Here is a 115343-nt window from a genome sequence, read left to right as displayed (position 1 = left end):
CGCTACAAGGAATCACAATGAAGGACTTTACATATGCCCATCCACTTATTTTGATTGATATCATTTAACATTTAGATGATGTTATTTAATGATGTATTAACTTTTCGCCATTAGTAACCAGTACAAATGCTCAATTATCAGATCAAATGTTCAACCAATAAAAAGCAAAAAAATACATTTCTTTTATAGCAAAAGACTAAATAGATTTTGAAACCGCTTTTATTGCGATCTGAATATGATTTATTCCCATTTTGAATTGACAAAAAAACCAAAAAAGACAATTATCAATCCATCAAATGCTCTAGTGCATTCCATATGCTCACGCAGTGAGTTAATGGTTATCATTAATGTGCTTAGAGTAAGTATTAATTCTTTTGAACATGGTGCCATTTAAGGCTATAACTAATGCCATCATGACATAAGCCCTATACATAAGGTCGATAGATATGAGCACAAAATTAGAACAACTACGCGCACTAACTACTGTTGTTGCTGACACTGGTGATATCAAAGATATCAGCAAATACCAGCCTGAAGATGCGACAACAAATCCATCATTGATCTTAAAAGCGGCACAAATTGCTGAGTACGCTCCTTTAATTGACCAATCTATTGCTTATGCAAAAGCACAAAGCAATGATAAAGCACAGCAAATCCAAGATACTTGCGACATGCTTGCAGTAAACATTGGTAAAGAAATCCTAAACGTTGTTCCAGGTCGTATCTCAACTGAAGTTGACGCACGTCTTTCTTTCGATACTGAAGGCAGCGTAATTAAAGCACGTCACCTAATCAAACTTTACAACGATGCTGGCATCAGCAACGATCGTATTTTGATTAAACTAGCGTCTACTTGGGAAGGTATTCGTGCGGCTGAGATTCTTGAAAAAGAAGGCATCAACTGTAACCTAACACTACTATTCTCTTTCGCTCAAGCACGTGCATGTGCTGAAGCTGGCGTATTCCTAATTTCACCATTCGTTGGTCGTATTATGGATTGGTACAAAGCGAAAGAAGGTCGTAGCTTTGAAGCACAAGAAGATCCAGGTGTTATCTCTGTAACTAAGATCTACAACTACTACAAAGAACACGGTTATAATACTGTTGTTATGGGCGCAAGCTTCCGTAACATCGAAGAAATTCTTGAACTAGCAGGTTGTGACCGTCTAACTATCAGCCCACAATTACTTCAAGAGCTTGAAGATGCAACTGGTGTTGTAGAGCCTAAGCTTGTTGCTGCAACTGAACTAAAAGATCGTCCAGTAGCAATGACTCACGCTGAATTCCTATGGGATCACAACCAAGAAGCAATGGCTGTTGAGAAACTAGCTGAAGGTATTCGTAACTTCGCAGTAGACCAAGGCAAACTAGAGACAATGATCGCAGATCGTCTTTAATCGTTAAGCACTATTTCAAAAAGCGGCTCCTAGAGCCGCTTTCTTAATTTAAATTTACTTAATATTTTGGTGGAAACACTATGGAACATAAAATGTTAGCTAACGCTATTCGTGCCCTAAGCATGGACGGTGTACAACAAGCAAATTCAGGTCACCCAGGCGCACCTATGGGTATGGCTGATATCGCAGAAGTTCTTTGGCGTGGTCATATGGACCATAACCCACAAGACCCTAAATGGGCTGATCGCGACCGTTTTGTATTATCAAACGGCCACGGCTCTATGCTTATTTACTCTCTACTTCACCTAACAGGTTATGACCTATCAATTGACGATCTTAAAAACTTCCGTCAACTGCATTCAAAAACACCGGGTCACCCAGAATACGGTTACGCACCAGGTGTTGAAACAACCACAGGTCCTCTAGGCCAAGGTATTACTAACGCTGTTGGTATGGCGCTTGCTGAAAAAGCAATGGCTGCACAATTCAACCGTGAAGGTCATGATATCGTAAACCACAACACTTACGCTTTCATGGGCGACGGTTGTATGATGGAAGGTATCTCTCACGAAGCATGTTCTCTAGCGGGTACGCTAGGTCTTGGTAAGCTAGTTGCTTTCTGGGATGACAACGGTATTTCTATCGATGGCGAAGTAGAAGGTTGGTTCGCAGACGATACAGCTATGCGTTTTGAAGCTTACGGCTGGCACGTAATTCGTAGCGTTGATGGCCACGATGCTGCAGCAATCAATGCCGCTATTGAAGAAGCGAAAGCTGAAACGACTAAGCCTACGTTGATCTGTTGTAAAACAATCATCGGTTTTGGTTCACCAAACAAGGCAGGTTCTCACGACTGTCACGGTGCTCCACTAGGCGCTGAAGAAATCAAAGCAGCACGTGAATTCCTTGGCTGGAACCACGGTCCATTTGAAATCCCAGCAGACATCTATGCTGAGTGGGATGCAAAAGAAGCAGGTAAAGCGAAGCAAGCATCTTGGAACGAGAAGTTTGCAGCATACACAGCAGCATTCCCTGAACTAGCGTCTGAGTTTACTCGTCGCATGAACGGTGGTCTACCGGCTAACTGGGAAGCTGAAACAAGCAAAGTTATTGCTGATCTACAAGCAAACCCAGCTGATATTGCATCACGTAAAGCCTCTCAAAACGCACTTGAAGCATTTGGTAAACTATTACCAGAATTCATGGGCGGTTCTGCTGACCTAGCGCCTTCAAACCTAACTATGTGGTCTGGTTCTAAGTCAATCACACCAACAGATGCTTCAGGTAACTACATTCACTACGGTGTTCGTGAATTTGGTATGACTGCAATCATCAACGGTATGGCACTACACGGTGGTTTCGTTCCTTACGGCGCAACATTCCTAATGTTCATGGAATACGCACGTAACGCACTACGCATGGCTGCTCTGATGAAAGTTCAGAACATTCAAGTGTACACACACGATTCAATCGGCCTAGGCGAAGATGGTCCAACTCACCAACCTGTTGAGCAAGTATCATCACTACGTCTAACACCAAACATGAGCACATGGCGTCCATGTGACCAAGTTGAATCTGCTGTTTCTTGGAAATACGCGATTGAGCGTAAAGATGGCCCAACATCTTTAATCTTCTCTCGTCAAAACCTAACTCAACAAGATCGTACTGCAGAGCAAGTTGCTAACATCGTTAAGGGTGGCTACATCCTTAAAGATTGTGCTGGTAAGCCAGAGCTAATCTTGATCGCGACAGGTTCTGAAGTAGGTATCGCAGCAGAAGCATACGCAGAGCTAACAGCTGCTGGTCGTCAAGTACGTCTAGTTTCTATGCCTGCTACTGATTTGTTTGATAAGCAAGACGCCACTTACCGTGAAAGCGTTCTACCATCAGATGTTACAGCACGTATCGCTATCGAAGCAGGTATTGCTGATTACTGGTACAAGTATGTAGGCCTTAACGGTCGCATCATCGGTATGACAACATTTGGCGAATCAGCACCTGCTGAAGAGCTATTCAAAATGTTCGGCTTTACTGTTGAAAACATCGTTAACAATGCTAAAGAGCTACTAGCATAAGTTAATCGTTAAAAAGAACCGTATTTGTTGTTCTTAAATAACGAATCTAAAAATGGTCTAACGAAGGTTAGGCCATTTTTTATGGTTTATACCTACAACTATATACTGAATGAGTGTTGTTTCATTAAAATGACACCACAATACTCTTTAATAATGCACTATTTTCTCGTCATTGAGCGAGTGTTAGCCCTTACAAAATACGTTACAACTATTTTTTAGCGTTTATTTCACTTCACTAGAAGAAAAATACTGCTTAATACACAATAAAAAACGCTATAAATCAGCTTAGATCTACTTTGAACACATAATTTATATGAATATTGTTACTTTATTACTATATTTTCATGCTATTGGTCATGATAATTACGATTACTTTTAGCGCTCATTTTAATGGTTATTATTTAACATTTAGTTCACTGTATTCATGGTATAGATATATTATTCAATACTCGAATCTATTAACCATAATAAATAACTATTAATTAATACTTATTCTGTCAAAAAAACAAATAACCGCTTTATTCCTCTTTAAATACATTGTTATTATTAATAGCTATGTTTCCATTTTTACAGACTAATATAAAGGTTAATAATTATCTTTAATTAATTTTCCGCATGATGTTTTTTGATTCTTTATACCTATTTTTATTATTCATCAATTATCAAAAATAGAATATTTGATTAGAAAAAAGTATATTGTCCAAATTTAAAATAAGCGTAAATTAAATCCCATAGACAGACACAAACTTATTATTAACGCTGTTTATTGAAGGATTAAGAATATGAGTCATCATAATAGTCAAGAACATCAAGGTTCTCAAAAAGGTCATCAACATACTGCTGAAGCTGAACATGTGAAGATGGAACGTCGTTACGGTGAAGAAGTAGAACACAAACATGACCGTGACCACCATGAAGTACGTGACCATGAAAAAAGTCATCCACATACTCAACATGGTGGCGATCCTAAAGGCCATAAACACCCAGAACAAACTCATGGCGACCGTCATGAACATGATGAACATCGTCATCACAAAACCAAAGAGCATGATCATAAAGAATCATCTCGTGAGCATCACAAAACTTCAACTAAATAATTAATTATTTAAAATTAAGTTTTATTAGTGATACTGTAAAAGCCGATTTAATAGTGGTAATAATTATATTATCCATTTAAATCGGCTTTTGTTTGTTTTTGTAAAAATATAATTTTATATTTTACTTATTCAATAAATACGGCGATATAAAGTCAAAAACCTCTTGTTCACATAAACCAACACTTACGTCAATTCCTGCCTGTTTTAACACATCAATACCTTTACCACTATTTCGTGGATCAGGATCAAGGGTAGCAACTACCACTCGCTTTATCCCTTTATCAACCAAAGTATGTGCACAAGATGGTGTACGACCAACAAACGAGCAAGGCTCCAAAGTAACATAAGCGGTAACATCATTAAGTGGCAATGCATAATTTGCTAATGCCATCGCTTCAGCATGATGACATCCTGGAGCTTGCGTAAAACCTTCACTCACAATTTTCCCATCTCGCACTAACACACACCCAACAGGTGGATTGGGACGACAAGCGGGTAATGCTTGATGTGATAATGCTAATGCTCGCTGCATAAAGCTGATTTCTTGCGCTAATTCTGTCATAACAACTTCACTTTAAAAAATCACAGAACGCTCATTCTATACTGAAATCACGCTAACCGTTATGTTGAAGCCATGAATAACAAATGAATCAGTAACTCACCCTCAATTCAGGAGCGATAGGTTTAAATATCTTCTCTGAATAACATGAGGTTTTTCATGAAACGATTAATAATAACACTAGCATTATCGCTAGCACTGCATTCATTTTCAGCATTAGCATCGATACCAACGACCGCCACACAGCCTCCGTTAACGACTCAACATATGATTGAGTATATCGATCATACTCACCAATTAACGGCTGTAGAAAAAATTCAAACTGATGTAGTCAGTTCAATTAATATCAATAACTATTTACAGATCAACTCTCATAAAGATCCGCATTTAGAGCAACGAGAAGTCGTACTTCGTCCTAAGAAAAAATACACCAGTAGTTATCAGAGCCACAGCTAGGCCAAATAACGACTAAGATGATCAAATATCGTCTTTTTCTCTAAATACTCTATTCGCCCAGCTTAATATTGCATCAATCAACTGGGCGAAATTGCCTTTTCTGCATCTTTGAAAGGCAAAATACCTTATACTCATCATTTATATGCTTTCTAACTGTAATTATTGAAAATTTAAGTAAAAAAAATAGCGCCTACAGCATTAATTCATTTAAGGTTCAGAATAGCTATGTTTTGATACCTATTCGCCAAATAAGCCAAGTGCCAGCGCACCCATTAAGAATAAAGAACTGACGAGTATTATGTTTACGTTAAAAACGACAGTACTAACTAATTTTGTAAACTATCGCCTTATTAGCCTGGTTGGGCTTTCAATCATCACTACTGCTGCCGTATTATCAATTAACACCACATCATCAACGCGCCATAACGAAATACAACTGCCTTTAATTACTTCCCCTCAAGTTGTATTAAATACTCTAAAACCAGCTGCAGTAATCAAAAATATTATATTGCCACCAACTTATGAATATGAAGTTAAGCAAGGCGATACACTGAGTGAAATTTTTTCTCGTTTGAATTTACCGCAATCAGATGTCAAAGATATCATGGCGGCAGATTTAAATAGCTTACAGATTGATAACTTACGCCCCAATGACATTTTACGATTTTGGGTAACAGACACGAATCATCGCTTAAACAAAGTTCAACTACAATTTAATGTCGCGCATATGATTGACTATACGCGAGATAAAAATAACGACTTTGATGTTAAGGAAGTTACCATACCAGGTGTATGGCGAGAAAAAGTCATTAACGGTGATATTCACGGAAGTTTTAGTCTATCTGCAAAAAAAGCAGGTCTAAGCCACAATGAGATCAATGAAATTATTGCTATCTTTAAAGACAAGCTTAATTTCACTCATGACGTAAAAGCAGGTGATCGCTTTGAAGTTGTGAGTAAGGCGAAATATGTTAATGACAAGGCCAGTGGTGATACTGAACTACAGGCTATTCGTATTTACACCAAAAAACACCAGTACTCGGCTTATTTAAGCAGTGATGGTAATTTCTATGATCAAAATGGTGAAAGCTTACAGCGCGCATTTTTACGTTATCCAACAGCAAAACATTACCGTATTAGTTCACAATTCAACCCTTATCGTCGCCACCCAGTAACGGGACGTATTCAGCCACATAATGGCGTTGATTTTGCCGCACCAGCAGGAACACCTGTATTAGCAACCAGTGATGGTATTGTAACTCGTGTCACAAACCACCCATACGCTGGCCGTTATGTTGTGATTAAACATAGTGCGAATTATAGTACCCGTTATCTACATAATAGCCGCATCCTAGTAAAAGTTGGCCAGCGAGTGAAACGAGGCCAAGAAATTGCATTATCAGGCAGTACTGGACGTGTTACTGGACCACATATTCATTATGAATTGTTGGTTCGAGGAAAACCAGTTAATCCATTAACAGCGAAAATTCCACTAGCTGCTTCGGTTTCACATCAACAAAAGAAAGCTTTTGAACTTGATGTAGTGCAATACAATCGCCTAATGCAACAACCATTACCATCCAAAGAAAGTGAGATTCAAGTCGCTAGCAACGAACCAAAAGATTCATAATAATCCCCATAAAGGCATTGCTAACTAACGGCAATGCCTTTATTAAACACTGCAACAACAGAACACTCTCATCTTAAATACACTCTGATACATTTATGTTACTTAAAATTCAATTAAACGTGATATTGTTCCTGTTTTAAAATGGATTTAATGATTATTCTCAAACTGTTATAACGCAGTTCCAATGCGAAAATATTAATTAATCGTTATCTCTCAATAGCCCATATACAGGACGTATCTATGGCCACAAAAAATACCCCGTTTGAATTTGCAGATCTAATGGTCGAACCGAGAAGCCATGCTAATTGCGAACTTGAAATTGCTCGCCTATATACTCACTCCCCATTATCCGTCTCTGTTGATATTCTGCATGGAAAACATCCAGGCCCAGTATTACTGATCAATGCAGCTATTCATGGTGATGAGCTCAACGGTATTGAAGTTGTACGTCAAGTTATTGAAAAAATAGATTTATCAAAACTACACGGCACTATTATTGCAGTGCCTGTCGTGAACGTGTTTGGCTTTATTCATAAATCACGTTATCTTCCAGATCGCCGAGATTTAAACCGTTGTTTTCCAGGCGCAGAACGCGGTTCCATCGCAGGCCGTATGGCGTATCAATACTTTAATCAAGTTGTACGCCGAGCTACTCATGTGGTTGATTTGCACACTGCTGCAATCTACCGCACTAACTTACCGCAAATTCGTGCCAACCTTGATAACCCACAGGCTCAAGCAATGGCAATGGCATTTGGCTCTCCGGTAGTGGTTGACGCCAGCCTTCGTGAAGGCTCATTACGTGCCGCAGCCGAAGAATTTAATATTCCCGTGATCACCTTTGAAGCAGGTGAAGCACTTCGCCTTGATGCCCATGCCGTTGGTTCAGGTGTACAAGGTGTATTAAAAGTAATGCAGCACTTAGAAATGTTACGTACGAGTCGCAGTAAAAAAATAGTAGAGCCAATGGTGCCAAAGGCGACACGTTGGGTACGTGCTGATTCTGATGGCTTACTACGCTCACACGTTGCATTAGGTGAAAAGGTAGATAAAAACCAAGTTATTGCGACGATCAGCGATCCTGCTGGTAGTAATCAAATAACAGTGATTGCACCACAAGGTGGCATTGTCATTGGTCAGCAAACACTACCACTCGTGAACGAAGGTGATGCTATTTTCCACATTGCGTTTTTTGAAGAACCTGATGGCTTAGTAGAAGAGCAAGTTGAGTCTTATCTTTACGATGCGATTGAAGAACTTGATGATGATTTAAAATGGGGCATGACCAGTTAATTCAGCTTTATCATTAAAAGAAGCCTCTAAATAAAGTACAAACAAAAAGAGAAGCATCATTGGCTTCTCTTTTTTATGGTATTTATTTTGTAACTTACTGTTTATTTGCATGTCTGAAGTAATTGCTGATATTTTTCAGGTGTATCAATATCATGATAAATACCACTTGATGCATCTAACTGTAAATATTGCTCTTCACCTGTTTGCAATACTTGCTTCATTTTCGCCGTGGCAGGTAAGGCTAAAATACGTGGAATTAATGTGGCATCAATAAATACAGGATGCCCTGTTTGGTCTTGGTTACCAGGAAAAATAACGCCAGTGTGACTTGCTTTTAATAACTGCGTAAATACATGCGGATCGATACAAGGCATATCTGCATGAGTAATAAAAAAGCGTGAGCTGGTTACGGCTTTAATGCCCGTTTGAATTGAACTTAACATCCCTTGCTGATAATCAGGATTTACCACCACGAGAATTTGTGGATGATGTTGATAACGCCGCATCAGCTCATCAGATCGATAACCCGCAACTACAATCACTTTTGAGCAACACACTAAGGCATGTTCAATCGAAATATCAAGTAAGGTACGACCACAATATGGCAACATGGGTTTCCACGCCCCCATCCGTGATGACAACCCCGCAGCAGGTATCACACAATCAACCATGGCGATAATCCCATGAATCACATTCAATGCCATTTTTAACTGCGATCACTTCAGCGATCACTGCAATCGCAATTTCAAACGGGGTTTTACTACCAATAGCCAATCCAATGGGGGCATGCAGACGAGCTAATTGTGACGGGTTATATTCACCAATTCGCATTAATCGTTCACGACGACGAGCACTGTTCGCATGTGAACCTAATGCACCAATATAAAACGCATTGGACTCTAATGCCCCCATCAATCCCATGTCATCAACACGAGGATCATGGGCAAGTGCTAACACGGCGGTATAAGCATTGGTATAACGCTCAACAAAAGCATCCGCAGAGCACCATTCAACATCAATGCCCCCTTCTGCCGCTGTCCAACGCCAACTTTGACTGTAATTTTCACGAATATCGCACAATCTTACAGTAAATCCAGCTCTCACAGCTAATCGTGCAACCTCTTCACTGACTTGGCTTATACCCAATAATAATAACTGCCAATGTTGCTGGTAATGCACGGTTAACCACGGTGAAGGATATGTCGTAATATCAGCCCCACTGATAATACGGCGTTGCTCAGTTTCAATATTAATAGCACGAATAAAGGCAGGCGTTTGCTCCGCAGCGACTAACCAATCATCAACAAAATGACAATCATTAGGATATAAATGTTCAATCAATAAAGAGATGTGACCACCACACGGCAATTCATAGTGGCTCCCATTCGTGGCTAAATGATTTCCATAATCAAATAGTTGTAACGGTTTATCTAGCTCATGTTGTTGAATTAGCTTCATAAAAGCATCTTCAATACACCCGCCAGATATCGATCCAGAGCGAATATCACCTTCAGTAGCAAATAAAGCACCAACGGGACGAGGAGCTGACCCATAAGTGGACAAAATAGTACATAACCACACCGTTTTACCTTGCTGCATCCATGTCTGACAATCTAATAATACGTGTTTATCTAAGGCATTCATAAGTCGTCTATCACTTTGTTTACTTTAACAACAATACCAAAGTTAGCCTGCAATAAAGCAGGCTAATTTTATCTTTAATCGTTCGCTAATTGCTTTTTAACTGCAGCAACTTGTTTTGCTGTTGTCGTTGTTATTTGTGAAGAAAAACGCTTATGCAAATACGTTATCAAATCAGCCATTTGTTGATCATTTAAGCTGTTTTTGTAACCTGGCATAGCATAATAAGTCTGCTCCTGATTATAACTTTGTCGTTCAATACCATTACTTAATACTGCTACTGTATTGAAAATATTACTGTTTTCAATTGTTGCATTATTTTGTAATGCAGGGGCTACATTAGGTGTTCCTTGTCCATTTTGACCATGACAACCAGAGCACTTATCCATATAGATACGGTATCCTGGTAACTTAGTATCAAATTGTGACGCGACAAGTGACGTTAACTTCGGTTTAGATACTTCTAATGATGAGGGTGGTACTTGATTCAATAGATAACTGGTTATCGCACTAATATCATGGTCACTAAGTTGCGTTAGACTATGTTTTTCAACAATATACATATCATTAAACGCCGTGCCTTTTGATGATTGTCCGGTTTTTAAAAACTGAAATAAATCGTGGAATGTCCAATGTTCTTGAGTAAGATTTTTAGAGGTAATATTAGGCGCATTAAGATTATTAACTACCGCACCTTCCAGTGCATGTTGTTGCTCTGTTGCCATCATAAAGTTACGTGGAGTATGACATTCACCACAATGGCCTAATCCTTGTACTAGATATTTACCGCGATTCCATAGCGGACTTTCATTTGTCGTAGGAGTAAAAGTTACTTTATCAAATGCGATAAGATTCCATACTTTTAGACCCATACGAATATTGAATGGGAAAACAATACCATTTTCTCTATTCGGTTGTGTTGCCGGCTTGGTTTGCATGAAATACGCGTATAAAGCTTGCATGTCGTGATCATCAACACGATGGTATGACGCATAAGGCATTGCAGGGTATAAATTACCTTTAGGGGCGACACCATTACGCACTGCATCAACAAATTGTTGGTAACTATAATTACCAATACCGTGCTGTTTATCACTACTAATATTGGTGGAATATAAGGTGCCAAAAGGTGTTTCAAATGCGCGTCCACCGCCATAGGGTTGACCATTAGCAATAGTATGGCAACCACCACAGTCACCAGCAGCTGCTAAATATTTACCTTGCGCGATCAATTGTGCCATATTTTGTGATAATGGCGCTTGTGTGTCCGTTGAGGCTGCTTGTGCATACACCCCGCAGCTACTTAATAATAAACCACAAACTGCACTAATTTTTAAACTCGGTTTCATTTTACTAACCCCGGCTGTGACAATACTAAATCGCGTAAACCAACGTAGTATTTACGGTAACCAGAACAACGACAAATGTGTTTTTTTAACGAATTTTCAATCACATTCTCAACTTGTTCTTTAGCGATGGGTTGTTTTGCCAATTGCTCAACTAATACAGTTGATTCATTAACAAAACCAGACGTACACCAACCACATTGGAAAGAAAAATGGTCCACAAATGTCTGCTGTACTGGGCTTAATGCTGTGATTTGTCCCATTACGTTACGTTTAGCGTGACCTTCGACGGTACGTAGTCTTTTGCCGTTAAAGTTACCCACGCCATTAATACAAGTACGTTCAGTATGCGAACCACCATCAGCGTCATCCACAATGATAGAACACGCATGACACACACCAATACCACAACCAAATTTAGTCCCTGTTAACCCTTGATACTCATGAAGAAAATCAATCATCTTCACTGATTCATCAACATCTACTGGACCGACAACATTACCGTTAATAGTCATTGTTACAGTGATCATGCGAGTGCTTCCTTAATATCATTAGCGGTGACAGGTAAGTGGTAAAAACGTTTATTAGTAATTTGATAAAGTGCTTCAGTAACAGCGGCAACAATTGGAATCATCACCACTTCAGCAATGCCTTTACGTTGATCTGAATTATTAAATGGCGGCAAAATAGTATGATTCATCTGCCATACACCGACATCTGTAGCTAATGGCACTTGATAGCGATTGAGGTTCCAAGTACCGTTGCCTGGGCCATCTTCACCGGGTGGTAAGTATTCGTGTAATACATGCCCAATACCCATAACCAAACCACCTTCAATTTGGCCTTCAACCAACTCTTTAACGATCACTTTTCCTGCATCAAGCCAAGTTTGTGTGGCTACAATTTCAACTTTGCCAGAACCTTCTTCAACGGCTAATTCAACCAAAACGGCACAAGGAGCGTAATACACCACCATCGCATTATTTAACACAGTCGCTGGATAGTTAACATTGCTACGATCTAATAAATGCCAGCCATCACTGGTCATTAAATTTTTCTTATTTGCATTAGCGCCATGACCATATTTGACCGCCATTGCATCTAGTTGATAAGTTTTTGTTTGTCCTTCAACAGTGAAATCAGCATCTACCCACCCCCAACGGTTAAATGTATGCACCATTGCCCCAGTCACTAAACCTTGTTGATGTACATGTTGTGCGAGCATATCTAGTGGAAGTGGCTCCATGCCTTTAGCGCTTAACTTACCATCCACCCAAACAGCATCTTCCATCGCTCCAAAATCCATTGCAGCCAAATCACCGCTGTAATACAACTTGCTCCAAATTGCTTTTGCCGCAGGCCATATACCGTATTCAAAAATCACTTGAGCAGCACTTTCCGTTGCTTTAGATTGGAAATACGCGGACGTTGATGCCGATGATGCGTAAGGAATGGTTGGTGTCCAGCGTGGATTTTGTTGCATTTTGTCTTGGTAAGCTTGACTCATCGTAAACGGCGATTGAGTATTGATCATCTGTAGTGGATCCCAACCATGCACTTCAGCAAGATTAATAGTATCTGCTGGACGACCAAAATAATCAGCTAAAACTGCAGCTTGTGACGTTTGTGCACCAGTGCCGATTTCCACAGCAGAGATCCCCATCACTAAGCGACCTGTTTTATCCATCTCAATATAAGTTGAAGGCGCATCATCACCCGCACCATAGTCTTTAGTACAAATAGCAAAACCAGTACCAAAGCGTTTGTTGGGATGTTTTGCTTCATAGGCTTTACGACGTTGCTCGCGCTGGGTCCACATTTCATGCTGCTGTGCTTGTTTTAATATTTCAGCATAATGTTCAGTACTGGTTGGTACCGCACCTTGCGTATTTAACTGACCAGTTTTAATGGTATTTCGCAGTCTTAAATCAATCGGATCAATATCAAGTAATTGTGCCGCTTCATTAACCATCATTTCCATGGCAGACATTGTTTGTAATGTACCAAAACCACGCATAGAACCTGATGCTGGGTTTTCAGACACATTCGCAACTGCGGTAATATCATTCTTTGGGAAGTAATAGATAGATTGCAACGCACTCGCGCCCACTTCAGCAACAACAGAACTAAAGTTTTCACGACCGCCACCATCAAGATCCATGTAGCTCACGATCCCTTGAAATTTACCGGTTGTTTTATCAATCGCTAATTGGTTATGCATGTTGAAGGGATGACGTTTTAGACCTGATTGAAATTGTTGAAAGCGATCATTTGCCATTCGCACAGGATGCTTACTGTACATTGCTGCTAATAAACCATAGAAAGGCAAAATCGAGTGATCTTTACCACCAAATCCACCACCAATAAACGGTGAATGCACCACTAGATTCTTCACTTTTCCAGCCAGAGGCCCGTTGTTTAACATCTTAGTTGCAAAACCAAAGAAATTAGCGGGTGATTGAGATGATGGAATGGTATGCATGGTTTGAGTTTTAACATCAAACCATCCATTAAAACATTCTGGCTCTAAGAACATAGGATCAATAAATTGTGTTTGATAATTACGATCTAACACAAAATTATTATCATCTTTTAGGCTAGCTTTAATATTGTCAGCAACCGCCATTTGTTGTTCTAGTGCAGTGCCTAAATGATTGGGTTGTGGCCAAAATGGTTTATGGTTAACATAATCAGGAAAATTAACACCATTTTTTAATGCACTGTATTTATCAGGTAATATACCTGCCGTATTACCTTGCTCACGAGTAATACGCCATACCCCCCATGGGTCTTTCTCTGCCGCAACTAAAGGTTGTTGTTTCCCATACTTAATAATTTCATTATTAAACTGCAATATATTTTTAGCGCAATGATAGGTAAGGAAATCATCGAATATAAGTAACATAACAGCCTGACCAATATAATCAGGCATAGTCCCTGCCGTCACTAACATATTTGTGCCATAAAATTGTGGTAATTCAATTTTATCTTTAGTTAACGTTGTAGCTGTAACAATATTACTAGGTTGAGCATTTGCTGGTAATAAACTTAAATCAACACCTTGATAAATACGATCAGCACGATCGGCACGAATATAAAAAGCCCATGATTGCTCACTTGGCCAACCATCAATATCAGTTGATCGTAAATCACGCCCATATACTTTTTCACCGGTGACTTTAGCTATAGCATCACTTCGAAAGCGTACTTTGAAATCAGACTTCCAAGATGATGCTAATTCAGGAGCAACTAAACTATTACTTCCATCTAAATTAAGATTAAATCGGGCTAAAGCGGGAACAGTATAAACACAGATACCAGCAACAATGCCATGCTTAATAAAACTTCTTCGCGAAAGTTCCATTGACATGATTAACTCCTTTCACTTTCTCATTATAGTTTTTATATTATTTCAAAATGATAATTTTATTTTAATAAATAACAGTACGAAAAAATCAGTCATTAAAATTAAGATAACATCTTAAATTTTTCACTTACATACAATAGATATGCTCTAATATCATATACTCACAGTGAATTTAGAACAAAATATGAATATTTATTTAATTGGAACAAAGACAACATAAAAACAACAACAAGGTTTACATATGATGTTTATTTTTACTAAAAAGTTAAAAAAAAAAGACGTTGCGTATAAAGAAATGAGATATTCATTCCAAAAACAAAGAAACATTTAATTAATATTGATTTATAAGTTATCAAGTTAGCCTATAAAATATCGCCATTTTTATGACGTTAAGCCATAAAAAAAGGATAGGTTATTAAACCTATCCTTTTTATTTTTATTAAAATAAAATAATTAATTTGATATCAATGACGGTATGATTCATAAAGGAACCAGACACGACGCTCTGTTTCATCAATCCAATTATCAATCATACTCACTGAAGAAAAATCATTACGCTCATCACATAAAATATGCGCAGCACGAAGTTCAGCTGCTAATTGTTTATTATCTTCACACAACTCAGCAAGCATATCTGCAGGTTCAACATAGTCAGCGTCGTTATCTAAAATACGCTGCATACGTGCGATTTCACCAATAGAACGAATAGTACGTCCACCAATTTTACGTGCACGCTCAGCAATATCATCAGTCATTGCAAATAACTGAGTGCTTTGCTCATCCAACATTAAATGATAATCACGGAAATGTGCACCACTCATATGCCAATGGAAATTTTTAGTTTTCATATAAATCGCAAACACATCAGCTAAAATTGCAGTTAATGCGCCACTGATCTCTTTAGTCGCGTCTACACATAAATCTGTAGGTGTGGCTAGAGGACGAGTAAGATGTTGTTTTGCGTCTTCAATTTGAACTTCATTCAAGATTGTAGTACTCATCGTCTTTTCCTTAGTAATAATTTTGTGAACCCATTTACTATAGTCCGCTAGATTTGTATGACAATAGTGGATACCTGCAGATAAATGCAACCTAACTTTACTTTCTTCTTACTTAATAGTATTAGTTTTATTTCAGTATAATCGTAACTATATTTATTTTTGTGACATGATAATTTGCTTAAATATAGCCAGCTGTTTACCCTCTAAAAATAAACACTGCAATAATAATTAATATAGGTAAGGCAATGGATAATTCATTTGGATACGCAATTGGTACTCCTGGAATAAAATGGGGCGCTACAGAAAAAGCTGCATGGCTAGCACAAACCACCATTAAACGTAGTTATCTTGAGCAAGTTGTTTCCCATATTCATACTCTGAGTGAGGACTTCGATGTTGAACAGTATGGCGCACTGTCTTACTCACCTGAAAAATATCCGCTATTTGCCATCAAGACTCGTCACTGGGATGACACAAAACCTACGATATTGATCACCGGAGGTATTCATGGCTATGAGACCAGTGGTGTCCATGGTGCATTAACCTTCCTATCACAAAAAGCAGACCAATATAGCGCTGATTTTAATATTATGGTTGTGCCTTGTGTAAGCCCATGGGGATATGAAACGATCAATCGTTGGAATCCTAATGCTGTCGATCCCAACCGTTCATTTTATGCCAATAGCCCAGCAGAAGAATCAGCAGCTTTAATGAAACTGGTTCAAGCTCAGCATACCCATTTTCTTGCTCATCTTGATTTACATGAAACAACAGATAGCGATGAAAGTGAATTTAGACCTGCGCTTGCAGCTCGTGATGGTAAAGAATATATCGCCGATATTGTGCCCGATGGTTTTTATGGTGTTGGCGATACAGAAAACCCACAACATGACTTTCAAAAAGCCATTATTGATTCAGTGCGTCACGTTACTCATATTGCACCAGCAGATAATAACGGCAATATTATTGGAGAGCCAATTACGCAAGAAGGCGTCATTAATTATCCATTAAAAGCGTTAGGCCTGTGTGCTAGCGTAACTGATGCTTTGTATACATCAACAACTGAAGTTTATCCTGATAGCCCGCGCGTAACAGATCAAGAGTGTAATAATGCGCAAGTTGCCGCTATTATTGGCGCACTTGAGTATTTAAAGCGCCACCAATAAGCCATTTTTTATTCACTATTAAACGCGCTATACTGCTTTTTAAGTGTAGCGCGAAGGTTTTTATAATGAACACATTCTTCCACACGATGGACTCACCCATTGGATGTTTAACACTATACGCTACCGATAATGCGTTAACCGCCATCCTCTATCCCGATCAAACACCGCAACCAGAAACAGCAATACACATGCCACAACATCCATTACTGGTTGAATGTGAACGACAATTACAGCAATATTTCGCAGGTACACGCCAACAATTTGAATTGCCACTTGCACCTAAAGGTACTGATTTCCAACTGCGTGTATGGCAATCATTAAGTACAATTCCATATGGTATTTGTTGGAGTTATCAGCAACTTGCTATCTCTATTGGCAATATTAAAGCTTGCCAAGCGGTTGGAATGGCAAACAGCAAAAATCCATTGTCTATTGTCATTCCTTGTCACCGCGTTATTGGTAAAAATGGCAAATTAACCGGTTACGCTGGCGGTTTAGATAAAAAACAAACGCTATTGGCTTTAGAACAAGAGCACGCTTAATTCCAACCAATGATCCAAGTTTGGTCATTTTTTAGATCATGCCAATCAATGTCATACAGTTTATTTGTCATTACAGCTTGGATAACACATTTTTCGACTTGCTGATTATCATTAAATAATACAGTGACTATCTCAAAATGTTTTTCTTTGTTATCCACCACCACTTTCGTCCATTTGCTATGAAGTAACGCTTTGGGGTTCACTGGATTAGCCATCATTAATTTCCTGACTGAGCATTCGTTACTACCCTATCATGCTCTTGCTGTAACATACATGCTTGCTCTCGTAAAATATCCGTCAATGAATCTAGCTGTTGAACCACGATGGATGCTTGGTCAGTAAAAGGCAAATCTTCACCATTGGTCACTAAACATGATGGCATATTCGCGCGAAAAGCAGCCTGTAAATCATAAACATAATCACCAACATAAAGTATATTTTGAGGCATTAATTGCCATTGCTGAATAATATCAAGCAATGCATCAGGCGCGGGTTTTGGTGGAAAATCTTCACGTGAAACAATGCGATCAAATTGCAAGCGATGGTGATCAATTTTCAGTTTTGCAGCTTGAAAACAGTTACGAGTGACAACTGCGGTAGGTATATTTTGCAGACGAAGATAAAACAATAAAGCGTAGCAACCGGGCATAATAGACGACTGACGTGCATCCATAATTTCATGCTCAACGACTTTATCTTCCAGCAACTGACGCTGAACTGCATCGGGAATCTCAGCAATATATTGCAATAAATCGACATCAGCCGCACAATTTAATTGTTGACGTAACCAATCAAAATCTAACGCTGAACTGACAAGGGTATTATCTAAATCAAAAATAACACCACGGATAATATTGCAAGGGATCGGTGTATACATACCATTCTCCATTATCAATAAAGCAAGAGTAATAGTGTATGAACATATGCAGTTAGTGGCAATTAATGACGTTTAATTCAGCGAGTATGATCACGTGTTATTTTAAGCATCAAGCTACTTTATAAAACAGTAGCTTGACGTTATTACTCCATTACAATCACACCGAGTAGCCACTTACACCAAACATTGTCGATGAATTTTAATGACCACTTTTTTAATCATCATTGGGGTTGTAATAACACACCCAGGTTTATGTGGCTGCTGTGGGAAAATGGCTAAAAACATACCCGGCTTTAATAATAAAGAACTGGTATTTGGCATAGTTTCAACTAACGCAAAATCATTGTCATGATCATAATCAGTTGCAGGAATGCAGTCAGTTAAATTCAGTGACACATCTATACGTTCTTCGCCACTTATTAAGTATTGAAAATCAATATATTGTTGATGAACCTCACCTTGTTTAGCTGCTGCTGCTTGGGTTTCAAAACTCATCACATTAGCAAAAATACGATCACCATCTATCTCATAACGGCCATTTTCTAACTGTGCTAGATCTTGTGTATTTATGAAATTTATTGCTTGTTGAAAAGCCGCTGGCAATGCATGTAACGGCTGTTTAATTTCACCAAAAATCATGTTGTTATCCTTTTTAAAAGCGGAAAAGCATCTATCTTCTCCGCTTTGTTTTTAGTTTGTTTTTAACCAGCCAATTATTATTCAGTCACTATATTCAGTTCTTCAGCTGATTTACTTTTGAAAAATGGTGCCGCAATAAAGCCCACGATAACCACCATTAACGTACCAATCACACCGTAGAAGAAGAAGTTCAGGTCGGTAAAGCCACGTACAATTAATACAGCAACAACCGCAGCAATCACACCACATAATGCACTACCCGCATTAGCACGACGAACAAAGATGCCTAACATAAACAGACCCGTCATTGGACCGCCCATTAAACCGATTAAGCTATTAAATGCATCCCATAACTGACTTTCGTTACTCTTAATTAAATAGACAGAAGCAGCAACACCTAAAATACCAGCAACAACAGTCACCACTCGCGCAGTATTAAAGCTTTGCTGCATATTTTTTTCTTGACCAAAACGGTTATAGATATCCATAGTGAAACAAGCAGAAATACTATTTAGACTACTTGAAATACTTGATTGAGAAGCTGCAAAAATAGCCGCAATAATTAACCCTGCAATACCCGCTGGCATTTGAGAAATCACATAGAATGGTAAGATACCACCTGTATTAAAATTCTCAGGAATAAGTTGTGGGTTTTGACTGTAGAAAGCATATAACGCAGAACCAATAGCAAAGAAGAAAATAGGTACACAAGCAACTAATTTTGCATTAGTAATCAAAGTCTTTTTCGTTTCTTCAATAGAGTCAGTCACAATATAACGTTGTACTACATCTTGGCTCGCCGTAAATTGCTGCAAGTTAGCAAACAGGAAACCAATAATTAATACCGGTAAAGTACTATCAGTCCAACTCCACTCAAAACTTGAGCTTGGAAAGTATTTATCTTGTTCCGCGCTTAAACGGAAGACTTCATTAACGCCACCATCTACTTGGAAACAAATTGTCACGAAGATCAATACTGCCGCTACTGACAACATAATACCTTGAATAACGTCAGTCCAAATAACCCCTTCAATACCACCAAGAAAAGTATAAACAATACATAATACGCCAATTAAAAATACAATTGTCAGTGGATCAATATGTACGAATGGCATTAATGCAAGCGCGGTTAAATAAGTAATAATCGCAATACGCCCAATATGGAATAACATAAATGACATACTGGCAAACAAACGCATCTTAATATCAAATCGACGCTCTAAATATTCATATACAGAAGTTAAATTGAGTTTTCTAAAAAAGGGAATATAAAAATAAAACACTAACGGTAGAATAAGGATAGCGAGGTATTGCCCAACAAGGAAAGTCCAATCAGAAGTATATGCTTTTGCTGGAATCGACATAAAAGTAATTGAACTTAATGTAGTTGCAAATACACTGACTCCCGCAGCCCAACCCGGTATTCGGCCTCCCGCTTTAAAATAATCATCCGCTGATTTCTGACGACGAGCAAAATAGACGCCAACCAACATAACACCGATTAAATACACGAAGAGTACGATGTAATTTATCGTACCAAATGCTTGAATTTCCATATAAGCCTCACCATTTAGGGGTTGAGAGAAGATAATTAATTTTTATGTATGACTTTCTTGTCGTGCAAACCAATGAGCAGCACCTAACAAACCCGCATCACCACCTGCTTGAGCGGAAATAATACGAGGTCGATAAAGTTCTGGTTTTTCATTTAGATATTGTTGAATATATTTACAATAATGTGGTGCAAGACCCACACTACCGCCGATAACCACCGCATCAAGATCTAAACTAATAGTTAAGTTGGCAATTAATTCTGCGACCGCAGCGGCTGAAGAATGAATAATGCTTATTGCATCTTTATTACCGTCAAGTGCCAGTTGATACACCTGGTGTCCATTATATGGATGCTTAAATAAGGCACTACCAAGCTCACCTATCGCAGTACCCGAAGCCAATTTTTCAATACACCCTTGACGGCCACAGCCACATACAGGACCATTAGCATTAACAACCGTATGACCAATATGACCACTAATGCCCCGTGCGCCTGTTTGTAATTGTTGATTCAACACTAATCCACCACCGATACCGGTAGAAATAGTAATAAACAACATATTGTGAGTATTGTTATTAGGCGTTAACGAAATAAATTCATACCATGCCGCCGCTTGAGCATCATTCATTGCATACGTCGGTAAGTTTGTTATACGTTGAACATCATCAACTAATTCAAATCTATTTAAACCACCTAAATTTGCGGGATTGAGCGCCGTCAAAATACCGTTATTAATAATTCCTGTTGAGGCAATAGCAACAAAATCAGCACTTGCGATAAACGGAGTTAATAAAGATGCTAAGGCTGCTGAAAATATTTCAGGCTGTTGCGACTTAGGCGTTACGATTTGATGCCGGTCAATAATTCGTTGACTCGTACAATCGACTAATGCCGCCGCCATTTTTGTACCACCAATATCAACCGCTAAACAAATACTCATGCAATATCCTTAACAGGTAATTCATTTGCAGTTGCTGCAGTACTTACCGCTTGTTTAAACCATTGGCAGATATGCTCAATACGTGTAATTGCAGAACCCACAGTGACGCAATTTGCCCCTGCCGTTATAGCTTGAGCCGCTAATACCGGTGAGTTATAACGTCCTTCAGCCATCACAAAATAACCACGTTGGTGAAAAGCCTTTACTAGCTCTAAATCTGGTTCCGTCGGAACTTCGCATTCGGTATAACCAGATAATGTCGAACCGATAATGTCGGCACCTAATTGATGGCACATATCCCCATCAGCCAACGTTGCACAATCAGCCATTGCTAAACACCCATATTGGTGAATAGCATTAATCAAATTTTCAATCGTTTCTGGACGTTGACGTTGAGTTCCGTCAATCGCAATAATGTCAGCACCAGCGGCTGCAAGATCAGCAACATCCTGCACAAAAGGCGTTATTCTTACTGCTGAGTCATTCAAATATCGTTTAACAATGCCAATAATAGGTACATCAACATGTGATCGTGTCGCTTGTAAATTTGCAATACCTTCAATACGTAACCCCGCAGCACCACCTAAAACCGATGACTGCGCCATTGCTGAGACTATCGAAGGCTGATCCATCGGGCTATCATCAACAGGCTGACAAGAAGAGATAAAACCATTATTTATATGTACAAGAAGTGGTGGTAAACGCTTGACCATGATCGTTAGCTCCAAAATTATCAACGTTATGAAGTTTGACTCCATCATGTCGTTATCATTGAAGTGACGCAATAATGAACTTTTTAAATAGAGATATATTGCACATTCTTTACCTGAAATAACCTCAAAATCACGACGTAAATCACAGTTAAAAATAATCAATTCAACATTTTTAGCGTTCAATAAACTATCGACTAGATGAAATTACACGCATAAAAAAGGCCACATTTACATGTGGCCTTGATAATATTTCAGATAAAAATTTAATCTAACGCTTGAGTTGTTTTATATTTCTGGTGGCGTGTATGCTCAGGATTATCACGCACCAATAATGTATAAAGCATATCTAATACAAACAGTTGCGTTATTTTAGTACCAATAGAATCACCTTGTAATTGCCCTTGCCTATTACCATTAACCAATACATAATCTGACAGTTCAGCCAGCGGTGATAATGGATTATGCGTCAGTGCAACAGTAATTGCGCCACACTCTTTGGCCAATGCTAACGCCTTAATAGTTTCTTTTGATGTACCTGAATGACTAATACCAATAGCAACATCATCACTGTTTAATAATGCGGCTTTCATATACATAAAATGATTATTGGTTAATGCATCAACATCAAATCCAATCCGCATTAATTTATTTTTCGCATCTTCCGCAGTAATACCAGATGACCCCACACCAAAAAAATAAATTCGTTGTTGTTGTTGTAAAGCGCGAGCTACCGCTTCTAACTTAGAAAAGTCTAATAAATTTAATGTTTCACCTAAGACATTATTGATTGTCTGTTGTAACTTTCGACCAATATGCTCAGCATCATCATCTGCGGTTAATTCAGTATCAAGCATATGCTTTTCAGTTTCATAGGGGGTTGCGACCTCAATGGCTAATTTCATTTTAAGATCTTGAAAACCTTTAAAATTTAATCCCCTACAAAAACGAATAATACTGGCTTCGCCAACGTTAGCTTGCTGCGCAAGTTCTGCAATTGAAAGCTCAGTTACACGCTGAGGTTGTACTAATACATAATCAGCAATTCGACGTGCTGACGGTGTCAAGCTATCACGTAGACTACCTAACGTATCTAAAATTTTACCCACTTGAATTGCATCTGTTGCCGCATTCATACGTTATCCTTGCCATTCTTCAGCTTAGGTGGCGATCTTTATTGTATTATCATTATGAAGTTTTACTCCAAAATCAAATCCAATCATCATTTCAATCCAAAATAGCGATAAAAAATATTTTATAAATTTAAAAAATCAATTAATAGCAATAGATCACAGTTTCTATTAAAAGCCCTAAAAGTCGTTTCTTTTTTATTGCCAACCCAAATTCCACTTCGTATGATAAAGCAACTCCATAATATTTTAATTTTAGAAGTAAAACTTCACAACAAGGATCTGAGACATGGAAAAGCTAACAGGTTTAATTGCAGCCCCTCATACACCATTTCTAGCCAATGGTGAAATTGACTATGTCGCCATTGATGCTATTGCTAAACATCTTATTGATACCAATATTGTGGGTGCTTATGTATTAGGTACGACGGGCGAAGGTATTCATTGCTCTGTGGCAGAACGAAAAGCCGTTGCAGAACGGTGGGTACAGGCAAGTGCAGGTCAACTAAAACTGATCATTCATACTGGCGCATTAAGCATTGCCGATACACTAGAGTTAACTCGTCATGCCGATCAATTAGACATCTACGCAACTTCAGCTATCGGTCCATGTTTCTTTAAGCCGAATAACGTAACTGATTTAGTTAATTACTGTAAAACTATAGCAGAGGCTGCTCCATCGAAAGGATTCTACTACTATCATTCAGAAATGAGTGGCGTAACGGTTGATATGGAACAATTCTTAATTGCTGCTGATAAAGTGATTCCAAATCTATATGGGGTTAAATTTAACAGCACCAATTTATATGAATACCAACGTTGTTTACGTGTTTGTGATAGTAAGTTTGATGTACCGTGGGGTGTTGATGAGCATTTCCCTGGCGCATTAGCGGTGGGAGCAATTAGTGCTGTTGGCAGTACTTACAATTATGCAGCGCCTCTTTATCACGACATGATTGATGCTTTTGGCCAAGGCGATCATCAGACAATAATCAATAAAATGGACAATGTGATTGCACTTATTCGTGTATTAGTGGAATACGGCGGTGTTGCTGCGGGTAAAACAGCAATGTTGTTACATGACATTGACGCAGGTAACCCTCGCCTTCCATTACGTACATTAACAACAGAACAAAAACAAGATGTAATTAGCAAAATGCGTGATGCTATTTTAGCGTCTTAATCACTCTTTCTTGTCTAAAAAGGCCAGCTAATATTGCTGGCTTTTTTATTATTTACAGTGTGAATTGATACCAATACTACAACTCAGTATCAATCGGAGTTGAGCGATGACTATATTCAATATAAAACAGCGTTATAGCTATAACACTGGTTAACGCTAATGCAGGCAATAATGAATATTGAGGAATGGTTTGCATGATAAACCCGCCGTTCATTGCACCTGAAATCAAAGCCCCCCATAAACAAAGATACTGCATCAACCGTCGACGATCCCCTTGTCCAACAATTGCCAATGCCAATAAACGGCCAATATTGACTAAATATCCGGTGGCATAAGTCAGGGGAATTGATTTTTCTATCGTCAACCGTAGCGCGATATTCTGCATTCCCATCGCATAGCAAAGAATAAAATTAATCGCTAAAAAAGGCAGATAAGACTCCATAGCAATAGCAAATATCAATACAATTGAAACCGAAGCCATCACCACACCACGATAAAAACGACGCCCAGATAAGGCAATTAATTCACCTGACATGGAGCCAATAATAAAAATACCCAATATTGCAATATAAATGGCTGCACGGGGATAGTCATGATAACTCAGCATCATTCCCATATGAGTCGAATTACCACTCATAAAAGAAGCAAACACGCCATCCTTTAGATGTAAAAAACCAACCGCATCAACAGTGCCAGCAATAAACAATAACAAATATGGCATTAATGATAAAAAAAACCGCCTTTCATTTAACATTTACTCTATATATCCGACTATATTTCCATATTATGACTATCAGTAAACCCTTAGCACTCTATTAATCAAAGAGGCTATTTACCCTTGCAGATCGCTATTGTAACCAAATATTTCAGCATAGCTAGCAACTTCAGTTTAGTGATACAAATCACATAATAAAAATAAAAAGCTAACCCAATATTATTGGACTTTGATACCAATGATCAGTAAAAAAGACAGGATAATGCTATTTTTTGCCTTTAAAACAAGGGATTAAAAATTTAATCATTCGCATTATCATTATATTAATGCGATATTTTGAGGTTATTTTATTTAATGAAAAATAAAAGATGAGGTAACAGCTAGCAGAAAAGGAGGCTAAGAATAATCACCAAGGGATCATCAATAAAAATAATAAAAGGTGCAATAACATTATGCTGATTTACTGTTATTACACCCTTTGATTTAACTAATTATGCATTTAACATATCAAGCGCAATAGCTTCGGCAACTTTAATACCGTCGATGCCTGCAGATAAAATACCACCCGCATAACCTGCACCTTCACCACCAGGATATAAACCTTTAGTATTAATGCTTTGGAAATCTTTTCCACGTTTAATTTGTACAGGAGAAGATGTACGCGTTTCAACACCGGTTAACATGCTATCAGCATGTGAGAAACCTTTGATCTTTTTATTGAACGCAGGCAATGCTTCACGAATCGCTTCGATAGCATAATCAGGCAAACTGCTGCTTAGATCAGTGAACTTAACATTTGGCTTGTAAGACGGTTCAACATCACCCATTTGGCTAACTGTTTTACCCGCTAAGAAATCACCCACACATTGTGCTGGCGCATCATAGCTACTGCCACCAAGAACATAAGCATTACGCTCTAGCTTACGCTGCAAAGCAATACCTTGCATTGGATCATTAGCAAAGTCTTCAGGTGAAATACCGACAACAATCGCACTGTTAGCATTACGCTCACTACGTGAGTATTGGCTCATACCGTTAGTTACTACAGACTCAAGCTCAGAGGTGGCTGCAACCACAACCCCACCAGGACACATACAGAAACTATAAACTGAACGGCCATTTTTACAGTGGTGAACCAATTTATAATCCGCAGCACCTAATAAAGGGTGACCTGCATTTTTACCAAAACGTGCTGAGTCGATAGTTTCTTGTTTATGTTCAATACGGAAACCAACTGAAAATGATTGCGCTTCAAGGTGGACACCTTTGTCATGCAACATCTTAAAGGTATCACGCGCACTGTGACCAATCGCTAATGCAACGTGCTTAGATGGAATCACTTCACCTGTCGATAACGTAACGCCTGAGACTTGATTATCTTCAATATTGATTTCTTCAACGCGAGTTTCAAAACGAATCTCACCGCCAAGTTCAATAATTTTACGACGCATCTTCTCAACCATTGTTACCAATTTGTAGGTACCAATATGTGGTTTACTTAGATAAATAATTTCAGCAGGTGCGCCCGCTGCAACAAATTCTTGCTTTACTTTAAGACCCAAGAAACGAGGATCTTTGACTTGGCTGTATAATTTACCGTCAGAAAATGTACCTGCGCCACCTTCACCAAACTGTACATTTGATTCGGTGTTTAGCTCACGTGTACGCCAAAAACGGAAGGTATCTTTGGCACGTTCGTGTACTGATTTTCCGCGCTCGAGAATAATAGGCTTAAATCCCATCTGCGCTAGAATAAGCCCTGTAAACAAACCACATGGACCCATACCAATAACGATAGGACGTTCAGTGATATTTTCAGGTGCTTGAGCTACATATGTATAACTCGTATCTGGTGATGCTTTCACCTGATGATCGTTAGCAAACGTCGTTAGTAATTGCTCTTCATCAACATCTTTCAAAGTGATATCTACAGTGTAAATTAGATAAATATCATTTTTTTTACGGGCATCATAACCACGTTTAAAGACATGAATATCAACTAGTTGGTCTTTATTTATCGATAACTTGTTGATGACAAAATCATGTAAAGCTACTTCACTATGATCTAACGGTAATTTAACTTCATTAATACGTATCATTAAGTCCACTAACTCGATTGGGAATGCAATAAAAATATCTCGGAGAGAATAAACCTAGCCGCAGATGATGGCAGATTTATACCTTAGCCAAGTATTATCTCACAGACTTTACTGTTTATCCCAATATTTGCATTATATTCGCCTCGAAAACATCACGATAAAAAAACAAAAAGATACCTATAATCAAAAAAGGCCTATGCCATATGATATAAATATCGGCATAAACCTTATTTTTTAATAACCTATAATAAATTAATAGCTATTATTTCACTAACTGACAATGACCAAATGTTTGCGGGTTGTGAAAGTTAGGTTTAGGTGTTTTAGGATCTATCCATGTCATCCACCCCATATCCAACTTACCATTCGCTTGCTGAGTGAACTCTGCTCGCATTAAAGCACACAATAATTGCGTTTGTTGTTTATCCTGCCACAGTGCTAAATCAGTCAATGTTTGCAGAGGTAATTTACCTTCCACAACATAACCGCTATCAGTTAAGCTTGCTTTGGTTTCTAGACCTTTCCATGTCCAATTACTATCTAACGATGCGCGTTTTTGATTGGTCATATCATAGCTTGCTTCTGCACTAAACACGCGTGCTTTAGGATCAATTTCCATGGTGTAATAACGAGATAAGTTAGCATCTTTAGCTAAGAAAATTTCTACTCGATCGGAATCTAAAATAGCGCGTTCTGGATCAGCCCCAATCGCAACATTCTCATCCGTTACTGTATATTGAAAATAAAATGAATCTGCATTCCACACTGCTTTAAATTCTGTTGCAGGTGCGGGTGTATCACGCCAAGGAAAAGTAAAATCAGTTAATACTTGAGCTGATTTCCATTCATCATCATGGGCGATACCATCAATAACAGGAGCAACCTTGGCATGATTGATGTTATATACCGCAACAACGGGTTCAGCCGTTGGAGTAACTGCTTCAGCGACAACATGATAGCTTGTCATACTTGCAGTCACAGCAGCAGCTATGATGGCTAACTTATTCATACAATATCCTTATCTATATTTAGAGTTTTTTAGCTAATCCGCTATGCACAATAAAAAAGCCGATCTAGCATGTAAATCGGCTTGAACTAACCTAGCTTTCAACCAATTAGATTGACGTTATTATTATTTATTCGACCAGTTCAGCGACTGCCGTTGCGGCTAATAAAAATGCGCCAGCACCGTAATCAATATTATGTTCAAAGGCGACATCTCGCGGATTAAATGCAGGTAACTGTACCCACCCAATCATGCCATTATCATGAATACTGGTTTGTAATGCCGTCCATGACGTTTCAACCACTGGTAGATATGTTTCAGCATCAAGATGACCGTGTTTTATGCCCCACGCTAAACCGTAACAGAACAGCGCGGTAGCACTGCTTTCTGGTGCTGGAAAATTGTCAGGATCAAGCAAACTTGTACGCCAAAAACCATCTGCTTGCTGATACTTAATCACTTCGGCAGCAAGCGAGCTAAACAAAGCTAAATATTTTTCACTATGTGGATAATCGGCAGGCATACGCGCAAGTAAACGAGGCACGGCAGCTAATACCCAGCCAATACCACGGCTCCAAAAAACTTTATTACCGTTAGCTTCTCGTAATTCACCACCATTACCATCAGGAATATAACGATAATCACGATAGAATAAACCTGTTTCAGGATCGAGTAGATGCTCTACAGAATCCCAAAATGCGGTATTCATATAATCAAGATATTTAGGATCACCGGTGCGTTGAGTTAATGCCGCAAATGCGGGCGGTGCCATAAATAATGAATCACACCACCACCAATCTTTACGACCAGGCTGTGGGCTCTCAACCATAATATCTAACGCTTTAATCGTTGGCTCTAACGCTTCAACTTGGTCAATTAATGGATAAACATCAAGGTAAGCTTGGCAGCAAATATGATCATCAGCAAAACGATCATTAGGTCCAGTTCTAAAACCAGTATGAAGGGTATAATTCATCACCCCATCAAGGTATTCATTATCATCTGTTGCAAGCCATGCTGCAGAGACACATGACCAAAATACGCCCCGCTCCCAGTCAGTATCTTTAATAAACCGAGTTTTACCGCTGCGACGAACCACACTGCGAGTTTGGTTTTGTGCTTGGTAACGATAAACACGCTTCATTGCCGTTAAAATCGTTTCTTTTGAACCTAATGCTGCCATGATCTGCTCTCCTTAGCGCGCTAACCAACCACCATCTACCGCGATGGTGTAACCATTAATGTAATCACTCGCACTTGATGCTAAAAAGACTGCCGGGCCTTCTAAATCAGACGGTAATCCCCAACGATTAGCAGGAATACGCTCTAAAATTGCCGCGTTGCGATCTGCATCGGCACGAAGCGCTTCGGTGTTATCTGTTGCCATATAACCAGGAGCAATCGCATTGACATTAATATTGTATTCAGCGAGTTCAGTGGCTAATGCGCGGGTTAGACCCATAACTGCAGATTTACTTGCGGTGTATGAAGGGACGCGAATGCCACCTTGGAAAGATAACATTGAAGCGATATTAATGATTTTGCCGCCATTGCCTTGTTCAACAAAACGTTTAGCGACCGCTTGTGATAAGAAAAATAGTGTTTTTTGGTTAATGTTAATCACATCATCCCAATCACTTTCAGAAAATTGAAGCAGATCTTGACGACGAATAATACCAGCATTGTTGATAAGAATATCAACATGACCCATCACTTCTACCGCTTCTGCAACAATGCTTTCAAGCTTATCTTGCTGCATAAGGTTGGCGGTGATGTAATGGAATTTACGTCCTAATGCTTCAATTTGTGCTTGGGTTTCAGGCGCTGCTTGATGACCAATACCCACAATATCAGCCCCTGCTTTTGCAAGTCCTAATGCCATACCTTGACCGAGACCTGTATTACAACCAGTCACAATCGCAACTTTACCGCTTAAATCAAACATATTCATCGAGTTCTATCCTTGTAAAGTAGCGCCAACGCTAGCCAGCACTACTTGCTAAATAAATTAACGCTTAACAGTGAACAATAAGGCTTATTTAAGATCGCTCATCGCGACGTGATCCATATCGTGGAAGGTTTGGTTCTCACCTACCATGCCCCAAATAAAGGTATAAGACGCCGTACCCACACCAGAGTGAATTGACCAGCTTGGACTGATCACTGCTTGCTCATTACGCACCACGATATGACGTGTTTCTTGAGGCTCACCCATGTAATGGAAAACGATGTTGTCCTGATTCATATCGAAGTACAAATACACTTCCATACGACGCTCATGGGTATGGCATGGCATAGTGTTCCACAAACTACCCGGCGCCAGTTCAGTCATGCCCATTAATAGCTGGCAAGTTGGTAATACAGAGGGGTGTAAATACTTATAAATAGTACGAACATTGCAGTTTTCTTGGCTACCAATTTGCTCTGGTGATGCATCTTCACGGGTAATTTTACGGGTTGGGTAGCTATGATGAGCAGGTGCGCAATTTAAATAAAAACGCGCAGGTTTATCGGCAACGACACTTTCAAAACGAATATCTTGTGCGCCCATACCAACATAAATAGCTTCGCGTGAGCCAATTTCAAAAGTCTCACCATCAACAATCACTAATCCTGGCGCACCGATATTAATCACACCTAATTCACGACGTTGTAAAAAGTAATCAACACCAATCTCTTTACCACCTTCAAACACAATAGCCGCAGTCGTCGGCACGGCCGCACCCACAATAATGCGATCGATATGGCTATAAGTAAGATTAATTTCACCAGCTTGAAACATATTTTCAATTAAGAATTGCTCACGAATACCCGCAGTATCTAATTGCTTGGCATGCTGACTATGAATTGGTTGACGAATTTCCATGAAAAACCTCTTAAATCATTACATTATTCAGTATCCATACCATCAAAATACGGCATAAATACTGACGAATTATTGCTATTGATGCGATGTTGGGTAATACCACTCACCGTCAATTAACGTTGCTTGAATTTCAAATTGCGTATTAAGCACAGCAAAGCTGGCGTTGTAGCCTGTTGCTATCGCACCTAATTGATGATCAATGCCTAAATATTTTGCAGGCACAGCGGTTGCCATCTGAATCGCTTCCCACTCAGGAACATTGGCTAACATAACCATATTGCGAATGGCTTGATCTAAACTACACGTGCTTCCTGCCAAAGAGCCATCATCAGTACGCGCTTCACCATTAGTCACGTTAACCATCTGCGCGCCAAGTTGGTACTTGCCATCATCAAGGCCACCAGCACGCATACAGTCAGTAATTAATGCCATGCCTTGATAACCTTTGATACGATAAGCGAGTTGCATCATCACCGGGTGAACATGAATACCATCAGCAATCAGTTCAACTAACATATCGTGATAAAGCACTGCCCCTGCACAACCCGGTTCACGGTGATGTAAGCCACTCATACCATTAAATAAATGCACCCCACAATCAGCACCATGTTGATGCGCTTGGGTCACTTGTTCAAAATTGGCATTAGTATGTGCAATCGAGGTTTTAATGCCGTTATCGGTTAACCATTGAATCGCTTCATTAGCACCATCATATTCAGGCGCAAGGGCTACACGTAGTAATGAATCCGCCGCCACTTCTTTTAATTCAGCTAACGCTGCAATGGTTGGCGCGGTTAAATATTGAGTTGGGTGTGAACCTCGATGTGTTGCTGTAAAGTAAGGTCCTTCAAGAAAGCTACCTAATAACTTTGCGCCTGATAGTTGTGGTTGTTCACAGAAATGTCGCACTTGTTGTAAAGCAGACACTATGTCTAACCAAGGTGCAGTTACTGTAGTTCCAACCCACGCCACAACGCCTGTTGCAGGTAATGCTTGAGCTATGGTTTGTAAAGCCTGTGGTGTTGCATCCATAACATCAGCGCCCGCACGGCCATGAATATGAATATCAATAAAACCAGGAACTAATGTTTGACCTTCTAATTCAATCACTTCGCAATCAAAAGGCCGACTATCAGTAACGCTTTCAACCTTACCGTTATTCACTACAACATAGTGGTTATAACGGATCCCTGTGGGGGTGAATATACGTTGTGGATGAAGTGCAAAACGCATAATTACAGTCCGTCTTCACATTCAAGTTCAGCTGATTGCGTCATCATGTTATTAAGCTCACGACGCATGTCTTTCATGCATGACATACCAATATCAAGCAGCGTATCAACAAGATCGGTTAGATCTGCATCATCACGCTCAAAGGCAGCATTGGCAATCATAGGTAAATTAGCACCGCCAATAAGCTCAACATTAGGGGTATCCATTACTATTGCTAAAGCGCGATTAGCCGGAGAACCACCAGGAATATCGGTTAAAAATAACACCCCATCACCACTATCCACATCGGCTGCGGCTTGACGTAAAGCCTGTTCTAGTTCATCGGTAGACATGGTTTCAACAAAATCCACATACGTCATTTGTTCTTGCTCACCAGCAATAGCGCGAACCGCTGATTCCATACCTGATGCAAAGTTAATATGACCTGAAACGACGATACCAATCATGATTCTTTCCTTGAAAATAAGGGGAACACCGTCCCCCTTGATATTATTAATGATGACTCTCATCACTGCTAAACGGGGGGTATTACAAAATACCTAACATGTGACCGACAACACCGGCTGCTAATGTGCTGAAAATCAATACTGGCGGCTTAGCCCAGAATCCAGTACCTTTCACCATTTTGAGCATAAAGAACACCAGCATTAGTGGCAGAATATTTGGCATTACTTTGTCAAATAATGCGGTTTGCAAATCCACCACCTTGCCCCCCAGTTCGAGACTGAGGGTGGTTTGCACTTTGATAAAGGTCGCGGAAAGCGCACCAATAACAAAGATACCCATAATATTGGCAGCTTTTGCCAACTTCTCAGTTGAATCGCTCATGTTAACCATCGCGGCAGTACCCGCTTTGTAACCCATGAACATCAAACCAAAGTAAACCGCAAAGTGAACAATTTGGTACAAGAAGAAGAACACAAATGGACCAGCAATAGAGCCTTCCATTGCAATTGATGCACCTAATGCAAGCGTTAATGGCATCAATGTCATGTGGTCGATAGCATCACCAATACCACCTGTTGGTCCCATTCCCGCCACTTTCATTACGTTAACGGTTGATGGCTTTTCTTTGTTCTCTTCCATCGCAATCGCTGTACCTAATAAGAAGGTAAACAGCTTAGGTGACGCATTGAAAAACTGAAGGTGGTTCTTTAATGCTTTGGCTAAATCGGCTTTGTTATCGCCATGGATTTTTTTCAGAGCTGGAATAATGGAGTAAGCAAATCCCCCTGCCTGCATACGTTCAAAGTTGAAATTACCTTCCATGAATAAACCGCGGATAGAACACATCCAAAGGTCTTTCTTGGTGATCACTTTCCGTGGTGTGGTATCTTCATATGCATCGATATCATCAACCAAATTGACATGTTGTTCCGTGTTTTTATCGCGAAGTGTTCCCGCTGTGATATCAGATGCCATCTTCAAATTCTCCAGGTTGATTGTTGTTATTAGAACCGCCGTTGTTTGATCCGCTAAAGAAGTAATACAGTGCTGCAATTGAGGCGCCGATAATTGCGACAGCCATAATTGGTAGTTTTAAGTACGTTGTCATGACAAAGCCAATGAAGAACACACCAGCCACTTCTTTTGACCACATAATTTTCAACAACATAGCGAAACCAATCGCAGGAACCATCTTGGCACCAATACCTAAGCCTGTTAGCAGTGCTTTTGGTGCATTTTCATCAATCCAAGTCGCCGCATGCTCACCAAAGTAAACCGTGACAAAGGCAACCATCGCGTAGAGCAAGGCACGTAATGAAATGGTTGTAATAAGTAATTTATCGATACCTGCGGAATCACCACGTTCAGCATAACGATCCGCTTTACCCATAGTGAATGAAGTCATTGCAAAGAAGCCGATAACCAACATCTGCATCAATACCGCAATCGGCATACCAACACCCATTGCCACTTCTGCTGACTGACCAGTCATCACTGCAAAAGCAACCGCAGCAATCGTACCTAATGTTACATCTGGTGGCTGAGCACCAGCGTTAGGCACTAAACCTAACCAAGCAAGTTCTAATGTCGCACCTGCAATCAAACCAATTTGCATGTCACCCATGATCAAGCCCACAACAGGACCTGTAATAAGCGGACGGTGAATATTCAATGCAACATCGTATTTGTCGATACCGCAGAAAAATGCCCACACCGCTACTAACGCAGCTTCTAAAAACATGATCTATTCCTTTTTACACGTTTGGCGTTTGACTATCGCGATTTAAGCAGCGCTGGTAGCCAGTTCAAGTACATTAATTGGTTTCTGATCAGGTGTATTTTGAATAGTGCAAGTTACCCCTTTCGCGACCATGCGTTCAAAAGCATTAATATCTTTATCATCAACAGAAACTGTCTTATTAATCTGACGCTTACCTTCGTGATAATGCATATTACCGACATTACAATGCGTAATAGGCACACCACCTTCGACCAAACGAGCGACATCGGTTGGGTTATTACATAAAATAAAAATCTTTTGTTGCGGAGAAGCCTTACTAATGACGTCAATTGTTTTTTGGATTGAGAAGAAACGTACTGCGTATTCCCCCCCTGCTGACGCTTTCATACCTGCTTGCATAAAAGCCGCATTAGGGCCATCTGCTGCATCATCATTAGCCACTAAAATAAGATTAGCGCCTGAATGTTTACCCCAAGTAATACGAATTTGACCATGTAACAAACGTTCATCAATTCGTGTCCATACAATGTTTGGCGTTGTCATGATTGTTCTACCTTTCGTAGTTATTTCAAATAATCATATAAATAATGGATAGTAACTCCTTGTACTACACGGTTAACTTCGCCAGTAGGACATGGGTTATCAGGTGTATTTCCTAACGCAAGTGCGCGGTGGAACGAGTACATTTGCGCATACAGCATATAAGGGAAAAGTAATTCAATATCTGTCGCGGTTTCCATGTTAGGTACACGAATAACATCAGCGCTCGCTTCAATCTCATCGGCTTGTGCTGTAATCGCTACCACTCGAGCTGCAATATTATCGCGACAAAGTTCGGCTAACAGATCCAAGTCATATTTACGGGTATATGGGTCGTTACTAATAAACACCACAATCATCGTATTTTGATTCACAATAGATTTTGGTCCATGGCGGAACCCTAACGGCGAATCGTATGTTGCAACGACTTTACCTGAAGTTAGCTCTAGTAATTTCAATGCCGATTCTTGAGCTAAGCCTTGTAAACCACCGCTTCCTAAATAAATAACCCGCTCTAGTTCTTGACTAGCAGTATCCTTTATTTTGGTATTTAAATCTTTGATCAACCCCACAGAACACTTACAAATGCTTTCGATATCTTTCGTGTAATCGTTGCCATACATTAAAACCGAAAAAGCAGCCAGCATCATTGATGAAAAACTTGATGTCATGGCAAAAGATTGATCATTAGTTTCAGCGGGCATAAGAAGTGCAAGTGATTGCTTATCATTACTGCAACACTTGTATAGCTTTCCATCAGTATTACAAGTCAATACTAAGTGGAAACACTCGGTTAATGTTTGATTGGCAAGCTCAACTGCAGCCACACTTTCAGGACTATTGCCAGAGCGAGCAAATGACACTAATAAGGTAGGAATATTTTCAGCAAAACACTGACTAGGATTTGACACAATATCAGTGGTTGAAATAGCCTCAACACGACGTTGTAAACGCTGAGATAAGCCTAAAGCTAAAGAACGACCTGCAAATGCTGACGTACCCGCCCCTGTTAAAACAATGCGTAAATTAGAGTAACCATAAACCTTATCCATAAAGCATTTAATTTGTGGTTCACATTCACGCGTAATTGCCGCTGTTTGCGCCCAACAATCAGGTTGTTGGTTGATTTCTTTCGCAGTCCAATACCCCGAAAAACGCTGAAGTTCAGCTGCTGAATAACCTAAATATTGTTCCATGTATTTAAACCTCTGCGATTAATTTTTCAGTACATGCTTGAGAGTAAGCACGTAAAACTTGACGAATTGTGTCTAATACCAATGCCTTAGGATCTGATGAAATTAAACCTTCACGTAAATGTTGAAATTGCTGTGGCATATATTGACTAAGAAGGGGTAACGGAATATCAACTCGAGATAAATTCCTAAATAAGATTGCTTGCGCTTGATTAATAACATTATCAGGCCAGTAATAACGCATACGATCGCTAAAGCTAAAGCAACGTGAGAAACGTTGTTCAGATTCATTACCATGATAATATTTTTGCCAATGCTGTGGCGTTTCACACATTTGTGCTTCGATGCACTCACGTAAATTAGAACAATGTGCTTTAGGAATAATCTCGGCTTCAATTTCACATAAATTAAATAGCGCTTCACGCATAGCGAAAGTTAAAGCTGGGCCCACTTTTAAAATAGCAAAGTGGTCTTGTACTAATTGACGATAAGCTGCATGGGTTTGATAATCTGTCGAATGTGCTTCAAATACCATGTAGGGAAAACTATCAACCACACCACTTAATTGATTCGCTTTCTCTGGGCAATAATCAATAACACCGGTGTGATCAAATTCAACCCCAGGTTGTACCACTAAACCAATCACACGCGTCCAACAATCAGCGATACCGGCCTCAGTAAATGCGCGTTGATGAGTTTCGATTGTTTTCATTGCGGATTGCGGAGAGGTAACTTCAACAGTATTTAATGTTTCAGCTGCGCCGCCAGGTACAGGAACTTCAGTACCAATGACATACACTAAATCGCTACAACCAAAAGATTCTACCGCTGTTTTTTCAGCGACAGCCCCTAAACGTGCAGCACGTTCAGCAACGATCTCATCAGAGAGAGGAATTGGATCATCAGCACAAGACATGCTGCAATCTAAATGGATTTTCTTAAAACCAGCAGCAACATAAGCAGCAATTAAATCATCAGCATTCACCATCGCTTCAGCAGCGGTTAAGTGCTGCCAACGGTTAGGACCTAAATGATCACCACCTAAAATAAGGTTATCGAGAGGAAAATTGAATTGTTCAGCCATAGCTAATACAAAGTGACGAAAATCAATCGGTGTCATTCCAGTGTAACCACCAAATTGATCAACTTGATTTGACGTCGCTTCGATTAATAAAACTGAATTATCATCCAACGCTTGGGAAAATGCCGCTTCAATAACGAGCGGGTGCGCAGAACAAACAGCATAAATACCATTGTTGCCGCCTGCTTTATGGCGTTGAACGAGAGTTTGTAGCGTGTTCATGTATTAACTCCACAATCATCATCTGTGATGTGATCATGGAGTTAAGTCAGTCAGTGCTCTTTTTCGACAATAATAACTTCTACTTTCATTTCACGAAGACCAGCTAAATAATCTTCAGGAATGCCTGCATCTGTTACTAAGATATCAATATTTCCAAATTCACGAATCATGTGACAGCTACGTTTACCAAATTTGGTTGAATCAGCTACCGCAATCACTTGTTCAGAAATCTCACACATTAAACGGTTGAGGCTTGCCTCTTGTTCACTGTGTGTGGTGATACCTGCTCGCAAGTCAAAACCATCAACCCCCAGAAAAACTTTATCAAAACGAAAGTTTTTGAGGCCAGCTTCTGCTTGTGAGCCCGAAAAAGACAACGCTTCTTTACGAAGTACGCCACCTGACATTAATACTTCAACACCGGGTGCAGAAGCTAACTCCATTGCCACATCCAGACCATTAGTCATGACAACAACATTTTCCATACTTTTTAAGCTGGCTGCGATTTCACGCGTTGTTGTCCCTGAATCTAAAATCACAGTGTCACCATGATGAATAAGCTTGGCAGCAGCTTGGCCAAGAAGCGATTTCACTCCCGCATTATGCCGACGCTTTTCATGAATCGTTAATTCAGCAATCACACCTGAGTTAGGAATTGCTGCGCCATGAGAGCGCACAACATAACCATTCTTTTCCAAGAAACTCAGATCACTGCGAATAGTGACACTAGATACATTAAATTTTTCAGCGAGATCCTCGACACGGGCTTTTCCTTCTAGATTCACCACGTTGACGATTTCCATTCGCCTTTCAATTGCACTTTTCACTTTTGTCTCCTTGTGAAACCAACCAAAATTACTTTCACTTGATTTCGAAATAAGCTTACACCTAAAAAATAAAGCCACAATGCACTAAGACAAAACTTTTGATCTCTTTCATATTCTTTCGATATCTTTCATTGGAACTTATGCTAACTTGCGTAAGTCTTTCTATCATATAGAACGAAAGTCAATAAACCAACCTTTCATCATTACAATTTATAAAATAGAGCTAAAACTCTATAATATTTACTGCAATAAAACAACTGATTACATTATTTTGCTTTCGTTTGCTTTTATGTGATCGATTACACAGTCACAATGCTTTCGTTGACTTACGATACGAAGCAAATCAAAGCTACATGGTCCAATCGTTTATATTTACAATTAATAAGGATTCGTTGATGTCTATCTCACGTAGAGGATTACTGAAAGGTATGGCAGCCAGTGGGGCTGTTGCTGCAACCTTATCAGCCGGCTATACCCAAGCTGCAACTGCACCTAAATCAAGCTCGAATAAAGCATTAAAAAAACCAAATTTGGTCATTATCTTTCCTGATGAGTTTCGAGCTCAAGCATTAGGTTTCATGCAGCAAGATCCATCAATGACTCCCAATATTGATAAATTTGCTCGTCAAAGTGCGGTATTGCGTCAAGCCGTTTCTAACTTTCCACTCTGTACGCCATTTCGTGGCATGTTAATGACAGGACAATACCCTTATCGCAATGGGATACAAGGCAATAGCCACACTGGCGTTGAAGGCCAATTTGGTGGTAAAGACTTCGGCATCGAACTGAAAAAAAGTACATTAACATGGTCTGATGTTCTTAAAAGACAAGGCTATAGCATGGGTTATATCGGCAAGTGGCACTTAGATGCACCACAGCCACCTTTTATCCCTAGCTACAATAATCCAGCTGAGGGACGTTACTGGAATGATTGGACAGCGCCTGATCGTCGTCATGGCTTTGATTTCTGGTATGCCTATGGCACCTATGATAAGCACATGACACCAATGTATTGGACTAATGATACAACCCGCGATAAACCGCTACGGATTAATCAGTGGAGTCCAGAGCACGAAGCTGATATCGCGATTAAATATCTACGTAATGAAAATGGTCAATACCGTAAGCAAGACCAACCATTTACGCTTGTAGTTTCCATGAATCCACCTCATTCACCTTACGATCAGGTTCCACAAAAATATTTAGATCGCTTTAGTGGAAAAACATCTCAGCAATTAAATACTCGTCCTAATGTGCAATGGGATAAAGCCTACCAAGAAGGTTATGGCCCACAATTTTTCAAAGAATATATGGCGATGGTCAATGGGGTTGATGAGCAATTCGGACGCATTATTGATGAGTTAGATCGCCTCAATCTTACTGAAGATACCTTAGTCGTGTTCTTCTCTGATCACGGCTGTTGTATGGGTTCAAATGGTAACCCAACCAAAAATGTTCATTATGACGAAGCAATGCGTATTCCAATGATTTTCCGTTGGCCGGGTAAGCTTAATCCACAGCAAAATGATCTGTTATTTTCAGCACCAGATATTTACCCAACCATGCTTGGTTTAATGGGAATGGAAGATTTGATCCCAGATACCGTTGAAGGCACTAACTTCGCCAATACATTGCGTGGCGTTGAGGGTGATAGTAAACCGACCTCTCAATTTTATACATTCATGCCTTATGGCGGTCAATCATATGGACGTCGCGGCATTCGCTCGCAGCGTTATACGTTAATGATTGATAGAAAAATTGGTAAGCCACTCACTTATGTGCTGCACGACAACCAAGTAGATCCATACCAAATGGATAATATTGCAGCCACCAACCCAATGCTTATCGACAAATTAATTACTGAAGAATTAATCCCATGGCTTGAGCACACTGGCGATCCATGGCGCCCAACAACCGTACCTGCACACAGTGCGAATGCTTATTTATAGCAGTAGTAATAACAACGCGTAATACCACTTTTTATTATTAATTTTACGCTTTCTCTATTTAACAGAGAAAGCGCGACATAACTCATATTAAATTAAGGACAATCAATGAATACCATCACTAAAGTAATCCTTGCAACGACCCTTTTTTCAGCAACAAGTTTTAGTTATGCCAATGATTACAAAACAACGATTGAGTATCGTCATGAGTACCGTGATGGTACTAATCGCCATGGCGATCGTATTAAAGCGTTTTTAGATACTGGCAAGAATATTGGTTTTGAATTAGATGCGCGTTACAACAATGACCAGCTTAATACCATGTTTGATGGTATGACAATGAATGGCTCTGAGTTTTCAGCGTTTTACTACAAAAAACTTACTGATAATATCGTTGGTATTGGTGGTCTTTCACTTGATTTCACACCTGATGGTCTGGTCTATGTTCCTTACGCACGTTTAAACTACCGCTTTGATAATGGTATTCGTGTTCAGGGTCGTTATAAGTGGAAATTCTGGGACTATAATCAACAGAATCAAAACCAAGAAAATTACATATCTAAAATCCAAGAAGTCGATTTTTGGCTAGGCTACAACACTAATAATTGGGACTACCAATATGAGTTCCAAATTTGGCAAGAAATGGAAAGCAAAGCATTGCCACAATTTGATGATAAAGACACCAACTACCTACATAACTTCCGTTTAATGTACACCTACAAAACAGCTGAAGGCACAATGTGGCGTCCATTCGTAGAAGTGGGTAATGTTAGCCAAAGCCGATATACCGACAACCGTCAAACACGTTACCGTATGGGTATTAAATACACTTGGTAAAAAGTAGATAAGAATAAAAAAATGCCAGTGATATTGCATCACTGGCATTTTTATTTATAAACTTAAAAAGTTAACGCCAATAAATTAATGGGATGATTTACCACGTAATTTATTCACGATTGTTACAACAAGCACCACGATAGTACCCGCAATCACACCCACGACACCATTTAATAACGGGGTCATAATGCTATGGGAACCAGGGAAAACCGCCAACTGTGCTACATGTTCTACCAGTGTATGTATTTGTGGAATACTATGAACCACAATCCCCCCTCCCACTAAAAACATCGCAATAGTACCGACAATCGCTAATGTTTTCATAAGGTAAGGTGCAACATTTACTAATAGCGAACCAAAGCTACGCTGAAAGCCTGCGTCTTTACTGTGATTTACCAGATACAGTCCTGCATCATCAAGCTTTACAATACCAGCAACAACACCATAAACACCGGCTGTCATTACAAATGCAATTAAACTCACCACAATCGCTTGAGTTAAGAATGGGTGATTTTGTACAGTACCTAAAGCAATCACAATAATTTCAGCCGATAAAACAAAATCTGTTCTTATTGCACCTTTTATTTTTTCACGCTCATAAGCCACTAAATCAACCTCTTCTGTGGCTAATTGTTCCGGTGCTTGTTGTGTTTCTTCATCACCATGAGAAAATAATTTCTCTGCAATTTTTTCTACGCCTTCAAAACATAGAAATAAACCGCCTAATAATAACATTGGCATAATTAACCATGGTGCAATAACACTGATTAATAATGCTGCAGGTACTAGTATTAACTTATTTTTAAATGAGCCTTTTGCAACACCCCAAACCACAGGTAACTCTCGCTCAGCGCGAACACCAGAGACTTGTTGGGCATTGAGCGCCAAATCATCACCTAATACACCAGCGGTTTTACGTGCTGCCACTTTGGTCATTAATGCAACGTCGTCAAGAACGGTTGCGATATCATCAAGTAATGTTAATAAACTTGCGCCAGCCACTGCATACTCCTCACTAAGAACCCATACGGTTCTAAATTAACAATTTCGTATTTATAAATATAATAAACGGATTAAAGACATTATTTGTAACCAAGTATTACCATTATATACTATTTACTCCAGTTAATTTTCAATGAGAATAATTTGGTTTTACCTCACTAAATTGCAGCGATAAGTCATTAATAAATAAACCAGAATAATCATCAAACACCCCGTTGTTATGCTGGCTTAATTATTTAAATATTGGTTTTGCATCGTAATAATCATCTTTCATCATAACGATAAATCTTTTTTGTTTGCGCTAAAAACAATTCAATTGTCTAATCGCAACGCACCCATCATTGGTTTGAGGTGTAGACTGAGATTGCATCGGGCATTCTTATTCCCTGTCATACTGTGCTTGTTGTAACAGCACTACCTTTAAGGGTAATGACAATGAAAACTCTCGCAGCATTATACTCGAGGGCTTTTTTTAGCCTCAATAAAGTATGCGTTAACGCAATAACTAAAACCAAACCTAATCAATCAAGAAGATCATCTCGTTTGTTCATGACTTGTAATGATGATTCCAGTTCAGGTAGTCCCAGAAGCTTGTAATTGAAAATGCTATACGTTATTTACAACGTTATTAGATTTCAATAACAACATACTTTTATTCTGACCATTATCGCGTCAGGCATCACACTATTTCGATATTTACTGCAGCCGTGCAGGGATGTTTATCATCTGTATTTTATGGCTGACGTATTTTCGCTCAGGAAGAGATTAAACAATGAGTGATTGGACAATTAATAATGCCCGTAATGTTTACAATACACCTTACTGGGGTCAAGGCTACTTTGATATAGCACAAGACGGTTCTGTTATCGCCCGTCCTGATGTTAATAATCCAACCAATACTATCGGGTTATCACAACTTGCCGATGAATTAATTGCGGCAGGCGCGTCATTACCAGTGTTAGTTCGTTTTCCCGATATTCTTCACCACCGCGTTGACAGCTTATGTGGCGTTTTTAATCAAGCGATTGAGAATTATGGCTATCAAGGCGAATATCTTGCAGTTTATCCCATCAAAGTGAACCAACAGCAAGAAGTCGTTAGTGAGATTTTAAAAAGCCAATATGCAAAACAGCAGCGTCAATTAGGCCTTGAAGCAGGTAGCAAACCAGAGCTAATGGCTGTGCTTGCAATGGCACAAGAAGCAAGCTCTGTGATCGTGTGTAATGGCTATAAAGACAGAGAATATATTCGATTAGCGTTAATTGGCGAAAAGCTCGGTCATGAAGTTTATATCGTGCTAGAAAAGCTCTCTGAACTAAACATCATCTTACAAGAAGCCGCAGAGCTTGGTGTAACACCTCGTTTAGGTATTCGTGCTCGTCTTGCCTCTCAAGGTAAAGGTAAATGGCAAGCAAGTGGCGGCGAAAAATCGAAATTTGGTTTATCGGCATCACAAGTATTAACGGTTGTTAATGCTCTACGTCAACGTGACATGCTTAATTGCCTGCAGCTATTACACTTTCATTTAGGTTCACAAATCGCCAATATTCGTGATGTTCGTAATGGTGTCGGTGAAGCTGGTCGTGTTTATGCTGAACTTAAAAAATTAGGTGCTGGCATTTCTACAGTTGATGTTGGTGGCGGCTTAGCGGTTGATTATGAAGGAACGCGTAGTCAAAGTAGCTGTTCAATGAACTACAGCATCAATGAATATGCAAATAATGTAGTCTATGTTTTAGGTGATATTTGTAAAGAATATAACATGCCTATGCCACGTATTATTTCCGAATCAGGCCGTAATCTCACTGCCCATCATGCGGTTTTAATTACCGATGTAGTGGGTATTGAAAGTTACAAAGTAGAATCGATCAATCCCCCCGCTGAGAATGCGCCGCATATTTTGCATAATATGTGGCGTTCTTGGAAAGAGCTAACCGAACATACCGATCACCGTTCATTAGTTGAGCTTTATCATGATAACCAAAGTGATTTAGCCGAAGTTCACTCTCTCTTTGCCGTTGGCATGATCAGTTTTATTGATAGAGCATGGGCTGAACAAGTCAGTTTACGTTTATGTCATGAATTAGCTCAAACACTATCAGCTCAAAACCGTGCTCATCGACCACTATTGGATGAATTACATGAACGTTTAGCGGATAAGTTTTTTGTTAATTTTTCTCTGTTTCAATCATTACCAGATGCATGGGGCATTGAGCAAGTGTTCCCTATTTTGCCACTAAGTAATTTGAATAAAGCCCCTGAACGCCGTGCCATTATTCTTGATATCACCTGTGATTCCGATGGCACAATTGATCAATATGTTGAAAACCAAGGCATAGAAAGTACCCTACCCGTACCAACATGGAGTGATGAACAACCTTACCGTATCGGTTTCTTTATGGTTGGCGCATATCAAGAAATTTTAGGCGATATGCATAATTTATTTGGTGATACTGATACTGCGGTTGTGCGTTGTACTGCAGATGGTAACTATAATATTGAGAAAATAGATCGTGGCGATAACGTCGGTGATGTATTACGTTATGTACACTTAGATTCTAATGAATTTTTACGTCAGTATCAGCTAATGGCGGCACAACATCTTGCTGAAAATGAACGTGAAGCAATTCTTAAAGAACTAGCCGATGGGCTTGAAGGATATACCTATCTAGAAGATGTTCGCGCTATTTAAGACTAAAAACTTAGTCGCCCTATTTTAGAACACCCTATTACTATAAAGGTCGTAATAGGGCTTTTAGTGGGCCTTCCGCCCTATATTGTTGTTGGAGAAAACCATGGCAACACTAGCTAATTACCCAGATTATTCTTTATACGCCAACGCTTTTGGCTTTTTACGTCAACCATTAGATTTTTCGCCAATGTCATCTGATGCTGACGTTATTATTACTGGAGTACCGTTTGATATGGCAACCACGGGTCGTTCTGGTAGTCGTATGGGACCTGGTGCAATACGTCAAATTTCAACCAACCTTGCATGGGAAGGTAAACGTTGGCCGTGGAATTTTAGCCTTTTAAAATCCATTAAAATTGCCGATTGTGGTGATTTAGTATTTGATTGTGGCGATGCAGGTCAAATGTGTGAGCGCTTAGAGGCTCACGCAAGCGGCTTATTAGAACAAGGGAAAACACTGCTTACTTTTGGTGGTGATCATTTCGTTACTCTGCCGTTATTGCGTGCTCATGCGAAACACTTTGGTAAAATGGCATTAATTCACTTTGATGCCCATACCGATACTTACGATCAAGGCAGTAAATTTGATCATGGCACGATGTTCTATCATGCACCTAACGAAGGATTAATTGATCCGACGCATTCGGTGCAAATTGGTATTCGTACCGAACACAGTGACAAACTAGGTTTTAATGTTATCTCAGCCGATACCGCCAACGACTGGAGTGTGGCGCAGATTGTTGAAGAGATAAAAGCGACCGTTGGTAATATGCCAGTTTACTTAACATTTGATATTGATTGCTTAGATCCGGCTTACGCACCAGGTACAGGTACGCCTGTTTGCGGTGGAATAACATCAGATAAAGCGCTAAAAATCATTCGTGGTTTACAAGGTATTAATTTGATTGGAATGGATGTAGTTGAAGTTGCACCTGCATACGATCATGCCGATATTACGGCATTAACCGCCGCGACTATAGCAACAGATTTATTGCATCTTTGGGCGACACAGAAACAATAAATTATGCAATATGATAATCACGTAATCCAATAGCTATATAATAGCATAAAAAAACGCCAGTATTTTAATGATTAATAATACTGGCGTTAATTTAGAACTTAATTAAGAGTGGCTATAAAAACAAAATACTGCCCCAAATAATTGCCACCAGCACTAACGCAACAAAGACCGCAGCCGAACCAATATCTTTTGCTCGACCACTTAATTCATGACGTTCAGATCCAATACGATCCACCACCGCTTCAATCGCTGAATTAATTAATTCGGCAATAACAACAATAAATAATGAGCTAATCATCATTAATCGTTCAAGTTTTGTTACTGGCATAAAAAACGAAATAACCGTCATTACAACTAATAAAATACTCTCTTGTCGAAAAGCGGCTTCATTAATCCATGCTGCTTTCAAACCCTGCATCGAATATCCAGTCGCATCAATAATACGTTTTAAGCCTGTAGCACCAGGTTTCATCGTTAACTCTCTTTCTTTTTTATTATAAGTAAATAACTCACTTACGGTAAATAATACCCTTTGAGCAATAAAACAAAAGCAAAAATAGTCTTACTGTATTTTTACTCATTATTTCATCAAAAAGGCCCTATTGCCGACACTGAGCAAATATATCTAATTTAGCATTGTAAACTTTTGTTTTAACATCCATCATTCCCAATAATGAATGGAATAAATTATCTTGTGAAAAACCGCCAGCCATGGCTTCACGTTGCAAACATTGACGATTTATATGCTGACTGTGCTGATAAGCTGGCGACAGCCATAAAATTAATGGCACCGTCGTTTGTTCTTTCGGCGCAATGGAATACGGCAACCCATGTAAATAGACCCCATCTTCACCTAATGATTCACCATGATCGGCCATATAAATCATAGCTGTATTAGCTTTACTGTCGTCTTTTTTAAGCATATCAATCACACGACTTAAAATATGATCGGTATATAAAATGGTATTATCGTAGGTGTTTGTTACTTGCTGACGGCTACACTGTTGTAAATTACTGGTATTACAGGTTGGCTTAAATATTTTAAATTCTGGTGGGTAACGATCATTATATGTCGGCCCATGACTACCGATAATATGCAGTACAATAAGGGTGTCTTGTTTTGCATTATCAATTTTTGCTTGTAAATTTTTAAGTAAAACTGCGTCATAACAAGTACCATCATGACAAAGTTTAGGATCAATCTCAGCATTGATAACAATATGCTTCACTCGATCACATACCCCTTTACAACCACTGTCATTATCTTTCCAAAACACATCAATACCCGCTCGTTGCAACACATCCATGACAGAATCTTGATGACGTACCGTAATCGCATCGTAATTTGATTTATTCATCACAGAAAACATACAGGGTAATGATACAGCTGTCGCCGTGCCGCACGATTTTACATTTAAAAAACTGATCACATTACGTTTTGCTAACTCAGGGTTTGTATCACGATCATAGCCATTTAATGAATAATTCATTGAGCGAGAGGCTTCACCTACCACCATAACAACAACATTATGTTTATCACCTTGATGAGTGTTTTTGGCATCTAATCCAATGTGCGTAAATGGCATTTTAGCTTCAATAAGCTGGTATTTCGCATAACGAAATGTCGCTGAAATATAATTGGTCGGATTAATCAGTGCTTTGATTTCAGAGTGGTTACGTACTAATGACGCATAATCTTTATAATAACCCGCAGCAATAACAACAATAACTAATAACGAAACAATAATACTCAAACTACGGGCAATTAATTCTTTTACTATTGGACGATAAACAACATTAATTCGCCATAAAATAACAATAGGAATAATGGCAATAACAGCTATCCATGCCAAACCAACAATCGAAAAATAACTACTAGCTTCAGCAGAGTTGGTTTCAAATATATTAACAATCATGCCGTAGTCAAAATACACCCCATAGTTATACATGGCATATGTCGCTAAGCTTGAAAAGAAAATCATTATGGTAACTAGTGGACGTTGTATCCATGGCCACAATAATAAATTAAATATAATATTTAATGCTGCAATAATAAACAGCGGAATGGTCGCAATAAAAACCATATCATTAGTAGTGTTTTTTAAAAACAATTCACTTAAATGTTTCCATAAAGTTATGTTTTGTATAGCAGCAAAGAAAACAGCAACGAGTAAAATATAGTTGATGCTGGTTAAACGAAATTTCATTATGGAGTATTCCTAATATTTCATAACGATCACATAAACTACCAGCACATGAATGGTGAAAAACCACTGGTAAGCATAGAGCCAACCATGGCTATCATTGTTCCATTAAGAGCGATGATTATGCCTATAAATATAACTAATAGACATGCATCTAAACAATTCGATGAAATTTATTTATGAAAACATAGATTACTATAATCATAGCTCGTATTTTTATATTAATGAAAACTGTTACACTGGAGGCAGTAAAGGAGAATACTGTGAATATACCTCAACCTATTGATAAACTTGCTTGGCTTTATATTGAACAGCGTAAATTACTTGCCGTACGCTCATATGGAAAAACACTTTATTATATTCCAGGCGGAAAACGTGATCCTGGTGAAACTGATGCTCAAGCATTAATTCGAGAGATACAAGAAGAGTTATCCGTTGATCTCATGCCTGAATCGCTACGTTATGCCAATAGCTTTCAAGCGCAAGCCCACGGTAAAGCACAAGGTGTAATGGTTAACATGACTTGCTACTTTGGCAAATATACTGGCAATTTATTACCCGCATCTGAAATTGAAGAAATTCAATGGCTCACTAGTAATGATAACGATATTAGCTCTAGTGCAACATTAATGATCCTTGCATATTTAAAAGCGCAAGATTTAATCGATTAACCTTCACTAAATTCCGTTATTGGTCATCGTAAGATTATCCCTATAAAAAACGCCAATACACAAATATGTATTGGCGTGATTTAAAGGATACAAGGGGAAAAGTACCCTGCTTCTACTCAATAAAGCTTGATTGCCTTATTTTAGAAAATCATTGTAAAGCATGTATAAATGCGCTGAACTCCAAGAGAAATTATTTGCACCTTGTACGGCTCCCGTTTCTGGGTTGTAGTTCTCTTGAATTGGTCGATCTAGAGTAAGCCCTTCTGCATTTTTAAATAGCTTATTAACCATTTCATTCGCTTGATCAGTATAACCATAGTTCGTCATACCTTTTACACCAAAGTAGAATTGATCAACCCACACACGACCGCGCCAATAAATATCAGCCCCATAAGCAGGGTTATCTTTTGCTGCTGTACCTAATGGCACTTTAGTATTAAATTTCGTGGTATCCATCATATTTTTCACAACAGCAGCGGCAGTCATATCATCAGCCGCACCATTAAACAGTGGTGACCAACCTTCAGCCCCCATGCCACGCGCAACAATCGGGTTACCCGCACAACCATTATTTAATTGCGCCGCTTCAGTAGGATTTATATTAATGTCATAGTAAAAACCAGTGCGACTATCAAACATACACTGATTAATGTAGTTTTTCGTTTCCACTGCTTTTGCAGTAAAATCAGCCGCAGCCTCATTACGACCTAATGCAGTCGCAATTTGTGCCAAGAATTTATTATCACTGTACCAGTATGATGCTTGGTCAACAGATTCTTGCATTAGTGAATAACCCACTAATTGACCACTATCATCACGGTTTTCACTAAACTTAACCTGCCAATCTTTCTTTGCTTGGTTTAATTTAGCCGTATTATCTTCACTCGTATTGGCATACGTTACTTGTTCACCATTCACAGCATAAGTATTATCAAACCCATGTTGTTTATGAGCATAACGACCAAGCTGATCAACAAGTGCAATTTCATTAAGGTCCGTTAAACCTTGAGCATCAGCAATTGTGTCAATAAAACCAAACACTGCAGCATCATCTCGCCCTGACTCCCATGATGCCGCTGTTTGTGCAGGACTATGGATATCAATATAATTAAATGATTCTAATAATTTATTATATTCAGTAATGCCTTTAGCTTGAATCCAGTTATCAGGATCAGCCGCCGTTTTATATTCATAGATTAACTGACCATCTTCGGTTGTATGCGCAGGATCAACCGCAGCACCATACTCAGGAATACCGTTATTATTGGTGTCACGTGCTGTTAACCACCAATTATGGTAATCAACCAATTTCGGATACATTTCTTCTAACCATGCTTGAGCATCATCAGCACGGTTATATTTATCTTTTAAGGTTGTATAAACCTCCCACACCGCCCATGACGCTAATGATGGCTTAGTATTACGTTCATTCCATGATTGTGAGTCATTCATTTCGGTTAAACCAAGCGCATCACCACGCTCTTTAGACATGTTCATACCAACCACATCGAGCAAATAACCTTTATCATAAGGACGCAATATATCGTCGGCTTTTACTTGATGCTCAAACACAGTACGAATGTTATTCATCGCTAAATCAGGATTAAAATGTGCCATAGCATAAGCTTGTTTCCACGTATCCCACGGCCATGTTAAGTTACCAGAGAACCAACGCGCAGTAACCGATGGGGTCACCGTATCATAACTAACAAAACCAGCAGGGCTACGCCAATTAGCGGTCAATGTTTCCATTGCTTTTACCGCCACCCGTTCTTGAGCTGCGGTGGCATTTTTATTGACTAAACCATGTTGAAGATATTGTTCCCAACGCTCAGTGGTTGCATTCATATAACGAATAGGGTGTTGTAAAATATCATTAACAACGGTTTTTTCTTGTTGCCACTCATCAGCAGTGAGCGTATGAGTAAATACGGTATAAAGTGTATGGGTTGGTTCAGCGCCAATTTCAGCTACAGATTGATATTCAAGGCCATTAACATAGGTAGTCGTGGCTATATTACGGTGAATATTAAAGGCAGAACTACCACTAGTACGAACCGTCCATGAATCACGTTCCTTACCAAAAGCAATATCAATGTCACCGCTATCATTCGACGTCATTACACGGGTCAAATTCGGTAATTGTTCTGCAACAGTTGGCTTATATTTTGGATTAGATTTACCGTCTTTGGCATAATAACCATCAACCAGTTTACCGTCCCACACGAGTTCTAAATTTTCACCCGTCGTATTAGTAATAATCGTTTCAACAATCGATGAACGTGAAGATACAAACTGTAACTTCATTTCAACTTTAATACCGTCAGCGGTCATTGTTTGAATCAATGCGCCCGGAATACTATAAGCTTCAGCACTAAAATCGACAGGCTGACCTGCTTTTAATATTGATAACTTATCAAAATATTCAGCAACAGAGGTGTTATATTCTTCAGCAATGGCTGTCGCGCCAAAACCACCTTTATTTTCAGGGTAGGCTTTTAAATCCGGTAATAAATGTCCATGCCATGCACCATCATCATGCAATGGAGTATAAACCATATGGTCGCCGACACCCACTTCAATTAAATGTTGAGGTGTACCTGTTCGATCAAGAATATTCTTAAATTTCAATGCTATTTGTGGTTTTTCTTTCTCTTCACTGGTCGAATTGACATTATCGTCTGTATTACACCCAGCAGTAAACATTAACGAACTCACAGTTGCTGCTAATAAAGTTTTTTTTGCCAACGTCGATTGTTTAATCATTTAAAATCCCCCGAGATTTAATGATGAGCTGCATCTTATAATTATTCGTACAGCTATTTTTGTGGGCAGAATACACCCCGTATTCTGCAATTGCGGAGGATAATAAAGATAAAAAAAACAACTAAAATTGAAGTAAATCACGTTTATTATTTTACTAAAATTGAGCAAGCAAACTCGCCTGAAACATTTTGAAACACTTTTTATTAAAAAAATATTCTATATAGGAAGGAATATCACATTATAAAAACAAGACCTAAAAGGAATACAAATTTCCATTATTAATAACACTATAAAATAAGCGTGAGACTATTATTTATTCAGAAAATCATGTGATATTGATACAAAAAATCGGTTTGATAAAGAAAAAGAATGCGATCCTCTATCCAAAAATCAAATCACTGCCGAAAAAGACACTTTATGTAACTTTTGTAACTATTTTTAGTAAATAACGTAACAGTTAAACGGTCATTTTTTTAATAAAAATGTGAGTTTCATCACTGGTAAGAATAATCACCAACGTACAACAATTACGTTTATTTTATATATTGGTTATCTCTATGACCGTTTTTATTGAAATACATGCGATATAAAAAATAAAAGCCGAGTATTTTACTTATACTCGGCTTTAATATGAAAACGTAATGATGTCTATTTAGTAAATTTCATTGATATCAACATCATAAATTACGACGTTTATTTAGTTCTTCAATCACTGACTTCGGTGCTACTTTTGCTAGCTCCACGATACATGCATTCGCTTTTTCATTATCATGCCTAATATAAATATCACACAATGCATAAAGTTGTTCTGGTGCACCAGAAATTAAATAGGCTTTTTCAAACGATGCTATTGCTGCGGTTAAATCAAGATCTTGATGTAATACACCATTAAGGTACCAATAATAGCTATTATTATCCGCCAACATGGTCGCTGTCGTCATAGATTCAGCGGCCGATTTCTTTTGTTTTAAACGCACTTGAGTCAATGCTTTTGCATAATATAGACTCGCTTCTTTTGGTAATTGCTTGATGGCTTTATTTAAAACAACCAAAGCCTCTTCATCTTGATCTTGAGCGCGATAATTATCAGATAAATTAAGCCAAATTTGGCTATTTTGTGGATCGCGTATGATTAATTGTTGATAAATAGCGTCTGCTTTTTTCCAGTCGCCATGCCAACGATAGGCATCAGCCATTAACAACTGCTGCTCCGGTTGATGCTGCAAATACGCGACAAGATTCTGATATGGCGCTTCCATTTTATGTTTCTGAACGATACTCATCGTCGTGTAATTACGTAACAAATTGACCGTAGCAGCCCGACGAACACTTAACTCTGGATCATTTAAAAGTGGCGCAAGCATACGCCACCGATGTTCAAATTTATATAATTTTGCCCCTGTAATTGCCGCTTGACGAAGAACAGGGCTCGATTCTTTCAAAGCACGTGCAACAGCAACTAAACTGTTTTGATTAGGATATTGAGCTAATTGACGCAGTGCTTCGGCACGTTTTTCAATCGTTTCATTTTTATTTTGAGCGACATATGCAAGTTGTTGTTCTATTGGCATATTCTGAACTTGATTTGCAGCTGTTGCATCGATGGCAGCATAGGATGGAGTAGAAAAACTCAACACTCCCATTAATCCTATCACTGCATATTTTTTTATCGCATTAGTCACTGATAACACTCCATACTATAACCGTCTTGATCTACCGCGATTAAGCAGAGAAAAATATTAAAATTTAGTATGATAAAAAGCCGTCTGTTGTGCTTGTAACCGCTTGGCATCGCTGTACTTACCGTGTTGTACCGAATGTCCTAGCATATTCAATATATAAGCAATTGATTTATCTGCATGAGCAAAGAATTTTTGCCAACCTGCACACAAATAATTTAATCCAGGCTCACCATCTTTAGTCTTAATGAATCGATTTTTAGGACACTCACCATGACAAGCGAACTTATACTCACATTGCTGACATTGCGTTGTTAGGGTTTTCGCTTTTGCAAATCCAAATTGTTGTTGCTCACGGCTATAAGCCAATTCATCTAATTTTTGTTTATGAATATTGCCAATTTTATATTCAGGGTAAACGTAATGATCACAGGAAAACACATCACCATTATGTTCCATCGCCAAGCCCTTTCCACAAATTTCACCTAGCGTACATAATGGGTTTTTTCTCCCCATCCATGTCTCAACACTGGCCTCAAAATATTGGACAAATACTTTACCTACATCGTTCTTCGTCCATTCATCAAACACAGCAATTAAGAAATCGCCCCACGCTTGATCTGACACGCACCACGGTTCCATTATTGATTGCTTATTACCAGGTATTAAACGTTTATCACCTTGGTGTAATTGAGCACTGGTCTGTTCCGTTTGAGGCGCAACAGTTCGAAAACTTTTTTGTTCAACAATTGGAATAAACTGCATTTGAGGTGATTTAACCACATCACGTAAGAAACGGTAGACTTCAAGAGGATTGCGGCTAGTGAGGTTATTAACACACGTTAATGTGGCAAATTTAACACTATATTGATGTAATAAATCCACGGCCTTCATCACTTGCTTAAAGGTGCCACGGCCAGCTTTATTGGTACGGTATGCATTATGTAATAACTCCGGGCCATCAATACTCAGTCCAACCAAAAAATTATTTTCTACTAAAAACTCACACCATTGTGGCGTTAATAATGTGCCATTGGTTTGTAGATCATTGGAAATAAGCACTCCTTCAGGTTGGTATTTTTTCTGTAACGCCACAATCTTTTTAAAATAATCGAGGCCGAGCAAGGTTGGTTCGCCGCCTTGCCATGAAAAAATAATTTCAGACGTATTTTGACCTTCAATATATTGCTGAATATAAATTTCTAGCGTGGCATCATCCATTTGCGGAGAACACCCTTTTTTATAGTCAAGTAAGTCTTCTTTGCTCAAATAATAGCAATAAGTACAATCAATATTACACACAGCCCCAATGGGTTTGGCCATAACATGTAATCGCTTAGAGGCTTTACCTTTATACTGAGGTCCTTGAGTAATAATCATCCTAATTCCTATTTTATAACTGATTTAATAGTACAAACTTGTCTAAGACATTGATCAATTTAAATTACAAACAAGTTATAACTTCATAATAAACAAAAAGAACAAACAAATTAGTTATATATATTATTCCATTTTAGAAAGTTCTTTCACTGTATAATAAACAGTCAATCATTACTGTTGAGAACATCATGTTTAGCATTTCTTTTTCGTCTAAAATAAAACATTCATTCATAACATTATTACTCAGCTCACAGCTAATAGGTTGTGCCGAAGCACCACCAAATCCAATAGCCCAAGCAATAGATCACAATATGGTTTACGTCAACGGCGGTAACTTTTTAATGGGCACAGATTCGAGCCTAGCTAAAAAATCAGAAAAACCCGCCCATATTGTTACGCTCAATGATTTCTATATTGCTAAGTTTGAAGTTACTCAGCAGTTATTTGAATCAATCATGGGATCGTCTTTAAGCTATTTCCAATCCCCCAATACTCCGGTGAACAACTTAAGCTGGCAACAAGCAAATTATTTCATTAAGAAACTCAATGAAATCACAGGAGAAACATACCGTTTACCCACGGAAGCTGAATGGGAATATGCTGCGCGAGGGGGTCAATTAAGCCAAGGTTATATTTATAGTGGATCAAATAATATTGAAGATGTGGCATGGTATTCGAAAAATGCAAAAAATAAGGCCCATCCGGTTGGAATGAAACAACCTAATGAACTAGGTTTATTCGACATGACAGGCAATGTTGGAGAATTTGTAAGTGATGCCTATGACGATAATTTTTATCGCTATTCGCCGCAAACTAATCCAAAGAATTCTCGTCAAGAAGCCAGTGGCCTAGCACATAAATCCGTCCGCGGTAGCAGTTTTTCTTATGATGCAAAAGAATCTCAAAACTACCGTCGCGATTTTGCTAGCCAATCCATCATCATGTCGGATATAGGATTACGTTTAGTGAAAGACGTAAAAAACTAACAACTGAACTGATACCAAAGCTGTTAATAACAAGCGATAAATAGCCAGCAGTATTATTCAGTTAATGCTGCTTTTTTTATTTGTTGTCTTAACCATCGGTGCCCACTGTCAGGTGTTCGACTTGGATGCCAAATCATACATAAATCATGCTGTTGACGATCAAACGGTAAATCAAGTGCTTTCAGTTTATAATACGCACCTAAATCATCAATAGCAGATTGTGGCAACATACCAATCAGATCCGTTGAACCAATAATCGGCATCATCTCAAATACACCAGCCGCTCTTATAACAATATTTCTCTCTTCAAGCTCAACAATATCATCCATACCCAACAAACTACTACGACTATGCCAACGAGATGCAGCAACATGTTCTTCACTTAAAAACTCGGCTAATGAGATAGCATCGCCAATTCGAGGATGGTCTTTACGACAAACAACCCGTAATTTTTCAGTATAAATCACTTCAGACTTTAAAACTGTACGTCCACGAAGGGCTAAATCAATGACTAAATCATAACGTTGCAAACGTAAATCAGATTCAAGATCTTCTGTAAATTGAGGATGAACTTCTAGCGCAATATTGGGTGCACATAATCGAATTTGTTGCATGAGTTTAGGTATTAATGAATAACTCACGGTAGACACAACAGCGATAGAAAAAATACGATTTGATATTTTAGGATCAAATTCTCTTGATGCAGACAGAGTCGATGTGAAATTTTTCAATGCTGTCGACATTGCAGGGTAAATATCAGTAGCAAATACCGTCGGTTCAACTCCGGTGGTATTACGATGAAATAAAGGATCATTATAAATTTCACGTAACCGTTTTAGCGCCTTACTAACCGCGGGTTGACTAACATTCATTCGAGCGGCTGCCTTTGAGAGATTCTTCTCTTCATAAATAGCAACAAAAATAGGTATCAAGTTAAGCTCTGTACTTTTCATAATGACTAATATGACTAATCTAATTATTTTTACTGTATAACGCAGTTAATAAGAGACAACTACCTCATTTCATTTTTGTGTTAATACGCTTATTTTTCTTATATTTTGTACGTTGTTTATTCAACTGAGGAAAAATAAGCTTAGGCTGAAACTTTGCACAAATAAAATCAAAATATCGTCCTGATTGAGTAACCTGCTTCCATAAAGACAGTGATAACTTTTTGGTAATACTCGCGGATTGAAACTGAGTTGCATCTTGTTGCCAATCGACAGTGTCACGGTATTGCTTTAATTGTAACTGATCGTTGTGACGTCTTAATACACGGTAAAGTAACACTCTCACTTGGCTCCACTGTTGATGTTTTATTGCTTTTGCATAGATAAACCAAGCCGGTAACGGGTGTGTTTTATAATAGGCGACGGTTTTAAACGCTATCATCACGAGCGCCACCATAGCTGTTACTAATGCGACCAACCAATGCCAATATTGATGCAACCATGAACTGACAGTATGGGATACATGAAAAGATTGCCCTTCCAGCTTAATAGTTTTTAAAGTTTGAGTCTCGGTATCCCACCACGTTAAATGAGTAGTAGGAAAGCTCACTTGCCCCCCATTTTGAAGTACATAAACAGTCGATTCTTTTCGTTCAGAAAAATAATCACCACGGGTTTGTGAATCACTTAATTGATTAGGTTGAGGATACGTTTGATAATCAGTGGTTGTTAGAGGCTGAATTAATTTGGGAATCAACATTGCTAAGGTATTTGACCCTTTTACAATCAAGGTGCGCGTGATCGCATCTCCTGCTTTTAATTCAGGATTAGATTGACTCCATTGCTGCTCAACCGAGAAATCTCGCCCTGAAACCCATACCGATTGATCACTTAATAAGCCCGATGGAATAATAGCCGAGAATGCTTGTGGCTCGGTATATAAAACACCAGTAACATTATTGGAACCGGAACGCGACACATGTACGGTTACTGCCGTTGATGGCACCAAAAAATGGCCGGCCGCTTGAGGATATAATGTCACTTCCCAACGTTGATGAGTCCATGTTACACCATCTTTCTTTTCTGTGAAGTTCATCGCCAATTGATTTCGCTGTTTTGCCACTACATTGGGTATTTCAATCGGCGCAATACGCGTCCCTCCAGTAAACCATCGAGGCGTAACAACTTCAATATAAAGAATAATTTGTTGATTGACGGCATATGTTAGGGTCTTGCTATCTTTCGTACTGTGAATATTATCCTTATTACCTAACCATGTTTTTATTGTTACCTGATCAGATTTATCAAGCATATTGGTTGTACTTGCTTGCACATTAAAACTTATCGACATCAGTGCTAGCACAAGAATAATAACAATATGAGCCACATAAGCTTGAGCTTGGCGGTAAACATTATAATGAGGCATTATTTAACCTCCTCGGTACGAATATTTTTCACATCGGTTGATTGTGCTCGAAGCTGTAATTGAAATTTAGCCCGTAAAAAGTATTTAGGATCAGCCTCTACGCGGCGTAACCATTTATCCGCAAGGGCTTGGTTCGCTATTATTTCGTCCGCGTTAAGTTTCTCTTTTGCCATCATTGCAGCATCCACTTTTTCATCAGCACCATCCCCTGTTTTAGGCTTATCATCACCGAGTTCAAATGACTCTTCAGGGCCGTCTGTACTGCCTTTTTGGCTTTCACTCATACGATTTACTTCATCAACAATGCCTTTCATAATCGTTAAATTATTCTCAACCTTTGCTTTTAAGCCCTTACCTAAATCACCACTATCAAGTAATAACTGATAAAGATCTCGCGCCGCAACATACTCTCTTTGTCTTGCAAGAGCATTAGCGGCATAAAAAAGACTTTCGCCAGTTTTCACTTGTAAAAAAACACTATGTGCTAATTTATATTCACCAGCATAATAATAAGCGATGCCTTTTTTTAGTGGATCTTGATACCGCTTTGCTGCGGTTAAATAGTCAAACCGATTAAAATACCATTGCCCTTGTTGATTTGGTGTCAGCCAAACATTCATCCACCAATGTACTGTCTTATCCCATACCGTCACATCGGCTACCAATTCATTTGTGGCCGCTTTAAGACTTACGGTTTCAGCATACGTCGTCGGTGAATAAAAGCTTGGGAATACAATAACCGCCACTAAACACCACTTAACTAGCCATCCCTTTCGAAACCATAGCAACATCAATAACGCCACCGGAAATAATAAAAAATATCCCATATCTTTCCACGGCATCGCAGACTCATTATTTAACTGCATATGACGTTCAATATTGCTATTAAGTGTCTTGATATCGCTATCGTCAACAGTCACTTCTACTACGCTACCCTGCGCTTTTTTAGCAAGAGACTTAAGTGATGCAAGATCAAGAGGCTCATTACTCACTCGATCTTTATTACCTGCCGCTAATACTAATAATTGATGATGACTGGTGGCAAAATAATCTTTAAACGCTTTAATTGTTGCCGAATTGACAGCGTCAGTAATGAGCAATACCGTACCAACATTTTCTGTACTTAATTGCGGTTCAATTAACGGTAATGCGGTTTCGGCATTCTTGCCTTTTACGGGCATAATATCAGGCTGAATTGCCGCTAAAAAAGGTTCAAAAACAGAATCATCTTTAGTTAATGGCATCGCTAAATGCGCTGAACCTGCAAAAACAACTAATCCAGTTTTCCCCCCCTGCCGTAATGTAATTAAATCTCTAATCTTTTGCTTTGCGCGTTCTAAGCGATTAGGGGCAAGATCTTTTTGTAGCATTGATTCGCTATTATCAAGCACAATAAGTAACGCTGCTTTATCTTCTCCAAAAGGTGAAGGTTCACGCTCCCACGTCGGGCCCGCACAAACAATGATGCCCACCAGCATTGATATACTCAGCAACTTCAACGGTAATTGCTTTTTCCAACCACTATCGCCAATCGTTAACACTTGACGTAAATGTTGTGGTAATTGCTGCTGCCATTCATTTTTTGAATCTTGTTGCCAACGTAAATAAATCACAATAGAAAAAGGGATAAAAAGTAATAACCACAATGGACGAATAAAATGGAAATTATCTAATATTTGTTGCCACATCAGAGAATTAAACATTATTTTCTCCTGATTGTTGTGCGGCTTTTTTTGTTGCTGATGTCAATTGTCGCTTCACTGTTGCAAAGCCAAACCCAAATAAATACATCACCACAATCAGCATAATCGAGTATTGATGAATTGACTGTTTAGGCCGATATGTCGTGCTTTCATACAGCTGTGGCTCTAACTTACCAATTGCAGCATAAGCTTGTTCTAACTCATTTCGATTAATGGCTTGAAATGCTTGTCCTCCAGAGACTTTAGCAACGCGATTGATCACATCCATATCTAATGCTTTCTCACCAACGGTTGTAGGATCGCCCATCGCTATCATATGAATACGGACATTTTTAGCTGCGGCAACTTTAGCTGCATCAATAGGCTCAACATAACTGCCAGTATCATTACCATCCGTTAATACAATCGCGACTTTTTCTCGTGATTTTTGATTAGGGTGTTGCGGATCAGTTGATGCCGAAAGATCGGCAGTAGCACTTTGCTCAAACACTTTAATCGCCAGCCCAATAGCATCACCTAAATGTGTACTTTGACCAGCCATAGCTACATCCGTTTGATTTAAAAGTGCTAACCATACTTTTTGATCGGCTGTAAATGGTGTTTGTACAAACGCTGCGTCACCAAATAAAATCAATCCTAAACGATCCCCTTGACGCGTTTTTGCAAAATCAGCTAACACTTCTTTCGCTGCATCTAAGCGCGATATTTTTTGAATACCGCCATTATCAGATGCTGTTTTTGAGACAAAATCACGCTCAGCCATTGAACCTGATAAGTCCACGACCACCATTACATCTCGCCCTAAACTTTCTCGCGTTTGTGGTGGTCCTAAAATAGTCGGCTTAGTTAATGCAAAAATTAATAAACACCATGAAATAATGAGTAGGGCTTTTTGCCAATAGCTAGCATTTAGCTGGCTTGCCCCTTGCGATGGCACTTCATCTAACGCTTGGACTAGTACATCAAAAAAAGGCACTTTTATTGCAGATTGACGAGTGCGATAAGCAGGAATAAACCAATAAATAAGAATGGGTAATGGTAATAACCATAACCAATATGGATACACTAACTCCAATTGACTAAACTGCATTTGTACCCCCTTTTTTCTTAAAATGGGGTTCACCATGCTCAACTAACCATTGCTGGCATAAGGTTATTAACAAAGATAATTCATGTTCAGATAATTGGGACTGCGGTTGCACTAAAGATCGCATCCACTTTTGCCCAATAACATCATTAAAGACCACTTTTCGAGGAGAATGACAATCATCTAAATCAATAAGGAATCTTTCACCAAAGGCATTGGCTTTTTGAGGGTCAAGGTAAATTAAGACTGCTTTCATTACTTCAAACATATCTAAAGGCAATGATAACAAAGCATCTTTATGCTTTATCGAGGCATGCATCACCTCAATCAGAGCTATTGCTTCCCTGCGATAACGGTTACCCCACCACCATCTAATCCATTGAATAGAATAATAAAAAACAGTAACCATCAAAAGTATAGCAACAATTTTCCAGCCGATTGTTTGAGGAAACCAACTCACATGGTCAGGTATTGTCACCTCACTCATATTTCTTAACATGTAATTGCTAGGTGGAGCATGAATACTCATTGTCGCCCTCCAATTGCACGTTTAAATTGTTCAATATGATGCCCCGACGTATCAGCTTCAATTAAAGGTAACCCTTTCGCCGCCATCAACTGAATTAGTTGTTCTTTCTTTAAATCTTGATATTCACCTAAGCCCTTATTGGCTAGATCAAACCGCCTAGCATCATTTAAATTAAGTTGATACGAACCATCTCCAACTACCCAATGGCTATTTTGGGATGGAAATTGAGACTCAAACGGATCGGATATTAATACGCCTAATACATCATTATGTCTTTGTAGGTGTTTCAGATGTGTTATTTCATCCGCGCTAGCCCCATGCCAATCACTTAAAATAATGATGGTAGCTTCTTTAAGTTTCAAACGGCCTAATAGCGTAACAAATTGACTAAATCCAACCTCACTGTCATCGTTACTGGAAATATCCAGCGATTGATTTTTAATAGACAATAGTTGTAATCGATGCAGCAGATCTGCTTGAGAGCGCTTAGGTTTTAGCCAATGTATTTGATGGGGGGTATTAATGATAAAACCAACGCGATCGCTGTCTTTAAGAATACGCCATGCGGTCAATGCCGCTAATTCTGCCGCAACCACAGATTTCATGGTATCAATGGATGAAAAGAACATACTGCTACGTTGATCGACACAAATAATAAAATTACGATCTTTCTCTTCGGTGTATGAACGAACGTGGGGTTTTCCCGTTCGCATTGTCACTTTCCAATCGAGATTACGAATATCATCCCCTAATTGGTAATGTCGTAATTCCTCAAAATTTAGCCCTCGCCCTCGAAAAATTGATGAATGACGGCCAGATAACGCAGTGCCTGATTTCAAATTGGGTAATAGACTGAAAAATCCCGCTTGAGATTGTAATTTGATAAGTTGGCTATATTCGCAATGAATACGGCTGTCTGTGCTTTTCTTATTCATAAAAAGCCCTATCCAATAACAACATAATCCAGCAATTCATCGATCACTTGCTGCTGGGTTATACCATCAGCTAAGGCGTCATAGCTCAGCGTTATGCGATGCCCTAATACTGCATGTGCCATTGCTCGAATATCATCAGGTTCTACATAATTTCTTGCTTGTAACCACGCATAAGCACGGGCACATTTGTCTAATGAAATTGAAGCTCGCGGACTTGCTCCCACTTCTATCCACCGTGAAAGTGACGATGCTGAATATCGTTCAGGTTTACGTGTCGCCATTACTAACGCCACAATATAACGCTCACTAATTTCAGATATTTCAACCATCGTAAGCTCAGACCGCGCCTGCATTACAATGGAAGGATCTAATTGAATACTTGTATTAATGTTCTTTTTTTCTATATCAGGTTCAGCGGTTAGCTTGGAATGCGTTTCTTCACTGCGCACCAGACGAATAATATCAAGTTCTGCGTCATCATCAGGGTAATCAACACTGACTTTCATAATAAATCGATCCATTTGAGCTTCAGGTAATGGATATGTCCCCTCTTGCTCAACTGGGTTTTGCGTCGCAAGTACCATAAAAAGTTCAGGCAAAACATGTGTTTTATCACCGACCGTTATTGTTCTTTCTGCCATTGCTTCCAATAACGCAGCTTGAACTTTTGCTGGTGCGCGGTTAATTTCATCAGCAAGAATAATGCTATTAAAAATAGGTCCCGCTTGAAAATGCAGTTGTGGTTTACCATTTAGCTCTTGATAGACTTCGGTTCCCGTTACATCAGAAGGTAATAAATCCGGTGTAAATTGAATTCGCCCAAACGATGTCTGTAAATTATCCGCCAACGATTTTACTGAACGTGTTTTTGCCGTACCGGGTAATCCTTCTAATAAAACATGCCCCTGTGTTAATAACCCAATAACAAGTGCACGAACCACATCGGATTGACCAATCACCGATGTCTCAACTTGAGATATAAGCGTTGTAATAGCCTGTTGAGTTTGATTCATGTGTTCTCCTTTACGTCCACTTGCCAGATTATTGACCGGGTATTATCTTAATCAAGACCGCCATAACTATTGGTTATAGTGCTCATTAATAAAGCCGCTTTTTAAGCGCATCAATGACATTTTTAGGTGCATATTGTTCCAACTGAGTAATACATTGTTTTGCTTGTAATGATTTCGCTTTTAACAATAGATCACATTGAGCGAATAAATGCTGCGGATTCGCACTCAAACTGAACGCTTGTGCCAATGCATCTGCAGCTTGATTGGTATTGCTATTTTCTAAAGAAAGACCATAAACATACCAATACTGTGCATTTTGAGGATCAACCTCTGTCGCTTGTTTAAAATAATTTGAGGCCTGCGCTTTATCATTTAAGCGTAATAATGCAAGTCCGGTGCTATAACGTAGTGCTCCTGATTTAGGTTGCGCGGTAATCCCTTGCTGCATCAATTCAACGCCTTTTAATTCATCACCTTGTGCTCGATACAAATCAGCAAGATTGACATAACTATTAACAAAATAAGGCTCAACAGTTATTGCTTTTAGGTATGCCTGTTCTGCTTGTTTAAATTCCCCCTGAGCACGATAGACATTACCTAAGTTCGTCATTCCAAAGCCTCTGTCAGCATTAAATAATTGAATTTCAATGTACTCATCTAATGCTGGAGATAGCTGTTCACGCTGCAATGGGGTCCACTCTGGCCAATATGCCGCTAATGCTCCTGCCGCTTCTGTGCGAATGCCAAGTACCTTATCAGTTAATAACGGCGATAATATTTGCCATCGGTCATAAGCTGAATATCCTGCAGACCCTTGAATTACCCCTAAACGTATTAACGCATCATCATGTTTTATCGCTCGCCCTAAAGCCACAACCGTATTTTTACTCGAAAATGCACTTAAACGCTGTAATGCTGATCCACGAATGATCCCCGCTTGTTTTACATCTTGAGCGGTATAAGACAGCGCATCGCCTGCACCTCGGTAATTAATGTCAGAGGCATAAAACGCAACCGCAAAATGTTGTTGATTTCGATAAGGTGAATCAGGGAACCACTGGCCAACGTGTTTATCAGCCCATGTATCATTTTGTTGTTGATGGCATTGAGTACAAACATTAGGAGTACCAATATTTTTACTTAAATCAGGACGGGGAATTTGCCAACTATGATCACGTCTTGCATCAACCCCCATATATGTTGTTTCTGGCATATGGCAAGTAGTGCACTGGGATGCTTCTGTATTTGCTTTATGAAAAGTATGTTTTTCGGGTGTATATTCTGATGCTACATGGCATTGGCTACAAACCGCTTGTTCTGGAACTTCCAATTTAGTTGAATGGGGATTATGGCAATTAGTGCATGTTACCCCTTTTCCCGCCATTTTTGACTGCATAAAAGATCCATAAACATAATCTTCATCATAAATTTGACCATCATTATGGTATAACTCAGACGTAATTAAGCTCGGTAAATAACTGTCTAGTAGTGAACCCTTAATATGCGCTTGGTCTTCATTTAATTGCACTCGACGACTATGACACTGCGCGCACACCGTTATTTGATCTGTGGGCTGAATTTCTTTGGGCTGCAAGGTTGAATGTCCTTCTTTAAACACCCATTCTTTGACAGATTTACTTAAATCACGTTCAAAACCATAATGTGCAACAGCATTTTTTGAAGAATTATTTGCCCATGAAATATGATCACTAGCAGGTCCATGACAAGCTTCACAGCCTACGTTTATTTCAAACCACTGTGTATCATAGGTATTCGTTTTTGCATCATAGTTTTTCTTAACATCGGTAGAGTGACAATCTGCACACATGAAGTTCCAATTCTGGCCCGTGTTAGTCCAATAAAACTCATCAGTTTTGTCCATCTCAGGATAAAGATGGTACCAACGCTGCCCTCCTTGCTCTTGCGCTCTAGCATCCCAAGCAAACGGAATTAATTGAATGCGCCCATCATCAAATTCCACCATATATTGCTGTAGTGGCTCAAAGCCAAACGTATAACTAATTTTATAATCATGAAACTGGCTATCAGGCCCTTCAATATTGACCCAATACTCATTACCTTTAGTAAAAAAGCGGTTCACTTTACCTTTAAATGTCAACGTTGCATCATTGAAATCACCCAATACACTATCTTTATCCGCGTGTTTCATCGCCATGTCATGATCTGATCCTTTCCATGCATCAACCTGTTCTTTATGGCAATCAACACACTGATCACTACCAACAAAATCGGTAGCAAAAGCCGTTGAAGTCAACATTATAAAACTTAGCCATACGCGAGAGAAAATAGCGTATATTCTTTTATCAATCATATACATCCTTGTATTGATATTAACTAACTCTTTGTATTTAAAATATATTATAGCGATACTTCAGATATAGCTTATATCGGATGAATTTTCCATTTACATTAGTCTATATGTGAATAAAAGCGGCTTATTCTAGAATGGAAATGGGCTCCGAAGAGCCCACTTTTGGGTAAAGGTTTAATTACTTATTATGCGGTTGTTGAAGTTTTTCCATTACTTGATCCAAACTAAAACTTGCCGCTTTTTGACGAGGAGGGAACTCTTTAAAGGTTTCTAGATATTTACCCACATATGCTTGTGCAGGAACAAACATATAAGCATGATCTAATAACCAATCATAATAAGTATTTGACGTCACATCAGCCACTTCGTATGGGTCCATACGTAAATTAAACAGTTTAGGCACACGTAAGGTAACAAAAGGTTCAGCCCATATTTGAAGGGTACCTTTCACACGCTGCTCCATAAACACTGCTTTCCATTTGTTATAACGCAGTGCCGCTAAATCACCATCATCAGTGAAGTAGAAGATTTCATCACGACGGCCTTTGTCTTCTTTTCCTGTTAAATAAGGTAAGAAGTTATAGCCATCAAGATGATTTTTGAAACTCTTATTGCCAAGTTTCGTTCCTTCTTTTAGCTCTTGTTTAATATTGTCATTACCAGCAATTGCTGCAAATGTTGGTAGCCAATCCATGTGGTGCATAATTTCATTGGATACGACACCAGGCTGAATCTTACCCGGCCAACGAACCATTGCTGGAACACGGTATGCCCCTTCCCAGTTAGTATTTTTCTCACTACGGAATGGCGTTGTACCCGCATCTGGCCATGAGTTCATGTGAGGGCCATTATCTGTTGAATAAAAGACAATGGTATTGTCTTTGATGCCTAGCTTATCCACCGCTTTTAATAGTTCACCAACATGATTATCGTGCTCAACCATACCATCTGCATAATTACTGATACCGGTTGATCCTTGCAGTTCAGGTTTCACGTGGGTTCTAAAGTGCATACGAGTTGCATTCCACCATACAAAGAACGGCTTATCAGCCTTCACTGCCCGTCCCATGAAATCAATCGCGGCAGCCATGGTTTCGTCATCCACCGTTTCCATACGCTTACGTGTTAATGGACCGGTATCTTCGATCTTACCGTCAGCATATGATTTAATTACGCCACGAGGACCAAATTTTTTCCTGAATTCTGGATCTTTAGGATAATCAATATTCTCTGGCTCTTCTTCCGCATTTAAGTGATAAAGGTTACCAAAAAATTCATCAAATCCATGTGCTGTTGGTAAAAATTCATCTTTATCACCAAGGTGGTTTTTACCAAATTGTCCCGTCATATATCCTTGAGGTTTAAGGACTTCAGCAATGGTTGCATCTTCAGCTTGTAAACCGATGTCAGCACCTGGTAATCCGACTTTACTTAGTCCAGTACGGAGCACCCCTTGCCCAGTAATAAATGTAGAACGTCCAGCAGTACACGATTGCTCACCGTAATAATCGGTAAACATCATTCCTTCTTTAGCTATTCGATCAATATTGGGAGTTTTATATCCCATCAAACCAAAGGTATAAGCACTAATATTAGATTGACCAATATCATCGCCCCAAATAACTAAAATATTTGGCTTTTCAGCGGCAACAGTATAGCCAGAAGCGCCCATCAAAACAGCAGCTAAAATACTTAATCGGCGTTGAGTTCCCTTTCTAACTGTCATATAAACTCCTGTATACATGAATAATAAATACCTCTAAATTTATAGTCCACGAAGCAGATTTAAGCCACCAACCATTAACATTTAAATCACATTTACCAATGAAATAATGCAACAAACCCTCTGCTTATTAATAATTCTATTAATATCAAATAAATAGACAACAACATCCTAAGTGCTTATCAAAAATACAGTTATAGCATTAAAATCTGAGAGAAAGGTCTCACTTTCCAGCAATTTATTGCTCGACAAAAAAACACAAAAAATCATTACAAATCAAAATATTAATAAAAATAATAACTTTTGGTTATAACCCCTATAAAGCGACGCACTTTTATTACTCACATAAAGTACAAATGATTACTCGCAACTAATGGAACTTATGCATGGCGAATCATTTAAATAAAATTGCACTTGGTATTGGACTGCTTACAGCTTCAGGGTCAGTAATGGCCGCATCTCAACCGAATATACTTGCCATTTTTGGAGATGATGTCGGTTATTGGAATATCAGTGCATATAACCAAGGTATGATGGGATATAAAACGCCCAATATTGATCGAATAGCTAATGAAGGCGCGCTTTTTACTGACCACTATGGACAACAATCTTGTACAGCAGGGCGTGCTGCTTTCATCACAGGTCAAGAGCCCTTTCGTACTGGTTTATTAACTATTGGTATGCCGGGATCTGACCATGGTATTCCTGACTGGGCGCCAACTATCGCTGATCTACTTAAAGAGCAAGGTTATATGACAGCGCAATTTGGTAAAAACCACCTCGGAGACCAAGATAAGCACTTACCGACGAATCATGGTTTTGATGAGTTTTTTGGTAACCTTTATCACTTAAACGCAGAAGAAGAACCTGAAACTTATTACTACCCTAAAGATCCAGAATTTCGTAAAAATTACGGCCCTCGCGGTGTTATTCATTCTTATGCTGATGGTAAGATCGAAGATACAGGCCCAATGACGCGTAAACGCATGGAGCATGCCGATGAAGAATTCCTAAGTTCTTCTTTGGCCTTTATGGAAAAAGCCGTTAAAGCTAATAAACCATTCTTTATCTGGCATAACACCACTCGTATGCATGTTTGGACACGATTGCAAGAAAAGTACCGTGGCGCATCAGGTGTCAGTATTTATGCAGATGGCATGATGGAACATGATGATCAAGTGGGTATTTTGCTTGATAAACTTGATGAGCTCGGCATTGCTGATAATACTATCGTTATTTATTCCACCGATAATGGTGCTGAAACCGTCACATGGCCTGATGGCGGTGCCACACCGTTCTATGGTGAGAAAGGCACAACATGGGAAGGCGGAATGCGTGTTCCTCAGTTGGTGCGTTGGCCTGGTACAATCAAACCTGGTACTAAAATTAATGAAATGATGGCCCACCAAGATTGGTTACCAACGCTGCTTGATGCCGCAGGAGTTCCAAACGTAAAAGAGAAATTGGCAAAAGGCTATAAAGCCAACGGCAAAGAATTTAAAGTTCATATTGATGGTTATGACTTTAAGCCATTCTTTGAAGGCAAAGTCGATAAAGGCCCACGCGAATCTCTGCTTTATTTCACCGCGAATGGTGAGTTAAACGCTGTGCGTTGGAAAGATTGGAAACTGAATTTCGCGGTCATGGATGGAAATATCTCAAATGCCGTTCGTCAATCACCAAACTGGCCTCAGATTATTCATCTACGTGCCGACCCATTTGAAAAAGCACCTCATGAATCAGGAATGTACCTTCGCTGGATGGCTGACAACATGTGGCTATTCGTACCAATGCAAGATGTATTAGGGCAATTCTTTAACACCCTGCCTAATTACCCGATGCAAGTAAGTACTCAAATGAACCCTGCCGCAATCAGCTCTGAATCTCTTGGATTAAAAGCAAAAATGCAGCAATTAGATAAGCTGCAACAACAAATGGACAAATTAAACATTAAATAATTAATCGCAAACAATAAAAAAGCACCATTACGGTGCTTTTTTATTTTACAGGAAGAAAAGTAAGTATTATGCCGACTCTTTGACTAAAGCAATAATTGTCCATCCTGCTTTTGCTTCTAATGTTGAAGTAACAGTAAATGGAATAATATTTTGTTTTAAATCAATGGCAAATAATGGAATAAGAGATGAACCTTTATACTGCTGAAAATAGTCTTCAAGTGTAAAGTTTTCACTCAATTTAGTGTGTTTAATTTCCCCACCTTGGTTAATTAAACTCGCTAACTTTTTATAACTAATATCATCACTAAAAAGTACCGCACCACTATGAGCTTGAGTCGCAGAATGTTTTTCTAAGCCGCTATTATGTCGACGACCATTTAAGCGATAAATATTACGCTGTCCAAAATCAGTTTCATAATGGCTTGCAGCAACAGCATTAAAATGTTTATCCGGGGTCAGTGCTAACAAATGGCCCACCCCAATTAAATCCAAATATTCATCAGCATGACTAGAGACCGCATTACCATAATAAGTTTCTAAACCCGCCATACGAGCAGCGCGAATATAATCCCAGTTAGAATCGGTCATCACCACTCGACAATAATACTTTTTAAGTGCTAATCCAATTTCTCGCGCAACATCATTAGCACCAACAATTAAGAAGCCCTTTGGTGATGGCTCTGCAACCCCTAATAAACGAGCAATAGGACGAGCAGTTAAACTTTGTAACACCACCGTACCGATGATCACCATAAAAGTCAGTGGTACTAACAGTTGAGCTCCAGCAACACCATCATCGATCAATTTCAATGCAAATAAAGCTGAAATTGCTGCGGCAACAATACCTCGTGGTGCAACCCAAGCTAAAAATAGCTTCTCCTTAAACGCCAATTGACTAAACATTGTTGATATAAAAATAGACGCAGGTCTTGCGACTAATTGAATCACCACAAATAAAGTAATCGCTCCCCAGCCCAAGGCATGGAAATCGGCTAACTGAATCCTTGATGCTAGAATTAAAAATAATCCTGAAATTAATAAAATAGTCAGGTGTTCTTTAAAGTGAAGAATATGGCGAATATCAACATCTTTCGCATTAGCCAGCCACATTCCCATAACCGTAACCGCAAGTAATCCCGCCTCAGATTCAAGCGCATTTGCCCCCGCAAATACACCTAGCACAACAGCCAATACAGCAAACGGCTGCAAATATTCCGGTAGAAGATGATTACGCAGCACATAAGCGATAAACCAACCAGCTACAGCACCAATGACGAGTCCGACCAATACCATTAAACCAAAGACTGCAAGACTGTGCATTTGGCTACTGGACACAATAAACTCATACACAATGACTACAAATATCGCCCCAATAGGGTCAATTAATATTCCTTCCCAACGTAAAATATTAGCAAGTTTTGCTTGTGGTCTGACGGTACGTAATAAAGGCACAATCACTGTCGGACCCGTTACAACTGTCATTGATCCAAACAAGAACGCCAATGACCAACTGAAATCTAATAAATAATGTGTCGCGACACTGGTAATAACCCACGTAATAATCGCACCAATAGTCACAATACTTTTTACGTTTTTGCGCACCGTTTTTATTTCAGCAAAGTTTAAGGTTAGGCTCCCCTCAAACAAAATTACGGCTACGGCTAATGAAATCAGCGGAAACAGTAAATCACCAAACAGAATATTAGGGTTAAATATGCCTGCTACAGGACCAATGAATAAACCAGCAATAAGCAATAATAAAATCGCTGGTAATTTCATACGCCATGCAAGCCATTGACATCCAAGCCCGAGAACACCAAGGCCTGCAATCGTCAATCCAATCATTTCTTGATGCATAAATGGACACTCTATTAAAAATACAAGATAAGTAGCAATGCTGTGTCATCCCCTTAAATCATTAACTTGAGAGTGTTAATTTAGGAACGATACGCACGCGCTACAATTAAATCACAATACAGACACAATAAACTAGCAACCATTATGATTATTCTGTTTTACAATCACAAAAAAGCCGATGGTGGCTTTATTTATAAAGCACAACATCGGCACGATTATAATTGTTATAGAAAACGGTATGTCAGTTAACGTAGTTGACGTGAACGGAAATTACGTCCTTTGATACGCCCTTTTTCTAATTTCTGTAAAGCTTCACGAGCGACTTCACGTTTAACCGCAACATAAGCACAGTGGTCAAAGACGTTAATCTTACCCACAGCAGCGCCCGCAATACCTTTATCACCCGTTAACGCACCTAAAATATCGCCTGGGCGTACTTTTTGCTTCTTACCACCATCAATCATTAGCGTGATCATTTCTGGACGGAAAGTCGGTTGATCTAATAAATTACCGGCAGGTAAAGCTTCGCCTTTAATATCACGATCAAGGTAATCTTCAAGCAATTTAACTTTGTAATGCTCTTTATCGCTAAATAATGAACATGCAATACCTTTACTACCCGCACGACCAGTACGACCAATACGGTGAACGTGCACTTCAGTATCACGTGCTAGATGGTAGTTAATGACCATATCAAGATTATCGATATCTAAACCACGCGCCGCAACATCAGTCGCCACTAGAATTGATTTACTCTTGTTAGAGAACAACACTAGAGTACGATCACGCTCGCGTTGTTCTAAGTCACCATGCAATGCAATAGAACTAAAACCAAAGTCTTCTAAATCATCAGACATCTCTTGCGCTTCACGTTTAGTGTTACAGAAAATCACACACGATTCTGGACGGTGCTGGTTCAGTAATAAACGTACGGCATCTAAACGATCTTCATTACCACTTACTTTGTAAAAGTGCTGTGAGATACTGCTATCATCATGGCTAGATTCTACTTTTACTTGAACAGGGTTTTTCATGATGCGCTTTGCAATAGAAGCTATTTGATCGGGGTAAGTCGCACTAAATAGCAATGTTTGGCGATCGCTTGGCGCAGCGTCAATGATCACATCAAGTGAATCTTGAAAGCCCATTTCTAGCATACGGTCAGCTTCATCAAGTACTAACGTGTTTAACTCATCAAGGCACAAGAAACCTTTTTGAACATGCTCTTCAATACGACCCGGCGTGCCCACAATAATGTGCGCACCATGTTCTAATGAACCAATTTGAGGTCCAAATGGCATACCACCACATAAAGTCAGTACTTTAATGTTATGAATAGCACGCGCTAAACGACGAATCTCTTTAGCCACTTGATCGGCAAGTTCACGTGTTGGACATAATACTAACGTCTGTACACGGAAACGTTTTACATTAAGGTTATTTAATAATCCTAAGCCAAACGCCGCGGTTTTACCTGATCCTGTTTTACCTTGAGCAATGACATCCTTGCCATCAATAATAAGTGGAAGACTCTGAGCTTGAATAGGTGTCATTGCTTCATAACCTAAAGAGTCTAAATTGCTCAATAGATCAGAATGAAGATTTAAGGTAGAAAATGCCGTCTGACTCAAAATGATGTCCTGTAAACGTCAACATATATCAGTATTTTCACTAAGAAACATGACTGTATATGTACTAAAAATAAAATCAGCATGTCGAAACACATACATTGGGTGCCGACACTAACAGCTAACGCCTTTGCTGACAATGTATACAGCTATTTTGCCATAAAATATTCAACTAAAACGAGTGACTAAATGATGACACTCAGCATTAAATTCCATCAGTCATGATTGACTTACTGATTTAGAATCATACAATTTAAGCATACTTTATCTTTTTTATTCGATGACCCATATGAAAAAAAATGGATTTACCTTAATAGAACTTGTCGTTGTGATTGTTATTTTAGGTATTCTTGCTGTTGTCGCTGCACCTAAATTTATGAATTTACAAAATGATGCGCGAAATGCTTCACTTAAAGGGTTAGAAGGCTCACTCAACTCTGCCCTAGGAATAACGTACTCTAAGCTTACTATCATGGGGTTAGAAAATAATGTATACGTAACAACTCAAGCTAAATGGGAGAATGCAGGACCAGGAATTTATGGCGTAAAAATTCCATTACCAGGCTGTAATAAATCACCTTGGTGTACATTTAGATATGGTTATCCAGATGCTCATAGAAATACATTAAAAAATCTTATCTCAAACTTTAATCAAGATTGGGCAATTGCATATAATGAATCTAACGGAGAATACAATATTACTTTTAAACAATTCGTTAAACCATATAATGATAAAAACGGGCATTTTCGTTGGAATGTTCTAACTAAAAATAACTGCTATATTAGTTATGCGCCACCTATATCAGCCACATCAGGTTATACACTCAAGCTAATAAAATGCAGTTAATTAATATTAACTAAGCGTATTAAAAAACAACGCCTATTTACTCAAAAACATTATAACCAATTAGTAATAGGCGTATTTTTTCTAAAATACTTAACCTCATTTAATGAAAATTAAGTTCACGAACTAAAAAATTGCACAACCTACGTTGCTGTGCGATCATAATATTATTAATTTGAGATATCGCTACTCTACTCAACGTCTATTATTATTGATGGGTAGAGCAGCAGTGGTCCCCTTTACAGCAGGAATTAACCTTTATGAGTCAACCAGAAAGTGACCTCATCAAAGCAAGTGAAAATAACTTACAAAATGAATTTAATACTCCCCAATTTCAGATAGCTCGTGTATTGAATATTACATTTAATGTCATTCTAATTCTTGCTCAAATAAAATTACTCAAAGACCACGACATTGATATAAAAACCTATGGTGTTTTCATTTTTTGTAATATCAGTATATTAGTTAATATCCTTGCACCAAGGCTAACAAAATTAACGCTTAAACAAGTAGGTAAATACACAGCAATACCAACTATCATTAGTGTATTTTTATTTATTAGTCAGACCTTCGCTTAAGTCGACAAAAAAAGCCGATTAATCACCTTATAAACGAAGGAATTAATCAGCTTTTTTATTTAATCCATCAATGGCTTATTTATCAATAGTAAAAGTAAAGAATTGACTGGTACCATTGTCATTATCACTAACAATGTAACCATTCGCTTGTTTATTGGTTTGGTTTTCAACAGCAATGGATTCTGCTTTTGTGATAATTGCTTTACCGTTATTTTTCAGCTCTTTAGTATAACTAATTAAATCAATTGCTGATTTATTAGCTAAGGCTTTTAATGGCAATACACCAACAAAACTACCCTGAATCGCGCCATCGTTGATACTGCTATTATTATTACCTTCAACTGATGCAGTAAACAGCATGCTATCAGCATCTTTCCAGTAATCAGCGCCAGAGAAACAAGCCTGCACGCCATTAATTTTAGGTAATTGAACTTGATATACTTTTAAAGAAGGCAATACTTGAGTTTTTCCTTCTAAATAAGACATTAATTCATTTTTATCCATTGTGAAAATGGCATTTTTACCCTCATTACCACGGTTAAAGATAAAGATTTCTTTACCCGTGCTCGCAATACCTTCAATATTGATTTTTTCTTGTTGAGTAAAGTTTGCCGCTTTATGCAGTTGAGCATATAAGTTAGACAGTGATAGTTTTTGATTTTCACCACCATTGACAGGCATCAAATAAGCTTGCTCACGTAACACCGCTTTACTACCAGAACCCATCACTAAATAATAAGGCTCATTCTGGTAATTAATCATTGTCATTGATTCAAAATCAGGCTTTATTTTGTAATTAATACGATTTTGTTCATTAACAGGAAAATGCTCAATCAATGTTTTGTTATTAATTTTAAAATCGTTATTAACACTAAATAACCAAGGTGAATCATCACCCACAACCATTATTTTACCATTATTTACAACCATGCCAGAGCCAGAAGAAAGATTATGATTAATGGTTGAATTCGCAATATCAAATGAAAATGAATGCGATGAATCAGCGGATGGTGAACAACCTGTAACAAGTAATGTTAGAGCGCTACAAATACTAACTGTTGCTATTTTTTTGATATTCATTGGTAATTACACATTGAAATATTTGAGAGTAAAAAAATATTACGCTCATAATTTTAACAAAAAAAGATATGCAAACATATATTCTATAAAACGTACTATAAATCTATACAATAAAAAGAGTAACCATAATAAATGATTACCCTTTTTATAGTTTCTATGTATAACCGCAGCCCTAAAAAATTAATGACGTACTGGTTTTGCTAGCCATACTAGTGGAATAAGTAATAAACATAATATTCCTGATAACCAAAATAAATCGACCGTTGACATCATATAAGATTGCCGAGTAATAACATTATTCACCGCATCAAGGTTATTACTCATAGAATGAATAAACTGACTCACCTGATGATTAGCAACTGTAAATCCTTCGGCTATACGTGAATGATGAAATTCCATACGTTGATCCCACATCGTAGTAACAATCGATGATGAAAAACTACCAAATAAAGTTCGGAAGAACGTCGATAATGCAACGGCATTAGCTATTTGATCGGGTTTAACACTATTCACAATTAAATTTTGCAGTGGTACAAAAAAGGCCAACGTTGCCGCCCCCTGAATTAATTGAGGCATCATAATATAATCAAACGAAGCCGCTAAATTATAAGTACTCCGCCAAAATCCAACCACAGAAAAAATTAAAAAGGCATAAGTTAAAATATAACGAATATCTATTTTTTGAACTAGCTTACCAATGATAGGTGCGCTTACAACCGCTAAAATACCGACGGGTGCCGTCGCATAACCTGACCATGACGCGGTATATCCCATCACTCCTTGTAACCACAATGGCAATAATACTGTAGAGCCAAAGTAAACCATATACCCTAAGCTCATCACAATGACCGCAATTGTGAAATTTCTCTTGGTAAAGAAGCGAAAATTAACCACAGGATTGTCATGATACCATTCCCAAATGATCATACAGCCCCAAGAAAGCACTGCGACAAATGTTAATCCTAGAATTAAATTTGATTGAAACCAGTCATGATCTTTACCCAAATCAAGCATCATTTGTAAACTACCCGCCGCAACAACTAGTAGCCCAATTCCCATATAATCGACACTTTCACGTTGGGTTTTAGTTTCTTTACCTTTGAGCAGATAAAACACTAACGCACTCGCAATAATACCAATCGGGGCATTAATGAAAAAGATCCATGACCATGAGTAATTATCCGTCAGTACTCCACCTAAAATCGGCCCCATAATTGGTGCAATAACCACCGTCATTGACCATAAGGACATAGCTAAACCGTGTTTTTCTCTTGGAAAATTTCGTAATAACAAACTTTGTGATAACGGTGCTATCGATCCCGAGATAGCCCCTTGAATCACGCGGAAAAAAATCAGCATTTCAATACTGCTCGACATCCCACATAGCATCGATGCAATAACAAACCCCATGGTGGCAAAGATAAATAGTTTTACTTCGCCAAATCGACGACTTAAAAAACCCGTCATCGGCATTGATATCGCATTTGCAGCACCAAACGCGGTGATCACCCAAATACCTTGATCGGTTGATACACCAAGATTACCTGCAATTGTAGGGATCGCGACATTGGCAATCGATGTATCTAAAATCATCATGAAGGTTGCCATTGATGTCGCTAAGGTAATCAATAGCAATTTAACGCCTTTTAGTGGCACAGATTCATTCATTACATCACCTAGGCTTTAATAAGGTGATTAACAAATATCTCTACCTTGTTATCTACAACAGCTAGGCGTTTATTCGTGGTCTTCTGCGCATTTTCATTGGCGGTAAACACAGCATAATCAAACGGTTTCGTCACTGACGCTTTCGTATCAACCGTGACTGTCATTGACATACCAACACGTAATGGATGTTGTTTAATTTGTTGTGAATCAATGTAGATACGTACAGGTACACGTTGAATGATTTTAATCCAGTTACCCGTCGCATTTTGAGCTGGAATTGCTGAAAACGCACTACCTGTACCAGCACCAATGCCAGCCACAACACCGCTATATGTATATTTGTCACCGTAGAGATCAGACTTAATGGTGACTGGTTGTCCTGGCTGCATATTATGTAGCTGTGTTTCTTTAAAGTTAGCTTCAACCCAAACATTATCTAATGGCACAATAGTCATTAATGCTTGTCCTGCTTGAATTTGTTGGCCGACCTGCACACTACGATTAACAACCATACCCGCTTTAGGTGCAAAGATAGTGGCATTTTGTTGATCAAGATAAACATGACGTAATTGCGCAATCGCCATTTGAACTTGAGGATTATCTAAAATATTTTCTTGAGGCAATAATGTTTGCAGCGCTTGTAATTGTTTATTTAATGCAATTAAGTTTTGCTCTTTAATCATGACCGTATTTTTAGCATGTGATAATACTTCAGCTAATACTGAGCCATCTTTATCCCCCCCAATTCGACGCTTATAATCTTGCTTTGCTTGAGCTAACATAACTTTTTCTGCGGCAATTTGCGCTTTTAGCTGTGCTATTTTCAAATAATTACTTTGTACATCACGAACCGTATTTTTAAGATTAGCCTCTGCTTGTTGTTGCTTTAATAACAATGGATTACGATTTAAAGTAACAAGCTGTTCACCTTGCTTAACTTGTTGAGTATCATCAACATTGATCACATTCACAGTGCCTGACTCTTGTGCTGTGATCATTATTCTCTGACCTGCAACATAAGCATCATCAGTCGTTTGTGAGGTGGTTGGCATAACGAAATAATAGATCGCAGCCACAGCAATAACGATAATGATAAAAACACTGAGAATAGTGTTACGTTTTTTTTGAGAAGTAGAATTAAGAGGTTGATTTGTCATATTGAGTCTCATGTTATTTATTGTGCTAGATGACGGCTGTTTATTTTATTGTTGGCTGTGATAACCGCCCCCGAGAGCAACAATAAGTTGTAATTGATTCTGTAACGTTGCGTTATCAGCATTTGTGGTTTGTATAACCTGCTGATGCCATTTTATTTGTGCATTATTCATTTCTGAAAAGCTGGCTAATCCACGTTGATAACGGTGTTTAAATATCATATAAGCTTGCTGATATTGTGTTGTAGATGCCACGGTCAAGGCTTGTTGTTGTAACGCCTCTTGTAAATTAACAATCGCATCAGAGGCTTGTTTAACGGCAGTAAGCACTGATTGGTTATAAACAGTCACCGCTTGGTCATAATGAATATTTGCTGAAGCATAATTAGCATCACGTACGCCACCATCGTAGAGTGGTAAAGTCGTGGCAACCGTCGCCCCACTTAAAAATAAATCGGCAGGATTCATCGACGATAGTTTTTGAAAAACGCCCATAACCATCAAATTCATATCAGGATAATAAGCCGCTTTAGCTTGCTTTATTCCTTGTTGATTCGCTTCAACCAACCATTTATTAGCAATAATATCCGCGCGACGCCCCAATAAATTCATTGGAATCGTCGTCATGGTATTCAATTGATTTATTGGGTGTGCATTTGGCGTTAATAGCGTTCCCAGTTGCTCTGGCGTTTTCGCTAAATATAGTGCTAATTGGTTTTTTGCTAGTTGCTGTTGAGTGATCGTCATTGAAAGCTGTGCTGATAACTTATCAATATCACCTTGCTGTTGAAATAATTCTGCTTTGCTTGCGAGACCACGTTTAATTTGGTCGTTAATAACGGCTTTTTGCTTATTCGTTTCACGCAATAACAATTGAATATTTTGCTCTAAGCGATAATTATTCTGTAAAGTAAAATAACTACTGCTAATAGCCGCAGACAGCAGTAACTTCGCTTGTACAGCTTGCGCTTCTAATGATAATTTTTGATTGGTTGCAGCCGTAATGATTGCCTTATTTTTACCCCAAAAATCAAATTGGTAAGAAAAAGAAGGCAGCAACATTCCTAACGCTGAATATTCTGCATTATGGGGAGATAGAGAATCTAAATTTGCACCAATTGCGCCACCACTAACATTGAGATTAACGCTTGGTTTATCACCCGCTTGTGCTAAAGCAACCTGTTGAGTCGCTAACTCAATACGCTGCTGAGCTTGCTGTAAAGTTAAGTTATTCGTTAGACCTAGTGTGATTAATTGATTTAATTGCGGATCATTAAATTGGGTCCACCAATCTGTTTTTATAGTACTAATGTCATGTTGATATAACTGAACTTGTTGTGCAGTAAGCAATGAACGATGTTGTGGCTCAGAAGGTGGTGTCATGCTACATGCCGATAATAACAGTACAGCAGCTAAAGAAGATGCTATACGAGTGGTATAAAATGCTTTCATTTTCAGTCCTAAATTACTTTATGGTATAAAGTATAAAGGGGAATCAATTGTTGTTATATACACCACAAAGGAAAAGACTGTTGCACACAAAAAACAATAAAATTGGCTTTGATCTTAATACAATTACTATTTTTGCACGTGTCGTGGAAAGACAAAGTTTTACCCAAGCCGCGGCTGAACTGGAGTTAACAAAATCAACAGTAAGCCGAAAAGTCGCCGAATTAGAACGATACTTAGGTGTTAGATTATTAACACGCTCAACACGCCAATTAGTGCTAACTACAGAAGGTGATACTTTTTATCGATCTTGCTCACATATTCTAGACGTCTTGGAACAATCTGAGTTAGAAGTCACTGCCAGCCACGATTTAATCTGCGGTACATTAAAAATGATCATGCCGGTTGAGATCGGAAAGGGTTTTTTTGGCGATTGTATAAAAGCATTTATGACCTTGCATCCTAACTTAAAGATACATCTTGAATTATCAAACCGAAAAGTTGATCTTATAAAAGAAGGCTATGACGTTATGATACAAGTTGGAGAAATTGAAGATTCATCATTGATAGTTAGAACATTTCACCATTCTACGCGAGTATTAGTCGCAAGCCCTCAATACATAGAACAGTACGGCTTACCACAGAGTTTGGTCGATTTTAAAGCCCCTCATCAACAAATTAAAATGATCAGTAGTGTACGTACAGGGAATAAAAATGTATTAGAAGGATTACCTTATCGTTTTAAGGTCAATACGTTAAGTGCCGCATTAGATCTCTGCTTAGATGGTTTTGGAATCACCTATATTCCAGAGTTTTTGTGCCGCAATCTTATTGCTGAAGGCAAATTAATCCATATTTTACCCAGCCTTTATGCATCACAAGTGCCGATTCCCATCAGTTTTATTTATCCAGAAAGAGACTTAATGCCTCGACGATTACGTGCATTTATTGATTTTACAATTACACGCTTTCAAGATGAAATTCAACGACGTAAAAAAGAAAACTAACACATTTCAAACAAAGATTGTTATATAACTATATAATATGAAAATTTTAATTATTATATTCATTTAAGGAGCTATTTAGCTCCTCTAATAATAAATAATCTCAATATGATAGTGTAATTATTTACTTTTTATCAACTATATAATATTTAACACTAATAAAACTTTGCATAGTTATACGTATATTGACGTCGCTTTACATACCAATAGTTAAAATAAAACTATCGTTTATATAGGCACAACGTCATGACAACAACTCGCAATTTTATCTGGGCAATGATTGCCACAATATCAGCCTTTTGGTTTGCGATGGAACCGCAATTCTTTACTTCAAATAACCTCTTTGAATGGCGATCTGCCATGATCCAATATTCAGGCATTTTATCTCTAATATTAATGTCCATCACTATGATATTAGCAATGCGTTTATCTATGGTTGAGAACTGGCTTAATGGCATGGACAAAGCTTACCGTATACACAAATGGCTGGGTATTAGTAGTATCGCACTGGGTATTACACACTGGTTATGGTACCAAATTCCTAAATGGTTAGTAATGTCGGGCATACTGACAAGGCCTACTCGTCAACATGGCTTAAAGCCTGCAATAACTGACTTTAACTGGGAAGTGTGGGTCAATAATTTACACGGATTTGCTGCAAATATTGGAGAATGGGGGTTCTATTTACTGTTAGTCTTATTGATCGGATCGCTATGGGCAACTGTAAAATATAAACCGTTTAAATTATCACACCGTCTAATGTCAGTTGCCTATTTACTTATTGCTATTCACTCAGTGTTACTACTCAAACATAGCTATTGGGGAGAGCCTATTTATTACCTCACATTAGAGTTTGTGTTTATAGGCTCCATTGCCGCAATATATAGTATATTGGGTTTTGTAGGGCGCAATAATCGTCATTCAGCTCGTGTTGTATCAACACGTTACTTTCCACAAGCTGAGACAATGGAATTAGTCTTAAAACCAACGACGGCTTGGCAAGGGCATCAAGCAGGACAATTTGCATATTTACGGTTTGGCAATGAAGAACCACATCCATTTACCATGACTTCAAGCACTAAAAAGACTGAAATTCGTTTTTTAATTAAAGCACTCGGTGATTTCACAACTGGATTATACGATCGAGTAAAAATGGGTGATATGGTAACGGTAGAAGGCCCTTATGGCCGAATGAATTTCGATCTAAATAAACCACAAATATGGATTGCTGGTGGTGTTGGTATTGCTTCCTTTTTCGCTATATTAGAAACACTTGCAGGCAAAACAAACCATCCTCAAATAACATTATTTTATTGTAGTCGAGGTATCGATAATAACTTAGCCGATAAAATAAATTCTGTTGCGTATCAAGCGAATGTTAAGTTAACCATGATAGATACCCAGCATTCACCACGATTAAACACTGAGCGCATAATAAATCAATGCGGGAAGTTAGCAGATCATGAGATCTACTTTTGTGGACCAGAAATATTTTCCAAAAAGCTCAAAAAAGAGCTCAGTGAACACGCCTTTGATATTGAGAAAAATTACCACGAAGAATTATTTGTAATGCGCTAAAAGAAACAGAAACACTAAAATGAGCGATATTTTCCGACAATCTGTATTAACAATACATATTCAAAGGAAATAGAGCTCTTTTTATTAACAAATATTTATCACTTATTTTATAAATAATAATATATTCGCTTTAAACACATTTGATTTAAACTTCGGTATTACATAAATATAGAGACTTACCTTTATACTTTACCTTTATTCATTAACATAATAACAACCTTAAGCAGTTACACAAAAAAAAACAATCAAATAACATACTAAGTATAACAATGAGAGTAAGATCTAACTTATTATTAAAGTAATTTTTGTTATTTATTTATCAGATAATCATCAGCTTTTTTTTACTTCAATTAATAAATAATTATTCCATCTATCTTTATCAATGAGAACAACATGGAATATATTTTTACACTATGTATAGTTGGGCTTGTCGCCTACTCAATGTTAAAAAAATTCAATCCTCAAGCAACATTAATTACCGCAGGCTTACTGCTATTAGCTTACGCATCAATATCAGGTATAGCTCCTGTACTTGCAGATGGAAAAACGCAAGGCGCACTATTTTTTGACCTCTGGCAACGTTTTACTGAAATCACTAATACCCGCTTAGGCAGTGTCGGTTTAACACTGGTCTCTATTGCTGGTGTTTCAACCTATCTAAATCACATTGGCGCATCTCAAGCGTTAGTTAAAGCAACATCTCGCCCAGTTATGGCGGTAAAAAATCCTTATATTCTACTGATACTCGTTTTAATATTTGTATCACTAATGTACGTATTTATTACTGGTGCAACATCGTTATCATTACTCTTAATGGGCACACTTTACCCCGTATTACGAAATGCGGGTATCAGTGCGAAAACAGCCGTTGCAACGATTGTAATACCAACAGCATGGGAATATGGCCCAGGGCAAATTAATGCGGTTATTGGTGCTAATACAATCAATGTTGAAATCATGGATTTTGTGGTAAATCATCAAACTATATTTCAAGCAATGCTACTTATTCTAATTCCTTTAGTTAACATTGTATGGCAACGTCATTGTGACCGCACTGATGGCTATAACCCATCAGATGACAGAGGTAAGTATTTAGAAACACTAGAAAAGCAGCATGACGATAATGATACGGTACCTAAATTTTACGCATTACTACCCGTTTTACCTTTTATCTTTTTATTTGGCTTTTCTAGCATGGTAATGAAGTCTATTACCATGACAATTCCCATTGCCATGATGTCGACAATCAGTATTTGTATCGTAATAGAAGCAATAAGATTTCGTTCAATTCAGCGTGCTTTTGATAATTTTGAAGCATGGCTTAAAGGTACCGGAATGATATTTGCGAGCGTATTAACGTTAATGATTGCAGCTGAATATTTCTCTGCGGGTCTAACCAATATTGGCGCCATCAACACACTAATTGATACCGCAAAATCATTTGATCTTGGTCCTAGCGGTATTGTTATTGTCTTCTCTGGCTTTATTTTACTCACCGCATTTATTACGGGTTCAGGCAATGCACCTGTAATGGCTTTTATTCCAATCGTACCTCAAATTGCAACGAACTTTGGTGTTAATCCCCTACTTCCATTATTGCCAATTTTATTTGCAGCGGGCATTGGTAGAACAATGTCACCGGTTGCTGGGGTCATAATTACCGTTTCTGGCATGGCTGGTCTAACACCGATTGATGTTATTAAGCGTACCAGTGTTCCGATGTTAAGCAGTATGGTGGTTGTGTTAATCATGGCGGTTATTCAATACTCTTAATCGACATTAATCACCATAATAAAAAATGATTCCCATTATGCATGGGAATCATTATTTTGATTTACCAATAAAGAATAAAAACACACACTTTATAATCACAATGATACTGTCAGAAAAATAGTAAAAATAAGGATGCGCTAACAATCATTTTGAGATCAAAAAGTCATCTTTCCTATTTAAATTTCTTTATAATATTTAGCTGCTTTATCAAGAACATCTAATGCCTCTTGCTTAGATAGCACACCTTGAATATCAACCTTCGCACCAGCACCTTTGTAGTTAGAAAACCATGTATCAATAATTGTTAACACGCCAGGATATTGCTGCTGTAATTGCTTTATAGAATAAACATTCTTAAATGGTGACTGCTCAGTTACAGGAACCGCAATTAATTTGTCATCTTGTTCACCGCCATCAAGCATTTTAAGACCACCAATTAAGCGAACTTGTGCAACACTTCCTTGCACCATAGCAGAACCAAGCACTAACACATCTAAAGGATCGCCATCACCACCTAAAGATTTAGGTAATGCTGTATTAGGAATCGTGCCATAGTTACTTGGATAACCAAGGTAATGCACAATCCGTGGTTGGCCATTTTTAAACTCCCAATTAATTATTGAACCATCAACTTTACTTACTTCCCATTTTTCATTACTTCCTGTAGGAATTTCAATGATGGCGTTAATTGTTCCATTTTTATTTTTCGCTGGCGTTGCTGACAAGTAATCTTGAGCGGCTTTAATTGTATAAGTATCAACTTTTGAAAAGTTTGAGTCAGCAAACGCTGATGAACAACTAAGTACCAGACTAATAAGCGCAATGTGTTTTTTCATGAGTAATTACATATCCATTAAAGAAGTTACCTTATCTTCTTGTAATTAAATGAAAATAAAATGACATAATTATGAAGTTTTAAAGTAGCTTATTAGACATAGTTTCGTCTTCGTTGAAAGAGAGAACACACTCAGTTCAGCATTCTCATTACCTATTGGTTCAATTTAGGTTAGTTTCGTTAATTGGTTTGTTATAGGTGGTTTCTTAAATACAACAACGCGGATTGAAGGGTAATGTGGACTGGTTTCGCTGGGGTATACCTAAAATAAAATTAAAAAATTATTTATTCGCTAAAACCTATCAGTTTAGGCTCTTATTATCATAGTGTGATTACGGTAACTTAACCTTATGATAATAGTAATATATTATCATTTTTTGATATTTATGATTTAAGATTATTATGAAAAAAAAAGTAGCAAGAATATGTTGGAATAATAAAGGTTGGATTACTCCTTCTGGAAATGACGATGACTGCAAAAGTAAGGATAAAAAATCATTTGAAGTTAATCCTGGTTATGGTCATGAAGAATGGTTGTGTGACTTTACTAAATTAATAGACGGTTTTAAATATTCTTTTATTCAAGGGGTTAATACTAAAAAGCAAGCTTACCAAGGACTAGATTTTCATCTCACTTTATACACTGTATTGAAAGGTAAGAAGTTAGCTATCGGTTATATAAAGTGTGCTGAGTGCTTAACTAGAAATGAGGCTGAGTATGCTGCGTCTATTTATGAGCGTAATGGATGGTTTGATAAAATGTCTGATGATCTAACTATGATAGATGCAAATGGAAGTAAAGTTAAAGAAGATGATGCTTTACTCAATTTTAATATCCGTTTTAAGCCAAAAGACTTTATCCCATATAAACCATACATTGATATTTCAACATTATATAACAATCATCGATATATCCTCCTTAATGAGGTGCCAGATAAAAAGATTAATAAACAAGAGACCGACTCGGAATGTTCAATGTCTCATGATTTAATGGAATTATGTTCAGATAATTTATCTAAAACAGAAACATTACAATTAGTGAATGCAAGAATTGGTCAAGGAGTCTTCCGAGATCGTGTTACTAAATTATGGAATGGTGAAAAATGTGCCGTTACTCTGATAGATATAAAAGAAATTTTAATTGCTTCACACATTAGGCCATGGAGAGATTGTAAAAACAGTTCAGACAGGCTTGATGGAGCAAATGGCCTATTATTGTGTGCCCATATAGATAAATTATTTGATCAGCATTTATTGTCATTTGAACTGAAAAATAAAACTCACAGGTTGCGTATATCTAAAACTCTGGATAAAAAATCACTCTCTTCACTTGGTATTGATGAAGGTATTGAGTTAAATACGAATAATTTTGACAGAGAGTCATACAGTAGATTTGAAACTTATATGAATGAGCATTTTAATTATTTTTTAAAAATGGAAGTTTAAAAAATGATTGTGTAGTTATTACGTTTAAATTTTTCCCAGTCACTGCATCATGCAACAAGCCCCTTTGATTAGAATATTTATTCCACAAAATTAGTGCCTCAAGGAAACAGAAGCACTATGTGGAATTTACTATTGCCAAATAGGAGCTGATGCAGCGTCGTAGAATTCAATCTGAATGTTCTGAGTATCAATGAATCTTCTGGCATTAGCCATTGTCTCTCTGTTTGCTTCAGAGTTTTCATCACCGAAGATACTGATAAACACTTTATTAACACCACTTTCATTGACTTGATTAAAAATGTGTCTATCGTTTTCTGCCATTGAGTGACCATGAATGAACAATGGTCCGTTAAGGTTCTTTAGAGCCTTGAAGCATGCGTTCAGATAAGGGTTGTGCTCTATTCGAGTTTGTTTCTTCTCAAATGTTGGTTCTGAAATAAACAATGGGAACTTGCCTTGATTCAAGTTATCTCGAACTTGGTCGACGATACTTGTATCAGCATCACCATTGAAAGCATGCTTCTTGATGGTAGTTCCGTCATCGTAGATATGAAGACCACCATGTAGGAAGTACACGTTTTGACTGTCTACGTTTTCCCATGTGGTACGTCTAAAGCCGTCATCAGTGTAGTAGCCCTCTGGATCAATGTCGTATTTGTTAACAATCCAATAAAGGAGCAAATCGTAGTTCAGGGTAAAAATCTTATCGAATCTGATGATGAACGGTTTTGCCGCTTCGAACTGCGCTGTTGTTACTCTGCTAGATCTCAATGGATGGGTTTGTGAGATTACTTGAATTAGAGAGGACTTTAATTGCTCTTGGTCGGTGCTAATCTCATCAATCTTTGCTGGGTCAACTCCATAGATATCGCAGACAGCCTCAGCAGCTTCAAGCGCTCGCATAACTTGCTCAAAGTCGTAGGTATCAAACTTATTAAAGATATCGCGGATATTTGCATCACGAGCACCGAAGTTGGCACGTTGAAGTAAGTTCTGATAATTAAAAATATCGTGATCCCAAGCTTGTGAGAAGCCGTTTGCTAATAGAATCGATGGTATTTCTTCAGGTTCAAGAGAATCTATTTTCTCTTCAAATGTTTGCAGAGGCATAACCCTAACCAATGTGTGTGAATGTTATGAAACTATATTATTTTCGTTTAATGTTTACCATGAATAAGGCCCACACAAATGATAAAACACTCTCAATAGATCTCTGAGTGTAGTGGATAAGAGAGTTTGTTCACATGTATGTACCACTACAGTACGCTGCTCGATATACTTGGAGTAATCCGAAAGGTCAGAATCGTCTATGGTTCATAACTCGGAAATGTCCAGATACGTTTCAGCGCGATCCCTGCTGACACGGAAGAGCCCCAAAACATCAAGTTCGCGGCTGTTTAAGTCCCATTTCACTAAATCATAATTTGATTGATTTTTTCATGCCTGAAACGTATCTACAGACTCAATAAAAATCAGTTCTTCCTTTAGTATTCAATGGTCTTAAAGTAGAAGCCAAACTCTTTCTTATGTAATGAAACTTTCAGTAACTCAGGTTTTTGTTTTTTGGTTTTAAGGATGCTCTTGACCTTTTTTATTAATGCAGGGTTTAGGTCTGAAACAAAGACTCTGTTAATACTATTTTCACTATGTCTGTTAACTCCGTGAAGCTGACTGATAACCCTGACTTCATTTTCATAATCCCAAGCCTTGTGCTTGGTACAGTAAGCTCTGAGTATTTCTCTCGAAGTGTTCCCGTTTTTATAAACTATGTCATCAAGGATTGTTTTAGTTTCTATTATTGGGAGAGTTCCTTCAACATAATCAACCGTTTTAGCAGATACTGCGATATCGTTTAATACATTGATACTTCTGATTAGCTCGTGATAGTCATACTCAACACACATACCTCTAAAGCCGTTGGCATAATGCCCCCACATCATCATTAGGGTAAGAGGCTCTGGTCTAGGGTTTTTATTTAATGGCTCACTCGCTCGAGATAACGAGAGCACGTGACGTTGCTCATGGTGAAACGTTAAAAAATCTTCAAAGTGCCTCTTCGTGTTTTTTTCTACATGCTCATTGAATTTATCCATACCTACTCTTTTTAGGAATGATTCAACTTCCTTACGAGATTTCTTTAGGTCTTTATTTTCCTCGTCAAAAACATGAGTTAGGACTAGTTTTCTGTCGATTAGTGATACATCACTATGTTTTAGATTCACTAGCCCCTCATAGGGATCATTTAAATCTTTAACGCTAGAAAACCAAACAGTGTTTTCTCGTAAGCCTTTGAGATGGAAGCACTCCCCACTCATGAACTTATATACTGGGTCTATTGCCATACTCATTTTTTATATCAGCCTAGTTGTTGCAATATTATATCAGCAGAATCAACAACTGAAGTTGATATCATCACAAAATTAAGACGTTACCTGAGGCTTTAATTACTTTGATGTAGTTGCTACCTTGAGTGCTATGTACGGATAAGCTGCTGTCAGGCTTCATATAAGGGAATCCTTTCAATACTTGACTTGAACTAATTCATTAATAACTAAATTAGCAATATCACTGACACTATTTTGTCCAATAACGAGTTGGCTCTTTATCTAGCTCGTTGTGATCACCAAGAGATTCCACTACAACTAATTTCACCAATATCATTCCATATCAACGAAAATCCCCACCCATTTTACATAACATCTGTTATGTCTACTAAGATGTAGCTCCCTGTTGCAACCATTTAGAAATGTCACTTTCTCCAAACGTAAAAAAGCCCGCAATTGCTTGCGGGCTTCTTTATTTGGCTCCCTCTACTGGACTTGAACCAGTGACATACGGATTAACAGTCCGGCGTTCTACCAACTGAACTAAGAGGGAATTGTTTGGAGCAGGTAGCGGGAATCGAACCCGCATCTCAAGCTTGGAAGGCTGGAGTAATAGCCATTATACGATACCTGCGATGTATCTTTACAAATTATGGTGGTGGGAGAAGGATTCGAACCTTCGAAGGCAGTGCCGGCAGATTTACAATCTGCTCCCTTTGGCCACTCGGGAATCCCACCGAAATTTAATGGTGCCGACTACCGGAGTCGAACTGGTGACCTACTGATTACAAGTCAGTTGCTCTACCTACTGAGCTAAGTCGGCACACTAATTTCTGTTTTATTACTAAGTCGAAACTCAACAATTAAATTTGGCGGAGAGATAGGGATTTGAACCCTAGATACGCTATAAACGTATGCTGGTTTTCAAGACCAGTGCTTTCAACCGCTCAGCCATCTCTCCAATGGCGCTTATAATATAGCGCAGCCCTTCCACTGTAAAGAACAAAAACAAAAAAACTTTCTAACTAGCTATTTTTCAAGCAAAAACAAGCAAAATAACACATTAATTGTACGCAATAAGAGTATTGCCGATAATATGAATTGAACGATTAATATTTATTAATCGCATTATTTTATTTACATACCACTATCGCAATAAGCCTATTTACAATAATCGACAATTTAGCAAAGACATTAAGCAACACCTTGGAGGCACTGTCGCGGTAGCGGTCTATAACGCCAACACCAATACCAGTTGGAGTTATCATGGTGAACAACGTGTTCCAATAATGAGTACTTTTAAAGCCTTAGTCTGTAGTAACTTATTACATCAAGCAGATACTAAGCGTGTTAACTTAAACCAATCTATCATGATCAAACAGAGTGATATTTTAAGCTATGCGCCAATAACAGCCAATCGTGTTGGTACAAGCATGACCTTAGCTCAACTCTGTAATACAACCATGCTAACCAGTGATAACACAACGGCTAATCTGATACTTACTAATATTTGTGGTCCTCAAAGCGTTACTCAATTTATCAGTACGCTTAATGATAAAACGCCCCGTATTGATCGTATTGAACCTGAAGTGAATAATGTCAGTGGAGCTGAACTGCGTGATCCCCCCTATCGCCATGAATTCTATTTTATATAGCTTACTCTATGATCATGCGTTATCAGAAACAGCACGTACACAGCTAAAGCAATGGATGATGGATAATAAAGTCTCTGATCCATTATTACGCGCAGCTTTACCTGCAGGTTGGCATATTGCCAATCGTTCAGGTTATGACAATAACTATGGCTCACGAGGAATTACAGCAGCAGTATGGCAACAAGGTAAACAACCAATCATGATCAGTATTTATTTAGCGAAAACAGGGAAACCAATGGCTGTTCTTAATACGGCAATAGCAAAAATTGGGCAATTGATTTTTACGCATTTAAAATAAATACCATCTAATGCTATATCTATATATTATAGGAAGGTTCTTTATAATCTATCCTTTGCTATTACTTATAGCATTATTTACAGAGTAGATATCAAATGTATTTGTCTATAACAGGTCTAATGAATTTTTTCGGTATACTACTAACGTTTATTCATAACATTTTAAATCTATTTCATTGATTATCCTTATATAATTCATATCGTCATGAATTATATAAGGATAATAAAATGCTAAGTTGTCATCAAAATGATTATATCGAAAAAGCATGTATGCATCATTTGAACATTGAGCTGACGTTAAATGATGGTAGCCATATTATCGGTGTGCATATGATACGTTTTATAATCATAACCGTGAAGAATGCATTATATTAATTATTGATCACCAGCAACAATTAGTCGTATTAGATGATCTTTCGTCCATGACAGCAATAATATCATCCCCATATTTTGACACGATAAATTTCAAACAACCAATTGATTAATATAGAATTTACATTGTAAATAAGCGAAAACACAATCAAAAAAAATGGCGTTTCTATTTAATTAATAGAAACGCCATTTCTAGTTTTTGCTACCGTATTGGTTTTTATGCAAATTTCATTTCTCCATTATTATCAAGATAAAGTGCCGCTTTCTCTTGACCGATCAACTGTGCTGCATAAGACGGTGTAACTGCACGTAATTCACCTTTCGTTGATAAGAAAGTTCCTTCCCAAGCTTGATCGCGGTATGTACCTGACTCTAAAATTTCAATAACGACTTTCATGGTTAACCTCAACGCTTAATAAAAATAGAATAATGAAAAAACCCTAAGGCAACTCATTTTTTTTAAATCTACCAGTATTAAATTAATTGTCATCCCATGTAAATTGCAACGTTAGATACACAAATAGAGTGCATGAAAAATCACTTTCTCTGTTCGTCTTAATAAAACGAATTAGCTCTGCTTTTTATTGTTAGTTACTCGCTACAAAATAATAATAACGTATTGATGTTAAATAAAATAATCTATTTATCAATATTAGAAATATCATATCGTCTTATTTTGATAACATTTCAATAATGCATCAATTCACTCAAAAACAATCATAAATACAGATATCGTAAAGCAAGTTTTCATTATTGATCGTTACAACTCATCAAATTTGGTTATTAAACATTATTACTGGTTTATGTATAACGCTCAAAGTCGGTAACCAGCAGGAATGAGCAACCGATATATTATATAACATTGCTCATTCACATGTTTTTCAGCCGCTATTACCGTTACTACTTGATAACTACATCTTGATAGTTAAATGTCCCACTATCTAATGGTTGTTTATATTCTTGTTTTGCATTGAAATTTAATGAAGCTAAATCAACTCGGCGAATCGTGCTGTTATACATAGTTTTATAATATAGATCACCGTTGTTCTGATCGATCACTGATGTCCATTGAGTCGCACTTGGTAAATCAGGTATATGGGCTTTATCATTAAATTCACTTCCAATCGGAATATCAAAATTATTTAAAATATGAAATGCCTGTGATACTGCCTGTTGAGCCGTTTTTAGTACTGGTGCGCTATTGACATAAAACGCTGCACGAACAAAACGTGATGGCGGTGAAATATCTCCAGGTAAGCCAACAAAGTTAGAACCAACACCAAAAGATTGAGCTGTAACACCATTAATTTGTTGTGGCTTACTAATACCAGGATGCAAATTAATATAGTTATTAAGATTAGTGACTTGCCAGTTATAATCAGGAGAGTTGGTCAATACCTTTGCTGTATTGTTATAAATATTAATCTTGCCGTGATCCATAATTTCAATCACGATACTATTACCTTGTTTATCAGAGACTCGCCAATGTGCCGTCGGCGATGGCTGTCCATCTGCATCAAAATATACTGTCACTATCTTGATCTTACTCAATGCCGCTTCTACTTCTGCAACAGTGGAATATTGACTAAGCATCCATCGTACAAAATCCATGTCTGTAATATTATTGGCCGTCTTTTCTGGATCATAAGTCGCTAATGAACCATAACCTCGAAAATAAAATAATCCCGCAGTTAACCCTGTTTCGTTAATCCCTTCAGCTATAAACTTATCATTACTGACCGAGATACCTGCAAAACCGTATTTACTCGTCCATGTTAGCCCTTGCTTTTGATCAGGCATGGTAGATGTGTAGGAATAATTACGAGGTGCAATAATCAATTTACTATTAAGATTACTGTGGCCCCATTCAATAGTACGAGCTTGAATATGATCATTACTTGTCGTTGCTAATGTTATTCCGGTACAGGCATTAACCGCCTGACTAAACCCAGTCGCAACAATCAAAGCTAATAGTGTTTTTTTCATCAAAAATAACGTCATGGCAGTAGAAATATACTGAAAGATTTTACGCGTACGTATTCATAAAACAAATAAATTTAAATATAAAAAACCCGCGTTTAGTACGCGGGTTAATAATAGTTAACTAACGAATAAAATCAGCTTAAATAGCCCAGCCTCCGGCATAAAACACCACTAATGCGATAGCAATAATAACCGTACCGATATTTAAACGTTTAAAGTCACCTGACACAATACGTCCAATAACCAAGCTTACAAAACCAAGCATAATGCCAGTCACAATATTGCCCGTTAAAACAATAAAGACAGCACATAATAATCCAGATAACGCATCAACAGAGTCGTTCATATCTAGTTTACTTACATTACTTAGCATCAATAAGCCCACATACATTAAAGCGGGTGCCGTTGCGTAAGCAGGCACTAAATAACTGAGTGGTGCTAAAAACAACATCAGCACAAATAGCAATCCAACGGTTGTTGCCGTTAGACCTGTTTTACCACCTGCAGCAGTACCCGCAGCTGATTCAATATAAACAGCCGCAGGAGAGCCACCTACAAAGCCAGCAAAAATACTACTTACTGAATCTGCCGTTAACGCTTTGCCACCACTAATAATATTACCACGCTCAGTCAATAAGTTCGCTTGTCCTGCTACTGCACGAATCGTACCCGTCGCATCAAAAATAGCTGTCATAACTAGTGCTAATACTGTCGGTAGAATCACAGGATTAAGTGCCCCCATAATATCCAAAGATCCAACTAAAGAGCCGTCCCCGCCCAGCGTAGGTAAAGCAAAGAAACCATGATATTTCACATTAGGATCAAAAATGAGACCAAAGATAGAAATAGCAATAATAACCAATAAAATACCACCGGGAACACGGCGTTTTTCAAGTCCTAGAATGGCCGCTAACCCCACTAATGACATAATCACAGGTAATGACATAAAATGACCAAAAGCTACGGGTAAACCGGCTTGCGGATTCTTAATAACTAAACCCACTCCATTAGCAGCAATCAATAACAAAAACAGTCCAATACCAATACCAGTACCATGTGCAATTCCCGTTGGCATATTTCTCATGATCCAGCCACGAATACCTGTCACTGTAATGAGAGTAAATAATACGCCCATTAAAAATACGGCGCCAAGAGCCACCGGAATGCTGACGCCTTGGCCTAGTACTAAGCTAAAAGCGGTAAAGGCTGTGAGTGATATTGCACAACCGATAGCCATTGGTAATCTTGCCCACAATCCCATCAATAACGAACCAAAAGCAGCAACTAAACAGGTTGCAATAAAAACGGCACTTTGGTTAAAACCAGCAGCACCTAACATGCTTGGCACAACAATGACTGAATATACCATTGCTAAAAAGGTCGTTAATCCTGCAATAACTTCTTGTTTAACACTACTACCACGCTCCGATATTTGAAAATAACGATCTAAACCGTGAGTTGATGAACTTTGGGGATTGGATGTATTGTCAGCAGACATGATGTCTTCCTATAATTTACTGGTTTCAAACCGTTACTACTGGCTGTAAGTTATCACCACCGCCACGCAAACGTTTACGTTCTCAAAAAAAAGAAAAGGCTGAAGTGATTATCTTCAACCTTTCTGTAATCTTTACCCATGGATGATACCTAAAAACTAGCCTTTCCCGCCACTATAAACTGATTTTTTTTCATTTTTTAAATAGGCTATATCTAACTACCATAAAAATCCCTCATCGTAGAGATGAAAAATATTACCCTTAAAATTGTGATAAACATAACATACATGCCATACAGTAGCAAATTAATAGAAAATAATTCCAATTAACCTTACTATAAGTAATGATTATACAATTTTTTTCTTTACAACTAGTCGTATACTCAGCGGCACGAACAAAAAAATACTTTTAACTGATTATTGACTCTGCAAATATTTCAATTTGCTTTATCCGTAATTTTTGACTCTTTGATATAGAGCATTAGGTGATTGCAATGAAACATACACTTTGGCCTGCATTTATTGATGTTGTAAAACGCGATGTTGTACCTGCTCTTGGCTGTACTGAACCCGTATCCGTTGCATTAGCAGCAGCAATTGCCGTAAATAAACTCAATATTAATCACCAACAAATTACCGGAATCGACGCTTTCGTATCGGCTAATTTAATGAAAAATGGTATGGGTGTAACGGTTCCTGGAACGGGTATGGTTGGATTGGAAATAGCAGCGGCAGCCGGTGCTATTGCTGGCGACAGTCAAGCACAATTAGAAGTTCTAAAAAATCTCACTCCTGAAGATGTTGCTATTGCAAAAGCAATGCTTGATAAAAAATTAGTTTCAATTAGTGTTGCGGATGTCAGTAATATTCTGTATTCCAAAGTCACCGTTTTTAGTGGCGATCGTTCTGCCAGCGTCACTATTGCTGATAGCCACACTCACATACTTGCAATAGAAGAAGACGGAATAACAACTTACATTGCTGATCCAAAAAATACGACTCATTCGGTCAAAGAAAAAGTTAATGCCAATCCTTTCACTGATGCTTGTGCTCAAGATATTTTTGACTTCGCAACGCAAGCACCATTAGCAGAGATTAGTTTTATTGAGCAAGCTTACCTGCTCAACAATGCACTCTCGATTGAAGGCTTAGCGGGTAACTATGGCCTTCAAGTGGGCGCAACTTTTCAACGTAATATTGATCGCGGTTTGCTGTCAACGGGATTATTAACCGACGTATTACTGCGTACTGCAGCGGCTTCTGATGCTCGTATGGGTGGCGCCATGAAACCGGCGATGAGTAATTCAGGTTCAGGCAATCAAGGTATTGCAGCGACCATGCCAGTGGTAGTCGTCGCTGAATTTATCAAGGCGACTAACGAACAATTGATTCGTGCTTTAATGCTGTCACACTTGATGGCAATTTATATTAAAAGCCATCAAAACAAATTATCTGCTTTATGTGGTGCAACCACTGCATCAATGGGTGCTGTTGCTGGTATGACATGGCTACTCGGTGGCAATATTCAACAAATTAGCGCCGCAATCAACAGTATGATTGGTGATATCGCAGGCATGATCTGCGATGGTGCAAAAACCAGTTGTGCAATGAAAGTATCGTCATCTGCAGGCTCTGCCATAAAATCTGCATTAATGGCACTTGATGGCTTTAGTGTTACAGGTAATGAAGGTATTGTTGCGAACGACGTTGATAGTACTATTCGTAACCTTTCAGCGTTAGCGAATGGTTCAATGACACAAACTGATGTTCAGATCCTTGATATCATGATTAATAAATAACCATACATACCGCTAACTTGTGGATAAATCCTCTAGATATATAGATAAAGCCAGATAACTCAGTTGCTTTTTTATTATAATCTAGAGGACTATATTTTCTTATTTACTAGATCATAAGAAAAAAACAGTAAAAATAGCATTTTCCCACCCTTTGATATTCTTTTTAGTTATAAAATATTACTTCTGGTTATTTAAAAGCCACTATAATAGCGTGATAATTCCCTCCATAAACAGCGTAAACACTATTAGGCAAACCACTTTATTGACATAAATAAATCGCCCTATCCTACCTTTGTTATAACGACATTGAGTGCGTTTTATCTATCAGTTTTTTCTGATAAGTGGTTCTAAAATATTTAAATAACATAAAGTTAAAGCCAAATGCATGAGCCATAAGCACTCTTTTTAGCTTCTCTTTCGTTATAATTTAGTTGCTTTATATTGCTAGAAAGACGCGAACTAGATTGGCGATCCTGCCACCAAAATAATAAGCCAAACACTGTGTTTAGGTTAATCATTCAAGGCTGATATTAATATGAACCAAACAGTCAATAATTCCCCTTCTACAGCGAATACGCCTCTGCATATTCGTGCCAATATGACACAAGAACAATGGCAACAAGCAATTAAATTTGACAATGTTGACATCGGTTGGATTGTAATGAGTATCGGCATGGCTGTTGGTGCTGGTATCGTATTCTTACCTGTCCAAGTCGGTGTCATGGGTTTATGGGTATTTTTACTTTCAGCTGTAATTGGTTATCCAGCCATGTACTTATTCCAAAAGCTCTTTATCAATACTTTGGCTGAATCAAAAAAATGCACTGATTATCCTGGTGTTATTTCTGGTTATTTAGGTAAAAATTGGGGAATTGCGTTAGGTATTCTTTATTTCTTAATGTTAGTGATTTGGGTCTTGGTCTATGCATTAACCGTGACCAATGATAGTGCCTCATATCTACATTCTTTTGGTGTAACGAAAACCCATCTTAATAATAATATTTTTTATGGATTAGCACTGATTAGCTTACTCAGTTATATCGGTTCAAAAAGTGAAAAAATCTTATTTAAAATATCAGGCTTTATGGCCGTCACCGTCTTACTGTTAGTCGCTGTTATGGGGGTATTATTAGTCCCTCAATGGAGCCTCGCCAATATTACTCCCGTTGAAAATTGGGGCTTAATGTTGAAAAATGCCATTATTACATTGCCATTTACCCTCACATCAATTCTGTTTATTCAGTCATTGAGCCCAATGGTTATTTCTTACCGTTCACATGAAAAATCCATTGAGGTTGCGCGTTATAAAGCGACTCGTGCGATGAAAATTGCGTTTACCATTCTCTTTGTGATCGTGTTTTTCTTTGCCGTATCGTTTACTTTTGCCATCAGTCAGACAGAAGCTAAACATGCGATGGAATTAAATATTTCAGCACTCGCAATGATTGCGCATTACTTCCCAGGTAGTTCTGCAACCGTTGTTGGTATCGTTATCAACATCTTTGCCGTTGTGACTTCATTTTTTGGTGTCTTCCTTGCCTTTAAAGAAGCGTGCCGTGGCTTAGCCATGAATCTACTTGAGCGCAAATTTGAACCAAGTAATATTAATACCAATCTAGTGAATAAGCTTACCACTGTATTTATTATTTTAATTGCATGGGGCGCGGTTGCTTTAAACTTACCTATCCTATCGTTTACATCTATTTGTTCACCAATATTCGGTATTGTAGGTTGTTTAATTCCAGCATATTTAGTGTATCAAGTACCACATTTACATCAATATAAAGGCACAGCAACAAACCTTATTATCATCACTGGTATCTTGCTCTGTATCTCGCCACTATTAGTGTTTATCTAAATCGTCACATCCTTATAAAAACGTGACGCTAAAAAAATGCCGCAGTATTCACTGCGGCATTTTTATTTATATATTTGAGATGCAATTGTGTGTAATTATGCCGTAACCGCTTCGACAGATTTTTTGATTTTAGCGCGTTTTTGTGCCATTGCCACACCTGATAACACCATAATGCCACCGATATAATGATAGCTATGTAGTTGCTCTCCTAACATGACGCTCGCAATACATGCCGCCATGATAGGTAATAAGTTCATGAACATTGCGGTTCTATCTGCCCCTAAACGCTCGATACTTTGCATCCACAACCAAGGCGCCAATACTGATGCCAATAATGCCGCATACAAAATTAAAGGCGCAGCGCTTGCTGTAATAGCCATACGATGGCTGCTCAATAACAAAGGAGTTAGCATCATCACTGCAAACAGGCATTGAACATACACTGAGTGCCAATTTGAAATCGGCATTTTCCAGCGTTTTAGTAACACGCAATATAACGCGTACACCACCGCAGCAAGCAACATTAGTCCATCACCTTGCTTAATTCCCTGACTGATCAAATTAGTAATATGGCCATGACTTAACATCAAAACCAACCCACTCAGTGATAACACGGCACCAATAAGTGCAAATGGTGATAAACGTTGGCCAAGTAATGGCACACTTAAAAACATACTCACTAATGGGACGAGTGAAATAATTAATGCAATATTTGTCGCACTCGTCGTTGCAGCAGCAAAATACCCTAACGATTGGTTCAATACCATGCCAAGTAAAGCTAAAAAAGCTAACTTGCTTAAATACGGTTTAATAATAGCTCGTTCACGCCAAACAGACTTAGCTAAAAAAGGGGTCAGCGCAACTAAAGCAAAAAACCAACGATAAAACGATATAGCACCGGGATCGATAACACTAAATGCCATTTTGTTGACAATCGCATTTCCGGCCCAAATCGCCACAGTAAAAAAAGGTAATAAATAGAACATCTTCAGCCTTAGATAAAACAGTTATTTCAAAGAGAGACATTGAAATAGAGAACAACGCTATTTTGTCACTTCCTATAAGAAACATATATCCGTAACCAGACATAGAAAATGCTTAGTCGGACATTTATGGATGAAAACGACAAAACCCTAACCACCTTACTCTATTATCACAAGTAATATGCTTAGGGTTTTAAATTTGAAGTTATTTGCAGGCTAACAGCTGACTATTTAACGTTCGACAATGTCTCTTTTTCGCAAAACATCGTTGCCGCTAATCGCGCTAGATTATACGCATCAACATAACCAGAATGTTGACGCCCTTCCCAAGCTACACCAGCGATTTCCATTGCAGCTCGTTGCCCTAAGCGCTTATTAGTCACATGGCGTTGTAATTTAAATAATGTTGCTAAATTTAAATACTCACGAAAAGGTTCTTTTAATTCTTTTGCAGCACACTCTTTCTTTAAAATACGATCATCATGACCCCAAGCACCATAAATCTTATGTCGACCACCAAATTTCTGCTCAATAGAACGTAAAATAGTCGCTAATGGCTTGCCATTTTTCTCAATAAGATCAGGTTTAATACCTGTTAATTCAGTACAGAACGGTGATATTTCATCATGTTCAGGTTTTACATAATGCTGCGCTCGTCGCACAATACGGCCCGTATTTAAATCCAGTTCCGCCACTCCAATTTCGATAATTTCACCAGTACGTGATGTGCGGCCATCATTCCAACAGCACATTTCGAGGTCAAAACAGACAATACGATCAAAATTCATTAAGTTATCCAAGAGTCACGGGGTAAAACGGGCGCAGATAATACCATTTTGTCACTCAGGGTTCATCATTGAACCCCAGATTATTGTATTTGAATGATTAGATAGCTATTTGCGATACGATTCTTTCATCACTCGGTTAGAGGCTGATATACTCAAAAATCAATAACATCATTTGGATTCATAATGCCTATTATTTATAACCCCATAATCGATAATAATAATCCACCTGATGATATATTTTTTGTCCATGAAGTTTTTGAACCCGATACCAGTACTCTTTATCATAGCCATTACTGGGGTCAGCTACATCTTGTCACTAATGGTATTATTGAACTCAGTACTCACAATAATCGTTTTTTAGCGCCGCCTCGTTATGCTTTATGGATACCTGCAATGGTTGAACATAAAAGTTACATTCGTCGTAGCCTTAATTACTGTTCAATGAATGTTTGCTCTCCACTCTCTGATCAACTGCCAACTTACCCTTGCTTACTTGAAGTGACGGATGTCATAACCGCCATTATTGAGGATCTGCGCCAACGTCAGATTATGATCGCAACAACAGAACAAGATAAACGCTTAATTGCGGTATTATTTGATCAAGTTTTATTATGTAAAGAACACGACCAATTTCTACCCACCAGCGAAGATAAATTACTACAACCGATTTTGATTGAATTAGAACATAATCCCACCAATAATTTATCACTCACTCAGTGGGCACAACAGCTACATACTACAGAACGTACATTAGCACGCCACTATAAAAATAAATTAGGCATCAGTTTTACGGAATGGCGGCAACGACGTAAATTTATCTATGCGTTACATTTATTGCGTCAAGGGATGTCAGTCAACGAAACGGCGTTAACGTTGGGCTATCACCAAGCCTCACCGTTTATTACCTTATTTAAAAAATATGCAGGCGCCACACCGGATCAATATCGATTACGGTTAGATTAATCCACCTTCATCAAACGTTTATAGCACTCAAGTCCCCTATAATTCCCTGCATAAAGCGCTTTTCTTGTTACTGCAATCAAAAATAAACACTATCAGCACCTGTTCTGTGCGCTAGATCTCCTTATCTTGACCTTCAACCTGAGAGTTAAATCACATCTCATTTGGCTGGTTACAAATGTCCAGTAAATGCGCGCTTTATCCCATATCGAGAATAGCTTCTGCCACCCATAATAGCTCCAACAAAACGGCTTACCGCCATCTTAAACCTGTTATGTTTTTGTCCTTATCCGTGGCCAACATCGTCATAACGAAATGGAGTTATTCTTATGAAAAACCAATTATCACAACTAAAGCGGCACCTCTTAACTGGTACTAGTCACATGTTACCTTTCGTTGTTGCTGGTGGTGTATTACTTGCCCTATCAGTTATGTTAGGTGGTAAAGGTGCTGTACCTCAAGGTGTTTTCCTTGAAGGCCTTTGGGATATGGGTATCGCAGGTTTCACATTATTCGTACCAGTGCTAGGTGGCTACATTGCCTACTCTATCGCTGACCGCCCAGCACTTGCACCTGGCATGATTGGCGCTTACCTTGCAAACCAAGTTAACGCCGGTTTCATCGGGGCCATCATTGTCGGTTTCATTGCCGGTTACGTAGTACTACAACTAAAACGTATTCCGCTATCTAACAAACTAAAAGCCATCTCAACTTATTTCATTCTTCCTATTGGTGGTACGTTCATTGTTTCAGGTCTAGTTATCTGGGTTATCGGTGCACCGATTGCAATGGCAATGGAAGGCATGAACACTTGGCTACAAGGTATGGCTGGCACATCTAAAGCTTTCTTAGGTGCCATTCTAGGTGGTATGACAGCCTTTGATATGGGTGGTCCAATCAACAAAGTAGCAACCCTATTTGCTCAAACTCAAGTAGGTACTCAACCATGGTTAATGGGTGGTGTAGGTGTTGCTATCTGTGTGCCGCCACTAGGTATGTTCCTTGCAACACTTCTATCACCTAAGCGTTACTCTGATGAAGAGCGTGAAGCAGGTAAAGCGGCTGGCATCATGGGCTGTATCGGTATCACTGAAGGTGCAATCCCGTTCGCTGCTGCTGACCCAGTACGTGTAATCCCATCAATCGTTGTCGGTGGTATCGTTGGTAACGTCACAGCATTTTTGTTCGGTGTCCTAAACCACGCACCTTGGGGTGGTCTGATTGTACTTCCAGTTGTTGATGGTCGTATCTTCTACATCGTGGCTATCATTGCGGGCTCTGTAACAACGGCACTCATGGTTAACTTCCTTAAAAAGCCAATTGCAGACCGTGAAGAAGATAAAGCACAAACTGCTGCATCTGATGACCTAGACCTAAGTTTTGATTAATAACATCGCATTCATTTATCAACGCGTTAATCGCATTAAATAACAAATTTGGAGATTCACATGAAACTATTAGCTATCACTTCTTGCCCATCAGGTGTTGCACATACATACATGGCTGCTGAAGCACTAGAAGTTGCTGCAAAAGCAAAAGGCTGGGATGTTAAAGTTGAAACACAAGGCTCTATCGGTATCGAAAACGAAATCACCATGAGTGAAGTAGCTGACGCTGATATTATTATTCTAACGAAAGATATCGCTATTAAAAACGAAGAGCGTTTTGCAGGAAAGAAAATTGTCCGTGTAGGTGTGGCAGACGCCGTGAAGAAAGCACCACAAATCATGGATAAAATTGAAGCGCATTTAGCTCAAGCTTAATCATGAAATAAGGCACAATTTAATGCGTGCCTTATGATTTCCCCCTTGAATAAAGCCACCTTAGATCACGTTATTTAAGGTGGTTTTTTATATAACAGCTAAAACAGCCTCATCATCAAAATAAACTGGCATCAAGATAACACTTCCAAAAGCATTATATCGCATCCACTCACCAGCTAAATGATAATGTACATATTCACACATAGGATGCATTTAGTGGCCTGTATTAGTTAGTCCACGTCCATGAAAAATAACAATAAGTAGACGCAAGACATGCATAATATTTTTATTGATTTACTTGATAGCGCCATTTCTGATTTTGAATCTTTAAATAACATTTGGTTTGCCGGGGACTCTCTACCACCGCTTGAATCGAGTTATCAAGTTAACTTTCCACGACTTGAACTGGTATTTAAAGGCCGCTATGCCAATACTTTTGATAATCAACAATCAAATGTAGCAGATATCACGCTTGGTGTGGGCGAAGCATTATTTATTCCTGCCAATGCGTGGAATAAACCAGATTGGCAACACGAGTGTTCAGTATTAAGTTTATTGTTTGGCAAGAGTCAACTTGGTTTTAGTTTAGTCAGTAAGCGTGAACATGAGGAAGGCTTTTATGATGTTCAGAAATACAGTGTGCCGCAACGCAGTAGTCATGCCATCGATCATATTCTCAATGCGCTATCAAGCTTAACCCATGAAAAGAAAAAACAACCTGCTGATAAATTCCTATTAATGGCCTTGCTTTGTTACTGCAAAGATATGATTGAAATGCCAACGGCTGACTGTACTCGCCGTAGCCAAGATTTATTTAAAGGTATTTGTATTTACGTCCAAGAAAATTTTCATCGTAATATTAATCGTAACACCGTTGCTGAAAGGTTTAATATTTCACCTAATCACCTTTCGCGTTTATTTCGCCAAGAAGGCCACATGCGATTTGCCGATTATATCGCTTGGGTACGTTTAGAGCGCGCAAAATTCATGCTAAAACGCTATAACTTCCGTTTAGAAGAAGTAGCAAATCGCTGCGGTTATCATGACTCTAATTACTTTTGTCGTGTCTTTAAACGTAAAACAGGTAAGACACCAACAGAGTACCGTGTGCATTAAAAAATAAGGCTAACAACTGAATATTTATATTCTATATTTGCCTATTTCGGTTAAAGCGGATAAGCATAAAATTATACGTTTTAATGGTTTATTACATAAATGAAAACATCACTGCAAGCCTTGATCGTTCTTTGCGCATGTAACCTTAGCTTCTCTGCTTTTGCTAATACAACATCGGCAATGGAATCACCATTATCAATTCCGTTTTCTCAACAGATCCATAGCTATCAATATTCTGGCGTCATTCATAATGATGTTACTAATGACTTTAATTTTTACGGCCATCAAGGCCAGAAAATCACTACCTTAGTAACAACAGATAGTGCTAAATTATGGGTGACTATCAAGCATCCACAAATGAAACACGCTGTTGATATATCTTCAATTTCAACTAATCCTAATCAGCGTGATACTTATACTTTACCTTTCACTGGTCAATACCATCTTAGTATTGGCGAATACCACGCCATCAGCAAACGTAACTCAACTCAAAATTACACACTAAAAATCACCTTGAATTAAGGTTTATCGCCACATAAAACAAATGACATCGAAACCCTTAAAATTCGATGTCATTTATGAATCAAGTACAATGCTTACATTACTCACCCCGAGTATTTAACACGGTCACATATCCATCAATTGGGTACATAAGTCCAGTTACAATACCTTTTGTCCACTGCTAATTTTTTTACGAGCGTAATACACTCATACTTTATTCGCGCAGTTGACAGGAGTCTCACGTGTCGCATATTTCATTAGATGGTCAGTGGCTACTCACTTCCCCACAGCATTCACATATTTCTATTCCATGCGCACTGCCTGGCGATGTACATTCAGCACTCATTCAAGCGAATTTACTGCCACAACCTTATTTCGGTTGTAATGAAGAATTAATTCAATGGGTCGGTGAAAGTGAGTGGCAACTAACAACAGACTTTACTCTTACAACCGAGCAACTAACTGCAACCGCTATCGATTTGAATTTATCGTTTGTTGATACCATGGCTATTGTAAGTATCAATGGAACTCAAGTGTTAGCCTGTAGCAACATGTTCCGTCATTACCACGTTAATATCCTGCCCTACCTACAACAGGGTGTGAACCATATCAGTATTGTATTAGCGCGTAATGATAGTGAAGCACAACGACGTGCAGAAAAATTGCCGTTTCCTGTGCCATGGGCTGTCGGTAATAATCAAATTCCACACATGAATACTCTGCGTAAAACCCAATGTCATGCAGGCTGGGATTGGGGCATTTGTTTATTATCAACTGGAGTATATAACTCACTGACACTCACCCCTGTTTATGACACTCGCTTACACCATGTTAGAACCCAACAAGCATGGCTACCTAATGGCGATTGTGAAGTCACCGTTAACATTGATTATGAAATACTGGGGGGCAGTACGGAGCAAGTACTTGAAATCAACTTTGATAAGCAAGTACGCACTATCACCATAGATAACATCAGTAGTGACATTCAAACCGTTTCCACCACAATGATTGTAACAAATCCACAGCGATGGTGGCCTGCTGGTTATGGCGAGCAGCCGCTATACCCATTAACGGTTACACTTAACAACCATACCATCACCAAAAAACTTGGGCTGCGTGAACTCAGATTAGATACACAAACCGATGCTATTGGTAGTGCAATGACATTTGTGGTTAATGGCAATGCGATCACCGCCAAAGGTGCTAATTGGATTCCACTTGATGCCCTACCCAGCCGTCAAACCCCTGCACGTTATCGTCAACTATTAGAAGATGCAGTCGCTGCCAACATGAATATGATCCGTGTGTGGGGTGGTGGCATGTATGAGCATGATATTTTTTATGAGTTGTGCGACGAACTCGGATTATTAGTGTGGCAAGATCTGATGTTTGCTTGTGCCTTGTATCCATCAACCCCTGAGTTTTTAGCTGATGTTGAATTAGAAATTGTTGATCAAGTAAAACGCCTAGCGGATCACCCTTCATTGGCATTATGGTGTGGTGATAACGAAGTCATTGGCGCGATTGGCTGGTATGATGAATCTAAACACAACCGCGAAAAATACGTAGTGAATTACGACCGTTTAAATCGCATGCTGCAACAAGTGGTTGAACAGTACGATCCTAGCCGTCATTTTTGGGCAAGCTCACCGTGTAATGGCGAACTCGATTTTGGCGATGCATGGCATGACGATAACCGTGGCGATATGCATTTCTGGGATGTATGGCATTCAGGTAAATCGTTCGATGCCTACCACAGTGTTAAACCACGTTTTTGTTCGGAATTTGGTTATCAATCATGGCCATCTTTGCCAACGGTAAAAACCTTTGCCGATAGTGAAGATTGGAATGTCACCTCGCCGACATTTGAACAACATCAAAAGAACGGTCGTGGTAATAGCATTATGACTGAAATGTTTACTCGCTATTTCCGTTTTCCCGTGGGTTTCGCCAACATGTTGTATTTAAGCCAAGTACAACAAGCAATCGCCATTAAAACCGCGACTGAATTTTGGCGCGCCCATAAACAACATTGCCGTGGTATTCTCTATTGGCAACTCAATGACTGCTGGCCTGTGAGTTCATGGTCAAGCATTGAATATACTGGGCGTTGGAAACAACTCCATCATCACGCAAAACGTTTCTTTGCCCCAGTGATGGCGACATTTATTCAACTGCCGCAACAACCTCTAACACTGCATGTAGTTAATGATCATCATCAACCAATGCCAATTAGCGGAACAGTGATCAAGGCAGATTGGCAAGGGAATGTCCTCGCCACATGGCAGCTAGACACCCAATTAGCTACCGACAGCAGTGACATTATATGGCAAACAGAAGACATATTAACCACGACTGAAACGAAACAGGTATTTTACCATGTCAGCTTAACCTGCGCTGATGGCAGTGTGACTGAAAATACGCATTACCCATGCTTGTTTAAACACGCACAACTACAAAATCCAACCATTAATACAGAATGGCATCAAGACAACGATACTATTTGGCTAGAACTCGACACTGACTGCCCGGCATTATTTGTTGAACCACAACTTGAGTGCCAAGGTCGTTTTAGTGATAGCAGTTTTACTTTATTACCAAGTCATATTACAGGTACGAAACATCGCCTTTATTATATTGGTGATTGTGATCTTAATACATTAAAACAGCATTTAACCTTATATCACCTTCGAGGAACCTATTAGTTTATAAAGCTTCCACAATAATATAAATAACAGCAACAGATACGCATATTTTTATATGTGTATCTTGTTATAACTTTTATTTATTAATAAATACTATCTATTTTCATCATGTTTATACGGAATTTATCTTCTCACATTTATAATAAGGAATTTTCATGATCAGAAATAAAGCCCATACTTTAGCGCTAATAACACTTGCGACATTGTGTACTTCAAACTCTTTTGCTGCTGAAAAAAATCAATTAACAATTGTGGCTGATTTTTATCCCACCATGATCCGTAACTTTAACCCGTATTTAGCAACAAATTTACGTACTACAACTGATTTTATCTATGAGCCTTTAGTTGTTTTTAACCAAATGCACGGTAATAAACCGGTGATGCGATTAGCGAAAGACTACTATATGTCTGACGATCTTAAACAAGTCACATTTGAAATTCGCGACGGCGTAAAATGGTCAGATGGAACGCCATTTACCGCTGATGATGTGGTGTATTCATTCCAACTGATCCATGATAAACCTGAACTTGATCCAAAAAGCATGGATCGTTGGATCAAAAGTGTTCGCCAACAAGATAACAAGGTTATTTTTGAATTAACTGAAGCCAATTCTAATCTGCCTTTTGAAATTTCTTCGATTCCTATTGTGCCAAAACATATTTGGAAAGATATTGAAAAACCAGAATTATTTACTAATGAAAACCCAGTAGGTTCAGGCCCATTTACTGAAATCGACACCTTTACGCCACAGCTTTATGTGCAATGTCGTAACCCTAATTATTGGGATAACGATAACCTCGAAGTCGATTGTTTACGCGTACCACAAATTGCCAATAACGATCAGCTATTAAATAAAATCATTAAGTCAGAACTTGACTGGACCAGTGCCTTTATTCCTGATGTTGATGCACTGTATGCCGCTCGAAATCCAAACCATAAATACTGGTACCCTGCAGCAAGTACCCAAGCTTTTATGATGAATTTTAAAACGCCGCACCCTGGTAATAATGAAGCAATCAATAACCTTGATTTCCGTCGCGCATTATCAATGGCAATTGATCGCCAAAAAATCATTGATGTTGCTTTTTATGGTAATGGCATCGTTAATGACTACGCTTCAGGTTTAGGTAAAGGCTTAGAATTCTGGGCTGATAAAGATATTTATAATAAATACAAAGGCTTTAACACTTACAACATTGATAACGCCAAAGCATTGTTAGCAAAAGCAGGCTTTAAAGATATTGATGGTGACGGGTATGTAGAAACGCCAACAGGTAAAAAAATAGAAATTGCGATTCAATCTCCAACCGGTTGGACTGATTTCAACAACACCGTTCAACTTGGGGTTGAGCAGTTACAAATGGCAGGCGTTGATGTCAAAGCCAAAACCTCTGATTTTGCGGTCTATAACCAAGCCATGACCAATGGTACTTATGATATGGCTTACACGAACTACTTTAACGGTGCCGACCCTTACCGTTACTGGAACAGCGCCTATCATTCTCGTTATCAAGAAGGCGCAAGCATGCCACGTTTTGCAATGCACTTCTTTAAAAACGCCGATCTAGACCAGTTGCTGGATAATTTCTACAAAACGGCAAATCAGGATGAACAAATGGTTATCGCCCATAAGATTCAAAAAATCATTGCCGAAAACCAAATCACAATACCTGTAATGTCAGGCGTTGATGTATATCAATTTAATGAAAGTCGTTATACCGGTTGGTGGAGCACAGAAAACCCTAAAGGCCGTCCTTTAGCATGGGCTGGCGTTCCTGAGCGTTTATTACATGTATTAGATTTAAAACCAAAAGCGTAATAATAACCATACCGTTATCTTGTTGATGACGGTATTTATTTCGCTGTGATATTAGCCCAAATATATAAAGCTACCGTTATTTATTTAACGGTCGCTTTCAATATTTAGTGCTTATTAAATCAAATATCTTTATTAGGAATAAATACGATGGGCTTTTTCTTTCGTCGATTATCATTTTATTTTGTCGCGTTATTATTTGCAGCCACATTAAACTTTATATTGCCTCGCGCTATGCCTGGTGATCCTGTGACAATGATGTTTGCTAATGCTACCTCACACGTTAGCCCTGAACGTATTGAAGCCATGAAAAAACTGCTTGGTTTTGTTGATGGCCCTTTATATGAGCAATACTTTTCTTATCTTGCCAATATATTTACCGGACAATGGGGAACCTCCATTAAGTTTTATCCATTGTCCGTTAATGATCTGCTTGGCAGCGCCATTGGCTGGTCATTATTTCTAACCGGAACCGCGGTTGTTTTATCGTTTTGTATTGGCTCGGTAATGGGTATTTTTGCCGCTTGGCGTCGTGGCAGCTATTACGACACCTTTATTTCTCCAAGCACACTGGTAATACAATCTATCCCGTCAGTAGTTATTGCGATGCTGGTGATGTTCACCTTTGCGATTGGCTTAGAATGGTTTCCGATTGGCAATGCGTACACCTCAGGCACTACGCCTGATTGGTCAAGCTGGGCATTTTATAAAGATGTCATGTATCACGCTGCCCTGCCGTTGCTATGTGCCACCGTTAGTCAAATTGGTGGTTTTTTAATTAGCATGCGTAACAACATGATTAACTTGCTTAATGAAGACTTTATCACCATGGCAAAAGCCAAAGGCTTAAGTGAACATCGCGTGATTTTTAACTATGCCGCTCGTAATGCCATGCTGCCTAGCGTAACCGCACTATCAATGGCCTTAGGTACTGCAATCAGTGGTCAGTTAATTGTGGAAATGATCTTTAACTACCCCGGTCTTGGAACCGTCTTGTTAAACGCAATTCACGCCCGTGATTACCAAGTGCTTCAAGGACAATTATTACTGATGACCTTATTTATGTTGTTCTTTAACTTTATGGCCGATCTATTAATTGTGCTGTTAGACCCACGTCTACGTAAGGGAGATCGATAACATGAAAGGTATTATTCAATTATTAATTCGTAATCCTAAGTCATTAACTGGACTCTGTATTTTAGTGGTATTTGTATTAGCTGCTCTGTTTGCGCCAATGATCACTAATCATGCACCAGATAGAGGAACAGGCAACCCGCATGAATACCCAGCTTTTGTGGTAAAAGCGGCGCAGAATAATCCGGATGGTTGGATAGCGAAAAACTTAGCCACCAATAAACGTACCCTGCTGATGTCAAAAAAAGCCGATCATATTCTAGGTACAACACGAATGGGGCGTGATGTGTGGTCACAATTAATTTATGGCGCACGAACTTCACTGGCCGTTGGTTTAGGCGCTGGGGTTTTAGTGTGTTTCCTCGCAACCTTAATCGGTGTTTCGGCAGGATATTTTGGCGGTAAAGTTGATGAAATTTTAACGGCTGCCATGAATATCATGTTGGTGATTCCACAATTACCGCTACTCTTTATTATTGCCGCATTTATTGGTCAAGCGGGGCCATTTACGATAGCCATCGTTATCGCCATAACCTCATGGGCATGGGGAGCACGAGTGGTGCGTTCTCAAACGCTATCTTTACGTGAAAAAGAGTTTATTCGTGCCGCAGAAGTATTAGGCGAATCACCGTGGCGTATTATTGCCGTTGAAATTCTACCTAACTTAATGTCGATTGTTGGCGCTAGTTTTATAGGCTGTGTATTGCTCGCGATAATGACCGAAGCCAGCCTATCGTTCCTTGGTCTTGGTGATCCGAACGCCATCAGTTGGGGTGTGATGTTATATAACGTTCAAACCTCATCATCAATGTTGATTGGCGCATGGTGGGAAATACTTGCACCGTGTATGGCGCTTATATTTATTGCTATCGGTTTATCGTTATTAAACTTTGCTGTCGATGAAATTGCTAACCCTCAGTTACGTTCTCACAAAGGCATGCGTCGTTGGCAACAGCGCAGTGATGCAACCCTTGTCGATACTCAAACCGAAATGCCTCACCCTATCGTAGATGGTGGAATCAAATAATGAATAGTAACCCATTAACTTTAACTTTTAATCGTGAACATCAATGCGATCAATTAACGCGAACGCTTCATCTGACCTTGGGTGAACATTCAACATTAATCGTTAACCAAGATGTCAATGATTTTAATGCTGAGATCAGTAAGCGCATTATTGCTGTTGCCGATATTCAAGATATTGGCTATTTAATCGCAACTACATTTACGCAAGCGACCACACTTCAATTGTGCATAGATGCCGATATTGCTGCTCGTTTTGAGCGTCAGCAATGGCTAAAATGGCTCTCTTTTGGTTTAGCATTATCAGATTATCATTATCGCCACAGTAACAGCTCATTATTAACTCCGACACTGGCAGACTTCACCTTATTAAATGCTGATGCTAGTGACAACATAGCGTTTGAAAATGGCAAAATTCTTGCTCAGAGCCAATTGATTGCACGCGAGTTAACCAATAAACCGGGTAATATTCTGTATCCACAGTCCTTTGTCGAAGCTGTAGAAGCATTAGCGATTAACAATATTGAGTTATCTTATCTCGATGATGCAATGATGCTTGAACATGGCTTTGGCGGCTTAATGAGTATCGCTCAAGGCAGCGATCGCGAAGCACGCTTGTTATGCCTCGACTATCATCCTCAAGATCCCAAATTTACCGTAGCTTTAGTCGGTAAAGGTGTCACCTTTGATTCCGGTGGTATCAGCATTAAACAACCGCGATACATGAGCACCATGAAAGTCGATATGGGCGGTGCAGCGGCGGTTGTTGGTGCACTTAATGCTATTGCACAACTGCAATTACCTATTCGAGTGATTGGCTTATGTGGCTTGGTTGAAAACATGCCGTCAGGTAAAGCCATTAAACCTGGTGATGTGGTAACGATGCTTAATAAAACCAATGTTGAAATCATCACTACCGATGCCGAAGGACGAATGGTGCTAGCGGATGTATTGCACTATGCTCAACAACACTATCAACCAGATTATTTAGTCGATATTGCAACCTTAACAGGTGGTACTGGCATTGCTCTTGGTAAAGCCTATGCCTCATTAATGGGTAATGATAATAACTTAATTGCGAGTGCTCAAACAGCGGGTCAAGCATGCTCTGAACCGTTATGGCTAATGCCGACGGGTGGCATGTTTACCACCGCACTTGAAAGTGACTTTGCTGATCTGCGCCACGGTAGCGAAGAGCCTGACGGTAGCCCATGTGTTGCAGCTACCTTTTTAGAACACTTTATTCAACCTGATCAAAAATGGATCCACATTGATTCAGCCGCAATGTCACTGGGTATGAATCACCGCAAAATTTATCCTAAAGCTACAACAGGCTACGGCACTTTATTATTAACCGAGCTTTGCCAACAATTGATCTTGCAAGATCGGTTGCACCAATAACAAGGACGTTGAACATGATCTTATTAGCAAACTCAGAAGCATACCCAGGTATTGAAGCATCAGCACGTCGCCTACAAGCAGGTGAAGAAGGCTTACGGGCTTTAGTTGAAGGCATTAAGCTAGTGGAATTAGATCCACGGGTGCGTACCGTGGGGTATGGCGGCTGGCCTAATGTATTAGGCGAAATGGAATTAGATGCATCGGTAATGGACGGTGACAGTCTGCGTACTGGCGCTGTTGGTGCATTAAAAGGTTACATCCACCCAATAGAAGTCGCCTATAAGGTAATGACCGATCTCAACCATGAAATTTTAGTTGGTGAAGGTGCGGCTATTTTTGCCAATGAAATTAATGCGGTTGCAGGTAACAATCTTATCGAAGATTCAAAGCAAGTGTGGTGGGAAAAACTAGAGCAAGCCATGACACTCGAGCAACAAGCTGCATTTCCTAATGTGCCTCTTGCGCCATTATCAAATAATGCTACCGATCCTGAGCGTGTGCGTGACACTACAGTTTTTTTAAGCAGTGATATTAACCGCAAAATTACTGCCGCAACGTCTACTTCTGGTTGGGCATGGAAATACCCCGGTCGTTTAGGGGACAGTCCAATTATTGGTGCTGGCTCTTATGCTGACAGCCGCTATGGCGCCTGCGCTTGTACTCACACAGGGGAAATGAGTATTCGTTGTTCAACTGCTCATGCGGTAGTGCTATATATGAAAATGGGTATGACCCTTGATGACGCTGTGTATGAAGCAATTCGCGATCTTGATTATCTAAAAGATGGCTATACTGAAGGCGTTACTATTCATGCGATAGATTGCCACGGTAATCACAAAGTGGTGAGTTTAAATTGTCCGGGTAATATTACTTATTGGTTCTGGCAAACGGGCATGGATAAGCCAGAAGAGCGCCAAGCTGAAGTGATCATGACTAAGTAATTATTCTCACTGAAAAGAAAATACAGTGACACTAAGATCAACAACACCCTGCTTAAGATCATACTTACAGGGTGTTGTTATATAGCAACGGCCATTTCATTATTTACATTTATTAAGTACAAATCCCCACAGCTTTTGCCATATCACATCAAGTTGATTATAAGGCACATAATCATAACGAAAGGCTTTACTATCATCTTCTGCAATACTTTTTACATACTGCTTATTATCGGTAATGACAATTTTCGTAAAACCACGCGTATAAGGCGACACTTCACGTTCAAGAAAACGTAAAGCTTGGCGAGGATCCGTCGTCACTTTTATAATATCAGGATGATGAGATAAGCCATGAGTGATCTTCAACTTAAACCTTGTCATTGTTGCTGTCCTTGAAACGATTGAGATACTCAACAACCGTGAAAATGGAAATATAATAAAGAAATTTAAATAAAATATACTCGCTCTTGTTTCTTTTAAATATCAGCAATATGTTTCAATTTGTATGAAAGATAGGAAGTTGTAACAAAGGCTATCATCAAAGAATAAACAACGAAGGTATTATTAAAAATAAGGCCATCATAGCGATATTAATTAGCGGGTTTTGTTGTTCTTAAAGGTAAGTTAACGGACTATTTCCAGAATAATAGGGAAAGCTTAGAATTTAGGAACATCTTCAAAATCATCGATATACTCTTTTTCAAAAGTTTCATTAAATTGTATTAATATACTTTCAATAGCAGCGATTTTCTCTTCAGTGATAATTATAAAAAGGTATAGATACTCATCGAATTACAACGTCGATAGTTAGATGTTATGTTGGTAATTAAATACCGTCGTAACACGTTAAATTTAACCAAAAACTATCATCATCTCTTAATATGCTCGGTGAGATAGTTACCGCCTCACAGAAAACTGTAAGGCGATAAGCCATTATTAATGAAGTTGCTCTACAGTATAATTCTTCGATGTATATATCTTATTTACCTTGTTCCAAGGGATCGGGACTAGTGTTGCATTGGCTTTTTTAGCTCTTTTTAAAACAGAATTTCTAGTCTGATTATGATCGGAATAAGTACTCCCATTATAATCAGTATTAGGCGTCGCGATGGGAGATAGCTCTGTGACATAAGTATATTTACCACACCCCTCTAACCATACTTTTACTTGGCCATTAGGTAGAAAACCAAAATCAAATGTCGTTTGGTAGCAAGACTTACGCATTCCATCAGATCGAATGTAACTTTGCTTTTTATACATCAGCGCTTTCATTTTCGGCGTGACATTTAGCTCTGTGATATAAAATTTTGCATCAAACAAGGATGTCCAATAGAGCACTATTTTATCGGGTAAATGATTAGTGTATTGGATTTGTGGATACCATCCCATAGTGTTGAAAGCAAGAGGCAATCCATAACCATTATAATCGGGTAGAAACTCTTTCACGCGTTTAAGGCCACTGACCGTCATAAACTGACTATGAGTATGTAAAATAGAAGTCCAATCTTCTGTTTTATTAATGCCATAGGCTTTTGTGACCCTCACTGGATAAAATGATGGCATAGCATAAGCTACTGTCCAATCAGGAACCTCATCAGGTACTCGCTCTTTATTTATCACGCCACATCCACCCAGTAAAAGGCAGAGTAACCCTATTGATATAATGGTTTTCATTTACTGTCCTTGTTTACATTCAAAAATTTCACGAAGAGCGATACTGCCATCGTCTTTATAAAATTGATGATTAGCTATCCCACCGTCTGCTGAATAAGGTCGTTATCCATAAAGCTTTTTAAGCACTTTTCATTACACCGTAAATCAATTATTTGAAACGTCGTTATTATTCCAAGCATTGCCATCTGCGACTTATGGGCTTGTTGCAAAAGATTAAAACAAAGAAAAAAGCTTTGCTCGTAAGCAAAGCCAAAATAAGGGGTCATTATTTATTTTTCTGGGGCTCTAATGGCGTACTACGATAATCACTACCCGCTTGATAAATTCGTAACTTAGCAAAACCATCAGTATCGAGTGGATTTTTTGCTTCAACCGTTATATCCCCTAAAGTTACATCACAGTCAAAAGAATCATTGTATTGCTGAAAGGGAATACGCAACTCATACTGT

General features: G+C 38.6%; 97 protein-coding genes, 5 tRNA genes and 1 pseudogene (1 of these 103 running past the window's edge). 38 read left to right on the top strand and 65 right to left on the bottom strand.

The genetic code is table 11. The features are described 5' to 3' along the window. The first annotated feature begins 446 nt into the window (after positions 1-446). The 3 genes from tal to VXS03_RS05130 all read left to right on the top strand — a co-directional run bounded on the left by tal (position 447) and on the right by VXS03_RS05130 (position 4569). Positions 447-1397, top strand: a complete 951-nt coding sequence (tal, locus tag VXS03_RS05140; protein WP_327762361.1) for a transaldolase — start codon at positions 447-449, stop codon at positions 1395-1397. Between the two features lie 80 nt (positions 1398-1477). After that, positions 1478-3472: a transketolase gene (tkt, locus tag VXS03_RS05135; RefSeq protein WP_327762359.1), complete on the top strand. Its 1995-nt coding sequence runs from the start codon at positions 1478-1480 to the stop codon at positions 3470-3472. 782 nt (positions 3473-4254) lie between these two features. After that, positions 4255-4569, top strand: coding sequence for a cation diffusion facilitator family transporter (locus VXS03_RS05130; RefSeq protein WP_327762358.1), 315 nt, complete (start codon positions 4255-4257; stop codon positions 4567-4569). Between the two features lie 121 nt (positions 4570-4690). Here the strand turns inward: VXS03_RS05130 and VXS03_RS05125 are convergent, their stop codons facing one another. After that, positions 4691-5131, bottom strand: a complete 441-nt coding sequence (locus VXS03_RS05125; RefSeq protein ID WP_327762357.1) for a bifunctional diaminohydroxyphosphoribosylaminopyrimidine deaminase/5-amino-6-(5-phosphoribosylamino)uracil reductase RibD — start codon at positions 5129-5131, stop codon at positions 4691-4693. A 156-nt stretch (positions 5132-5287) separates the two neighbouring features. On the opposite strand from VXS03_RS05125, the gene VXS03_RS05120 reads away from it, so the two are divergent. The 3 genes from VXS03_RS05120 (at position 5288) to VXS03_RS05110 (ending at position 8507) form a co-directional block, all read left to right on the top strand. Further along, entirely contained in the window at positions 5288-5584 is a 297-nt protein-coding gene (locus tag VXS03_RS05120; RefSeq protein ID WP_327762355.1) for a hypothetical protein, read from the top strand. Between the two features lie 298 nt (positions 5585-5882). Further along, positions 5883-7214 (top strand): peptidoglycan DD-metalloendopeptidase family protein, encoded by a 1332-nt coding sequence (locus VXS03_RS05115; protein WP_327762353.1) that lies wholly within the window; start codon positions 5883-5885, stop codon positions 7212-7214. Positions 7215-7454: 240 nt separating this feature from the next. After that, positions 7455-8507 (top strand): succinylglutamate desuccinylase/aspartoacylase family protein, encoded by a 1053-nt coding sequence (locus VXS03_RS05110; protein ID WP_327762352.1) that lies wholly within the window; start codon positions 7455-7457, stop codon positions 8505-8507. A gap of 101 nt (positions 8508-8608) precedes the next feature. Here VXS03_RS05110 and VXS03_RS05105 read toward each other — a convergent pair whose 3' ends face one another. The 6 genes from VXS03_RS05105 to VXS03_RS05080 form a co-directional block, all read right to left on the bottom strand. After that, positions 8609-9178 carry an NTP transferase domain-containing protein gene (locus tag VXS03_RS05105; RefSeq protein ID WP_327762351.1) on the bottom strand — a complete coding sequence of 190 codons (570 nt, stop codon included), beginning with the start codon at positions 9176-9178 and terminating at the stop codon, positions 8609-8611. Next, entirely contained in the window at positions 9171-10151 is a 981-nt protein-coding gene (locus VXS03_RS05100) for an XdhC family protein (RefSeq protein ID WP_327762350.1), read from the bottom strand. Before VXS03_RS05100 ends, VXS03_RS05105 begins: the two co-directional genes overlap by 8 nt. 74 nt (positions 10152-10225) lie before the next feature. Continuing rightward, positions 10226-11497 carry a cytochrome c gene (locus VXS03_RS05095; RefSeq protein ID WP_327762349.1) on the bottom strand — a complete coding sequence of 424 codons (1272 nt, stop codon included), beginning with the start codon at positions 11495-11497 and terminating at the stop codon, positions 10226-10228. Then, complete coding sequence (locus VXS03_RS05090) at positions 11494-12024, bottom strand: (2Fe-2S)-binding protein (RefSeq protein ID WP_327762348.1); 531 nt, start codon at positions 12022-12024, stop codon at positions 11494-11496. Before VXS03_RS05090 ends, VXS03_RS05095 begins: the two co-directional genes overlap by 4 nt. Beyond that, positions 12021-14864, bottom strand: coding sequence for a xanthine dehydrogenase family protein molybdopterin-binding subunit (locus VXS03_RS05085; RefSeq protein WP_327762346.1), 2844 nt, complete (start codon positions 14862-14864; stop codon positions 12021-12023). Before VXS03_RS05085 ends, VXS03_RS05090 begins: the two co-directional genes overlap by 4 nt. Before the next feature lie 461 nt (positions 14865-15325). Then, positions 15326-15862: a Dps family protein gene (locus VXS03_RS05080; protein ID WP_080156383.1), complete on the bottom strand. Its 537-nt coding sequence runs from the start codon at positions 15860-15862 to the stop codon at positions 15326-15328. A gap of 245 nt (positions 15863-16107) precedes the next feature. On the opposite strand from VXS03_RS05080, the gene VXS03_RS05075 reads away from it, so the two are divergent. Next, positions 16108-17028, top strand: a complete 921-nt coding sequence (locus tag VXS03_RS05075; RefSeq protein ID WP_327762345.1) for a M14 family metallopeptidase — start codon at positions 16108-16110, stop codon at positions 17026-17028. Between the two features lie 65 nt (positions 17029-17093). Further along, positions 17094-17570 carry a methylated-DNA--[protein]-cysteine S-methyltransferase gene (locus VXS03_RS05070; protein WP_327762344.1) on the top strand — a complete coding sequence of 159 codons (477 nt, stop codon included), beginning with the start codon at positions 17094-17096 and terminating at the stop codon, positions 17568-17570. Here VXS03_RS05070 and VXS03_RS05065 read toward each other — a convergent pair. The 7 genes from VXS03_RS05065 to VXS03_RS05035 all read right to left on the bottom strand — a co-directional run bounded on the left by VXS03_RS05065 (position 17567) and on the right by VXS03_RS05035 (position 23427). Beyond that, positions 17567-17788: a TIGR02450 family Trp-rich protein gene (locus tag VXS03_RS05065; RefSeq protein WP_327762343.1), complete on the bottom strand. Its 222-nt coding sequence runs from the start codon at positions 17786-17788 to the stop codon at positions 17567-17569. The two genes, VXS03_RS05070 and VXS03_RS05065, sit on opposite strands and share 4 nt — an antisense overlap. Further along, on the bottom strand, positions 17788-18447 hold the full coding sequence (locus tag VXS03_RS05060) for an HAD family hydrolase (RefSeq protein WP_327762341.1): 660 nt from the start codon (positions 18445-18447) through the stop codon (positions 17788-17790). Before VXS03_RS05060 ends, VXS03_RS05065 begins: the two co-directional genes overlap by 1 nt. Before the next feature lie 174 nt (positions 18448-18621). Continuing rightward, positions 18622-19086: an N-acetylneuraminate anomerase gene (gene nanQ, locus VXS03_RS05055; RefSeq protein ID WP_327762339.1), complete on the bottom strand. Its 465-nt coding sequence runs from the start codon at positions 19084-19086 to the stop codon at positions 18622-18624. 77 nt (positions 19087-19163) lie between these two features. Further along, positions 19164-20642 (bottom strand): sodium:solute symporter, encoded by a 1479-nt coding sequence (locus VXS03_RS05050; RefSeq protein WP_327762337.1) that lies wholly within the window; start codon positions 20640-20642, stop codon positions 19164-19166. A 42-nt stretch (positions 20643-20684) separates the two neighbouring features. Then, the gene (locus VXS03_RS05045; protein WP_327762336.1) at positions 20685-21581 is read right to left on the bottom strand and encodes an N-acetylmannosamine kinase; all 897 of its coding nucleotides are present in this window, start codon (positions 21579-21581) and stop codon (positions 20685-20687) included. Beyond that, on the bottom strand, positions 21578-22294 hold the full coding sequence (locus VXS03_RS05040) for an N-acetylmannosamine-6-phosphate 2-epimerase (protein ID WP_327762488.1): 717 nt from the start codon (positions 22292-22294) through the stop codon (positions 21578-21580). Before VXS03_RS05040 ends, VXS03_RS05045 begins: the two co-directional genes overlap by 4 nt. 263 nt (positions 22295-22557) lie before the next feature. After that, complete coding sequence (locus VXS03_RS05035; protein WP_327762334.1) at positions 22558-23427, bottom strand: MurR/RpiR family transcriptional regulator; 870 nt, start codon at positions 23425-23427, stop codon at positions 22558-22560. A gap of 283 nt (positions 23428-23710) precedes the next feature. Between VXS03_RS05035 and VXS03_RS05030 the strand changes: the two genes are divergently transcribed. Continuing rightward, positions 23711-24604, top strand: a complete 894-nt coding sequence (locus tag VXS03_RS05030; RefSeq protein ID WP_327762333.1) for a dihydrodipicolinate synthase family protein — start codon at positions 23711-23713, stop codon at positions 24602-24604. A gap of 76 nt (positions 24605-24680) precedes the next feature. Here the strand turns inward: VXS03_RS05030 and VXS03_RS05025 are convergent, their stop codons facing one another. The 14 genes from VXS03_RS05025 to agaR form a co-directional block, all read right to left on the bottom strand. Next, positions 24681-25358, bottom strand: a complete 678-nt coding sequence (locus VXS03_RS05025) for a YoaK family protein (protein WP_327762332.1) — start codon at positions 25356-25358, stop codon at positions 24681-24683. A 452-nt stretch (positions 25359-25810) separates the two neighbouring features. Continuing rightward, a complete protein-coding gene (locus tag VXS03_RS05020) occupies positions 25811-27418 on the bottom strand; it encodes an NAD(P)/FAD-dependent oxidoreductase (RefSeq protein ID WP_327762331.1) in 1608 nt (535 codons plus the stop codon). 262 nt (positions 27419-27680) lie between these two features. Further along, on the bottom strand, positions 27681-28427 hold the full coding sequence (locus VXS03_RS05015; RefSeq protein WP_327762329.1) for a carbohydrate-binding family 9-like protein: 747 nt from the start codon (positions 28425-28427) through the stop codon (positions 27681-27683). A gap of 127 nt (positions 28428-28554) precedes the next feature. Next, positions 28555-29607 carry a glycoside hydrolase family 88/105 protein gene (locus VXS03_RS05010; protein ID WP_327762327.1) on the bottom strand — a complete coding sequence of 351 codons (1053 nt, stop codon included), beginning with the start codon at positions 29605-29607 and terminating at the stop codon, positions 28555-28557. Positions 29608-29619: 12 nt separating this feature from the next. After that, complete coding sequence (gene kduD, locus VXS03_RS05005; protein WP_080156399.1) at positions 29620-30375, bottom strand: 2-dehydro-3-deoxy-D-gluconate 5-dehydrogenase KduD; 756 nt, start codon at positions 30373-30375, stop codon at positions 29620-29622. Positions 30376-30459: 84 nt separating this feature from the next. Further along, positions 30460-31290: a 5-dehydro-4-deoxy-D-glucuronate isomerase gene (kduI, locus tag VXS03_RS05000; RefSeq protein WP_327762326.1), complete on the bottom strand. Its 831-nt coding sequence runs from the start codon at positions 31288-31290 to the stop codon at positions 30460-30462. 75 nt (positions 31291-31365) lie between these two features. Further along, positions 31366-32523 (bottom strand): N-acetylglucosamine-6-phosphate deacetylase, encoded by a 1158-nt coding sequence (gene nagA, locus VXS03_RS04995; protein WP_327762325.1) that lies wholly within the window; start codon positions 32521-32523, stop codon positions 31366-31368. A 2-nt stretch (positions 32524-32525) separates the two neighbouring features. Then, positions 32526-32969, bottom strand: a complete 444-nt coding sequence (gene agaF, locus VXS03_RS04990) for a PTS galactosamine/N-acetylgalactosamine transporter subunit IIA (RefSeq protein ID WP_080156402.1) — start codon at positions 32967-32969, stop codon at positions 32526-32528. A gap of 82 nt (positions 32970-33051) precedes the next feature. Beyond that, positions 33052-33945 carry a PTS system mannose/fructose/sorbose family transporter subunit IID gene (locus tag VXS03_RS04985; protein ID WP_327762323.1) on the bottom strand — a complete coding sequence of 298 codons (894 nt, stop codon included), beginning with the start codon at positions 33943-33945 and terminating at the stop codon, positions 33052-33054. Beyond that, positions 33935-34711 (bottom strand): PTS N-acetylgalactosamine transporter subunit IIC, encoded by a 777-nt coding sequence (gene agaW / locus VXS03_RS04980; protein WP_327762322.1) that lies wholly within the window; start codon positions 34709-34711, stop codon positions 33935-33937. Before agaW ends, VXS03_RS04985 begins: the two co-directional genes overlap by 11 nt. Before the next feature lie 42 nt (positions 34712-34753). After that, entirely contained in the window at positions 34754-35254 is a 501-nt protein-coding gene (gene agaV, locus VXS03_RS04975) for a PTS N-acetylgalactosamine transporter subunit IIB (RefSeq protein WP_327762321.1), read from the bottom strand. Positions 35255-35274: 20 nt separating this feature from the next. Continuing rightward, entirely contained in the window at positions 35275-36447 is a 1173-nt protein-coding gene (locus VXS03_RS04970) for an SIS domain-containing protein (protein WP_327762320.1), read from the bottom strand. A gap of 4 nt (positions 36448-36451) precedes the next feature. After that, complete coding sequence (kbaZ, locus tag VXS03_RS04965) at positions 36452-37747, bottom strand: tagatose-bisphosphate aldolase subunit KbaZ (RefSeq protein WP_327762318.1); 1296 nt, start codon at positions 37745-37747, stop codon at positions 36452-36454. A gap of 50 nt (positions 37748-37797) precedes the next feature. After that, entirely contained in the window at positions 37798-38574 is a 777-nt protein-coding gene (gene agaR, locus VXS03_RS04960; RefSeq protein ID WP_327762317.1) for a transcriptional repressor AgaR, read from the bottom strand. Positions 38575-38969: 395 nt separating this feature from the next. Between agaR and VXS03_RS04955 the strand changes: the two genes are divergently transcribed. After that, entirely contained in the window at positions 38970-40523 is a 1554-nt protein-coding gene (locus tag VXS03_RS04955; RefSeq protein ID WP_327762315.1) for a sulfatase family protein, read from the top strand. Positions 40524-40628: 105 nt separating this feature from the next. Continuing rightward, positions 40629-41357: an oligogalacturonate-specific porin KdgM family protein gene (locus VXS03_RS04950; protein ID WP_327762313.1), complete on the top strand. Its 729-nt coding sequence runs from the start codon at positions 40629-40631 to the stop codon at positions 41355-41357. 84 nt (positions 41358-41441) lie between these two features. Here VXS03_RS04950 and VXS03_RS04945 read toward each other — a convergent pair whose 3' ends face one another. Next, complete coding sequence (locus tag VXS03_RS04945) at positions 41442-42359, bottom strand: DUF808 domain-containing protein (RefSeq protein WP_327762312.1); 918 nt, start codon at positions 42357-42359, stop codon at positions 41442-41444. A 772-nt stretch (positions 42360-43131) separates the two neighbouring features. On the opposite strand from VXS03_RS04945, the gene speA reads away from it, so the two are divergent. Continuing rightward, positions 43132-45051: a biosynthetic arginine decarboxylase gene (gene speA, locus VXS03_RS04940; protein ID WP_327762310.1), complete on the top strand. Its 1920-nt coding sequence runs from the start codon at positions 43132-43134 to the stop codon at positions 45049-45051. Between the two features lie 103 nt (positions 45052-45154). Continuing rightward, entirely contained in the window at positions 45155-46072 is a 918-nt protein-coding gene (speB, locus tag VXS03_RS04935) for an agmatinase (protein ID WP_327762308.1), read from the top strand. Between the two features lie 112 nt (positions 46073-46184). Here the strand turns inward: speB and VXS03_RS04930 are convergent, their stop codons facing one another. Further along, positions 46185-46544, bottom strand: a complete 360-nt coding sequence (locus VXS03_RS04930) for a diacylglycerol kinase (protein ID WP_327762306.1) — start codon at positions 46542-46544, stop codon at positions 46185-46187. Positions 46545-46671: 127 nt separating this feature from the next. Then, a complete protein-coding gene (eptA, locus tag VXS03_RS04925) occupies positions 46672-48279 on the bottom strand; it encodes a phosphoethanolamine transferase EptA (protein ID WP_327762305.1) in 1608 nt (535 codons plus the stop codon). A gap of 260 nt (positions 48280-48539) precedes the next feature. On the opposite strand from eptA, the gene VXS03_RS04920 reads away from it, so the two are divergent. Next, positions 48540-48947, top strand: coding sequence for an NUDIX hydrolase (locus tag VXS03_RS04920; RefSeq protein ID WP_327762304.1), 408 nt, complete (start codon positions 48540-48542; stop codon positions 48945-48947). Positions 48948-49082: 135 nt separating this feature from the next. On the opposite strand, the gene ygjK is transcribed toward VXS03_RS04920, so the two are convergent. From ygjK to VXS03_RS04905, 3 genes are all read right to left on the bottom strand, one after another. Continuing rightward, on the bottom strand, positions 49083-51713 hold the full coding sequence (ygjK, locus tag VXS03_RS04915) for an alpha-glucosidase (RefSeq protein ID WP_327762303.1): 2631 nt from the start codon (positions 51711-51713) through the stop codon (positions 49083-49085). 677 nt (positions 51714-52390) lie between these two features. Beyond that, positions 52391-53395, bottom strand: a complete 1005-nt coding sequence (locus tag VXS03_RS04910) for a tetratricopeptide repeat protein (protein WP_327762302.1) — start codon at positions 53393-53395, stop codon at positions 52391-52393. Between the two features lie 57 nt (positions 53396-53452). Then, the gene (locus VXS03_RS04905) at positions 53453-54772 is read right to left on the bottom strand and encodes an anaerobic sulfatase maturase (protein WP_327762301.1); all 1320 of its coding nucleotides are present in this window, start codon (positions 54770-54772) and stop codon (positions 53453-53455) included. Positions 54773-54960: 188 nt separating this feature from the next. On the opposite strand from VXS03_RS04905, the gene VXS03_RS04900 reads away from it, so the two are divergent. After that, entirely contained in the window at positions 54961-55758 is a 798-nt protein-coding gene (locus VXS03_RS04900; RefSeq protein ID WP_327762300.1) for a formylglycine-generating enzyme family protein, read from the top strand. A 53-nt stretch (positions 55759-55811) separates the two neighbouring features. Here VXS03_RS04900 and VXS03_RS04895 read toward each other — a convergent pair whose 3' ends face one another. The 9 genes from VXS03_RS04895 to VXS03_RS04855 all read right to left on the bottom strand — a co-directional run bounded on the left by VXS03_RS04895 (position 55812) and on the right by VXS03_RS04855 (position 67459). Beyond that, on the bottom strand, positions 55812-56711 hold the full coding sequence (locus tag VXS03_RS04895) for a LysR family transcriptional regulator (protein WP_327762299.1): 900 nt from the start codon (positions 56709-56711) through the stop codon (positions 55812-55814). Between the two features lie 64 nt (positions 56712-56775). After that, entirely contained in the window at positions 56776-58134 is a 1359-nt protein-coding gene (locus tag VXS03_RS04890) for a hypothetical protein (RefSeq protein ID WP_327762298.1), read from the bottom strand. Beyond that, positions 58134-59837, bottom strand: coding sequence for a vWA domain-containing protein (locus VXS03_RS04885; RefSeq protein WP_327762297.1), 1704 nt, complete (start codon positions 59835-59837; stop codon positions 58134-58136). The genes VXS03_RS04890 and VXS03_RS04885 overlap by 1 nt, the downstream gene beginning before the upstream one ends. Next, positions 59830-60927 carry a VWA domain-containing protein gene (locus VXS03_RS04880; protein WP_327762296.1) on the bottom strand — a complete coding sequence of 366 codons (1098 nt, stop codon included), beginning with the start codon at positions 60925-60927 and terminating at the stop codon, positions 59830-59832. The genes VXS03_RS04885 and VXS03_RS04880 overlap by 8 nt, the downstream gene beginning before the upstream one ends. Continuing rightward, positions 60917-61453 carry a DUF4381 domain-containing protein gene (locus VXS03_RS04875; protein WP_327762295.1) on the bottom strand — a complete coding sequence of 179 codons (537 nt, stop codon included), beginning with the start codon at positions 61451-61453 and terminating at the stop codon, positions 60917-60919. The genes VXS03_RS04880 and VXS03_RS04875 overlap by 11 nt, the downstream gene beginning before the upstream one ends. Then, the gene (locus VXS03_RS04870) at positions 61450-62388 is read right to left on the bottom strand and encodes a DUF58 domain-containing protein (protein ID WP_327762294.1); all 939 of its coding nucleotides are present in this window, start codon (positions 62386-62388) and stop codon (positions 61450-61452) included. The genes VXS03_RS04875 and VXS03_RS04870 overlap by 4 nt, the downstream gene beginning before the upstream one ends. 8 nt (positions 62389-62396) lie before the next feature. Next, positions 62397-63401 carry an AAA family ATPase gene (locus VXS03_RS04865; protein ID WP_327762293.1) on the bottom strand — a complete coding sequence of 335 codons (1005 nt, stop codon included), beginning with the start codon at positions 63399-63401 and terminating at the stop codon, positions 62397-62399. Between the two features lie 85 nt (positions 63402-63486). Further along, complete coding sequence (locus VXS03_RS04860) at positions 63487-65679, bottom strand: tetratricopeptide repeat protein (RefSeq protein WP_327762487.1); 2193 nt, start codon at positions 65677-65679, stop codon at positions 63487-63489. Between the two features lie 232 nt (positions 65680-65911). Then, the gene (locus VXS03_RS04855) at positions 65912-67459 is read right to left on the bottom strand and encodes an arylsulfatase (RefSeq protein WP_327762292.1); all 1548 of its coding nucleotides are present in this window, start codon (positions 67457-67459) and stop codon (positions 65912-65914) included. Between the two features lie 383 nt (positions 67460-67842). Here VXS03_RS04855 and VXS03_RS04850 point away from each other — a divergent pair, with 383 nt between their 5' ends. Beyond that, positions 67843-69414 (top strand): arylsulfatase, encoded by a 1572-nt coding sequence (locus VXS03_RS04850; RefSeq protein WP_327762290.1) that lies wholly within the window; start codon positions 67843-67845, stop codon positions 69412-69414. A gap of 66 nt (positions 69415-69480) precedes the next feature. Here the strand turns inward: VXS03_RS04850 and VXS03_RS04845 are convergent, their stop codons facing one another. Next, positions 69481-71271 carry a cation:proton antiporter gene (locus tag VXS03_RS04845; RefSeq protein ID WP_327762289.1) on the bottom strand — a complete coding sequence of 597 codons (1791 nt, stop codon included), beginning with the start codon at positions 71269-71271 and terminating at the stop codon, positions 69481-69483. A gap of 245 nt (positions 71272-71516) precedes the next feature. Beyond that, positions 71517-72902, bottom strand: coding sequence for an ATP-dependent RNA helicase DbpA (dbpA, locus tag VXS03_RS04840; protein WP_327762288.1), 1386 nt, complete (start codon positions 72900-72902; stop codon positions 71517-71519). A 286-nt stretch (positions 72903-73188) separates the two neighbouring features. Between dbpA and VXS03_RS04835 the strand changes: the two genes are divergently transcribed. Beyond that, complete coding sequence (locus tag VXS03_RS04835; protein WP_327762287.1) at positions 73189-73746, top strand: type II secretion system protein; 558 nt, start codon at positions 73189-73191, stop codon at positions 73744-73746. A gap of 257 nt (positions 73747-74003) precedes the next feature. Further along, the gene (locus VXS03_RS04830) at positions 74004-74321 is read left to right on the top strand and encodes a fumarate hydratase (protein WP_327762285.1); all 318 of its coding nucleotides are present in this window, start codon (positions 74004-74006) and stop codon (positions 74319-74321) included. A gap of 75 nt (positions 74322-74396) precedes the next feature. Here the strand turns inward: VXS03_RS04830 and VXS03_RS04825 are convergent, their stop codons facing one another. From VXS03_RS04825 to VXS03_RS04810, 4 genes are all read right to left on the bottom strand, one after another. Next, on the bottom strand, positions 74397-75401 hold the full coding sequence (locus tag VXS03_RS04825) for a DUF6929 family protein (RefSeq protein WP_327762283.1): 1005 nt from the start codon (positions 75399-75401) through the stop codon (positions 74397-74399). A gap of 180 nt (positions 75402-75581) precedes the next feature. Then, a complete protein-coding gene (locus VXS03_RS04820; RefSeq protein ID WP_327762282.1) occupies positions 75582-77069 on the bottom strand; it encodes a DHA2 family efflux MFS transporter permease subunit in 1488 nt (495 codons plus the stop codon). Positions 77070-77077: 8 nt separating this feature from the next. Further along, positions 77078-78226 carry an HlyD family efflux transporter periplasmic adaptor subunit gene (locus VXS03_RS04815; protein ID WP_327762281.1) on the bottom strand — a complete coding sequence of 383 codons (1149 nt, stop codon included), beginning with the start codon at positions 78224-78226 and terminating at the stop codon, positions 77078-77080. Between the two features lie 45 nt (positions 78227-78271). Further along, positions 78272-79675, bottom strand: coding sequence for an efflux transporter outer membrane subunit (locus VXS03_RS04810; RefSeq protein ID WP_327762280.1), 1404 nt, complete (start codon positions 79673-79675; stop codon positions 78272-78274). Positions 79676-79755: 80 nt separating this feature from the next. On the opposite strand from VXS03_RS04810, the gene VXS03_RS04805 reads away from it, so the two are divergent. From VXS03_RS04805 to dcuC, 3 genes are all read left to right on the top strand, one after another. Continuing rightward, complete coding sequence (locus tag VXS03_RS04805; RefSeq protein WP_327762279.1) at positions 79756-80679, top strand: LysR family transcriptional regulator; 924 nt, start codon at positions 79756-79758, stop codon at positions 80677-80679. Between the two features lie 243 nt (positions 80680-80922). Then, the gene (locus VXS03_RS04800) at positions 80923-82254 is read left to right on the top strand and encodes a ferredoxin reductase family protein (protein ID WP_327762278.1); all 1332 of its coding nucleotides are present in this window, start codon (positions 80923-80925) and stop codon (positions 82252-82254) included. A gap of 393 nt (positions 82255-82647) precedes the next feature. Further along, positions 82648-84027, top strand: coding sequence for a C4-dicarboxylate transporter DcuC (gene dcuC / locus VXS03_RS04795; protein ID WP_327762276.1), 1380 nt, complete (start codon positions 82648-82650; stop codon positions 84025-84027). A gap of 176 nt (positions 84028-84203) precedes the next feature. Here the strand turns inward: dcuC and VXS03_RS04790 are convergent, their stop codons facing one another. After that, positions 84204-84863, bottom strand: coding sequence for an inorganic diphosphatase (locus tag VXS03_RS04790; RefSeq protein WP_327762275.1), 660 nt, complete (start codon positions 84861-84863; stop codon positions 84204-84206). A 401-nt stretch (positions 84864-85264) separates the two neighbouring features. On the opposite strand from VXS03_RS04790, the gene VXS03_RS04785 reads away from it, so the two are divergent. After that, positions 85265-86308 (top strand): HNH endonuclease, encoded by a 1044-nt coding sequence (locus tag VXS03_RS04785; RefSeq protein ID WP_327762274.1) that lies wholly within the window; start codon positions 85265-85267, stop codon positions 86306-86308. A 129-nt stretch (positions 86309-86437) separates the two neighbouring features. Here the strand turns inward: VXS03_RS04785 and VXS03_RS04780 are convergent, their stop codons facing one another. The 7 genes from VXS03_RS04780 to VXS03_RS04750 all read right to left on the bottom strand — a co-directional run bounded on the left by VXS03_RS04780 (position 86438) and on the right by VXS03_RS04750 (position 89593). Continuing rightward, entirely contained in the window at positions 86438-87418 is a 981-nt protein-coding gene (locus VXS03_RS04780; protein ID WP_327762273.1) for a DUF4917 family protein, read from the bottom strand. 374 nt (positions 87419-87792) lie between these two features. After that, positions 87793-88656: a DUF2971 domain-containing protein gene (locus VXS03_RS04775; RefSeq protein ID WP_327762272.1), complete on the bottom strand. Its 864-nt coding sequence runs from the start codon at positions 88654-88656 to the stop codon at positions 87793-87795. Between the two features lie 453 nt (positions 88657-89109). Continuing rightward, positions 89110-89185: transfer RNA gene (locus VXS03_RS04770), tRNA-Asn, on the bottom strand. A 6-nt stretch (positions 89186-89191) separates the two neighbouring features. Continuing rightward, positions 89192-89266, bottom strand: a tRNA-Gly gene (locus tag VXS03_RS04765). 19 nt (positions 89267-89285) lie between these two features. Continuing rightward, positions 89286-89370, bottom strand: a tRNA-Tyr gene (locus VXS03_RS04760). Positions 89371-89379: 9 nt separating this feature from the next. Beyond that, a tRNA-Thr gene (locus VXS03_RS04755) sits at positions 89380-89455 on the bottom strand. 47 nt (positions 89456-89502) lie between these two features. Further along, positions 89503-89593 (bottom strand) — tRNA-Ser (locus VXS03_RS04750). A 139-nt stretch (positions 89594-89732) separates the two neighbouring features. Here VXS03_RS04750 and VXS03_RS04745 point away from each other — a divergent pair. The 3 genes and pseudogenes from VXS03_RS04745 (at position 89733) to VXS03_RS04735 (ending at position 91069) form a co-directional block, all read left to right on the top strand. Continuing rightward, positions 89733-90287 (top strand): serine hydrolase, encoded by a 555-nt coding sequence (locus VXS03_RS04745; protein ID WP_327762486.1) that lies wholly within the window; start codon positions 89733-89735, stop codon positions 90285-90287. Next, positions 90250-90585 (top strand): serine hydrolase, encoded by a 336-nt coding sequence (locus VXS03_RS04740; RefSeq protein ID WP_327762271.1) that lies wholly within the window; start codon positions 90250-90252, stop codon positions 90583-90585. Before VXS03_RS04745 ends, VXS03_RS04740 begins: the two co-directional genes overlap by 38 nt. Before the next feature lie 227 nt (positions 90586-90812). Further along, positions 90813-91069 (top strand): annotated as a pseudogene (locus tag VXS03_RS04735) (Rho-binding antiterminator). A gap of 104 nt (positions 91070-91173) precedes the next feature. Here the strand turns inward: VXS03_RS04735 and VXS03_RS04730 are convergent. From VXS03_RS04730 to VXS03_RS04720, 3 genes are all read right to left on the bottom strand, one after another. After that, positions 91174-91353 (bottom strand): hypothetical protein, encoded by a 180-nt coding sequence (locus tag VXS03_RS04730; RefSeq protein WP_327762269.1) that lies wholly within the window; start codon positions 91351-91353, stop codon positions 91174-91176. 503 nt (positions 91354-91856) lie between these two features. Further along, on the bottom strand, positions 91857-92942 hold the full coding sequence (locus tag VXS03_RS04725; RefSeq protein WP_327762268.1) for a choloylglycine hydrolase family protein: 1086 nt from the start codon (positions 92940-92942) through the stop codon (positions 91857-91859). 136 nt (positions 92943-93078) lie between these two features. Next, positions 93079-94437: an NCS2 family permease gene (locus VXS03_RS04720; RefSeq protein WP_327762266.1), complete on the bottom strand. Its 1359-nt coding sequence runs from the start codon at positions 94435-94437 to the stop codon at positions 93079-93081. 491 nt (positions 94438-94928) lie between these two features. Here VXS03_RS04720 and VXS03_RS04715 point away from each other — a divergent pair, with 491 nt between their 5' ends. Together VXS03_RS04715 and VXS03_RS04710 are read left to right on the top strand one after the other, a co-directional pair. Next, positions 94929-96233 carry an L-cysteine desulfidase family protein gene (locus VXS03_RS04715; RefSeq protein WP_327762264.1) on the top strand — a complete coding sequence of 435 codons (1305 nt, stop codon included), beginning with the start codon at positions 94929-94931 and terminating at the stop codon, positions 96231-96233. A gap of 535 nt (positions 96234-96768) precedes the next feature. Further along, positions 96769-98091: a hypothetical protein gene (locus VXS03_RS04710; RefSeq protein ID WP_442957417.1), complete on the top strand. Its 1323-nt coding sequence runs from the start codon at positions 96769-96771 to the stop codon at positions 98089-98091. Positions 98092-98186: 95 nt separating this feature from the next. Here the strand turns inward: VXS03_RS04710 and VXS03_RS04705 are convergent, their stop codons facing one another. Both VXS03_RS04705 and VXS03_RS04700 read right to left on the bottom strand, forming a co-directional pair. Then, positions 98187-99077 carry a DMT family transporter gene (locus tag VXS03_RS04705; RefSeq protein ID WP_327762263.1) on the bottom strand — a complete coding sequence of 297 codons (891 nt, stop codon included), beginning with the start codon at positions 99075-99077 and terminating at the stop codon, positions 98187-98189. Between the two features lie 224 nt (positions 99078-99301). After that, a complete protein-coding gene (locus tag VXS03_RS04700; protein WP_327762262.1) occupies positions 99302-99862 on the bottom strand; it encodes a 3'-5' exonuclease in 561 nt (186 codons plus the stop codon). A gap of 183 nt (positions 99863-100045) precedes the next feature. Between VXS03_RS04700 and VXS03_RS04695 the strand changes: the two genes are divergently transcribed. The 11 genes from VXS03_RS04695 to VXS03_RS04645 all read left to right on the top strand — a co-directional run bounded on the left by VXS03_RS04695 (position 100046) and on the right by VXS03_RS04645 (position 113223). Continuing rightward, positions 100046-100825: an AraC family transcriptional regulator gene (locus VXS03_RS04695; protein WP_327762261.1), complete on the top strand. Its 780-nt coding sequence runs from the start codon at positions 100046-100048 to the stop codon at positions 100823-100825. 326 nt (positions 100826-101151) lie between these two features. Further along, on the top strand, positions 101152-102210 hold the full coding sequence (locus tag VXS03_RS04690) for a PTS fructose transporter subunit EIIC (RefSeq protein WP_327762260.1): 1059 nt from the start codon (positions 101152-101154) through the stop codon (positions 102208-102210). 60 nt (positions 102211-102270) lie between these two features. Next, positions 102271-102585: a PTS fructose-like transporter subunit IIB gene (locus VXS03_RS04685; RefSeq protein WP_080156461.1), complete on the top strand. Its 315-nt coding sequence runs from the start codon at positions 102271-102273 to the stop codon at positions 102583-102585. 273 nt (positions 102586-102858) lie between these two features. Beyond that, positions 102859-103701: a helix-turn-helix transcriptional regulator gene (locus tag VXS03_RS04680; RefSeq protein WP_327762258.1), complete on the top strand. Its 843-nt coding sequence runs from the start codon at positions 102859-102861 to the stop codon at positions 103699-103701. A 99-nt stretch (positions 103702-103800) separates the two neighbouring features. Next, positions 103801-104223, top strand: a complete 423-nt coding sequence (locus VXS03_RS04675; RefSeq protein ID WP_327762257.1) for a hypothetical protein — start codon at positions 103801-103803, stop codon at positions 104221-104223. A 221-nt stretch (positions 104224-104444) separates the two neighbouring features. Continuing rightward, the gene (locus tag VXS03_RS04670) at positions 104445-106907 is read left to right on the top strand and encodes a beta-mannosidase (protein ID WP_327762256.1); all 2463 of its coding nucleotides are present in this window, start codon (positions 104445-104447) and stop codon (positions 106905-106907) included. 155 nt (positions 106908-107062) lie between these two features. Then, complete coding sequence (locus VXS03_RS04665; protein ID WP_327762255.1) at positions 107063-108727, top strand: ABC transporter substrate-binding protein; 1665 nt, start codon at positions 107063-107065, stop codon at positions 108725-108727. 147 nt (positions 108728-108874) lie between these two features. Further along, positions 108875-109861 (top strand): ABC transporter permease, encoded by a 987-nt coding sequence (locus VXS03_RS04660; protein WP_327762254.1) that lies wholly within the window; start codon positions 108875-108877, stop codon positions 109859-109861. A 1-nt stretch (position 109862) separates the two neighbouring features. Further along, positions 109863-110885 (top strand): ABC transporter permease, encoded by a 1023-nt coding sequence (locus VXS03_RS04655; RefSeq protein ID WP_327762252.1) that lies wholly within the window; start codon positions 109863-109865, stop codon positions 110883-110885. Then, positions 110885-112282, top strand: a complete 1398-nt coding sequence (locus VXS03_RS04650) for a M17 family metallopeptidase (protein WP_327762251.1) — start codon at positions 110885-110887, stop codon at positions 112280-112282. Before VXS03_RS04655 ends, VXS03_RS04650 begins: the two co-directional genes overlap by 1 nt. Positions 112283-112296: 14 nt before the next feature. After that, positions 112297-113223: a N(4)-(beta-N-acetylglucosaminyl)-L-asparaginase gene (locus tag VXS03_RS04645; protein WP_327762250.1), complete on the top strand. Its 927-nt coding sequence runs from the start codon at positions 112297-112299 to the stop codon at positions 113221-113223. A 99-nt stretch (positions 113224-113322) separates the two neighbouring features. On the opposite strand, the gene VXS03_RS04640 is transcribed toward VXS03_RS04645, so the two are convergent. The 3 genes from VXS03_RS04640 to VXS03_RS04630 all read right to left on the bottom strand — a co-directional run. Further along, positions 113323-113601: a hypothetical protein gene (locus VXS03_RS04640; protein WP_327762249.1), complete on the bottom strand. Its 279-nt coding sequence runs from the start codon at positions 113599-113601 to the stop codon at positions 113323-113325. Positions 113602-114156: 555 nt separating this feature from the next. Further along, on the bottom strand, positions 114157-114894 hold the full coding sequence (locus tag VXS03_RS04635) for a DUF2931 family protein (protein ID WP_327762248.1): 738 nt from the start codon (positions 114892-114894) through the stop codon (positions 114157-114159). A gap of 265 nt (positions 114895-115159) precedes the next feature. Then, positions 115160-115343: the 3' portion of a hypothetical protein gene (locus tag VXS03_RS04630; protein WP_327762247.1), read on the bottom strand. The gene runs 131 nt beyond the window's last position; the window shows 184 of its 315 coding nt (coding positions 132-315); the start codon falls outside the window, past its right edge; its stop codon occupies positions 115160-115162.

It is taken from the genome of Photobacterium sp. S4TG1 (assembly GCF_036040035.1).
Lineage (GTDB): Bacteria > Pseudomonadota > Gammaproteobacteria > Enterobacterales > Vibrionaceae > Photobacterium.
The sequence above is the reverse complement of the archived record's forward strand: the minus strand, read 5'-3'. Positions and strand labels throughout refer to the sequence as shown.

Coding starts and splice junctions, on each gene's coding strand:
- tal (WP_327762361.1), top strand. CDS start 447: ATGAGCACAAAATTAGAACAACTACGCGCACTAACTACTGTTGTTGCT.
- tkt (WP_327762359.1), top strand. CDS start 1,478: ATGGAACATAAAATGTTAGCTAACGCTATTCGTGCCCTAAGCATGGAC.
- VXS03_RS05130 (WP_327762358.1), top strand. CDS start 4,255: ATGAGTCATCATAATAGTCAAGAACATCAAGGTTCTCAAAAAGGTCAT.
- VXS03_RS05125 (WP_327762357.1), bottom strand. CDS start 5,131: ATGACAGAATTAGCGCAAGAAATCAGCTTTATGCAGCGAGCATTAGCA.
- VXS03_RS05120 (WP_327762355.1), top strand. CDS start 5,288: ATGAAACGATTAATAATAACACTAGCATTATCGCTAGCACTGCATTCA.
- VXS03_RS05115 (WP_327762353.1), top strand. CDS start 5,883: ATGTTTACGTTAAAAACGACAGTACTAACTAATTTTGTAAACTATCGC.
- VXS03_RS05110 (WP_327762352.1), top strand. CDS start 7,455: ATGGCCACAAAAAATACCCCGTTTGAATTTGCAGATCTAATGGTCGAA.
- VXS03_RS05105 (WP_327762351.1), bottom strand. CDS start 9,178: ATGGTTGATTGTGTGATACCTGCTGCGGGGTTGTCATCACGGATGGGG.
- VXS03_RS05100 (WP_327762350.1), bottom strand. CDS start 10,151: ATGAATGCCTTAGATAAACACGTATTATTAGATTGTCAGACATGGATG.
- VXS03_RS05095 (WP_327762349.1), bottom strand. CDS start 11,497: ATGAAACCGAGTTTAAAAATTAGTGCAGTTTGTGGTTTATTATTAAGT.
- VXS03_RS05090 (WP_327762348.1), bottom strand. CDS start 12,024: ATGATCACTGTAACAATGACTATTAACGGTAATGTTGTCGGTCCAGTA.
- VXS03_RS05085 (WP_327762346.1), bottom strand. CDS start 14,864: ATGTCAATGGAACTTTCGCGAAGAAGTTTTATTAAGCATGGCATTGTT.
- VXS03_RS05080 (WP_080156383.1), bottom strand. CDS start 15,862: ATGAGTACTACAATCTTGAATGAAGTTCAAATTGAAGACGCAAAACAA.
- VXS03_RS05075 (WP_327762345.1), top strand. CDS start 16,108: ATGGATAATTCATTTGGATACGCAATTGGTACTCCTGGAATAAAATGG.
- VXS03_RS05070 (WP_327762344.1), top strand. CDS start 17,094: ATGAACACATTCTTCCACACGATGGACTCACCCATTGGATGTTTAACA.
- VXS03_RS05065 (WP_327762343.1), bottom strand. CDS start 17,788: ATGATGGCTAATCCAGTGAACCCCAAAGCGTTACTTCATAGCAAATGG.
- VXS03_RS05060 (WP_327762341.1), bottom strand. CDS start 18,447: ATGTATACACCGATCCCTTGCAATATTATCCGTGGTGTTATTTTTGAT.
- nanQ (WP_327762339.1), bottom strand. CDS start 19,086: ATGATTTTTGGTGAAATTAAACAGCCGTTACATGCATTGCCAGCGGCT.
- VXS03_RS05050 (WP_327762337.1), bottom strand. CDS start 20,642: ATGGAAATTCAAGCATTTGGTACGATAAATTACATCGTACTCTTCGTG.
- VXS03_RS05045 (WP_327762336.1), bottom strand. CDS start 21,581: ATGAGTATTTGTTTAGCGGTTGATATTGGTGGTACAAAAATGGCGGCG.
- VXS03_RS05040 (WP_327762488.1), bottom strand. CDS start 22,294: ATGGTCAAGCGTTTACCACCACTTCTTGTACATATAAATAATGGTTTT.
- VXS03_RS05035 (WP_327762334.1), bottom strand. CDS start 23,427: ATGAATGCGGCAACAGATGCAATTCAAGTGGGTAAAATTTTAGATACG.
- VXS03_RS05030 (WP_327762333.1), top strand. CDS start 23,711: ATGGAAAAGCTAACAGGTTTAATTGCAGCCCCTCATACACCATTTCTA.
- VXS03_RS05025 (WP_327762332.1), bottom strand. CDS start 25,358: ATGTTAAATGAAAGGCGGTTTTTTTTATCATTAATGCCATATTTGTTA.
- VXS03_RS05020 (WP_327762331.1), bottom strand. CDS start 27,418: ATGATACGTATTAATGAAGTTAAATTACCGTTAGATCATAGTGAAGTA.
- VXS03_RS05015 (WP_327762329.1), bottom strand. CDS start 28,427: ATGAATAAGTTAGCCATCATAGCTGCTGCTGTGACTGCAAGTATGACA.
- VXS03_RS05010 (WP_327762327.1), bottom strand. CDS start 29,607: ATGGCAGCATTAGGTTCAAAAGAAACGATTTTAACGGCAATGAAGCGT.
- kduD (WP_080156399.1), bottom strand. CDS start 30,375: ATGAATATGTTTGATTTAAGCGGTAAAGTTGCGATTGTGACTGGTTGT.
- kduI (WP_327762326.1), bottom strand. CDS start 31,290: ATGGAAATTCGTCAACCAATTCATAGTCAGCATGCCAAGCAATTAGAT.
- nagA (WP_327762325.1), bottom strand. CDS start 32,523: ATGCGTTTTGCACTTCATCCACAACGTATATTCACCCCCACAGGGATC.
- agaF (WP_080156402.1), bottom strand. CDS start 32,969: ATGATTGGTATCGTCGTTTCAGGTCATATTAACTTTGCATCAGGTATG.
- VXS03_RS04985 (WP_327762323.1), bottom strand. CDS start 33,945: ATGGCATCTGATATCACAGCGGGAACACTTCGCGATAAAAACACGGAA.
- agaW (WP_327762322.1), bottom strand. CDS start 34,711: ATGTTTTTAGAAGCTGCGTTAGTAGCGGTGTGGGCATTTTTCTGCGGT.
- agaV (WP_327762321.1), bottom strand. CDS start 35,254: ATGACAACGCCAAACATTGTATGGACACGAATTGATGAACGTTTGTTA.
- VXS03_RS04970 (WP_327762320.1), bottom strand. CDS start 36,447: ATGGAACAATATTTAGGTTATTCAGCAGCTGAACTTCAGCGTTTTTCG.
- kbaZ (WP_327762318.1), bottom strand. CDS start 37,747: ATGAACACGCTACAAACTCTCGTTCAACGCCATAAAGCAGGCGGCAAC.
- VXS03_RS04955 (WP_327762315.1), top strand. CDS start 38,970: ATGTCTATCTCACGTAGAGGATTACTGAAAGGTATGGCAGCCAGTGGG.
- VXS03_RS04950 (WP_327762313.1), top strand. CDS start 40,629: ATGAATACCATCACTAAAGTAATCCTTGCAACGACCCTTTTTTCAGCA.
- speA (WP_327762310.1), top strand. CDS start 43,132: ATGAGTGATTGGACAATTAATAATGCCCGTAATGTTTACAATACACCT.
- speB (WP_327762308.1), top strand. CDS start 45,155: ATGGCAACACTAGCTAATTACCCAGATTATTCTTTATACGCCAACGCT.
- VXS03_RS04930 (WP_327762306.1), bottom strand. CDS start 46,544: ATGAAACCTGGTGCTACAGGCTTAAAACGTATTATTGATGCGACTGGA.
- eptA (WP_327762305.1), bottom strand. CDS start 48,279: ATGAAATTTCGTTTAACCAGCATCAACTATATTTTACTCGTTGCTGTT.
- ygjK (WP_327762303.1), bottom strand. CDS start 51,713: ATGATTAAACAATCGACGTTGGCAAAAAAAACTTTATTAGCAGCAACT.
- VXS03_RS04905 (WP_327762301.1), bottom strand. CDS start 54,772: ATGATTATTACTCAAGGACCTCAGTATAAAGGTAAAGCCTCTAAGCGA.
- VXS03_RS04900 (WP_327762300.1), top strand. CDS start 54,961: ATGTTTAGCATTTCTTTTTCGTCTAAAATAAAACATTCATTCATAACA.
- VXS03_RS04895 (WP_327762299.1), bottom strand. CDS start 56,711: ATGAAAAGTACAGAGCTTAACTTGATACCTATTTTTGTTGCTATTTAT.
- VXS03_RS04890 (WP_327762298.1), bottom strand. CDS start 58,134: ATGCCTCATTATAATGTTTACCGCCAAGCTCAAGCTTATGTGGCTCAT.
- VXS03_RS04885 (WP_327762297.1), bottom strand. CDS start 59,837: ATGTTTAATTCTCTGATGTGGCAACAAATATTAGATAATTTCCATTTT.
- VXS03_RS04880 (WP_327762296.1), bottom strand. CDS start 60,927: ATGCAGTTTAGTCAATTGGAGTTAGTGTATCCATATTGGTTATGGTTA.
- VXS03_RS04875 (WP_327762295.1), bottom strand. CDS start 61,453: ATGAGTATTCATGCTCCACCTAGCAATTACATGTTAAGAAATATGAGT.
- VXS03_RS04870 (WP_327762294.1), bottom strand. CDS start 62,388: ATGAATAAGAAAAGCACAGACAGCCGTATTCATTGCGAATATAGCCAA.
- VXS03_RS04865 (WP_327762293.1), bottom strand. CDS start 63,401: ATGAATCAAACTCAACAGGCTATTACAACGCTTATATCTCAAGTTGAG.
- VXS03_RS04860 (WP_327762487.1), bottom strand. CDS start 65,679: ATGTTGACTTCAACGGCTTTTGCTACCGATTTTGTTGGTAGTGATCAG.
- VXS03_RS04855 (WP_327762292.1), bottom strand. CDS start 67,459: ATGACAGTTAGAAAGGGAACTCAACGCCGATTAAGTATTTTAGCTGCT.
- VXS03_RS04850 (WP_327762290.1), top strand. CDS start 67,843: ATGGCGAATCATTTAAATAAAATTGCACTTGGTATTGGACTGCTTACA.
- VXS03_RS04845 (WP_327762289.1), bottom strand. CDS start 71,271: ATGCATCAAGAAATGATTGGATTGACGATTGCAGGCCTTGGTGTTCTC.
- VXS03_RS04835 (WP_327762287.1), top strand. CDS start 73,189: ATGAAAAAAAATGGATTTACCTTAATAGAACTTGTCGTTGTGATTGTT.
- VXS03_RS04830 (WP_327762285.1), top strand. CDS start 74,004: ATGAGTCAACCAGAAAGTGACCTCATCAAAGCAAGTGAAAATAACTTA.
- VXS03_RS04825 (WP_327762283.1), bottom strand. CDS start 75,401: ATGAATATCAAAAAAATAGCAACAGTTAGTATTTGTAGCGCTCTAACA.
- VXS03_RS04820 (WP_327762282.1), bottom strand. CDS start 77,069: ATGAATGAATCTGTGCCACTAAAAGGCGTTAAATTGCTATTGATTACC.
- VXS03_RS04815 (WP_327762281.1), bottom strand. CDS start 78,226: ATGACAAATCAACCTCTTAATTCTACTTCTCAAAAAAAACGTAACACT.
- VXS03_RS04810 (WP_327762280.1), bottom strand. CDS start 79,675: ATGAAAGCATTTTATACCACTCGTATAGCATCTTCTTTAGCTGCTGTA.
- VXS03_RS04800 (WP_327762278.1), top strand. CDS start 80,923: ATGACAACAACTCGCAATTTTATCTGGGCAATGATTGCCACAATATCA.
- dcuC (WP_327762276.1), top strand. CDS start 82,648: ATGGAATATATTTTTACACTATGTATAGTTGGGCTTGTCGCCTACTCA.
- VXS03_RS04790 (WP_327762275.1), bottom strand. CDS start 84,863: ATGAAAAAACACATTGCGCTTATTAGTCTGGTACTTAGTTGTTCATCA.
- VXS03_RS04785 (WP_327762274.1), top strand. CDS start 85,265: ATGAAAAAAAAAGTAGCAAGAATATGTTGGAATAATAAAGGTTGGATT.
- VXS03_RS04780 (WP_327762273.1), bottom strand. CDS start 87,418: ATGCCTCTGCAAACATTTGAAGAGAAAATAGATTCTCTTGAACCTGAA.
- VXS03_RS04775 (WP_327762272.1), bottom strand. CDS start 88,656: ATGAGTATGGCAATAGACCCAGTATATAAGTTCATGAGTGGGGAGTGC.
- VXS03_RS04730 (WP_327762269.1), bottom strand. CDS start 91,353: ATGAAAGTCGTTATTGAAATTTTAGAGTCAGGTACATACCGCGATCAA.
- VXS03_RS04725 (WP_327762268.1), bottom strand. CDS start 92,942: ATGAAAAAAACACTATTAGCTTTGATTGTTGCGACTGGGTTTAGTCAG.
- VXS03_RS04720 (WP_327762266.1), bottom strand. CDS start 94,437: ATGTCTGCTGACAATACATCCAATCCCCAAAGTTCATCAACTCACGGT.
- VXS03_RS04715 (WP_327762264.1), top strand. CDS start 94,929: ATGAAACATACACTTTGGCCTGCATTTATTGATGTTGTAAAACGCGAT.
- VXS03_RS04710 (WP_442957417.1), top strand. CDS start 96,769: ATGAACCAAACAGTCAATAATTCCCCTTCTACAGCGAATACGCCTCTG.
- VXS03_RS04705 (WP_327762263.1), bottom strand. CDS start 99,077: ATGTTCTATTTATTACCTTTTTTTACTGTGGCGATTTGGGCCGGAAAT.
- VXS03_RS04700 (WP_327762262.1), bottom strand. CDS start 99,862: ATGAATTTTGATCGTATTGTCTGTTTTGACCTCGAAATGTGCTGTTGG.
- VXS03_RS04695 (WP_327762261.1), top strand. CDS start 100,046: ATGCCTATTATTTATAACCCCATAATCGATAATAATAATCCACCTGAT.
- VXS03_RS04690 (WP_327762260.1), top strand. CDS start 101,152: ATGAAAAACCAATTATCACAACTAAAGCGGCACCTCTTAACTGGTACT.
- VXS03_RS04685 (WP_080156461.1), top strand. CDS start 102,271: ATGAAACTATTAGCTATCACTTCTTGCCCATCAGGTGTTGCACATACA.
- VXS03_RS04680 (WP_327762258.1), top strand. CDS start 102,859: ATGCATAATATTTTTATTGATTTACTTGATAGCGCCATTTCTGATTTT.
- VXS03_RS04675 (WP_327762257.1), top strand. CDS start 103,801: ATGAAAACATCACTGCAAGCCTTGATCGTTCTTTGCGCATGTAACCTT.
- VXS03_RS04665 (WP_327762255.1), top strand. CDS start 107,063: ATGATCAGAAATAAAGCCCATACTTTAGCGCTAATAACACTTGCGACA.
- VXS03_RS04660 (WP_327762254.1), top strand. CDS start 108,875: ATGGGCTTTTTCTTTCGTCGATTATCATTTTATTTTGTCGCGTTATTA.
- VXS03_RS04655 (WP_327762252.1), top strand. CDS start 109,863: ATGAAAGGTATTATTCAATTATTAATTCGTAATCCTAAGTCATTAACT.
- VXS03_RS04650 (WP_327762251.1), top strand. CDS start 110,885: ATGAATAGTAACCCATTAACTTTAACTTTTAATCGTGAACATCAATGC.
- VXS03_RS04645 (WP_327762250.1), top strand. CDS start 112,297: ATGATCTTATTAGCAAACTCAGAAGCATACCCAGGTATTGAAGCATCA.
- VXS03_RS04640 (WP_327762249.1), bottom strand. CDS start 113,601: ATGACAAGGTTTAAGTTGAAGATCACTCATGGCTTATCTCATCATCCT.
- VXS03_RS04635 (WP_327762248.1), bottom strand. CDS start 114,894: ATGAAAACCATTATATCAATAGGGTTACTCTGCCTTTTACTGGGTGGA.